Annotated in this window: 79 protein-coding genes, 1 pseudogene and 1 riboswitch; of the genes and pseudogenes, 45 read left to right on the top strand and 35 right to left on the bottom strand. The window is 62.3% G+C overall.

The features are described 5' to 3' along the window. The first annotated feature begins 349 nt into the window (after window positions 1–349). The 12 genes from cbiB (at window position 350) to A6D6_RS10925 (ending at window position 13,841) form a co-directional block, all read left to right on the top strand. Window positions 350–1,240 carry an adenosylcobinamide-phosphate synthase CbiB gene (gene cbiB, locus A6D6_RS10980; RefSeq protein ID WP_255461653.1) on the top strand — a complete coding sequence of 297 codons (891 nt, stop codon included), beginning with the start codon at window positions 350–352 and terminating at the stop codon, window positions 1,238–1,240. Beyond that, window positions 1,237–2,274, top strand: coding sequence for a threonine-phosphate decarboxylase CobD (gene cobD, locus A6D6_RS10975; RefSeq protein ID WP_159660755.1), 1,038 nt, complete (start codon window positions 1,237–1,239; stop codon window positions 2,272–2,274). The genes cbiB and cobD overlap by 4 nt, the downstream gene beginning before the upstream one ends. Continuing rightward, window positions 2,275–2,535: riboswitch (cobalamin riboswitch) on the top strand. Window positions 2,536–2,693: 158 nt separating this feature from the next. Then, the gene (locus A6D6_RS10970) at window positions 2,694–4,571 is read left to right on the top strand and encodes a TonB-dependent receptor domain-containing protein (RefSeq protein WP_159660754.1); all 1,878 of its coding nucleotides are present in this window, start codon (window positions 2,694–2,696) and stop codon (window positions 4,569–4,571) included. A gap of 18 nt (window positions 4,572–4,589) precedes the next feature. Beyond that, window positions 4,590–5,483: a cobalamin-binding protein gene (locus A6D6_RS10965; protein WP_236564076.1), complete on the top strand. Its 894-nt coding sequence runs from the start codon at window positions 4,590–4,592 to the stop codon at window positions 5,481–5,483. Beyond that, window positions 5,470–6,462, top strand: a complete 993-nt coding sequence (locus A6D6_RS10960) for a FecCD family ABC transporter permease (protein ID WP_201303766.1) — start codon at window positions 5,470–5,472, stop codon at window positions 6,460–6,462. Before A6D6_RS10965 ends, A6D6_RS10960 begins: the two co-directional genes overlap by 14 nt. Then, a complete protein-coding gene (locus A6D6_RS10955; protein ID WP_159660762.1) occupies window positions 6,462–7,226 on the top strand; it encodes an ABC transporter ATP-binding protein in 765 nt (254 codons plus the stop codon). The genes A6D6_RS10960 and A6D6_RS10955 overlap by 1 nt, the downstream gene beginning before the upstream one ends. A gap of 243 nt (window positions 7,227–7,469) precedes the next feature. Continuing rightward, complete coding sequence (locus A6D6_RS10950) at window positions 7,470–8,792, top strand: cobyrinic acid a,c-diamide synthase CobB (RefSeq protein WP_159660753.1); 1,323 nt, start codon at window positions 7,470–7,472, stop codon at window positions 8,790–8,792. 17 nt (window positions 8,793–8,809) lie between these two features. Beyond that, on the top strand, window positions 8,810–9,421 hold the full coding sequence (gene cobO / locus A6D6_RS10945) for a cob(I)yrinic acid a,c-diamide adenosyltransferase (RefSeq protein ID WP_159660752.1): 612 nt from the start codon (window positions 8,810–8,812) through the stop codon (window positions 9,419–9,421). Window positions 9,422–9,497: 76 nt separating this feature from the next. Continuing rightward, window positions 9,498–10,922: a cobyric acid synthase gene (locus A6D6_RS10940; protein ID WP_159660761.1), complete on the top strand. Its 1,425-nt coding sequence runs from the start codon at window positions 9,498–9,500 to the stop codon at window positions 10,920–10,922. Window positions 10,923–11,169: 247 nt separating this feature from the next. Next, on the top strand, window positions 11,170–12,408 hold the full coding sequence (locus A6D6_RS10935) for an OprD family outer membrane porin (RefSeq protein WP_159660751.1): 1,239 nt from the start codon (window positions 11,170–11,172) through the stop codon (window positions 12,406–12,408). A gap of 60 nt (window positions 12,409–12,468) precedes the next feature. Further along, window positions 12,469–12,918, top strand: coding sequence for an Rrf2 family transcriptional regulator (locus tag A6D6_RS10930; protein ID WP_159660750.1), 450 nt, complete (start codon window positions 12,469–12,471; stop codon window positions 12,916–12,918). A 26-nt stretch (window positions 12,919–12,944) separates the two neighbouring features. Next, window positions 12,945–13,841: an NAD(P)/FAD-dependent oxidoreductase gene (locus A6D6_RS10925; protein WP_201303765.1), complete on the top strand. Its 897-nt coding sequence runs from the start codon at window positions 12,945–12,947 to the stop codon at window positions 13,839–13,841. Between the two features lie 42 nt (window positions 13,842–13,883). Here A6D6_RS10925 and A6D6_RS10920 read toward each other — a convergent pair whose 3' ends face one another. The 10 genes from A6D6_RS10920 to A6D6_RS10875 all read right to left on the bottom strand — a co-directional run bounded on the left by A6D6_RS10920 (window position 13,884) and on the right by A6D6_RS10875 (window position 22,511). Next, the gene (locus A6D6_RS10920) at window positions 13,884–14,660 is read right to left on the bottom strand and encodes a ferredoxin--NADP reductase (RefSeq protein ID WP_159660749.1); all 777 of its coding nucleotides are present in this window, start codon (window positions 14,658–14,660) and stop codon (window positions 13,884–13,886) included. A 99-nt stretch (window positions 14,661–14,759) separates the two neighbouring features. Beyond that, a complete protein-coding gene (locus tag A6D6_RS10915) occupies window positions 14,760–15,095 on the bottom strand; it encodes a DUF971 domain-containing protein (RefSeq protein WP_201303764.1) in 336 nt (111 codons plus the stop codon). 59 nt (window positions 15,096–15,154) lie between these two features. Further along, complete coding sequence (fdxA, locus tag A6D6_RS10910) at window positions 15,155–15,478, bottom strand: ferredoxin FdxA (protein ID WP_133489968.1); 324 nt, start codon at window positions 15,476–15,478, stop codon at window positions 15,155–15,157. Window positions 15,479–15,508: 30 nt separating this feature from the next. Then, window positions 15,509–16,465 (bottom strand): HEAT repeat domain-containing protein, encoded by a 957-nt coding sequence (locus A6D6_RS10905; RefSeq protein WP_159660748.1) that lies wholly within the window; start codon window positions 16,463–16,465, stop codon window positions 15,509–15,511. 7 nt (window positions 16,466–16,472) lie between these two features. Next, complete coding sequence (locus tag A6D6_RS10900) at window positions 16,473–16,706, bottom strand: 4Fe-4S dicluster domain-containing protein (protein ID WP_133489970.1); 234 nt, start codon at window positions 16,704–16,706, stop codon at window positions 16,473–16,475. A 19-nt stretch (window positions 16,707–16,725) separates the two neighbouring features. Then, window positions 16,726–18,459, bottom strand: a complete 1,734-nt coding sequence (locus A6D6_RS10895) for a fumarate reductase/succinate dehydrogenase flavoprotein subunit (protein ID WP_133489971.1) — start codon at window positions 18,457–18,459, stop codon at window positions 16,726–16,728. Between the two features lie 8 nt (window positions 18,460–18,467). Then, window positions 18,468–19,214 (bottom strand): GntR family transcriptional regulator, encoded by a 747-nt coding sequence (locus A6D6_RS10890; RefSeq protein ID WP_159660747.1) that lies wholly within the window; start codon window positions 19,212–19,214, stop codon window positions 18,468–18,470. A gap of 67 nt (window positions 19,215–19,281) precedes the next feature. After that, entirely contained in the window at window positions 19,282–20,220 is a 939-nt protein-coding gene (locus tag A6D6_RS10885) for an ABC transporter ATP-binding protein (protein ID WP_201303763.1), read from the bottom strand. Then, on the bottom strand, window positions 20,217–21,104 hold the full coding sequence (locus A6D6_RS10880; RefSeq protein WP_201303762.1) for an ABC transporter permease: 888 nt from the start codon (window positions 21,102–21,104) through the stop codon (window positions 20,217–20,219). Before A6D6_RS10880 ends, A6D6_RS10885 begins: the two co-directional genes overlap by 4 nt. A 24-nt stretch (window positions 21,105–21,128) precedes the next feature. After that, window positions 21,129–22,511: an ABC transporter substrate-binding protein gene (locus tag A6D6_RS10875; protein WP_201303761.1), complete on the bottom strand. Its 1,383-nt coding sequence runs from the start codon at window positions 22,509–22,511 to the stop codon at window positions 21,129–21,131. 466 nt (window positions 22,512–22,977) lie between these two features. On the opposite strand from A6D6_RS10875, the gene apbC reads away from it, so the two are divergent. Beyond that, window positions 22,978–24,069, top strand: coding sequence for an iron-sulfur cluster carrier protein ApbC (gene apbC / locus A6D6_RS10870; RefSeq protein WP_133489973.1), 1,092 nt, complete (start codon window positions 22,978–22,980; stop codon window positions 24,067–24,069). Between the two features lie 174 nt (window positions 24,070–24,243). Here apbC and A6D6_RS10865 read toward each other — a convergent pair whose 3' ends face one another. From A6D6_RS10865 to A6D6_RS10845, 5 genes are all read right to left on the bottom strand, one after another. Beyond that, the gene (locus A6D6_RS10865; RefSeq protein WP_159660746.1) at window positions 24,244–25,419 is read right to left on the bottom strand and encodes a YbfB/YjiJ family MFS transporter; all 1,176 of its coding nucleotides are present in this window, start codon (window positions 25,417–25,419) and stop codon (window positions 24,244–24,246) included. 114 nt (window positions 25,420–25,533) lie between these two features. Beyond that, window positions 25,534–26,172, bottom strand: coding sequence for a response regulator transcription factor (locus A6D6_RS10860; RefSeq protein WP_159660745.1), 639 nt, complete (start codon window positions 26,170–26,172; stop codon window positions 25,534–25,536). An 11-nt stretch (window positions 26,173–26,183) separates the two neighbouring features. Continuing rightward, window positions 26,184–27,755 (bottom strand): PAS domain-containing sensor histidine kinase, encoded by a 1,572-nt coding sequence (locus tag A6D6_RS10855; RefSeq protein WP_236564075.1) that lies wholly within the window; start codon window positions 27,753–27,755, stop codon window positions 26,184–26,186. A 59-nt stretch (window positions 27,756–27,814) separates the two neighbouring features. Then, entirely contained in the window at window positions 27,815–28,363 is a 549-nt protein-coding gene (locus tag A6D6_RS10850) for an isochorismatase family protein (RefSeq protein ID WP_133489976.1), read from the bottom strand. Window positions 28,364–28,388: 25 nt separating this feature from the next. Further along, the gene (locus A6D6_RS10845) at window positions 28,389–28,823 is read right to left on the bottom strand and encodes a MaoC family dehydratase (RefSeq protein ID WP_133489977.1); all 435 of its coding nucleotides are present in this window, start codon (window positions 28,821–28,823) and stop codon (window positions 28,389–28,391) included. Between the two features lie 211 nt (window positions 28,824–29,034). Here A6D6_RS10845 and A6D6_RS10840 point away from each other — a divergent pair, with 211 nt between their 5' ends. The 7 genes from A6D6_RS10840 (at window position 29,035) to A6D6_RS10810 (ending at window position 40,065) form a co-directional block, all read left to right on the top strand. Continuing rightward, window positions 29,035–30,408 (top strand): malonyl-CoA decarboxylase, encoded by a 1,374-nt coding sequence (locus A6D6_RS10840; RefSeq protein WP_159660744.1) that lies wholly within the window; start codon window positions 29,035–29,037, stop codon window positions 30,406–30,408. Between the two features lie 4 nt (window positions 30,409–30,412). Continuing rightward, window positions 30,413–31,165 carry an acetoacetyl-CoA reductase gene (gene phbB, locus A6D6_RS10835; RefSeq protein ID WP_133489979.1) on the top strand — a complete coding sequence of 251 codons (753 nt, stop codon included), beginning with the start codon at window positions 30,413–30,415 and terminating at the stop codon, window positions 31,163–31,165. Window positions 31,166–31,256: 91 nt separating this feature from the next. Then, on the top strand, window positions 31,257–33,020 hold the full coding sequence (locus A6D6_RS10830) for an acyl-CoA dehydrogenase (RefSeq protein WP_159660743.1): 1,764 nt from the start codon (window positions 31,257–31,259) through the stop codon (window positions 33,018–33,020). Window positions 33,021–33,036: 16 nt separating this feature from the next. Beyond that, window positions 33,037–34,458 carry an NAD-dependent succinate-semialdehyde dehydrogenase gene (locus tag A6D6_RS10825; protein ID WP_159660742.1) on the top strand — a complete coding sequence of 474 codons (1,422 nt, stop codon included), beginning with the start codon at window positions 33,037–33,039 and terminating at the stop codon, window positions 34,456–34,458. 178 nt (window positions 34,459–34,636) lie between these two features. After that, window positions 34,637–36,019, top strand: coding sequence for a hypothetical protein (locus A6D6_RS10820; RefSeq protein WP_159660741.1), 1,383 nt, complete (start codon window positions 34,637–34,639; stop codon window positions 36,017–36,019). Window positions 36,020–36,110: 91 nt separating this feature from the next. Beyond that, the gene (locus A6D6_RS10815; RefSeq protein WP_159660740.1) at window positions 36,111–37,739 is read left to right on the top strand and encodes an acyl-CoA synthetase; all 1,629 of its coding nucleotides are present in this window, start codon (window positions 36,111–36,113) and stop codon (window positions 37,737–37,739) included. A 253-nt stretch (window positions 37,740–37,992) separates the two neighbouring features. Further along, window positions 37,993–40,065, top strand: a complete 2,073-nt coding sequence (locus A6D6_RS10810; protein WP_159660739.1) for a thrombospondin type 3 repeat-containing protein — start codon at window positions 37,993–37,995, stop codon at window positions 40,063–40,065. A gap of 126 nt (window positions 40,066–40,191) precedes the next feature. Here the strand turns inward: A6D6_RS10810 and A6D6_RS10805 are convergent, their stop codons facing one another. The 3 genes from A6D6_RS10805 to A6D6_RS10795 form a co-directional block, all read right to left on the bottom strand. After that, on the bottom strand, window positions 40,192–41,019 hold the full coding sequence (locus A6D6_RS10805; RefSeq protein WP_159660738.1) for a helix-turn-helix transcriptional regulator: 828 nt from the start codon (window positions 41,017–41,019) through the stop codon (window positions 40,192–40,194). Between the two features lie 119 nt (window positions 41,020–41,138). Beyond that, complete coding sequence (locus tag A6D6_RS10800; protein WP_159660737.1) at window positions 41,139–42,323, bottom strand: helix-turn-helix transcriptional regulator; 1,185 nt, start codon at window positions 42,321–42,323, stop codon at window positions 41,139–41,141. Between the two features lie 15 nt (window positions 42,324–42,338). Then, window positions 42,339–43,460, bottom strand: a complete 1,122-nt coding sequence (locus A6D6_RS10795; protein WP_159660736.1) for a helix-turn-helix transcriptional regulator — start codon at window positions 43,458–43,460, stop codon at window positions 42,339–42,341. 250 nt (window positions 43,461–43,710) lie between these two features. On the opposite strand from A6D6_RS10795, the gene A6D6_RS10790 reads away from it, so the two are divergent. Then, window positions 43,711–44,610: a LysR family transcriptional regulator gene (locus A6D6_RS10790; RefSeq protein WP_133489988.1), complete on the top strand. Its 900-nt coding sequence runs from the start codon at window positions 43,711–43,713 to the stop codon at window positions 44,608–44,610. Between the two features lie 117 nt (window positions 44,611–44,727). After that, window positions 44,728–46,305, top strand: a complete 1,578-nt coding sequence (locus A6D6_RS10785; RefSeq protein ID WP_159660735.1) for an acyl-CoA synthetase — start codon at window positions 44,728–44,730, stop codon at window positions 46,303–46,305. A 158-nt stretch (window positions 46,306–46,463) separates the two neighbouring features. Here A6D6_RS10785 and A6D6_RS10780 read toward each other — a convergent pair whose 3' ends face one another. Beyond that, entirely contained in the window at window positions 46,464–46,952 is a 489-nt protein-coding gene (locus A6D6_RS10780) for an FKBP-type peptidyl-prolyl cis-trans isomerase (RefSeq protein WP_022994832.1), read from the bottom strand. 281 nt (window positions 46,953–47,233) lie between these two features. On the opposite strand from A6D6_RS10780, the gene can reads away from it, so the two are divergent. After that, window positions 47,234–47,869 carry a carbonate dehydratase gene (can, locus tag A6D6_RS10775; RefSeq protein WP_159660734.1) on the top strand — a complete coding sequence of 212 codons (636 nt, stop codon included), beginning with the start codon at window positions 47,234–47,236 and terminating at the stop codon, window positions 47,867–47,869. A 173-nt stretch (window positions 47,870–48,042) separates the two neighbouring features. Here can and A6D6_RS10770 read toward each other — a convergent pair whose 3' ends face one another. The 6 genes from A6D6_RS10770 to A6D6_RS10745 all read right to left on the bottom strand — a co-directional run bounded on the left by A6D6_RS10770 (window position 48,043) and on the right by A6D6_RS10745 (window position 54,338). Continuing rightward, window positions 48,043–48,771 carry a copper resistance protein B gene (locus A6D6_RS10770; protein WP_159660733.1) on the bottom strand — a complete coding sequence of 243 codons (729 nt, stop codon included), beginning with the start codon at window positions 48,769–48,771 and terminating at the stop codon, window positions 48,043–48,045. Beyond that, window positions 48,768–50,720 (bottom strand): copper resistance system multicopper oxidase, encoded by a 1,953-nt coding sequence (locus A6D6_RS10765; RefSeq protein WP_159660732.1) that lies wholly within the window; start codon window positions 50,718–50,720, stop codon window positions 48,768–48,770. Before A6D6_RS10765 ends, A6D6_RS10770 begins: the two co-directional genes overlap by 4 nt. 73 nt (window positions 50,721–50,793) lie before the next feature. Then, entirely contained in the window at window positions 50,794–51,129 is a 336-nt protein-coding gene (locus A6D6_RS10760) for a hypothetical protein (protein ID WP_133489994.1), read from the bottom strand. Between the two features lie 45 nt (window positions 51,130–51,174). After that, window positions 51,175–52,788 carry a methyl-accepting chemotaxis protein gene (locus tag A6D6_RS10755; protein WP_159660731.1) on the bottom strand — a complete coding sequence of 538 codons (1,614 nt, stop codon included), beginning with the start codon at window positions 52,786–52,788 and terminating at the stop codon, window positions 51,175–51,177. Between the two features lie 66 nt (window positions 52,789–52,854). Next, the gene (locus A6D6_RS10750; RefSeq protein ID WP_133489996.1) at window positions 52,855–53,409 is read right to left on the bottom strand and encodes an RBBP9/YdeN family alpha/beta hydrolase; all 555 of its coding nucleotides are present in this window, start codon (window positions 53,407–53,409) and stop codon (window positions 52,855–52,857) included. Between the two features lie 128 nt (window positions 53,410–53,537). Next, window positions 53,538–54,338 carry an EAL domain-containing protein gene (locus A6D6_RS10745; protein ID WP_159660730.1) on the bottom strand — a complete coding sequence of 267 codons (801 nt, stop codon included), beginning with the start codon at window positions 54,336–54,338 and terminating at the stop codon, window positions 53,538–53,540. A gap of 209 nt (window positions 54,339–54,547) precedes the next feature. On the opposite strand from A6D6_RS10745, the gene A6D6_RS10740 reads away from it, so the two are divergent. From A6D6_RS10740 to ahpF, 8 genes are all read left to right on the top strand, one after another. After that, entirely contained in the window at window positions 54,548–55,552 is a 1,005-nt protein-coding gene (locus A6D6_RS10740) for a porin (protein WP_159660729.1), read from the top strand. A 35-nt stretch (window positions 55,553–55,587) separates the two neighbouring features. Further along, window positions 55,588–55,761 (top strand): YezD family protein, encoded by a 174-nt coding sequence (locus A6D6_RS10735; RefSeq protein WP_133489999.1) that lies wholly within the window; start codon window positions 55,588–55,590, stop codon window positions 55,759–55,761. A gap of 93 nt (window positions 55,762–55,854) precedes the next feature. Continuing rightward, window positions 55,855–56,853, top strand: coding sequence for a sulfate ABC transporter substrate-binding protein (locus A6D6_RS10730; protein WP_201303760.1), 999 nt, complete (start codon window positions 55,855–55,857; stop codon window positions 56,851–56,853). A gap of 12 nt (window positions 56,854–56,865) precedes the next feature. Beyond that, the gene (gene cysT, locus A6D6_RS10725) at window positions 56,866–57,693 is read left to right on the top strand and encodes a sulfate ABC transporter permease subunit CysT (RefSeq protein WP_133490001.1); all 828 of its coding nucleotides are present in this window, start codon (window positions 56,866–56,868) and stop codon (window positions 57,691–57,693) included. A 1-nt stretch (window position 57,694) separates the two neighbouring features. Beyond that, entirely contained in the window at window positions 57,695–58,603 is a 909-nt protein-coding gene (gene cysW / locus A6D6_RS10720) for a sulfate ABC transporter permease subunit CysW (RefSeq protein WP_159660728.1), read from the top strand. Next, on the top strand, window positions 58,600–59,652 hold the full coding sequence (locus tag A6D6_RS10715) for a sulfate/molybdate ABC transporter ATP-binding protein (RefSeq protein WP_159660727.1): 1,053 nt from the start codon (window positions 58,600–58,602) through the stop codon (window positions 59,650–59,652). Before cysW ends, A6D6_RS10715 begins: the two co-directional genes overlap by 4 nt. Window positions 59,653–60,051: 399 nt before the next feature. Beyond that, the gene (ahpC, locus tag A6D6_RS10710; protein WP_022994839.1) at window positions 60,052–60,615 is read left to right on the top strand and encodes an alkyl hydroperoxide reductase subunit C; all 564 of its coding nucleotides are present in this window, start codon (window positions 60,052–60,054) and stop codon (window positions 60,613–60,615) included. An 85-nt stretch (window positions 60,616–60,700) separates the two neighbouring features. Further along, window positions 60,701–62,272: an alkyl hydroperoxide reductase subunit F gene (gene ahpF, locus A6D6_RS10705; protein ID WP_159660726.1), complete on the top strand. Its 1,572-nt coding sequence runs from the start codon at window positions 60,701–60,703 to the stop codon at window positions 62,270–62,272. A gap of 100 nt (window positions 62,273–62,372) precedes the next feature. Here ahpF and cml read toward each other — a convergent pair. Both cml and A6D6_RS10695 read right to left on the bottom strand, forming a co-directional pair. Beyond that, a pseudogene (cml, locus tag A6D6_RS10700) lies at window positions 62,373–63,548 on the bottom strand (CmlA/FloR family chloramphenicol efflux MFS transporter); the annotation flags it as partial. 164 nt (window positions 63,549–63,712) lie between these two features. Then, window positions 63,713–64,312: an RBBP9/YdeN family alpha/beta hydrolase gene (locus A6D6_RS10695; protein WP_159660724.1), complete on the bottom strand. Its 600-nt coding sequence runs from the start codon at window positions 64,310–64,312 to the stop codon at window positions 63,713–63,715. A 240-nt stretch (window positions 64,313–64,552) separates the two neighbouring features. On the opposite strand from A6D6_RS10695, the gene A6D6_RS10690 reads away from it, so the two are divergent. After that, complete coding sequence (locus A6D6_RS10690; protein WP_159660723.1) at window positions 64,553–65,062, top strand: sigma-70 family RNA polymerase sigma factor; 510 nt, start codon at window positions 64,553–64,555, stop codon at window positions 65,060–65,062. 24 nt (window positions 65,063–65,086) lie between these two features. Further along, the gene (locus tag A6D6_RS10685; protein WP_159660722.1) at window positions 65,087–66,118 is read left to right on the top strand and encodes a FecR domain-containing protein; all 1,032 of its coding nucleotides are present in this window, start codon (window positions 65,087–65,089) and stop codon (window positions 66,116–66,118) included. Between the two features lie 186 nt (window positions 66,119–66,304). On the opposite strand, the gene A6D6_RS22160 is transcribed toward A6D6_RS10685, so the two are convergent. Continuing rightward, the gene (locus A6D6_RS22160) at window positions 66,305–66,535 is read right to left on the bottom strand and encodes a transposase (RefSeq protein ID WP_159660721.1); all 231 of its coding nucleotides are present in this window, start codon (window positions 66,533–66,535) and stop codon (window positions 66,305–66,307) included. A gap of 82 nt (window positions 66,536–66,617) precedes the next feature. Between A6D6_RS22160 and A6D6_RS10675 the strand changes: the two genes are divergently transcribed. The 4 genes from A6D6_RS10675 (at window position 66,618) to A6D6_RS10660 (ending at window position 71,503) form a co-directional block, all read left to right on the top strand. Next, on the top strand, window positions 66,618–69,077 hold the full coding sequence (locus A6D6_RS10675) for a TonB-dependent siderophore receptor (protein ID WP_159660720.1): 2,460 nt from the start codon (window positions 66,618–66,620) through the stop codon (window positions 69,075–69,077). Window positions 69,078–69,205: 128 nt separating this feature from the next. After that, window positions 69,206–69,502 (top strand): iron uptake protein, encoded by a 297-nt coding sequence (locus tag A6D6_RS10670; protein ID WP_133490006.1) that lies wholly within the window; start codon window positions 69,206–69,208, stop codon window positions 69,500–69,502. A gap of 17 nt (window positions 69,503–69,519) precedes the next feature. Then, the gene (locus A6D6_RS10665; protein ID WP_159660719.1) at window positions 69,520–71,190 is read left to right on the top strand and encodes a PepSY-associated TM helix domain-containing protein; all 1,671 of its coding nucleotides are present in this window, start codon (window positions 69,520–69,522) and stop codon (window positions 71,188–71,190) included. Further along, entirely contained in the window at window positions 71,183–71,503 is a 321-nt protein-coding gene (locus A6D6_RS10660; RefSeq protein WP_159660718.1) for a DUF3325 domain-containing protein, read from the top strand. The genes A6D6_RS10665 and A6D6_RS10660 overlap by 8 nt, the downstream gene beginning before the upstream one ends. A 119-nt stretch (window positions 71,504–71,622) precedes the next feature. Here the strand turns inward: A6D6_RS10660 and A6D6_RS10655 are convergent, their stop codons facing one another. From A6D6_RS10655 to A6D6_RS10635, 5 genes are all read right to left on the bottom strand, one after another. Beyond that, window positions 71,623–72,405: an SDR family NAD(P)-dependent oxidoreductase gene (locus A6D6_RS10655; RefSeq protein ID WP_014996405.1), complete on the bottom strand. Its 783-nt coding sequence runs from the start codon at window positions 72,403–72,405 to the stop codon at window positions 71,623–71,625. Window positions 72,406–72,452: 47 nt separating this feature from the next. Then, a complete protein-coding gene (locus A6D6_RS10650) occupies window positions 72,453–73,172 on the bottom strand; it encodes a 2OG-Fe(II) oxygenase (protein WP_201303759.1) in 720 nt (239 codons plus the stop codon). 8 nt (window positions 73,173–73,180) lie between these two features. Then, window positions 73,181–74,269 (bottom strand): bifunctional DNA-binding transcriptional regulator/O6-methylguanine-DNA methyltransferase Ada, encoded by a 1,089-nt coding sequence (ada, locus tag A6D6_RS10645; protein WP_159660716.1) that lies wholly within the window; start codon window positions 74,267–74,269, stop codon window positions 73,181–73,183. A gap of 242 nt (window positions 74,270–74,511) precedes the next feature. Further along, entirely contained in the window at window positions 74,512–75,510 is a 999-nt protein-coding gene (trpS, locus tag A6D6_RS10640) for a tryptophan--tRNA ligase (RefSeq protein WP_133490012.1), read from the bottom strand. A gap of 21 nt (window positions 75,511–75,531) precedes the next feature. Next, entirely contained in the window at window positions 75,532–75,954 is a 423-nt protein-coding gene (locus A6D6_RS10635; RefSeq protein WP_133490013.1) for a PaaI family thioesterase, read from the bottom strand. Between the two features lie 282 nt (window positions 75,955–76,236). Between A6D6_RS10635 and A6D6_RS10630 the strand changes: the two genes are divergently transcribed. From A6D6_RS10630 to A6D6_RS10600, 7 genes are all read left to right on the top strand, one after another. Then, window positions 76,237–76,554 (top strand): hypothetical protein, encoded by a 318-nt coding sequence (locus A6D6_RS10630; RefSeq protein WP_133490014.1) that lies wholly within the window; start codon window positions 76,237–76,239, stop codon window positions 76,552–76,554. A 118-nt stretch (window positions 76,555–76,672) separates the two neighbouring features. Then, complete coding sequence (locus A6D6_RS10625) at window positions 76,673–77,926, top strand: TolC family protein (protein WP_159660715.1); 1,254 nt, start codon at window positions 76,673–76,675, stop codon at window positions 77,924–77,926. Beyond that, window positions 77,923–79,089: an efflux RND transporter periplasmic adaptor subunit gene (locus A6D6_RS10620; protein WP_159660714.1), complete on the top strand. Its 1,167-nt coding sequence runs from the start codon at window positions 77,923–77,925 to the stop codon at window positions 79,087–79,089. Before A6D6_RS10625 ends, A6D6_RS10620 begins: the two co-directional genes overlap by 4 nt. A 27-nt stretch (window positions 79,090–79,116) precedes the next feature. Then, window positions 79,117–82,263 carry an efflux RND transporter permease subunit gene (locus A6D6_RS10615; protein ID WP_236564074.1) on the top strand — a complete coding sequence of 1,049 codons (3,147 nt, stop codon included), beginning with the start codon at window positions 79,117–79,119 and terminating at the stop codon, window positions 82,261–82,263. Between the two features lie 187 nt (window positions 82,264–82,450). Then, window positions 82,451–83,467 carry a DUF6670 family protein gene (locus tag A6D6_RS10610; protein ID WP_159660713.1) on the top strand — a complete coding sequence of 339 codons (1,017 nt, stop codon included), beginning with the start codon at window positions 82,451–82,453 and terminating at the stop codon, window positions 83,465–83,467. 24 nt (window positions 83,468–83,491) lie between these two features. Then, window positions 83,492–83,761, top strand: a complete 270-nt coding sequence (locus A6D6_RS10605; RefSeq protein WP_159660712.1) for a hypothetical protein — start codon at window positions 83,492–83,494, stop codon at window positions 83,759–83,761. Between the two features lie 184 nt (window positions 83,762–83,945). Further along, window positions 83,946–84,248 carry a helix-turn-helix domain-containing protein gene (locus A6D6_RS10600; protein ID WP_159660711.1) on the top strand — a complete coding sequence of 101 codons (303 nt, stop codon included), beginning with the start codon at window positions 83,946–83,948 and terminating at the stop codon, window positions 84,246–84,248. Window positions 84,249–84,259: 11 nt separating this feature from the next. On the opposite strand, the gene A6D6_RS10595 is transcribed toward A6D6_RS10600, so the two are convergent. Then, window positions 84,260–84,889, bottom strand: coding sequence for a hypothetical protein (locus A6D6_RS10595; RefSeq protein WP_133490018.1), 630 nt, complete (start codon window positions 84,887–84,889; stop codon window positions 84,260–84,262). Between the two features lie 58 nt (window positions 84,890–84,947). Further along, entirely contained in the window at window positions 84,948–86,408 is a 1,461-nt protein-coding gene (locus tag A6D6_RS10590; RefSeq protein WP_159660710.1) for a protein adenylyltransferase SelO, read from the bottom strand. Window positions 86,409–86,662: 254 nt separating this feature from the next. Between A6D6_RS10590 and A6D6_RS10585 the strand changes: the two genes are divergently transcribed. Next, the gene (locus A6D6_RS10585) at window positions 86,663–86,857 is read left to right on the top strand and encodes a hypothetical protein (RefSeq protein WP_133490020.1); all 195 of its coding nucleotides are present in this window, start codon (window positions 86,663–86,665) and stop codon (window positions 86,855–86,857) included. Window positions 86,858–87,024 lie beyond the last annotated feature (167 nt).

Raw genomic sequence — 87,024 nt, 5'->3', positions numbered from 1 at the left:
CAAGCCGCTCTGGGAGCGTGTCCGCAAGCGAATACCCCACACCAGAGGCCGCATTCGCCAGCAAGCTGGTCTCCCACGGATCATGCCACGAAGCCGCTGTGGGAAGCTTGCTGGCAAGCGAATCGCCAACGGCCCAGGGCATTCGCGGCCATGCGGAGTGCCCCTTCCCGCTAAGCCGCGATGAACCATAAAAAAGCGTTTTAGTGCTTGCCAGGGCGTTGGGTCTGGTTTTGCATTATCGGCGTCCGGCTAGGCCACCCGGCTAGGCCCACCCCGCCGCCCACGCTAGACTTGGCGCCTCATTTCATTGGGATGGTCTCCACAATCCATGGGCGCCTGGCTTTGCGTATTGGCTGTTTTACTGGACACCGCTTTGGGGGAGCCCCGGCGCGGGCATCCTCTGGTGGTGTTCGGCGGCTGGGCCACGGCTCTGGAACGGCGTTGGAACCGGCAACCCGACCGCAGCGGGGGAGCCGGCGTCAAAGCGACCCTGTTGCTGGTGGGCGGGCCGGTGTTGGTGGCGGCGTTCTGTCAGTGGTGGTTGCCGTCGGTGCTGCTATGGCCGTTGCAGGTGCTGGTGCTGTGGCTGGCAATGGCACCGCGCAGTTTGCACGAACATGCCCTGGCGGTGGCGCGGCCCTTGGCCCGCGCTGATCTGCCCGCGGTTGGGCGGGTGGTGAGCCGGGACACCGCCGCTCTGGACGAAACCGGCGTCGCCACCGCCGCCACTGAATCGGTGCTGGAAAACGGCGCCGACGCCGTGTTCGCCACGCTGTTCTGGTTTCTGCTGGCCGGATTGCCCGGCGTCGTCGCCCATCGCGCCGCCAACACTCTGGACGCCATGTGGGGGTATCGCAGCGAGCGTTACGAGCGATTCGGTAAAACCGCGGCCCGTCTGGATGATGTGCTCAACTGGGTGCCGGCGCGTCTTACCGCCCTGAGTTACGCGCTTTGTGGTCAGACCCGTTTGGCGCTGTCCTGCTGGCGCCGGCAGGCCCGGCAGTGGTCGAGTCCCAATGCCGGCCCGGTGATGGCCGCCGGCGCCGGAGCGCTGGGCGTATCGCTCGGTGGCGGCGCGCCCTATCACGGTCAATGGCGGCAACGGCCCGTGCTGGGGGAGGGCCCGACGGCGGAGGCGGCGACCATCGACGCCTCTCTGCGGCTGCTGCGGAGAACCCTGGGTTTGTGGTTGCTGGTGGCGGTGACCGGAAGTGTATTGCTGTCGGTGGGGAACCCATGAGCCGGGACTGGGAACGTGACCACGGTGGCGGCCGCCGGGTGGCGGCCCGGCTCTGGGGGCGGCCGGAGGCGGACTGGCTGGATCTGTCCACCGGCATCAACCCGAAGGGCTGGCCGGTGCCGCCGCTGCCACCGGAAGTGTGGCAACGGTTGCCGGAGCCGGCCCCGGGACTGGCGGACCTGGCCCGTCAATGGGTGGGCGCGCCTTCAACGGCGGCCTGTCTGGCGGTGCCGGGCAGCCAGGCGGCGATTCAGCAACTGCCGTTGTTGCGCGCGCCTTGCCGGGTCGGCGTGCCGGTGCCGGGTTATGGCGAGCACGCCTTGTGCTGGCGGCGTGCCGGTCACCAGGTGCGTGGTCTCGGCAGTGATCAGGTGGAGGCGGCGCTGGATCAACTGGATGTGCTGGTCTGGATCAATCCCAACAACCCCACCGGCGAACGGCTGCCGCCGGAACGGCTGTTGGCCTGGTGCCGGCGGTTGGCGGATCGCGGTGGCTGGCTGGTGGTCGATGAAGCCTTTCTCGATGACCCGGCAATGAGCGTCGCCGCCGATACCGGGACGCCGGGGCTGGTGCTGCTGCGTTCCCTGGGCAAGGCGTTCGGGCTGGCTGGCGTGCGTGCCGGCTGGGTTTTCGCCGAAGCGGCGTTGTTGCAACAGCTGGCGCGGGCGCTCGGCCCCTGGAGCCTGAGCGGCCCGGCGCAGGCGGTAATGGCGGGCGCCCTGGCGGACCACGCCTGGCAACGCGAAAACCGGCAATGGCGCCGGCAGGCGGCGGAACGCCTGTCCGGGTTATTGAGCGCAGCGGGACTGAGGGTGGCCGGTGGCACTGATCTGTTCCTGTATTGTCCGCACCCCGGTGCCGACGCCCTGGCCCGGGCTCTGGCCCAGGAGGGGATTCTGGTGCGTGCTTTCGGTGACCCGCCGGCCCTGCGCGTCGGCCTGCCGCCGGACCAGAACGCCGCCTGGAAACGGCTGGAACGGGCCCTGGCCGAGCCGGCAGTGCGGGAAATCATTGACCCGCCGAGGCCAGATTGATAGCTTCGCGCCACTTTCGGGTGCCCGTGAGCCTGCCAGGCCACGGGTTAAACGGGAAGTCGGTGTGCCCTGGGTTCCGAGCAGCTACCAGGGGTGAATCCGACGCTGCCCCCGCAACGGTGATTGAGTACACCGCGATCCGCGACCGGTCCGGCGCCGGCCGCCACCACTGTGCCCCAGGCATGGGAAGGTGATTGCGACGGAAGGTGTTCCACCTTCCACCTCATCAGTCCGGATACCGGCCCGAAGGGGAGAGGCGTGCCTCTCCGCCAGGCGTCGCGGTGGGCGACCGCCGGGTGATGCGAGGGCGTTTCCCACGCCCGCTTTCGTGGCTTGCCTCCGCCGCCTCTCCCGGATGTCCCGCCGTGACACGACACCATTCGCCGTGCGGGTGAGCACGGCCAGGGGAAATTCGTGCCATGTCCAGATTCAAACTGACACCGGTGGCCGCCGCCGTTATCGGCCTGTGTGCCACTACCTCCCATGCTGGGGAAACCCCAACCGATCCCATCTTGCTGGCGCAGCTGTCATTGCCGGAAGTGAAACCCCACGAGAATCGGCTTGATCCGGTGGTGGTGACGCCGAGCATGACCACGCAAACCGCCCGCGCCAGTCTCACGCCGGTGGCGGTGATTGACGAAGAAACCTTGCGAGAACAACAACCGCTGGAAATGGCGGACATTCTGCGCGCTCAGCCCGGGGTGGATATCATCGGCAATGGCGCTTTCGGCAAAACCACCAGCGTTTATATGCGCGGCACCAGTGGCAGTTCCACTTTGCTGTTACTTGACGGCGTGCGTATCCGGCCCGCCACCGGCGGCACGCCGTCCTGGCAGTTCCTGCCGCCATCAATGATCGACCGGGTGGAAGTGGTGCGGGGGCCGCGCGGCAGTCTCTATGGCTCCGACGCCGTGGGCGGCGTGGTTCAGGTATTCACCCCGGACGGCAGCGGTGAGCCCGGCGCCTGGCTGGAACTGGGCGGTGGCAGCTTCAGCACCCGTTCCATCGGCGGCGGTGCGGCCGGTGAAAAAGACGGCACCCGCTACAGCATGGCGGTAAACCGTTTCGACACCGACGGCACCCGCCTGCGTGAGCACGGCGATGATCGCGGTTACGACAATACCTCCGGCATCGTCAAACTGAGCCATCGCTTCGGTGAGCGAGCGGAAATCGGCGTGATGGGGTTCCGCGCCGAGGGCAACACCGAGTTTGAGCCCGGCACCGCCGCCACCCGGGAAGACACCGATTACCTGATCCAGGTAGGGGCTCTGCACGGTGAATTACTGGTGTCCGATGACTGGCTGATGCAGCTGCAAGTCAGTGAAGCGAAGGATGAGAACGACAATTTCACCGACGGTGATCTGACCAGCACCTTCAACACCAAGACCCGAGCCGTCAATCTGAAGAACCACTTCCTGGTGAACGATTACGTGGAACTGATCGTCGGTGGTGAGTATCTGCGTGACGACATCGAAAGCACCACGAAATACAGTCTGGACAACCGCGAGAACAAGGCGGCCTTTGCCCAGTTGATGACCACTGTCGGTGATCTGGATGCGCAAGCCAGCGTGCGCTATGACGACAACGAAGCCTTTGGCCACAAGAGCACCGGCGGCATGGCCCTCGGTTACGCGCTGAACCCATATCACCGCCTTCGTGTCAGTTACGGCACCGCCTTCCGGGCGCCGACCTTCAACGAACTCTATTATCCGGGCTTCGGCAATCCGGACCTGTCGCCGGAAAAATCCGAAAACAAGGAAATAGGCATACGCGGGCAGTACGGCCGTGGCTTCTGGGATCTGTCGGTATTCCAGAATGATGTCGAGGATCTGATCGCCTCGGAACTGCGGGACGGCAAATACCTTCCCTATAACGTCAACGAAGCACGCATTCGCGGCGCCGAACTGCAAACCGGTCTCGACCTGGATCAGTGGCGTCTGGCCATGGCAGTCACCGTACTGGATCCCAAGGACGAGGAAACCGATGAGCTGTTACAGCGTCGAAACCGCAAGAGCGTGCGTTTCGATGTGGACCGGGATTTCGGATCCGTGTCACTGGGCGGCAGCGCGGTGTTCCAGGATCACCGCTACAACGACGCCGCCGCCACCCAGCGCCTGCCGGGCTACGGCTTGCTGGACCTGCGCGCCAGCTGGCGCTTCGCCCCGGACTGGACCACCCGGGTCTCGGTGAAGAACGTATTCGACAAGGAATACGCCACGGCGCGGAACTATTCCGGCTGGCATTATCTCAACGCCGGCCGCACCGTGTTCGTCAGCGTGCGCTACGATATCCGCTGATCGCAACGGGAGAACGTTATGGTGGCCAGAATGGGGCAATGGACTGTATTCACGATACTGATCGCGCTGTTGCCCCTGGCCGCCATGGCGGCACCCCGTTGCGTCGAGGACGATGTCGGCCGTGAAGTCTGCCTGGAGCATCCCGCGCAACGTATCGTGGGGTTGTCGCCGGGGGCGGTGGAGCTGTTGTTTTCCGCCGGCGCTGGCGAGCAGGTGGTGGGTGCGGTGGGTTTCAGCGACGAACCGCCAGCGGCGCGCAAAGTGCCCCGGGTCGGCAGTTACAAACGATTGGACCTGGAAGCGATCCTGGCGCTCAAGCCGGATCTGGTGATCGCCTGGCGCAGCGGCAATCCGGCCGGTCAGACCGAACAGCTGGAACGGCTTGGTCTCACCGTTTATTACAGCGAACCGGTCCGCTTCGAAATGATCGGCACGACTTTGGAACGGTTCGCCAGACTGGCCGGTACCGAGCAGCTGGGCAAGCCGGTGGCGGAGCAGTTCCGCGCCGGCATCGATGCTCTGCGCCAGCGCCACGGCGACGCCAAACCGATCACCGTGTTCTATCAGGTATGGGAAGAGCCGTTGATGACGGTGAACGACCGGCACCTGATCAGCGAAGCGATTCGGTTGTGTGGCGGCGTCAATGTGTTTGGCGAGTTGCCGGCGTTGACGCCGCGAATCGGCCGCGAAGCGGTGCTGGGCGCGGACCCGGAGGTGATCATCGCCGGCGGCATGGGCGAGGACAATCCGGCCTGGCTGGACCCCTGGCGCGAGTTCGGCTCGCTCACCGCGGTGCGTCGCGACAATCTGTTCTTCGTTCCGCCTTCCACCTTGCAGAGGCCCACGCCGCGCATGCTGGAAGGCACCCGCCGTCTGTGCAAACACCTGGAGCAGGCCCGTGCCCGGCGTTGACGCGCCGGCGCGCGCCTACCCCTGGACCGCTCTGTGGGTTCTGGCGCTGGCGGGGGGGCTGGCGATGGCACTGGCGGTGGCGGTGGGCAGCGTGCCGTTGGGCGCCGCCGATCTGTGGGCGGTGTTCACCGGCGGTGGCAACGAGCTGCAGCGGGATCTGATTTGGTCACTGCGTGCTCCTCGTGCGCTGGCCGCGTTCGCCACCGGGGGGCTGCTGGCCCTGGCCGGCGCTCTGATGCAGGTGCTGTTGCGCAATCCACTGGCCGATCCTTATGTGCTCGGATTGTCCGGCGGTGCCGCCGTCGGCGCGCTTGGCGCCATGCTGCTGGGTGCTGGAGCGATGTTGGTGTCCGGCTCCGCGTTCGCCGGCGCTTTGTTGTCCACGCTGCTGGTGTTCGGTTTGGCGCGGGGCTCCGGCAGTTGGACCCCGACCCGTCTGCTGCTCACCGGCGTGGTGGTGGCGGCGGGCTGGGGCGCGGTGATCACCTTTCTGCTCACCATGAGTCCGACGGAACGTCTGCCTGGCATGTTGTACTGGCTGATGGGCGACCTCGCCCATGCCAGGCATCCGGGCTGGGCCTGGCTGGTACTGGTGATCGCGGTGGCGGCCATGCTGCCGATGGGACGTTCACTCAATGTGCTGGCGCGCGGGCCGCTGCAAGCGGCGGCGCTGGGCGTGGCGGTGCGGCCACTGGAAACCTCGGTGTATGTGCTGGCCAGCCTGGTCACGGCGGTGGCGGTGACCACCGCCGGCAGCGTCGGTTTCGTTGGCCTGATCGTGCCCCATTTGTTGCGTCTGGTGCTGGGCAACGATCAGCGCTTGATCCTGCCGGCCAGCGCCCTGGCCGGCGGGACCCTGTTGACGCTGGCGGATACCCTGGCCCGTATCCTGTTGGCACCGCAGCAACTGCCGGTGGGCGTGATCACCGCCTTGCTGGGTGTGCCGGTATTTCTGTTCCTGCTGTACCGGAGCCGATGATGAGCGTGCTGGAAACCCGCGAGCTGATCATCGATGTGCCCGGGCGAGTCTCCGGGCGCGCGCTGAGTCTGCGCATTGAACCGGGACAACGCTGGGGCATTCTCGGACCCAACGGCGCCGGCAAGACCACCTTGCTGCACACTCTGGCGGGATTGCGCGCGCCACGTTCCGGGCAGGTGCTGCTGGATGGCAAGCCGCTGTCTCAATGGCGCCGCCGTCAGGTCGCCCAACGGCTGGCGGTGGTGTTTCAGGAACGGCAGGACGGCTTCCCCGCCACCGTGCTGGAGACCGCGCTGATCGGCCGGCATCCGTTCCTGCCGCCGTGGCGCATGGAAACCGCGGCGGATCTGGAACAGGCCCGGAACGCTTTGCGCCTATTGGATTTGAGTCATCTGGAACAGCGCCTGGTAAGCACCCTGTCCGGCGGTGAACGGCAGCGTCTGGCGCTGGCCACGGCCCTGGCTCAACAGCCGGCATTGTGGTTGGCGGACGAGCCCACCAACCATCTCGACTTGCACCATCAGGTGGCGGTGATGCGGTTGCTGGCACAGCAATCGCAACAGGGCGCGGGCCTGTGTCTGTGCCTGCACGATCTGAACCTGGCCGCGCGCTGGTGCGACCGGGCCCTGCTGCTCTATCCCGACGGTGAGCTGTGCCATGGGCCCGCCGACGCCATGCTGATACCGGAGGCGCTCGAGCGGTTGTACCGGCAGTCGCTGATCATCACCGAAGTAAATGGCACCCGGGTATTTTTGCCGGGGTGATTCTCTGACATAAGGACCACCGCTGTTCCACGATTCACATACACGCAATACGCCGAGACCGGACTACGAAGCCGCTGTGGGAAGCGGCCTTGGCCGCGAATGCCCCCGGGTCGTTGGCCATTCGCTTGCCAGCCAGCTTCCCACGGTGGCTTCGAGGTGATCCTTAAAGAAGGTGCCAGCGTGTTGCGTGTAAGTGGCCAGACCCATAATCGCGGGGCAGCCATGACATAAGGACCGCCATCCATGACACAAGCGGTTTCCCGAGTGGAGGGCCGCGCGCCCGCCGCTCTGATCAGTGCACCCGGATCGGGGCAGGGCAAGTCCCTGATCACCGCCGGCCTGGCGCGCCTGCACCGCAACGCCGGCCGTCGTGTGCGGGTATTCAAGTTTGGTCCGGATTATCTCGACCCGATGATCCTGGCCCGCGCCAGCGGCGCGCCGGTGTACCAACTGCAGCCGTGGATGACCGGCGAGGCGGAATGCCGCTGGCGTCTCGCCGAGGCCGCCCGTGAGGCGGACCTGGTGCTGGTGGAAGGGGCCATGGGCCTGTTCGATGGCTCGCCTTCCAGTGCCGATCTGGCACGGATGTGCGACCTGCCGGTGATTCCGGTCATCGATGCGGCCGGCATGGCGCAGACATTCGCCGCACTGGCCCAGGGGCTGGCGAGGTTCCGTCCCGGGTTGAGACTGCGGCAGGTGATCGCCAATCGCATCGGCAGTCCCCGTCATGGTGAAATGCTGGCGGAAGGTTTGCCGGCGGATCTGTCGTTGCTGGGTGCGGTGCCCCGTCATTCCGATCTGGCTTTACCGGAGCGGCATCTGGGTTTGGTGCAGGCGGAGGAACTGACCGATCTGGACCGGCGTCTGGATGCGGTGGCGGCGGTGCTGGCGGAGGCCGGCCTGGATCGCCTGCCGGAGGAAGTCACGTTGAATGCCGATTGTCCGCCGCCGCCGGCGGCGCTGTTGGCCGGGCGCCGCATCGCGGTGGCCAGGGATGCCGCCTTCGGTTTTCTCTATCAGGCCAACCTGGACTTGCTCACCGCCATGGGCGCCGAGCTCCGGTTCTTTTCGCCCCTGCACGATCGGGGGATGCCGGAGGCGGAGGCGCTCTGGCTGCCCGGCGGCTACCCGGAACAGCATGGCGGCGCGTTATCCTCGAACCTGGCCATGCGGGCGTCGATCCGTGACCACCATCGTCAAGGCAAGCCGATCCTGGCGGAGTGCGGCGGGCTGATGTATTGCATGGAGACACTGGTGGACAATAAGGGCCGGCGCCATTCCATGCTGGGCCTGCTGCCCGGCGAAGCACTGATGATGGGGCGCTTGCAGGGGCTGGGGTTGCACGCGCTGTCATTGCCACAAGGGCAGTTGCGTGGGCATACCTTCCACTACTCCAGGTTGGAAACGCCACGTGTGCCGGATCAGCATAGTGAAAAACAAAGCGGCACTGGCGGGGAGCCGGTGTTCCGTGAAGGCACTCTGACCGCCAGTTACTTTCACGGCTATTTCCCGTCGGCGCCGGAAGCGGTGGCGGCATTGTTTGCAGGCAAAATGTCCGATCATTGAAAGCAGGGAGACGGATCATGCGTGAAGACGCCAAAACCCCGCAACGCCATGCCGACCGCATGGCGAAAAAACAGAAAATCATGCAGGAACGGATCGCCCGGGCGCAAAACAGCCAGGGTGTGTTGCTGGTGCTGACTGGCCCCGGCAAGGGCAAAAGCAGTTCCGCTTTCGGTATGGCGGCGCGCGCCCTGGGCCACGACATGAAAGTGGGTGTGGTGCAGTTTATCAAAGGGGCGTTCAAAACCGGCGAGGAGCGCTTCTTCCGTGCGCAGCCGCTGGTGGACTACCACGTCATGGGAGAGGGCTACACCTGGGACACCCAGGATCGCGAACGCGATGTGGCCGCCGCCAAAGCCGCCTGGGCCGAGGCGCGCCGCATGCTGCGTGACCCGGACTACAAGCTGGTGGTGTTGGATGAACTGAACATCGCGCTGCGTTACGAGTATCTGGATCTGGATACTGTACTGGATGACCTGCAGGACCGCCCGGAAATGCAGCACGTGGTGGTCACCGGCCGTTACGCACCTAAGCCGCTGATCGAGCTGGCCGACACCGTCACCGAAATGAAAGTGGTGAAGCACGCGTTCAAGGATCTTGGCGTGAAGGCGCAGAAAGGCATAGAGCTTTAAAGGCGGTGAATAGTTAACAGTGAACAGTGAAAATCAGAGCGCGCCTTTCCGTGTGACCGGCGGCTCGGTGACATTAATGGTGCAGGGCACGACTTCGGATGCCGGAAAAAGCACGGTGGTGGCGGCGTTGTGCCGCTGGCTGGCGCGGCAGGGGGTGGCGGTGGCCCCGTTCAAGCCGCAAAACATGGCGTTGAACAGCGCGGTGACCGGGGACGGTGGCGAGATCGGGCGCTCCACCGCGTTGCAGGCGCTGGCCTGTGGTCTTGAACCGCACAGTGATATGAACCCGGTATTGCTCAAGCCGCAGACCGATCGTGGTGCCCAGGTGATCCTGCGCGGACAGGTGCTCGGCAACATGGACGCCATCGCCTATTACGAATACAAAACCACTGCCCGGGAAGCGGTGCTGGCGGCCTGGCATGATCTGTCCGCACGCTATCCGATCATCATCGCGGAAGGCGCCGGCAGTCCGGCGGAGATCAACCTGCGTGAGAACGACATCGCCAACATGGGTTTTGCCGAGGCGGTGGATTGCCCGGTGATTCTGGTGGCGGACATTGACCGGGGTGGTGTTTTCGCGCAGTTGGTGGGCACGCTGGAGCTGCTTTCTGAAAGCGAACGGGAACGTGTGGTCGGCTTTGTCATCAATCGTTTTCGCGGAGACCCGGCGCTGTTGCAAAGCGGCCTGGACTGGCTGGAGCAACGCACCGGCAAACCGGTACTCGGCGTGCTGCCTTATCTGCATGGCCTGTTGCTGGACGCGGAAGACGCGGTGGCCGACGCCGGTGAGCATGTCGGTGAAGCATTGAACGTGGTGGTGCCGGTCTTTCCCCGCATCAGTAACCACAATGATCTGGATCCGCTGCGCTTGCATCCCGGTATTGCCCTGCATCTGGTCGGGCCGGGGCAAACACCGCCGCCAGCCGACTGGGTGATTCTGCCGGGCAGCAAGCATACTCGCGCCGATCTTCACTGGTTGCGGGAGCAAGGCTGGGAGCCTTATTTGCAGCGTCATCTGCGTTATGGCGGGCGCATATTGGGTATCTGTGGCGGCTTCCAGATGTTGGGCAAGGCGATACATGATCCGGACGGTATTGAGGGGCGTCCCGGCAGTAGTGATGGACTGGGGCTGCTGGATATGGAAACCACCCTGGTGGCTGGCAAGCAACTGCGGCAGGTGGGGGCACGTTTGCTGCCTGGTGGTGAAGCCGTAGCCGGTTATGAAATCCACAATGGCGTCACTGGCGGGCCGGCGCTGCAACGGCCGTTGTTCGATGTGGGTGGTCGCATGGACGGCGCGGTCAGTGACGACGGCCAGGTGATGGGCGGCTACCTGCATGGCTTGTTTGATCGGGCTGGCGTGTGCGATGCGTTATTGCGGCCACGGCAGGAGAGCACAGCGGATCATGAGCAACACCGGCAAGCGGTTCTGGATCGTCTGGCGGACAGTGTTGAACAGCATTTGAATCCGCCTTTGTTGCGCCGCTGGCTGCGGCTCTGAACTTGTCCTGGTTGTGCTGGAACGGCTCTGTTTGATTGCGCCTTTGGAGCGCTTGTCCTATCGATCGTGCCCCGTGACGAGGCAAACACCGTGCTTCGAAAGTCCGGCTCCGATTCGCCGTCGATGTTGTCATCTCCCGGTAAAAAACGCTTCTGCCCCGATCGACATGGAAACTGGTACGGCGCCTGCGTCTTTCTTCTTCAAGGTATTGACCGGTTAGTACAAGTCATCTTGACGAGGAGGGAACATGAGCAGGCTTACTGGAACGGATCCTGTGAATCGATGTGGCCCATTGGCGGCCGCCATGCTGATCGCCGCTCTGCCGGGTCTCGCCCTGGCTCAGGCCGAGTCGCTTCAGGAGGCGTTTTCCGAGGGGGAAGTCAGCGGCAATCTGCGCGCCTATCACAACATCAGGGACGCACACGGCAGTGACGCCAACCATACCTTCGCGCTCGGCGGCAGCCTGCACGCGGAAACCGCGCCCTGGTCCGGTGTGTCCGCCGGCGCCACATTTTACACCTCCAACGGATTGGGGCTGCAGTACGAAGAGCGCTCCCGGCGTAACGCCAATCTGCCCGATGACGTGGACGTGCTGGGCGAAGCCTGGATGCAGTATGAGGGCGCCGGCAATCGGCTGCGGGCCGGGCGACTGAAAGTGGATACGCCTTTCTCCAATCCCTCCGATGCGTTTCTGATTCCAATTACCTATGAAGCGCTGTCGGTGGCCAACACCGCGATCGACGGACTGGAGCTGTCCGGGCATTATTTGCGCCGGATCAAGAACCGCCCGGACGATGCATTCGAACGGATCGGCCAGTTCGCGCTGGATCGTTATGGTGTTGTCGATGACAGTGACAAAGGCGCCTGGATCGCCGGCGCCCGTTATCAACCGGCGGAGCGCCAGTGGCAGGCCTGGGCCATGGCGCTGCCGGACCTGTTCACTCTCTATTACGTGCGGATGGATACCCCGCTGGCGGATTGGCGCGGCCTGGCCTTTGACCTTGGCGTGCAAGGACTTTACGGGGATGACGCCGGTGACGCCCTGGCGGATCGGATCAACGCTCGTGGTGGCGGGCTGCAACTGTCGTTGTCACGGAACGCCACGACTCTGGCGCTGGCCTGGAACCGCTTCTGGGAAGACGCCGATGCCTATGGCCGCGGCGCCTTGCCGATGCCGTTCAGCTATTCCACCGGGCCACTGTTCACCAACTCGATGACGCAGACACTGGAAAACAGCGCTGCCGGCCAGGCTTACAAGATCAGCCTGAAACAGTCGTTTTCGCCGCGCTGGAGCGGGCAAGTCAGCTATGCCCGCTATCAGCGGCTTGGCGCGGTGGACACGGATGAGGCGGATCTGGACATCAGCTATGCCTTCGGTGGTGGCCTGGAAGGGCTGTCGCTGCGTCTGCGTGTCGGCGTGATCGGTTCCGACCAGGCCGATGCGCGTTTTGTCGAGGTGCGGCCGCAACTGCAATACGTGTTTTAACACCGGGGACCGTACTCGCCAGGATTGTATTTTCGCGTAATATGTAATATTGTTTGTTACATGAAAAGAGACAGCAGATTATCAGGTGTGCTGCACGTGCTTCTGCACATGGCGGAAGTGGAAGGGCCGGTTACTTCCGAGACCCTTGCCGGGATCATGCAGACCAACCCGGTTGTGATTCGCCGTACCCTTGCCGGACTGCGCGAGCAGGGGCTGGTGACCTCGGTAAAGGGGCACGGCGGCGGCTGGCGTCTGTGCTGCGATCTGGATGCCGTCACCCTGCATGACATCTATGTGGCGCTGGGCGAACCCGTGGTGTTCGCCATGGGAAACCGTACGGAGTCGCCTGGCTGCCTGGTGGAAAAAGCAGTCAACGCACATATGAACGATGCTTTTCAACAGGCCGAAGCGGTGCTGATGGCCCGGCTGCGTGATGTGACCCTGGCGGATCTGAGCCGGGATTTTCATCGTGGCCTGCAACAGCGGGACCACGCTCACTGCCCCTCCTGACCGCGCTATTTTTGCCGGAGGCTATTATGTTTGACGTCATTATTGTTGGCGGCGGTTACGCTGGTATGTCCGCAGCGCTGCCGCTGGCGCGCGCCCGCCGCAAGGTACTGGTGATCGACAGCGGACTGCGCCGTAACCGCTTCGCTGACGCCGCCCATGGTGTTCTGGCCCAGGATGGACGCCCGCCGGGGGAGATCGCCGCTGAAGGGAAGCGGCAATTGCTGCTTTACCCGGATCTCACCTGGCGTGATGGCGAAGCTGTATCCACGAGTCGGCTTGATGACGGGTTTGCAGTGGGCACCGCCGACGGCGACCAGTTCCGAGGTCGCCTCCTGATCCTTGCCACCGGTGTTTCCGATACCTTGCCCGATGTGCCGGGTTTGAAGGAACGTTGGGGGCGTTCGGTGTTTCACTGCCCATACTGCCACGGTTACGAACTGAACCGGGGCGTGCTCGGGGTGCTTGCCAGCGGGCCTATGTCGCTGCATCAGGCGCAATTGATTCCGGAGTGGGGACCCACCACGCTTTTCACCAATGGCGCGTTGACCTTGGATCAGGAACAGCAACAGGATCTGGCCCGGCGTGGTGTCACGGTGGAGACGGAAGCCGTGGTGGCGGTGTCCGGCGACCGGGCCACGGTGGCGTTGAAGGACGGCAGAGAGAAGGAACTGGTGGGTTTGTTTGTGGCCACCGAGATAGTGCCCGGTCCGTTGGCGGAACAATTGGGATGCAAACTGGAATCCACTCCCATGGGCACAATCATCGCCACCGATGAGGTCAAGGCCACCTCGGTGCCCGGTGTGTTCGCGTGTGGCGACACGGCCCGGGCCGCCGGCAACGTGACGCTGGCCATGGCCGATGGCACCATGGCGGCCATGGGCGCGCACCGGGCTTTGTTGTTCGGTTTGCCGGAGAGCGGCTGACGCCGGACGCCAGCTGCTTGTGGTGGTTTGCCCGCTGGCGCGTTATTGCTCCACGAAGGCGCGTTCGATGACATAGTCGCCGGGCTGCCCTTGATGTGGAGACGCCTGAAAGCCACGGGCGTCCAGCATTCTGGTCAGTTCCTCCAGCATCGCCGGGCTGCCGCACAGCATGACCCGGTCGGTTTCCGGGTTCAGTGCCGGCAGGCCAAGGTCGTCGGTGAGTTCGCCACTTTCGATCAGGGTGGTGATCCGCCCCCGGTTGCGGAACGGCTCCCGGGTCACGGTGGGATAATAAATCAGTTTTTCGCGAATGCACTCGCCAAGGAATTCGTGTGCGGGTAGCGCCTGATGAATGTAATCGTGATAGGCCAGTTCGCTCACATAACGGACGCCGTGGACCAGGATGATGTTGTCGAAACGGTCATAAATCTCGGGATCCTTGATGATGCTCATGAAGGGCGCCAGGCCGGTTCCGGTGCCGAGCAGGAACAGGTTCCTGCCCGGATTCAGGTCGTGTACCACCAGGGTGCCGACCGGTTTGCGGCTGACGATCAGCGCGTCTCCCTCTTTCAAATGCTGAAGCCGGGACGTCAACGGGCCGTCTGGTACCTTGATGCTGAGAAATTCCAGATGTTCTTCATGGTTGGCGCTGGCGATGCTGTAGGCGCGCATCAGTGGTTTGCCGTCCAGCTCCAGACCAATCATGACGAAGTGCCCGTTCTCGAAGCGCAGGGCCTGATCACGGGTGGTGCGAAAGCTGAACAGGGTGTCGTTCCAATGGTGCACACTCAGTACGTTTTCTTTACCAATGGCAGCCATGTCTATCCTCCAATAACGAACAAAGTTGAATGCGGTCTCCTTCGGGGAGGTTGCAAGCGTGCACGCCGTGATGCGGGCGCCGGCGTCCGCTGGTGGGTGTCACGGTGGCGCCTCCGCGTTGTTGTCGAGGCGGCAAAGGCTGTCGAGACGGTAAAGATAGCTCCAGGGAAAACGGCCGCGATCGTGGCCGTCGGAGAAGGTCAATTGCAGCGCACCGAGGTCGGCCATGGCCACGTCTCGGATGCTAACGTCGTCGTCGACCAGATCAGTGCCGCGCCGCCGTGCCGCTTCGCAGTGCGCGCAGCGGCAGGCACGGCGCAGAGCGGTGCTGGCGAGGCGGGAGATTTCGCCATTTTCCCACAGCAGTTGCAGAGCGCCACCGCCGTCGAGCAGACGTATTTCCTCCGGGGCATTGATCCCGCTGTGATGTGTCATCGTCGTGTCCGGATTGAGTGAGTGCCTGGGATAACCTGTCATGACAAGTTGTCGTGCACTCAGCGTTGCAGGTACCGCAGCTTGTCGCTCTTGCCTTCCCAGGCTTCGGCGTCAGGCAGGGGCTCCGACGCTTCCGCCAGTACCGGCCAGACCTGAGCCAGCTCCGCGTTCAGTGCCACGAACATTTCCTGGCCTTCGGGCAGTTCCTTGTCCGCGTGGATGGCGCCGGCTGGACACTCCGGCACACACAGAGCGCAATCAATGCAGACCTCCGGGTCGATCACGAGAAAGTTTTCCCCCTCGTGGAAGCAGTCCACCGGACACACTTCCACGCAGTCGGTGTATTTGCAGCGAATACAGTTTTCGGTCACCACGAATGTCATCGTCGTCTCCTTGCCGGCCGAGGCCGCCGGTCAGGCGGCACTCAACTTCGATTGCGCCCAGCGGGCCAGTTTGCGAACGTCCGGGTCCGGATCATCCAGAGCGGTTTGAATGTAAGGCCGGCATTGTTCGTGAGCGATGGCGCCGAGCGCGCCGATGGCGGCTTTGCGCAAATTGCTCATGGCATCGCGGCTGCACTCGCCCAGTGCCGGAATGCCTTCCACCCGGCCGAGTTTGCCGATGGCGTCGGCGGCTTTTTCCCGCACCTGCCAGGTGCTGTCCCGGGTCGCCTCGATCAGCAGCGGCAGGCTGTCTTGGTGATTGAGCTTGGCGATGCTGTTCATCGCCTCGGCCCGCACCTGCCAGTGCGGATCACTTACCACTTGCCGGAGCGCTTCCGCCACCGAGTCCGGCTCGGCGTAGACCAACGCACCGACGGCGGCGCGGCGTACCTCGGCATCGTCATCGTCGCGGGCGCGTTGGATCAGCGCCGGCAGGTTGCGTTCCTCCTTGAGCCAGCCGAGCAGCCCGACGGCTTCACGGCGGATCGTGGCGTCGTCGGCTTCCAGGCGCGCCAGCGCCGGTTCACGGGCCGCCGGTTCGCGCAGGGGCTTCAGCGCCCGCAGAATGCCCGCCACCACGAACGGGTCGCGGCTTTCTTCCAGGGCGGCCAGTAGCGGTTTGGCCGCGGCCGGATCCTTGAGATCAGAGAGCGCATGAGCAGCGGCGTTGCGCACCACCTCGTCGCTGTCATTGAGCGCGGCGATCAGTGCGTCGGCCATATCCTCGGATTCAAATTCATCGACCACCTTGGCGGCCTCCTGACGCACCTGGGGGTCGGGGTCCCGGAGTGCCTGGATCAGCAGCGTCACTGCCTCCGGTTCCGGGCAATCGACCAGGTCCAGCACCGCCACGCGGCGCAGGCCGGGATCCGGCGAGGCCAGGCGCTCGGCCAACTCCCGCAGTTCGGGATCGTGAAACACGTTCATGGGCACCTCAGCGCAGCAAGTAGGGAATGTTCACGGTGACCGCATCGGTCGGGCAGTCCGCTTCGCAAGGCATGCAGTACCAACACTCGTCGTACTTCATGTGGGCCTTGCCGGTGCTCTCATCGATCCAGAGCACATCCAGGGGGCAGACGTCGATGCACACGGTGCAGCCTTTATCGGCGATACATTTATCCGCGTCGACGGTGACGGGCACGGCGCTGTGATGATTGGCGATAGGCATGAGAATCTCCTTGTCGGAATCAGGCGTTGGCGGCTTTTTTTACACGCAGCTGGTTGTAGGCATCCTTTTCTTCGCCGAGTGAAACGATGTACGGAGCAATCGGGCGGGTGCCGCTGGCCATCCCGCCGGACTCGTCCTTGTACAGGCGGCTGTGACAGAACCACTGCTGCTCGTCGGTCTCGGGGAAGTCCACGCGATAGTGGTACAGGCCCCAGCGCGACTCGGTGCGGTAAAGCGAGGCGCGGGCGGCCATCTCGGCGCAATCGACGATGGAATGCACCTCCATGGCGCGCATCAGTTCGTGGGCGTCACCGGCCTTGAGCAGCGGCAGGTCATCGCGGACCGAGAGAATCCGTTCCAGGCCGATCTCCATGCGGCGGGTGACCTTTGGCGGTTGCAGGTAGTCGTTGACCAGACGCCGGACTTTGTACTCCATCTGTTCCGGCGGGATACCGTCGGCCCGTTGCAGTGGCGCGCGCAGACGCACCAGTTCTTCCTCGATCAGATTTTTGTCCAGTTCAAATTGGCCGCGCTGTTGCGCGAAGTCAGCGGCGCTTTCGCCGCAGATCTGGCCATATACGAACGCGCCGAGCATGTAGTTATGGGGCACCGAGGCCATATCGCCGGCGGCGTACAACCCCGGCACGGTGGTGGCACCGGTCTCATCCACCCAGACGCCGGAGGCGGAGTGGCCGCTGCAGAAGCCGATCTCGGAAATGTGCATTTCCACCATGCGTTTGCGGTAGTCGACGTGGCGGCCGTCATGGAAGCGGCCACGGCTGGGCCGCTCATTGGTGTGCAGAATCGTCTCGATCTCCTGAATGGTTTCCTCGGCGAGGTGATCCAGCTTCAGGAACACCGGACCCTTGCCGGATTCCAGTTCCTTGAAAAACTCCAGCATCATCTGCCCGGACCAGTAGTCGCACTCTATGAACCGTTCGCCGAAAGCATTGGAGGTGAACCCGCCGAGTGGACCGGTAACGTAGGCGCAGGCCGGGCCGTTGTAATCCTTCAACAAGGGGTTGACCTGATAGCACTCGAGATTGGCCAGGTCGGCGCCGGCGTGATAGGCCATGGCGTGGCCGTCGCCGGAGTTGGCCGGGTTTTCATAGGTACCGAACAGGTAGCCGGAATGCGGCAGGCCAATGCGACCCGCGGCGCCGGTGGCCATCACCACCGCCTTGGCGCGGATGATGATCGGCTCGGCGGTGCGGGTGTTGATACCGATCATGCCGGAAATATTGCCCTTGGTGTCCTTGAGAAGACGGGTGGCCTGATAGCGGTTTTCCACCTTGATGCGATGACGGCGCAGGCGCCGGTAGAGAATTTTCTTGACGTTATGGCCTTCCGGCATGGGCAGAACATAGGTGCCGAGGTGATGCACCTTTTTCATGTCGTAGTCGCCGGTTTCGTCCTTCTGGAAATGCACGCCCCAGGAATCCAGTTTCTCGATCATCGGGTAGGAGCGCTGGGCATAGGCCATCAGCGCTGGCTGGTGGACGATGCCGTCGTTGGCGATGGTGATTTCCCTGACGTACTGCTCCGGGGTGGCGTGGCCGGGGACAATGGCGTTGTTCAACCCGTCCATGCCCATGGAAATGGCACCGGAGCGTTTGACGTTGGCTTTCTCCAGCAAGGTCACGTCGAGATCCGGGTGACGTTCCTTGACGGTCACCGCGGCCATTGGACCGGCGGTGCCGCCGCCGATCACCAGCACATCGGTATCGATGATGGCTACGTCGTCGAAGTTCATGGTTCCTCCTATTTCCGACCCACGCGGAAGTGATATTTGAAAGAGTCGCCGCGGAAGCTCAGATACTCGAAGTCGATCGGGCGTCCACGACGGTCATGGGTAAGGCGTTCCACCCGCAGCACCGGCTCGCCGGGTTGCAGGTTCAGATGGGCGCGGGTGCCCTGATCGGGAAGCGCCGCTTCGATGCGAATGCTGGCCTCACCCAGGGGAATGGCGAACAGGTTCTCCAACATCGGAAAAATGTCACCGCTGAGCTCCATGCCGAACATGCGCCGGCCGATATCCAGCGGGAAATAGCTGTGTTCCAGGGACAGCGCCTCACGGTTGAGGAAACGGACCCGGGTGATTTCCACCACGTCCTCGCCGCTGGCGAGGCGCAGCGCGGCGGCCACTGCTTTGGGAGCCTTCAACTGCTGGATGCTGAGCAAACGGGCGGAGGCTTCATAGCCTTGCGCGGTCATGGCTTCGCCAAAACCCTGCAAGTGCTCCACGCTCTGCACCGCCTTGGGTTTGCTGACGAAGGTCCCCTTACCCTGGGCGCTGAACACCAGCCCTTCGTTATGCAGGTCGCGCAACGCCTGCCGGATAGTGATACGGCTGACGCCGAAGGCGCTCATCAATTCGCTTTCCGAAGGCAATTTCTCGTGGGGGCGATAGTCGCCTTCGAGAATGCGCCGCCGGAGCTGGTCCTTGATCTGCAGGTACAGCGGTTGTGGTGACCGGTTCGATAGCGGCCGGGTCAGGGTTTTGCTCACGGTACTGTCCTCTTGTTATGACAGGTCATGGCATTTACAGGCATGAAAGCGAACGGCATGAAGCATCTCAGCCGGCCTGTCCGTTCTGTTGCTCGAACGCGCGCAGGGTTTCACGGCGAATCAAATCCAGGCATTCGCGTTTCAGGGCCATGAAGCCGGGCTGGGTCAGCAGGTCCTGGCTGCGCGGGCGGGGCAGATCCACGGAGATGTCGGCGATGATGCGGCCGGGGCTGGCGCTCATGATCAGAATGCGATCGGACAAAAACACCGCTTCGTCGATATCGTGGGTGACGAACAAAACGGTGTTGCCGAATTCGCTCCAGATATCCAGCAGGCTTTCCTGCATCATGGTGCGGGTCTGGGCGTCGAGAGCGCCGAACGGCTCGTCCATCAGCAGCACGCTGGGGTAGTTGGCGAGCGCGCGGGCAATCCCCACACGTTGCTGCATGCCGCCGGACAAGGTGTCAGGAAAGGCATTGGCATGGGCGGACAAGCCGACCAGGCCAAGAAAGGTGCGTGCCAGACTCAGCGCTTCGTTGCGGCCGAGCCCCGACATCAAGGGACCGAACGCCACGTTGTCGCGCACTGTTTTCCAGGGGAACAGGGAATGTTGCTGGAACACCATGCCGCGATCCGGGCCCGGTGCCTTGACCGGATTACCGTCCACCAGCAGTTCGCCCCGGGTGGGGCTGACGAATCCGGCGACCGTATTCAGCAATGTGGATTTGCCGCAGCCGGACGGGCCGAGCAGGCAGACGAATTCGCCGGGGCGGATGTCCACCTGGGCGCGGTGTACCGCGGTAACCCAGTCGCCACTGCGCTCAAATTCCACCGAGACATCACGAATCTCGATATGGCCACGTTCACCGCCGGGGGCTCTGGAGCTCCGTCCTGGCGGTTGCGCCAGCCTCCGGGTCATGTCGATGGCGGAGGTCATGGGGTTCTCCTTGGCTCTGCTCTGGTCCCGGATGGTGCTTTCCGGAGTCGATTTGGTGGCCGGTTTCATCGGTCTTTCTCCTGTACTTGCCAGCGCAACAGTGGACGGCACAACCACTTGATCAACAGGGTGCAGAGCGTGCCGAGGCCACCGATCATCAACATGCCGATGATGATCTGCGGGTACTGGATCAGGGTGTAGGCGGACCAGGTGAAGTAACCGATGCCGTACTGGCCGCTGATGATTTCGCCGGCCAGCAGCGAGAACCAGGCGACCCCCATGCCAATAGCGAGGCCGGCAACGATGCTGGGCAGTGCGCCGGGCAATACCACATGCCGAAGGATGGCGGCGTTGCTGGCGCCAAGACTGCGCGCCGCCCGCACCAGCACTTTGGGTGTCTGTTCAACGCCGTGCACGGTGTTGATGACGATCGGAAACAGGGCACCGAGAAAGGTGATGAAGATGATGCTGGACTCCTCGCTGGGCATCATCAGGATGGCCAGCGGAATCCAGGCCACCGCCGGTATCGGTCTGAGCAGTTCGATGTAGGGCGTGATGATGTCTTCGGCGAGACGGGAGCGGCCCATCAGAATACCGAGCCCGACGCCGAGCACCACGGCCACCGCATAGGCGACGGTGATGCGTCGCAGACTGTGCAGGATGTGCAGGTAAAAATCGCTGTTGGACAGCGCTTCCGTCAATGCCTGGCCCACCACCAATGGGCCGGGCACGTTCTCGAAGTTGATGAACAGATTGAAGCCGCTGCTGGATGCCCAGTGCCATACCAGTAGCGCGGCCAGAAGGGCCAGGCCGCGTACCAGATAACGGCTGAGGGTTTCCGGCAGGCGTAGCGGCGAGCGGCGTGCCGTGGCGGTGTCGGCGGCTGGGGTATCGACCTGATCGATCACCGGGCTGCCGGCCTCGCCACCGATTTCACTATTGTTCAGGCTCATAATGCGCTCCTCCCTGACCCGCCATCACCGTTCGGCGACCGCGTTGTCTTTGCGGCTTTGCAGAATTTGCCGGTAGCTGAAAACCTCGCCGTCGGCGGCGAAAGCCTCCGCCTCCGGGCGGCGCATGAACGCGGCCAACTGGTCGCCGTTACGGGCGTAGAAGGCGCTTTTCCCGAACAGCTTCAGACCACTGTTTTTGTCGTAGACATAAGAGGCGTTGATACCACTGCCGTTCTGTTCCGCTTCGCGTTCGGCGGCCAGCATGGCATCAATGGAGTCATAGCCTTTGACGCCGTCTTCGGCGTACCAGATTTCCGCCGGCTGCAAGGCCGGGTTATCCGGAATCGGGGTGACCATGGCGGCGACCGCCTTATCGTAGTCGAGGCCGCTGGCGGCGTAGGCGTTACGCAGATAGCTGTCGTCCACCCAGGCGTTGAAATTCAGGTCCGGAATCTGCTTTTCTTTTTGCAGCAGTTCATGATCGTACTTCATGGCCGCTATCCAGGCGGGTTTGACGCTGGCGTCCATGGTGGTGATGCCGCCATTGCTGAAGTACAGATAGAGCACTTCTTTTTCCACACCGGTCCACTCGGCGACCTGTTCGGCGGCACGTACCGGGTCGTCCCGAATCCATTGCTGTGCTTCGAGGGTGGCCTGCAGAACCGCCTGCACCACCTCGGGGTAGTCCCGAGCGTAGGATTCACGCACCACGATGCCGTGGAAGGTGGGAACGCCGGCCTGGCGGCCGTCGTGGATTTTCCGGCCGGTACCGCGGAATTCCATGATCTCGGACCAGGGACAGAAATCGGCGTGGGCGTCGATTTTGCCGGCGGCGATATTGGCGGCGCCAACTGGTGGTGACTGATTGACAATAGTGACCTTGTCGATCAGCCCTTCGTCTCGCAGTGCCTTGAGCGTCATACCCCAGGCGGCGCTGCCCACTGGGGTGGAAATGGCTTTGCCGGAAAGATCGGAGAGGGACTGGACCGGGGAGTCCACCGGCACCACGATGCCATTACCGGTGCCCTCCTTGTTGTAACCGGTGATGGCGATGAAACGGGTTTCGGCGCGGCCGCCTTCCTGGAATTTGGCGCCATTGACGATCAGCGGGTAATCGCCCATGACACCGAAGTCCAGCTTTCCCGCCAGCATCTGGTTGGTGATCGGCGGGCCAGAATCGTAGTCCTTGAAGACAATGTCGTAGTCCGCGTCTTGATACTTACCGCTCTTGGGTAAGTGCTTTTCGATCAGATTCAGTTTTTCCAGAACAACGCCGCCCGACACGGTGTTGGTCACCATGCTCTGGTGGCCAATGCCAATGCGAATGGTTTCCGCCAGCAGCGGTGTCGAAGCAAGCCCGATAAAAACGCTGAAACAGGCCGCGACGCCGTATCGTTTGTGATTCATGTCCGGTTTCCTCATTGAGAGTTCACTTGTACTAACAAGACATCACCACTGCTTATAAAACGCATTAGACGTGCCAGTTTTCGAAAGCCTGTTCGTATCCGTATGTTTTATAAGGGCAATTTTCTTGTTTGGTGTTTGCGACGGAATCCGGGCGTAAGGTGCGCTTGCCCCTTGCTGGGGCAGGTGCACAGTGATGACGCCAGTTTTCGGGACAAGGCGAGGCGTAACGGTACGACAACTAGAACAAGTTGCTGGCCGCGGCGTGATTCCCGTCGGAGATGTCGGGCCGCCCGCGGACGGGTAGGCGGTATCGTCGAGGTGGACGATGCGAAACAGGGTATGAAAGAGCGAAGGAACAGATCAAAGAATGTTTTTAAATATGGATATCCGTTTTTTCTGTTCACGGCACACTTCGCGGCATGGAAATTGCTGCCTTAAAAGGTATGACCGTTCAGGAGCGCCTCCCATGACAACTCTGGATACCACGCACTTACGCCATCTTCTGCACCATTGGAAAGAACCAATGCAGGGCCAGGATCTAATCAACAGCAAAGCGCTCAGGAACATATCGGTGGACGGTGGCGTCGCGACTTTGAAAGTGTCCCTGGGGTTCCCGGTGGACCGCTATAAAGAAGAAAGCGCGGCGGGCTTGATCGACTATCTGGGTGCTCATGCGAATGCGATGCGGATTGTCGTTGATATGGAATGGCAGGTGCGGCCACATCGTGTCCAGGGCGGCATGGAGCCGTTGCCGGAGGTGCGCAATATCATTGCCGTGGCTTCGGGTAAGGGCGGCGTCGGGAAATCCACCACTACCGCCAATCTGGCGCTGGCCTTGCAGGCGGAAGGCGCGCGGGTCGGCATTCTCGACGCGGACATTTACGGTCCCAGCCAACCGCGCATGATGGGCGTCGATGAGCGGCCGCAAAGTGATGATGGCAAACGAATGACACCGCTGATCGGTCACGGTGTGCAGATCATGTCGGCGGGTTTCATGGTGGAAGAGGATTCGCCGGTGATCTGGCGCGGCTCCATGGTGACCCGGGCACTGACGCAGTTGCTCAAGAATACTCGCTGGCGGGATCTCGATTATCTGCTGGTGGATCTGCCGCCAGGCACTGGCGACGTGCAACTGACACTGGCCCAGCAGATTCCGGTGGCTGGCGCGGTGGTGGTGACCACGCCCCAGGACATTGCCCTGCTGGATGCGCGCAAGGCGTTACGCATGTTCGAGAAGGTGGATATTCCGGTGCTCGGCGTGATCGAGAACATGAGCACTCATGTGTGTAGCCACTGTGGGTATCAGGAACCGATCTTCGGCAGCGGCGGTGGTGGTCGCATGGCGGAGGATTACCAGGTGCCGCTGCTGGGCCAGCTGCCGCTGGACATCGGTATCCGCACCCAGGCCGATGCCGGTCTGCCGTCGATACTGGCTGATCCGGACGGCGCCGTGGCACGGCAATATCGGAATGTGGCCCTGGCCCTGGCCGGCCGGCTGGCCTGCCGGCCACTGGACCACAAAGCCCGCTTCCCGCGCATCGTGGTGGAGAACCGCTGACACGCGACACGCCATTCGCTGCCAAGGCAGCTTCCCACAGGGGGGGTACGAAGCCGCTGTGGGAAGCTTGCTTGCAAGCGAATGCACCAACCTCGGAAGAACGGTATTCGCCAGCAAGCTGGTCTCCCACGGTCGCCGCGTGGCCATCTCTGCATCCATGTCAGCAGGCAGCGCTCAGGACACCTCCGTCACCGGCTTGTGCCTGGCGAACAGCGGTGTCGCCAGCGTCAAGGTGGCGGCGCAGAGCAGGGCGCTGCCGCCGATGATGAAAATCAGAGAGCTGTGCTCGGCGCCGGCGTAAATCGGAGCCATCAGATAGGCCGCCGCCGCTTGTCCGACGGCGAACAGGGCGGTGGCCCGGCCCCAGGCGGTGGCGTGCGCATGGGCGGGTACCAACTCGCCGATGCGGCCCATGGTGGTGGCGACCATGCCAGGGATCAGCGCGCCCACGGTAAAGGACGAAAGCGATACCACCAGGGTGCCTGGTACCAGCATTGGCAGCAGGACCGCCGTTCCCTTTAAGGCCAGAGCGGTGAACAAGGTGCGGTGCCAACCGGCGTGGCGCGCGATGGCGCCGACCAGGAACGGGCCGCTGATGGCGCCGAGAGCCACCAGTCCCCACTGCATCGCCGCTGCCCAGGTGCTGAAATCCCTGTGCCTTTCCAGATAATCCACCCAGAACACGGTATGCGGCACGAAGCCCACGGCATCCAGCAGGTAGGCCAAATAGATGGCGGCCAGCACCAGCCCGACCCGGGCAGGCTGATGGCCCTGTTGCGGAGCGCTCGGCAGGCTTGGCCAGGGGCGCCACACCAGAGCAACGGGTAACAGGGCGATCAGGCCGAGACCCAGCCAGGTCAGTGCCGGCCCTTGTTGTATCAGCAACGGGACCAGGGTGGCGGAGATCAGCACACCGGTGCCGACGCCGGTGAAGACCAGCGCGGTGCCTCTCTTGCGCTTGGATTCCGGTAACTGGCTGGCGATCAGTGAGGGCGCCACCACCATCAGCAGGGCGCCGGTGACACCGGCGACGAAGCGCCAGAGGCTGAACCACCACACGGGCCCCTGCCACATGCTGGCCAGGAAGCTGATCGCGATCAGCAAGGTGGAAAGTTTGATCACCGCGCCCGGGCTGGTACGGCGGGCCAGACGGCTGGCGAGTACCGCGCCGACCAGATAGCCGAGCAGATTGGTGGCGCCGACGAAACCGGCATCACGGGTGCTCAGCCAGCCGGCCTCGATCAGCCCGGGTAACTGCGCGGCGTAGGCGAAACGGCCCAGTCCTATGCCCGCCAGGGTGGTGGCGGCCCCCATCAGGACAAGACGGGCGGGCGAGGCGGAAGTGGTCATGTGCGGCTCCGGTTCTCAGGGCGGTCGTTGGCAGGTGCCCAGTTAAGCAGAGTCCGCCTATCACTAAAAATGATTTATACAGATGCCAGGTATCACTGATCTGAATGCGCGGGGTCAGGCGTGGAGAGCGTCGTCCTGCTGACGCAGATTGATGGCGATCTGCACCAGTTCCGCCAGGGAGTCCGCCGCCATCTTGCTCATCATGTTGGCGCGGTGGCCTTCCACTGTTTTGCGGTTGATGCCGAGTTTATCGGCCACTTCCTGATTGGACAGGCCGTTGACGACTTCCTCGAACACTTGGCGCTCCCGTTTGGTCAGGCCCTCGTAGCGTTGCCGGTGCACCGCCAGTGCCCGCAGTTTGCGGCGATGCTGGCGATCCCGCTCAAGGGCGTTCTGGACATGGTCGATCAGCACCTGATCGTCGAACGGTTTCTCGATAAAGGTCAGGGCGCCATCGGTGAGGGCGGTCACCGCCATGTCGATGCTGCCGTGGGCGGAGATCATGATCACCGGCAGGTCGATGCCGTATTCGGGAAATTTTTTCTGCGCGTTGATACCGCTGAGTTCGGGCATGCGCACGTCCATCACCACGCAGCCGCCGTCGCCAGGCTGGAAACGCTCGAGGAAGGCGAGGGCGGTTTCATGGCAGCGCACCCGCAGCCCCACGGACTCCAGTAGCCATTGCAGGGAGTCACGCACATCGGCGTCGTCGTCGATGATATGAATGGTTTGCGTTGGTTCGCTGTTTGCCATTGGGATCCGGATCAATTCGTCGTGGCCGGCGTGTCATCATCCGCCAGCGCCAGGGTGAAACAAAAACAAGCGCCCCCTTCCTCCACGGCGAGGGGCCACAGTTCGCCGCCAAGGGATTCCACCAGGGAGCGGCTGATTGCCAGGCCCATGCCCAGCCCGTTCTTTTTGGTGGTGAAAAAGCGCTCGAACAGTTTATCCGAGCTGTGTGGCGGCAGGCCAGGGCCCTGATCGCGGACACGGATCTCCAGTTGCTTGCCGTGCCGTTCCGCCTCCAGCCAGACTTTGAGCGGTGCTTGCCCGGCCGGCCTCTGGCAGGCTTCGATGGCATTGACGATCAGGTTGAGCAGAATCTGCTCCAGTTGAATACGGTCCGCCACCACCCGGGCGTCCGTCAGGGTTATGCGGTTTTCCAACACCACATTGTGGCGCTCGGCGTTGGGTTCGCAGAATTGCAGCAAATCATCGACCACCGGCAGCAAGTTCATTGCCTCATGCACCGGGGCTCTTTTGCGGGTGAAATCCATCATCCGGTGGATGATGCCGCCGGCGCGCAGAGCGGTATCCACGGTTTTTTCCAGCGGCACGCGCAGGTCCTGCCAGCGGACCTCGGCCTGATCGCCGAAGCGGCGCTGGATGCCGCGCAGATAATTGACGATGCCGGTGAGTGGCTGGTTCAGCTCGTGGGCCAGGCTCGAAGCCAGCTCTCCCATGGTCACCAGGCGGCTGGCGTGTTCGATGTCCGCCTGATAGGCCTTCAATTGCGCTTCCGCCGCCTTGGCCGCGCTCAGATCCCGGGCCACCAGGGAGAAATACTCCATGTCGCCGTGATAGGAGCGGTGCGCCAGCAATTCCAGGGAAACCGGGATGGTCTGGCCACGACGGTCGCGCATCTCCAGCTCACCGCTCCAGTTACCGTGCCGCAGGGCGGTGGGGAAGGCGGCTTCGCCAAGCAGACGGTAGCCGGCCTCGGTAAACAGTGCCGACAAGTCGGCGGAGGGGGTGGCACTGTCCAGCGACAGAGCCTGGCGGGCGGACTCGTTAAGATGGGTGATGCGGTGATCCAGCGAGGTGAAGATCACCAGATCGCTGGTGCTTTCCAGCACCCGTGCCAGCCGCCGGTTGGTTTGTTCCGCCTCGATGCGGCCGCTGGCGTCCCGGGACACCACCAGGATTTCACGAATCTCGCCGGTGACCGGGTCACGCAAGGTGCGGCTGGTGCTTTCCAGCCAGGTGTAATGGCCGTCCTTGCAACGGAACCGGTAGGTGTGGGTGTACAGGCCGCGCTCGTAGCGAACGCTGGGGGAGCGCCGCTGGAAATTCTCCACATCGTCCGGGTGATAAAGGTCATAGGCGGAGACGCCGACGATTTCCTCGACGCTGTAGCCGAGCAGATGGGTTACCGCTGGTGAGGCATAAATAAAACGCCAGTCTCCGGGGGTATGCCGGGAGATCATGTCGGTGGACTGCTCGGCCATCTCCGCCAGCAGGCGGTTGCGCTCGGCATCGTCGGTGAGCGCGGTGAAGCCCTCTTCCGGTGTCGGTGTGTCCATGGCGCCGTGGTTGGGTTGCTGGCTAAGGAACATAGTGTACCTCGTGCGGTGCCCAACCACCGCCGGCGTGATGCCGACGGTGTTTTCGGGTATCAGCGCAGGAACTTCTGGCTGAAGGTTTTGAATTGCGGGGCCAGGGAGTCACGAACCCACTCGAAGCCCACCATCTCCCGGGTGACCACGCGTACACCTTCGTCGCGCAGGCGTTGCAGGGCGATGTCGGTGTCCAGTGGGTTGCGCGCGGAGATCGCATCGGCCACCACGAACACTGTGTTGCCGGCCTGGTGCAGCCCCAGGGCGGTCTGCATCACACAGACGTGGGCTTCCATGCCACACAGCACGAAGGTCTTGCCGCGGGCTTCCGAGAGCAGCGGTGCGCATTCCGGTGCGTCGGCGCAGGAAAATACCGTTTTGGCGACGGCGGGATTCCCCTCGCCGGCCAGTTCCAGCAGCTGGTCGGTGGTGGGGCCGACGCCTTTCGGGTATTGCTCGGTGAAGCGCACCGGCACGTCCATCAGTTGCGCCACTTCGATCAGCCAGCGGCAGTTTTTCACCAGGGTTTCGTGTTCATGCACGCCGGGCAGCAGACGTTCCTGAACGTCGATGACCAGCAGAGTGGAATCTTGGGCTTTGATCAGCATGGGCGGATCCTTAACTCTTTATGTCTTATTGGGAGGGGCGGCGGTCCACCATATTGGTGGCCACGCCCTGGGCTACGATCTTGTCCTTGACGCGGCAGACGGTTTCCAGCTTCACCCGGCGCCGTTTTTCGTCGATCTCCAGAACGGTGGCGGTGGCCACCACGGTATCGCCGATGTGCACCGGCGCCTTGAAGGACAGTTGCTGGTCCACATAGATGGCGCCTGGGCCGGGCAGGCGGGTGCCGAGCACGGCGGAGATCAGGCCGGCGCTGAACATGCCGTGCACGATGCGTTGGCCGAACTGGGTGCCGGCGGCGTAGTCCGCGTTCAGGTGCACCGGATTATCGTCACCGGTGATGCCGGCGAACAGTACCACGTCGGCCTCGGTAATGGTCTTGGCGTAGCTGGCGCTGAGGCCGACTTTCAGGTCTTCCAGGTAGTAACCGTGCAGTTCGTCCATCGGGATTCCTTGTTTTACGTAGTGACTCTTTATGTCGTGGCTTTGGTTTGTTCACAAGGCGTGAAGCCATCCAATTAAAGCCAGTGACTGAAAAGTGTAGTGGTTTACACTTTTAAATCCAAGTAGAAATACTTGGTTTTGAAATCCGCCTTTGCTAGTCTCTTGGCCGTCGGTGTCGAACCAGCGTGGTGCGACCTGGTGGGAGAGAACAATGATGCAGGATCAGAATGACGGTCTTTGGGAGAAGGCCATCCGCAGATTGGTGCCGCTCGGACTGGAGGCCTGGAACGAGCGCCGGTTGCTGGACGGCAAGCTGACACTGACCCCGGACCTCAACGGTGGTGACGTGGAGCGCCTGATCAAGTGGATCGACGCTTGTCTGGCGGACGACGGAGGGCAAGTGGCGGCCCGCGACCGGGCGGTGACCCTGGCGCGTGAATTCAAGGCATTGAATCGCGACGGCCGTGCCCGTTTCCTGATGTTGCTGGCGGAACAGTACGCGGTGGATGAGGCGCGGGTGGAGCGGGCCATGGAGCAATGGCGCGCGGCCGGCAATGAGGGGCGCATGCAGGCCGCCTTGGCTTTGCGTGATGCTCTGGAGCCGCCGCGCATGACCCTGCTGACCCGCTTCAACGGCGTGCCGGAGGGGGTCAAGTTCCTGGTGGATCTGCGTGCGGAACTGTTGTCGTTGCGCAAGGAATACCCTCAACTGGCGCCGCTGGAAGCGGATCTTAAGCGGCTGCTCGGCGCCTGGTTCGATGTCGGGCTGCTGCAACTGGAGCAGATCAGTTGGCAGAGCAGCGCCGAGTTACTGGAAAAACTGATCGCCTATGAGGCGGTGCACGCGATTCGGGACTGGAACGATCTGAAGAACCGTTTGCGCCCGGACCGCCGCTGCTTCGCGTTTTTCCATCCGAACATGCCCAACGAGCCGTTGATTTTTGTCGAGGTGGCGCTGGTGGAAGGCATGGCCGGCAGCATTCAGGCGGTACTGGATGAGGACGCGCCGGTGCTGGATGCCCGGCGGGCGGACACCGCCATTTTCTACTCCATTTCCAATGCCCAGGCCGGCCTGGCCGGAATCAGTTTCGGCAACTTCCTGATCAAACGGGTGGTGAAACTGCTGCGCCAGGAACTGCCGCAGTTGAAACAATTCGCCACGTTGTCGCCGATCCCGGGATTCAGCCGCTGGCTGGAGCGACTCCCCGACGATGTTCTGGCCGGATTGCCCGGTGGCACGGTTTGGCGGGACACCGGCAGTGCCGGGGCGCTGTTGGATCCGGAACGGCTGGATCCGTTGCGGGCCGAGGCATTACAGCGGCTGATGGCCTGGTACCTGTGCCGGGAGCAACGCAATGGTCGATACGCCCTGGATCCGGTGGCGCACTTTCATCTCAGTAATGGCGCTCAGGTGGCGCGTCTGAACTGGGCCGCGGACCTGTCGGAAAAGGGCCGGCGCCAGTCCGCCGGCATGATGGTGAATTACCGATACGAGCTGCCGCGCATTGAAACGCGCAGCCAGAGCTACACCGTCGACGGGGCCGTGGCCACGTCGGCATCCATGAAAAAACTGTTGAAGGCTTAATAATATGAGCGAAAAACGATTGGCGGTGGTGACCGGCGCCACCGGCGGCTTGGGCGTGGCCATGTGTCAGGCTCTGTGTGATCAGGGCCGCACCGTGGTGGGGACCTACTATCCGGACCCGCAACAGGAACAACAGGCGCGGCAATGGCAGGAAAGCATGGAGCAGCAGGGCTATTCCGTGCACGTGCGTCCCCTGGATGTCACCGACTATGACGCCTGCGCCGTCTTCGCCGCTGATGTGGAAGCGGAGCTCGGTCCCATCGATGTGCTGGTGAATAACGCCGGCATCACCAGGGACGCGCCGATCAAGCGCATGGAGCCGCACTTCTGGCAGGATGTGATCAATACCAATCTGACCTCCATGTACAATCTGTGCCGGGCGGTGTTCGACGGCATGTGCCAGCGCGGTTTCGGCCGTATCGTCAATATCTCTTCCCTGAACGGTGAGAAAGGCCAGTTTGGGCAGTGTAACTATGCCGCCGCCAAGGCCGGTGTTTATGGGTTCACCCGCTCCATCGCCCAGGAAGGCGCGCGCAAGGGGGTGACCGTCAATGCTGTCTCCCCGGGTTATATCGACACGCCGATGGTGCGGCAGGTGCCGGAGAACATTCTTGAAGGTATCATCGCCGGTATCCCGGTAGGCCGTTTGGGCCAGCCGGAGGACATCGCCCGGGCGGTGGCGTTCCTGACCGCGGAGGAAGCGGGTTTCATCACCGGTACAAACTTGTCGGTAAACGGCGGCCAGTACATGAGCTAGGCTTCCGGCGGGCGCCGGCCTGGCTGATTGCCGGCGCCGCATTAGCCGTTTTATCCATTTTTGCCGCGAACAACAAAACAGAGGATGCCCCATGCCGGAATACAAAGCGCCGTTGCAGGACATGGCCTTCGTGCTTGGCGAATTGACCGATATCGATGGCCTGGCGGCACTGCCGCCGTTTACTGAAGTGTCCCGTGACCTGGCCGAAGCTGTGTTGGATGAGGCCGGCAAACTGGCTTCGTCGGTGATCGCACCGCTCAACGCCGAGGGCGATCGCCATGGCGTGCGTCTGGAAGCGGATGGCGTGGTCGCCGCTCCCGGCTTTCGCGACGCCTATCAGCGTTATGTGGACGGCGGTTGGGGCAGTCTGCAGTTCGATCCCGAGTACGGTGGCCAGGGGCTGCCGTTCTCGCTGGCGGTGGCGGTGCAGGAGATGTGGCACGCCGCCAATATGTCCTGGGGGCTGTGTCCGCTGTTGTCCCAGGGCGCGGTGGAAGCGATCGCCGCCAACGCCGATGACACGCTCAAAGCCGGCTATCTGCCGTCCATGGTCAGCGGTGCCTGGAGTGGCACCATGAATCTGACCGAGCCGCAGGCCGGTTCCGACCTGGCGGCGGTGAAGGCGCGGGCGGTGCCGGAAGACGATCATTACCGCATCACCGGGCAGAAAATTTTTATCACCTGGGGCGATCACGACATGGCCGACAACATCGTCCATCTGGTGCTGGCCCGTTTGCCCGATGCGCCGGAGGGGGTGAAGGGCATCTCCCTGTTCCTGGTGCCCAAGTATTTGCTCAACGAGGACGGCTCCCCGGGCGAACGCAATGATTGCCGGGCCATCTCGCTGGAACACAAGATCGGCATTCACGCCAGCCCCACCTGCGTCATGAGCTACGGCGACAATGGCGGCGCCATCGGTTACCTGGTCGGCAAGCCCAATCAGGGACTGGCCTGTATGTTCACGATGATGAACAACGCCCGTCTCACGGTGGGACTGCAGGGCGTGGCCGTCGCTGAACGGGCCTGTCAGCAGGCGCGTGAATATTGCCGCGAAAGAGTACAGGGCGTGGCTCCCGGACAGCGTGAGGCGGGGCCGATCATCGGCCATCCGGATGTGCGCCGTATGCTGATGACCATGAATGCGCTCACCGAGGCGGGGCGCGCGCTGGCCTACGTGGGCTGCGCCGAAGTGGATCGGGTGCACGGTGAAAGCGATCCGCAACGCCGGGCCCGCCATCAGCGGCGCCTGGATTTGCTCACGCCGCTGGTGAAAGGCTGGTGCACGGAGATGGCCCAGGAAGTCACGTCCCTGAACGTGCAGTGTCATGGCGGTATGGGGTTCATCGAGGAAACCGGTGCCGGGCAGTTGTTCCGGGATGCGCGCATCCTGCCGATCTACGAAGGCACCAACGGCATTCAGGCGATGGACCTGGTGGGGCGCAAGACCTTGCGTGACCGCGGCGCCGCCATGTTCGAGATGCTGGAAGAGATCGACGCGTTCCTGGCCGAGCCGCGTCTGGATAGCGTGCTGGGCCGCGAACGCAAAGCGCTGTTGGCGGATGCGGTGGTGGCGGTTTCCGACGCCACGGAATTCTTGCTGGGCGCCAGTGACAGCGCCACGCTGCCCGGTGCTATCGCGTTCCACTATCTGATGTTGAGCGCCACCGTGGTGGCCGCCTGGCAGATGGCCCGCGCGGCGCTGAGCGTGGCGGAAGACGATTCCCCGTTCGCTCGCCGCAAGCGGCATCATGTTCACTTTTACCTCGAGCAGATATTACCCCGTTATCTGCATCACGCCCGGGCTTTGCGTTTCGGTGACGATACATTGATGGCGCTGCCCGAAGAGCTGCTGTAACCCGCAGGAGAAAACCATGTACATCAACGGTGAATGGATCAACAAGGACAACACCTTCGCGGTGTTCAACCCCGCCACCAACGAGCAGATCGGTACCGTCGCCGACGCTGACGACGCTGATATCTCGGCGGCCATCGAAGCGGCCAATACCGCCTTCGCGTCCTGGTCCGCCACCACCGCCTATGAACGGGCGGCGCTGTTGTACAAGGCCCACGGGCTGATGCTGGCGCGCAAACGGGAGCTGGCGGAATTGATGACCCGCGAGCAGGGCAAACCCCTCAAGGCGGCGCTCAACGAAGTGGGTTATGGCGCTGATTTTCTACTGTGGTTCGCCGAGGAAGCCAAGCGCATGTACGGCGAAACCATCCCGTCCGCCCGCGCCAACCAGCGCTTCTGGGTGCGGCAGCATCCGGTGGGCGTGGTCGGCGCGATCACGCCGTGGAATTATCCGATTTCGATGATCACCCGCAAACTGGCGCCGGCGGTGGCGGCGGGTTGCACCATCGTGTTGAAACCGGCGGAAGCGACACCGCTGTGCGCCCAGGCCATGTTCGAGATTTTCCATGAGGCCGGCTTCCCGCCGGGGGTGGTGAATCTGATCACCAAGCAGGATCCGAAGCCGGTGGGTGAGGCGTTCTGCACCCACCCATTGGTGAAGAAAATCACCTTTACCGGCTCCACGCCGGTGGGCAAATATCTGTCCGGGCTGGCCGGCGGTCATCTCAAGCGGGTTTCCATGGAGCTGGGCGGTCATGCCCCGGCGATCGTCTTCAATGACATGGATCCGGTGCATGCGGCCAAAGGGTTGTCTCTGGTGAAATTCCTCAACACCGGCCAGGCCTGCATCAGTCCCAATCGCATCTTCGTTCAGCGTGACATCATCGAGCCGTTCCTGGCGGAGATGAGTAACCGCATCGCCAGGTTGAAGGCCGGCAACGGCATGGAAGAGGGCATCAGCATTGGCCCGTTGATCAATCAGGCGGCCATCGACAAGGTGGCCGGACAGGTGGACGACGCGGTGGCCAAGGGCGCCCGCCTGATGCAGGGCGGCGAGCGTCTGTTCGCCGGTGAGGCGGACCGCGGCCATTTCTATGCGCCGACCCTGTTGGCGGACGTGACCCCGGACATGCGCATTTACCGGGAGGAGACGTTCGGCCCGGTGGCGCCGGTGATTCCCTTCGACGACGAAGAGGAAGTGCTGGCCATGGCCAACGACACCCATTACGGGCTGGCGGCCTACGTGTACACCGAGAAGCTGTCCCGGGCGATTCGCATGTTCGAAGGTCTGCGGTTCGGCATCATCGGCATCAATGACATCAATCCCACCAGCGCGGCGGCGCCATTCGGTGGTATGAACGAAAGCGGTCTGGGGCGCGAGGGGGCCCGGGAAGGCTTGCTGGAATATCTGGAAACCAAACTCGGTGGCGTGGCGGTCTGACCGCCGGGCAGCCCCGGCTCCGTTGAAAGGCCCGCTTTAGCGGGCCTTTTTATTTTGGGTGTTTTCACTTGATTAAAAAGGTATATATACCTAGTATTCAGGGGAAAACCCCTGATTCAAAAAAACGGCATTACCGCCGCATCGATAACGCCAATAAAACCGGATAACGGAGAACAACATGAGTCTGCGAAAGAGAGCGGACGGAGGCGAGCAGCCTTCGGCGCTGGGTTTCCTGAAGCTGCGCATCCCCTTTGTCCACTACAAACTGGAATTGCCCGACATTCTGCAGGGCGCGATTCTGTGTGTGGTGCCGCTGAGTATTTCCGGCCTGATGACATCGGTGCTGGGTATTCCTTTCGAGATTGCCGTGGCTTTCGTGGTGATCAACAACTTCCTGTTCATGCTGCACGGCCATTTCGGTGATCCGGCGGTGTCCGGCTGGATTACCGCCGGCATTCCCTTGTACGTGGCTTTTCTATCCGGCTACCCGGAAGGGGACGCGCGCATTCTCGCCCTGGTGGCGTTGCAGTTAACGGTGGCGGCGGTGTTTTTCGCCATGGGCCTGTTCAAGGGGGCGGATGTGCTGGTGCGCAAGATGCCCATGTCATTGAAGGCGGGGATTCTGATCGGCGCCGGCTTTTCCGCGGTGATGACCGAGTTCTCCGACACCGGCCGGGTCTGGTCCATGCCGATCACCATTCTGCTCGGGGCCACGCTCGGGTTCTTCATGCTGTTCTCCAGAACGGCGGCGCCGCTGCGTGAGCGCTACCCGATGTTTCGCTTCATTGCCCAGTACGGTATCGCCGTGCCGTTCCTGATTGCGTACGCGTTCGGCATCCTGATTGGCGAGGTGCGGGCACCGAGTCTGCAATGGGGTTGGGTCTCGCTGCCATTTGGCGAAATGCTTGAGAGCTATACCGTATTCGGCCTCGGCTGGCCTTCTTATCAGTATTTCCTGGATGCCCTGCCGCTGGCGCTGGCCGCCTATGTGATCGCGTTCGGGGATGTACTGGTGATCGACTCTCTGTTTAAAAACGCGGACAAGGTACGCAAGGATGAGAAGCTGGTATTCAGCCCGCGCCGCAACAGCATCATCGCCGGTATCCGTAATCTGTTTCACGGGCTGTGCGCGCCTTTCATCAGTCTGTCCGGGCCGTCCTGGACCGGTGGCCAGGCACTGGTGGTCAATCGCTATATGAATAACGACCGCAAGGCCATGGACAGCTATTGGGGCGGTGCCAACAGCATCTATTGGGGTATGAGCATCGCGCTTCTGCTGCTGCCGGTGGTGTCGCTGTTCAAGCCGGGTTTGAACATCGGCCTGGCGCTGACCTTACTGATCCAGGGTTATCTGTGCGGCTACCTGGCGGTGGAGATGCTCGGCAAGGGCACCAACCTGCAACGCGGTGTGGCGGTGATCGTCGGTGCCATTCTGGCCACCAAGGGCGCCGCCTGGGGGCTGGGCGCCGGTCTGGTTCTGTGGCTGGTGCTGGAGCGTGACTGGCTGGCTGGCGAAAGCCGCGCCACCGCCGGTGCCGCCGAGCCCGCCAGCTCTGAATAGACCGGATTGTTTCGCGAAAACAACAAAGTGACACCGTAACCCGGCGCCCCGTGATCGGCATGGGGCGCCCTTGATTCAGGAGATTCCGATCATGTCCAGCTCGCTTGCTTTCGATGCGGACCTGACGCCCAACGCCGCCAATTTCTCGGCGCTGACACCGCTCACTTTTCTGGCCCGTACCGCGCTGGCGCATCCCTATCGCACCGCGGTGATTCATGGTCCGGTGCGGCGCACCTGGGGCGAGACTCATCAACGCTGTTTGCGGTTGGCCTCCGCGCTGCGGGCCATGGGGGTGGGGCCCGGTGATACCGTGGCGGCATTGCTACCCAATGTACCGGAAATGCTGGAGCTGCATTTCGCCGTGCCGATGCTGGGCGCGGTACTCAACACCCAGAACACCCGCCTGGACGCGGCGTCCATGGCGTTCATGCTGGATCACGGGCAGGCCAAGGTGTTCTTCACCGACCCTGAATTCCATGAGCGAAGCCGGGAGGCGTTGTCCTGCTGCTCGGTTTCGCCTCTGGTGGTGGATGTGGAGGATCCGACTTTCGAAGGCGGGGAGCGGGTCGGAGAACTGACTTTTGACGAACTGCTGGCTCGTGGGCGTGACGACTTTACCTGGCAGGCGCCGGCGGATGAATGGCAGGCGATCACGTTGAACTACACCTCCGGCACCACTGGCGACCCCAAGGGCGTGGTCTACCATCACCGTGGTGCCTACCTGAATGCCCTGAGCAACATTATTGGGCTGGGGTTGCCCCAGGGCGCGGCGTATCTGTGGACGCTGCCCATGTTTCACTGCAACGGCTGGTGTTTTCCCTGGGCGGTGACCGCCGTGGCCGGTACCCACGTGTGTCTTCGCCAGCCCCACCCGGAGCCGATTTTTCGTGCCATCAGCGAGCACAAGGTGACCCATTTCTGCGCCGCCCCGGTGGTGCTGAACATGATGATCAACGCGCCGGAAGAGCAGCGTCGGCCCTTCGATCACACCGTGACCGTGGCCACCGGCGGTGCCGCGCCACCGGCCGCCACCATCGCCGCCATGGAAAACCTGGGGATCAACATTGTCCATTTGTATGGTCTCACCGAAACCTACGGCCCCAGCCTGGTGTGTGAATTCCAGGACCCGTGGGCGGCGCTGTCCCTGGAAGACAAGGCCGACAAGGTGGCGCGGCAGGGGATTCTGTCGCTGTCGATGACCGACATGATGGTGGCCGATCCGGAGACGATGACACCGGTACCCCGCAACGGCGTCAGCCTGGGTGAGCTGTTCGTGCGCGGGCACAGCGTCATGAAAGGCTATCTGAACAACCCCGGAGGCACTGAAAAAGCCTTCGCCGGCGGCTGGTTCCATACCGGTGACCTGGGAGTGTGGCATGAGGACGGTTACGTGGAGATCAAGGACCGCTCCAAGGACATTATCATCTCCGGTGGCGAGAACATTTCCACCCTGGAAGTGGAGAGCGTGCTGTACGCCCACCCCGCGGTGCTGGAAGCTGCGGTGGTGGCCGGCCCTGATCCGCATTGGGGAGAAATTCCCTGTGCCTTCATCGCCTTGAAGAGCGGGCTTTCGGTCAGCGAGGAAGACATCGTCAGCCATTGTCGGGAGGGTCTGGCGGGCTTCAAGTGCCCCAAAAAGGTGTTCTTCGTCGACGAGTTGCCGAAAACCTCCACCGGAAAATTCCAGAAACACGTGTTGCGCGAGCAACTCAGCGCCTGATTTTCCCTGCGTTCTTCCGGGGGCTCCCCCCGGAAGTTTTTTCTATTCGGGATCCCCCGGTCAGGTCATGAAAGCACTGACTTCCAACGCCTCTCTTTAAAGAACCCTGTCAGTCCGAAATCTGCCCGTTAGCACTTACCCATCCCCAATTTGGGGGATGTGGATTTTTTTCAGCATGGCTACCTTGCTTTGGGCTAATGGAGGACAAGGCGATAAACGCTGCCATTGGTGGAACTAGAATGAGGGACGGGGAATGATGACAAAGAGCTGGTTCATACGGAGTGCGTTGGCGATGGGGGTTGCGGCGGTACTGTCCGCCTGTGGTGGTGGGGGAAGCAGCAATCCGCCGGCCAGTGATACCGGGGGCTCAGGGATGAAAATGTCCGGGGCTGCGGTGAAGGGGCCGCTGGCCAATGCGCCTGTCATGGCCTATCGAATTGATGTGGCCGTGGGAAATTTACAGGGCGCCAGCGTCGGCGAAACGCGCACCAGTCAGCAGGCGGCCATCGACGGTTTGACACTGAAACCAGTGGAGGCTCCTTTTCTTCTGGTGATCACCGTTGACGGCGAAACCACGGACCTGTCCACCGATGACGGCAGTGCCGCCATGCAGACACTGAAAACAATAGTGACTCAATCGCAATTAAGCGGAAATCAGCCGGTTTATGCCACACCGATGACTACCATGGTGGTTGAGCTTCTGAGCGAGAAAGAGCTCACTACGGAAAACTTCGATAGCGAACTGGTTGCCGCTCAGGCGCAAGTCGCCACGGCGCTGGGATTTGGTATCGACCCTACTCTGAATCTGTTTGAAACACCCCCTCTTTATGTATCGGGTATGGAGGAAGCGGATTATTCCTCTGTCGTGAAATACCGCATGGCGAATGAGGCCTTGGTCGCGGTTGCCACGGGAATTGGAAGTAGAACAAGTACGCCGGCGTCCTCCGATGCGGTCATCGCCATGTTGGCGGAGGACGTCAGTGATGGTGTTGTGGATGGGGAGGCGGGTGGTGTCGCCATCTCCGGGTTTTCCGGTACCAACGTGGTGGATGATCTGAGCCAGGACCTGAGCATGGTTAAGGTGCCTGGTACCGATACTTTTATCAGTGACCTGGAAGATTTGCTGGCATCAGAAACAGAACAAACCGGAGTAGAGGTGAATCCTCCCGAGGATCTGGATGAAACCGTGGAAAACCCGGATCTGGAAGTGGATAGCGATCTGGATGGCCACCTTGACAGCGCGGACAACTGTCCTTCCGTCGCCAATCCGGACCAGGCGGATGAGGATGCCGATGGTACAGGCGATGCCTGTGACCAGGACAGGGACAACGATGAAATCCTGGACCATGAAGACAACTGCCTGGAAACGCCGAATTTCAACCAGGAAGATGGCGATAACGATGGTATCGGAAATGCCTGTGACCTGGACGCCGACAACGATGGCATTGTGGACGCCGAAGATAATTGCCCGGCAATCCCCAATGCCAGTCAGTTGGACACCGACAGCGATGGCCAGGGTGATGTGTGTGACAGCGACGATGATGGGGACGGTGTTGCCGACACCTCAGACAACTGCCGCCTGACCCCCAATGCCAGTCAGATCGACGACAACAGCAATGGCACGGGGGATGCCTGTGAGCAGGATACCGATGAGGACGGCGTGATCGATGACCTGGATAACGCGCCCAATGACCCGAACCCGGGCCAGGAAGATTTTGACAATGATGGCGTAGGGGATGTGGCCGATGACGACATCGATGGTGACGGCCTGGCCAACGCTCAGGATCCGAACGATTTTGACCCTGATTCGGATGATGACGGGATTGAGGATGGTATTGATCCGGCTCCTTCCAATAGCACCACCACGCTGAACCTGACAATTACCGAGACACTGTCAGCCTATACACCAGGTGAAGAGCTGACTTACTACCACGACCCGGAAAATGACCCCACCAACCGGGCCATTATGCAGTGCCATATTGATGGTCAGATTGGTGATTCCGAGAGCTTTGGTGAAACATGGCGCCTTTATGCTGACAGTGGAAATTTCACTATCGATGGTGAAAGCGCAGGGAGCTACGACAAGGCTGATCGTTCTATTTCCACCAGCGGCGCGGACCCAAAGGAAGTGATTTACCAAGGGTGCAATGGTGTTGGCGACTGCGTTACCCAGTGGGCCGAAGTGGAGTTTGACTGGAATGCAACCTATAACCCAGGCGAATCCCCCAAGATCACAGGCTCGATTGATGTCACCGAAACCTGGACGTGGGATCTCAACAGCGAAGAAAGTGTTTGCCATTACACCCTGAACTTTACGGCAGACTAAGGAAGCCAATAACCCACCGTCATCCCGGGCTCGCCCCGGGATCTCACGCCGTTGGCAGAGTGTTTGGAACGTCTGCGATGGTTTAAGAGAGGCTCCGGGGCAAGTCTGGAGTGACGAAGGGAAGTGTTAACGCAATAACGCCGCCAGAATCCGGCTGATCAGTTCCCCCTGCCGGGAGCAGCCGGTTCTCTGGAAGATATGTTTGATCTGTGTGCGTACGGTGGAGACCCCGCGGCCCAGTTGCCTGGCGATGGTCTGCACGTCCTTTTCGGCAAAGTTGAAGCGTTCGTCGCGGATGCTAAGGCAGCGCTCTCGGTTGATCAAAGCGCGGGCGGCCTTGTTGGAGTACAGTACGGTGGCCAGGCTGTCGAGTACAAAGGTGGCATCGGGGAGAACATCAATGACCGCTGACAGGGATGACGCTGCCTTGCTGCGGGTTTCCAGTTGCCGATATAGCTGCACTGTGTGGCGGATATGAGGAACCAGCCGGTTCAGGGCTCTCAGTTCCGCCCGCTGATAAGGTCCCTGGCTCACTGTGCGCTGAATGGTCAGGACAAAGGTGTGGGTGCGGGTGCTGTCAACCACCAGCCAGGCGGAGTCCAGCATGTCTTGCTCGTTCTCCCATTTGGAGTAATCCGCGTCGGGTTGAAAATCCGGCAGCAGCGGCAGGGCTGACTGGAAGAGCCCTGGTGCCTGTTTGATTGCCTGATTGCTCACCACATCCTGGGCGATCATGTTGTTTTCCAGATACCAGTCAAGGAACTCTTCCGACAGGCCGTGATACCAAAGATGTTCCATGCGCGGGGGCTGACGGTGAATCACCAATAGCTGGGCGGCACAGCCGTTGATGGCGCCAGTCAGTTTTTCCAGAAAGGCGTGAAAGCCTTCCTGGTGAGTCAGAGAGCGGTACAGTGTTTGAAGCAGATCAGGCTCATTCTGTAGTACTGGTGCCATGGTTTTCCTGGTTGTTATTGGGACATCCCCTACACAAATTCAGCTCTGTCATCCCGGGTCCGGTTCGCGATGACAGTGCGCGGGATGATATTGTCTTGTTTTCTGGTTGGTGTGTATTTTTATCCCAGCGCCCGCACCAGCATGGCCACCAGCTCGGTCTGTTTACGATAGCCGTTTTTGGCCAGCAGGTTCTTGATATGCTGGCGGGCGGTGTGGACGGATATTTGTTTTTCTTCGGCGATGGCGCCGGCGCCCTGGCCCTGGATCAATGCCGCCGCCACGGCGGCTTCCGCCGGGGTGCATTGAAACAGCGTTTGCATTCGTTGCAGATCGGGCACCAGCTCTGTATCGAAACTGAACAACTCCGCGAGAACACCGTTGTTCTCGACACTTTCCGCGACCAGTGGGGTCAGGCAGATGGCAAGCCGCTCGGGCCCATTGCGAATAAACAGGGTGCGGGTATCCAGATGGCCTTTGTGGGAATGCACAATGCTGGTACTGATGGCGTCGTGCAGTTTGCGACTCAGACGTTTGTCACTGCTGTGCAGACGCTGGTCGTCACCAATGAAAAGATTGCCGGTATGGGTCAGCAGGTTTCGGGCGGCGTCATTGGCCTGGGCAATGCTGCCCAGCGCATTGAACACCATCAGAGGTTTGTTCACATGGTTGAGCGCCATGGCCAGGTTTTCGTTGTCGCTGTTTGATTGGTACAGCTTCAGGTGCAGGGCAACGGCATTTTCGATATGCGGGGCCAGCAGGTTCATCTGCAGGAGTTCGCCATCGGTATAAGGCCCGAAATCCTGGTGGCGGTTGGCCATGAAAACCACATTGGTGTCGTTTTCCCGCGTTACCAGCATGCCGGCGCTGTCCCCCATGCCAACGGCTTCCGCCCAGGCGCGGCTTTCAGGGCCGAGGATTTCGAGGATGGTGCGGCTGTCATCGCCGCGCAAAAAGGAGTCGAATTGTCGCGGTGGCAATTGTATGTAACGGGTCAGAGCCTCGTCTTTTTCCGGAAGATCGCTGTTGATATACCACTCCTCGAATCCTTCCGGGTAGCCGAAGGTCCAGCCGTACACCATGCGCTGGGGATTGGAGGTAACCCCGAGAATTCCGCCCTGCAAGGCTTTGAAATGTTGTTGAAAGGCATTGAAGAAGGATTGAAAGCCGGTGTTGTCATGCAAACCGCTGTACAGGGTGGCGACCAGCTGGTTGTACGCCTGAAGCGTTTGTCCGTCCAGAGAAGGGAAAGGCAGGCTGGTGTCCCGGTCAGTTCCGGGCATCGTCGTCACGTGTTGCGTATCCACTGTATTGGCTCCTGGCTAGCCGATCCGCACGACTCCGGATAACAGAGTGCGAATCACATCCTGCTGCTTGTTAACACCCATTTTCAGGTAAATACTTTTCAGCTGGCTGCGAATGGTTTCCAAACTGACGCCATGCTGTTCACTGATCTGCATGGTGGACAGGCCGTTGACCAGCCCCATGGCGACACTGGCCTCGGTGGGGGTCATGTCATACAGGGAGCGCAATGCCTCGGCCGGCAGATGGAAGGAAGTGTCCGGATCGCACAGGTACAATGCTACGCCGCCGGTGGTTTGAACGGTGCCGGTCATGGCGCCCGCCAGCGGTGCGAGCATCAGATTCAGGGCATGTTTCCGGTCAGGATGGTTGAGACCAATGGCCTGATCATGAGTGCTGATATCTTGCCGGTCGGCTGTGGCCAGCTGCGCCAGTAACGTCCGCAGACGTTGATTTTCTTGCGGGTAATGCGCCTGCAGCCGGCGATCGCCGTTGATGCTCAACGCCTGGTGCCGCGAGAGGATGGCTTCGGCAACGGGGTTGCAGTAAATGGCATTGCCGTCCGGGTCAACAATGATGAGACCGGTCATGAAACGCCCGAGAGCGGATTCGAGTGTCTGCTGGCGGTTGCGCAGTCGATGAAACTCCTTATGAATGCGCAGCGCTCGTTTGAAATGCGGGTAGAGCCGTTGCAGGATCAGACAGTCGTCATCGGAAAAGGGTGCCGCCTGGAAAGAGCGGTGCAAGCCGATGCCGACGTGCCATTCTTCGTCGTTATAGACATTCATGGCAGCCAGAAAGCCGATGTCATAGGGCTTGAGGATCAACCGGTAATAGAAGGGATGCTCAGTGCGGATGTCCTCCGCCCGAAGCAATTGGCGGGCTTTGCCCAGTGGCTCCCGGCGTTGCAGCTGGAACGTGTGATCGTATTTGGACATGCCAAACCGGTAGGCCGCCCTGACCGGTTTGGGTAACCCGTGGGCGCCGATCATACCCCGGATGCGGCCTTCGTGATCGTCCAGGAAGATGGCGCCGGAACGTGCCTTGAGGAGCTTGCACAGGCCAGCCGCCACATCATCCCAGTGCCCCGGGTTATAAGAGGCTTCATAGATTTCCCCGACGAAATCCAGCAACGCGTCCATCTGTCGGTTTTCCCCGTTATGCCCGCTTCGGTCGCCAAACGGGCGATATTGTTGGTCTGTCCCGATCGCGACCTTTCTTATCCGCGCGAATGGATTCAGGGGAAATATAGGTGACCGGGCTTTAAATGTGAATGACGTCACATGATCAGGGGCCAAGAATGGATGAGCGGAGTCGGAAGAGTTCGAAGAGCGTGCATTATCATTATTTGTGATGATACCTTTGAAGAATATTGGAAATAGGGATTTCGCCATGCTGATTCGATCTCTGGAAATCTTTCAGGCCGTGGTGGACAGCGGCAGTTTCAGTGCCGCCGCCGAGCGCCTGCACACGGTGCAGTCCAATGTCACCGCCCATATCAAGAAGCTGGAAAGCGAATTGGGCGTGCGCGTGTTGGAGCGCCGCAATCCGGTGGCGCTCACTTCCGCGGGGCATCAGCTGCTGGGATACGCTCGCCGCATCGGCGATTTGCACAGTGAGGCGCTCAACCATTTCAAGGGCGGTGGCGAACCCACAGGGGAATTGCGCCTGGGCAGCATGGAAACCACCGCCGCCGTGCATTTGCCGCGGGTGCTGCCCGCGTTCAGTCGGCGCTGGCCGGCGGTATCGCTGAATCTGCGCACCAGCCCTTCCGCCTGCTTGCTGGATGAACTTCGCGAAGGGCGACTGGATGCCGCGTTCGTGATTGCCGGTAACGTCGGCGATGGCCTGGCCATGAGGCCGGTGTTCCGTGAGCGGCTGGTACTGGTGAGTGGCCGGCCGCTCGAGAGCGTGCCGTGTGCGGCGGAGTTGTCTCGCACGTCCTTTTTATCCTTCCGTCAGGGCTGTGGTTACCGGCAGACGGTGTCGGTGCTGCTGGCGGAGCAGGGCGCGCCCCCGGCGCCGGTCCATGAACTGGGCAGCCTGGATGCCATTCTCGGCTGTGTCAGCGCGGGGATGGGGCTGGCGGTTTTGCCGGAATCCACGGTGCGCCAGTACCGTCATCGCTATCCGCTGCACACGGTGGCCTTGCCGGAAGCGCTGTCGGCGGTCACCACCGCCATCGCCACGGCAGGGGAGGAGACCTGGAGTCAGCCGCTGCGTGCCTTCATGGAGGGGCCATGGCTGCCGGACCTGAATGAACCGTCGCGGCCGGCGTTGGCGTCGGTGTAACCAATGGTCATACAAAATAGTCGGTTCTGACGAATACCCACCGTCTTCTCCCAGGCAACATCAAGGGTCGACGCCTGCCGGGCGACATCCCAAAAACAACAATGCTAGGAGAGGTTCATGAACACGGAAGCCCGTCCGCGCCATCCGGGGCTGCACGCACAGGAAAAACCCGATCACCCCGCCGTGATTCTGGCGGATACTGGTGACACCATGAGCTACGCGGAACTGGACGCCTTCGCCAACCGCTTGGCCCGGGTGCTGCAGAACGAAGGGCTGGATTACGGTGATCATATTGCCTGTTTACTGGAAAACCGCCTGGAGTGCCCGGCGGTCCAGTGGGGTGGCCATTACGCCGGTTTGTATTACACCTTCGTCAGCACCCGGCTGAAACCGGAAGAGGTGCTCTACATTCTCGAGGATTGCGAGGCCCGGGTGGTGATCCTCAGTGCGCAAACCGCCACCCCGGAACTGGTTGAGGCCATCGGTGAGCTGCCGTTGGCACCGAGGATATTCATGCTGGATGAGCCGCTACCGGGCTGTGAGTCCCTGGAACAGGCCATGGAAGCGCAATCTCCGGAGGCGCTGCCCGGCGCTCGGGAAGGCAGCGACATGCTCTATTCTTCCGGCACCACCGGCCGCCCCAAGGGGGTGAAACCGGAAATCAGCGGCCTGCCGGTGGGCAGCACCGAAACCCTTGCGGGGTTAATTGAACTGGCGTTCGGCGGCAATGGTGACATGGTCTACCTGTCTCCGGCGCCGTATTACCACGCCGCGCCGCTGAAATGGACCCGCGGCGTGCTGGTGCTCGGCGGCACCGCGGTGATCATGGAGAAGTTCGATCCTGAGCGGGCACTGGAAAACATCCAGAAGTACAAGGTCACCCATAGCCAGTGGGTGCCGACCATGTTCCACCGCATGCTGCACCTGCCCGAGGAAGTGCGTAATCGCTATGATGTTTCCAGCCTGAAAATGGCGGTGCACGCGGCGGCGCCCTGTCCGGTGACCACCAAGCAGGCGATGATCGACTGGTGGGGCCCGGTGATTTATGAGTACTACGGCAGCACCGAGGGCGCCGGTCTGACCATGACCAACAGCGAGGACTGGAAGAAACACACCGGCACCGTGGGCAAGGCGATCTACGGCACCCTGCATATCGTCGACGAGGAAACCGGTCAGGAGCAGCCTATTGGCGAGGAAGGCGCCATCTACTTCTCCGGGGGCCATCCGTTCGAATACCACAAGGATCCCTCCAAAACCGCCGAGGCGCACAATGACAAGGGCTGGGCCTGTGTCGGTGATATCGGCTGGCTGGATGAGGATGGTTACCTGTACCTCACCGACCGTAAGAGCAACATGATCATTTCCGGTGGCGTGAATATCTATCCGCAGGAAGTGGAAAACACCCTGATGGGACATCGTGCCGTATTTGACGTGGCGGTCATCGGTATCCCTAATGAGGAGATGGGGGAATCCGTGCATGCCATTGTTCAGTCCCGCGAGGACAGGCCGAGCACCGAGCAACTGGCCACGGAACTGCTGAGTTTCTGCCGCGAGAAGCTGTCGTCGATCAAGTGTCCACGGACGCTGGAATTCCGCGATACATTGCCGCGCGAGCCCAACGGCAAGCTGCTCAAGCGGCTGCTCAGGGATGAGTATCGGGAAGGAAAAAAAGCGGAGGGGTTCTTCCGTCTTTAGGCGAAACGTGCTGGGTTGGCGCTATTCGCGAGCAAGCGGAGTGCCGCCCTGCTCGCATCCCACAAAAGAAGGCTGCGAGAGTCGCCGTGGGAAGCTGGCTTGCCAGCGAATCGACGCGCAGGCGCGCCCGCGTATAGCGGGCACGCCCACAACAACGATTAGTGGTCGTGGCCGTCCGGCCCATGCACGTGGCCGTGCTGCTGCTCTTCTTCGCTGGATTCACGGATGTCGGTGATTTCCACGGCGAAGTTCAGGGTTTCCCCGGCCAGCGGATGGTTGCCGTCGATGGTGACCTGATCGCCATTCACCTCGGTGATGGTGAAGATGCGCGGGCCGGCTTCCGTTTGTGCCTGGAATTGCATGCCCGGCTGCAGCTCATCGCCGGCACCTTCAAAGGCGGAGGCCGGAACCTGTTGAATCAGGCCGTCGTGACGCTCGCCGTAGCCTTCTTCCGGCGCTACGGTCACGTCCAGTTTGTCGCCCACTTCCTTGCCCACCAACGCCTTTTCCAGACCGGGGATGATGTTGCCGTGACCGTGCAAATAGGTCAGCGGCTCCTGCCGTTGGTGGGAGGAGTCGATGGTCTGACCGGCGTTGTTGGTCAGGGTGTAGTGGAACGCCACCACCTTGTTGTCTGCAATTTGCATGGGTGCCCTTTTCGGGTTGATGAATTTTGGACGGGAACCGTTCCCGGACCCACATACCGTCATGGTAACAGGGCAGCGACGGCCGTGACCAATCGCCGCGCGGCTGCGCGCCGGCGCTCCGGACGCTATAATCGGCCCCGCCTGCCGCGTCATCGGCTTGTGCCACTGGTGCCTTGCCCCCCCGGGCCCGGACGGATCCGATACACTTTGAAAGGGTTTTCGCCGTTTCTTTACGGAGCCGTTCCGGCATCATGGGGGCCGGATATGGAGAATGCCCGACCATGAAAACCCTGCCGCAGCTTTTCACCAACAACGAACATTGGCGCCATCAGGTGGAGGAAGAACACCCCGGTTTCTTCCGTACCCTGGTGGGCCAGCAAAACCCGGAATTCCTGTGGATCGGCTGTGCCGATTCCCGTGTGCCCGCCAACGAGATCGTCGGCCTGATGCCCGGCGAACTGTTCGTGCATCGCAATGTGGCCAATCTGGTGCATCACACCGATTTCAATCTGCTCTCGGTGCTGCAGTTCGCCGTGGAAGTGCTCAAGGTCAAGCACGTCATGGTGGTGGGCCATTACGGTTGTGGCGGTGTGCGTGCCGCCATGGAAGACCAGCCTCACGGACTGATCGATAACTGGATCCGCCAGGTGCGGGAGCTGTATCTGCGCCATCGCAAACAGCTGGCGGACCTGGATCCGGTTGCCCGGCTTGATCGCATGTGCGAGTTGAACGTGGCCCGGCAGGTGATCAACGTTTCCAATACCACGGTGGTGCAGGAGGCCTGGCGTCGCGAGCAGCCCTTGACCATCCACGGCTGGATTTACGGCATCGGCGATGGCCGTCTCGGTGATCTGGGCATCGAGGTGGACAACAATGCCCACCTGCGTGAATTGGAAAGCCAGGAATTCGAGGTCTGATCCCTCGGCATTCACGGGTACACCAACGTGGATCAAAGCCGCTGCAGGGCAAACGCCTACAGCGGCTTCGTAGTCCGGGGTTGGATTCGAAGCGGGCGGCTTGGGAACTGGCGGATAACCTTCCTGGACCGTGCTTCACCCGTGTCCAGGAAGGCTACCCACCGGCTCTTACTCTAGTACCAGACCCGGATACCGGCCACCAGCAGGGTGTCACTGGCGTCCTCACCGTGATCACGGGCGAAGTCGGCGGTGTCGCCGAATTTCTTCTCCCAATGCACGCCGATGTAAGGGGCGAATTCGCGGCGGATTTCGTAGCGTAACCGCAATCCCGCTTCCACCGTGGCGAGCCCCTTACCGATACCGAGGTCCCGGTCCTCCTTGCCGTACAGGCTGGCTTCCACTTCCGGAGTCAAGATCAACCGCTGCGTGAACAGCAGCTCGTATTCCGCTTCCAGACGCAATTCACTGTGGCCGGATTCGCCCAGGAACAGGTTGGCCTCGGTCTCGAAGAAGTAGGGGGCCACGCCCATTACCCCGACGCTGACCCAGTCCCGGTTGGGATCGTCCGGCTGCCAGTCCCGGCGCACACCCAGTTGCCAGTCCCAATAGGGTGCGAAGGCACGGCTCCAGGCCAGCCGGGTTTCCAGGCTCTCGGTCTCGCCGCCCCGATCCATGAGCCGCTCGCCCTCTGTGGCGAAATACAACTTGTTGATGTCACCGCCGTACCAGGCGCTGGCGGACCAGGCCGCCACGGTGCCGTCGTCGGCGTCACGGGCTTCCAACTGATCCACCAGGATCTGGCCGAAGCGGGCGGGAACACCCTCCATGGCCAGAGCCGGTGTTCCGGCGGACACGGAGATCATCACGGCCAGCAGGCCGCTTAACGTCATTGATGCTTTCATGGGCGGCTCTCCTCGTCGCTGTGGTGTTGATGGCGTGGCACCACGCGCACTTCCCGGAACATGCCCGCTTCCATGTGATAGAGCAGGTGGCAATGGTAGGCCCAGCGCCCAAGAGCGTCGGCGCGCACCAGATAGCTGAGTTTTTCTCCAGGTTTCACCAACAGAGTGTGTTTGCGCAGCAGGCGCCCGTCTCCCAGCTCCAGATCGCTCCACAGACCGTGCAGGTGGATCGGGTGGTGCATCATGGTGTCGTTCACCAGGGTCAGCCGCACCCGCTCGTTGTGATACAGCTCGAGCGGCTCGGCATCGGCGAAGGGGATGCCGTTGAAACTCCACATGTAGCGTTCCATGTTGCCGGTGAGGTGCAACACGATTTCCCGCTCCGGCCGCGTGCTGTCGGGCAAACCGTGGGCGTATTCCAGGTCGGCGTAGGTGAGCACTTTCCAGGCCCGGTCGCGCAGGCCGATGCCGGGATCGTCGAGCATCGGCGCAGGAGACATGGCACGCATGTCCACGCCAGGACCGTATTCGCTGTCGGCGTGCTCCGTGGCGCTTTGCCGGGGTGGCAGATCCGGATTGTCCGCCGAGACCGCGAAGGGCACGGCGGCGTTGGTGTCGTGGTTGGCGTGCCCCATGGCCGAGTGGTCCATCCCGCTCTGCGTGCCGTGGCTCATCCCTTGATGGTTCATGCTTCCATGATCCATGCCGCCGGACATATCGCCATGGTTCATATCCCCATGGTCCATGCCGCCATGATTCATGCGAGAGTGGTCCATGGTCTTCATGGCGCCACTGTCGTGTCCCATGGCGCTGTGATCCATGGCGCCCATGCCCATTTCCCGGTGCCCGAGCAGTGGCACCGGGTCCAGCTCCGGCACTTCGGCACTGAGAGAGGGATCCGGCGTCAGGGTGCCGCGGGCGTAGCCGGACCGGTCGATGGTTTGTGCGAACAGGGTGTAGGCGCGGTGATCCTTGGGCTCGACGATCACGTCCAGGGTTTCCGCCACGCCCAGGCGGCACTCATGGAAGCGCACCGGCTTCACCGGTTGGCCGTCCATGGCTACCACGGTCATGTCCAGACCGGGGATGCGCAAGTCGAAGATGGTCATGGCGCTGGCGTTGATGAAACGCAGCTTGATGCGCTCGCCGGGTTCGAAGCGGGCCTGCCAGTTGGCGGCCGGGGTATGGCCGTTGACCAGGAAGCTGTAGCTGTAACCGGTCACATCCGCCAGATCGGTCTCGCTCATGCGCATCCGGTTCCACATGTGGCGATCCTTGAGCGTCCGCACCACGCCTTTCTCACGGAAATCCGTCAGCGTGTCGAACAGCGTCCGTTCGCTGAAATTGTAGTAGTGGCTGAGTTTTTTCAGCGTGGCATAGATGCGCTTGGGATCCTGGTCACTCCAGTCTGAAAGCACCACCGCGTAATCGCGATCCACCGCATGCGGGTCCGGTTCCGCCGGGTCAATAATCAGGCCGCCGTACAGGCCGGTCTGCTCCTGAAAACCGGAATGGCTGTGATACCAGTAGGTTCCGCTCTGCCGCAGCGGAAACTGATAGGTGAAGGTTTCGCCCGGGCCGATGCCGTCGAAAGACAACCCCGGCACGCCGTCCATCTGGAACGGCAGCAGCAGGCCGTGCCAGTGGATCGAAGTGGTTTCCGGCAGATGGTTTGTCACTCTCAGGGTCACCGTCTCACCTTCACGCCAACGCAGGGTTGGCGCCGGCAGGCTGCCGTTGACCAGGGTGGCGGGCCGGTTGCGGCCGGTCAGGTTCACATCGGCGGCACCGATGTTCAGTTGGAATTGGTTACCGCGCAGCTCCGGCGCGCCGGTCTGGCCCTGGCGGGCGAACAATTGTGCCGGGGTGAGCCCGAGCCCCAGAGCGGTGCCGCCCAGAGCCAGCCCCTGCACGAAGCGACGGCGGGGCAGGGAAAAAGACGTCGTCATGGACGTTCTCCTCAATAGAAAACAAAAGACGCCACCCGTCTGCGGGGGCGCGTGTTTCGATGGGAAAAACGGTCTAGACGGAGGGTGGGCGCCACGGTGGCGTGGGGAAACCGGCGAACCGCTGGCCGGGAGAGGCAAGGCGGTCCGAGGCTGGCCGTTGAGGCGCGCGGACTGAACTGGCCTCGGTGGTCAAGGCGCCGCCCTGGCAGGCCTGAAGACAGGTGCAGCCTTCCGTGTCGCCGGCGTGATGGGGGCAGGGATGATGCTCCCGCCCCTCGCTGCTGGCGCAAGAATGATCGCCGCCATGGTGAGAAGCCATGGCGGCGATCGGGCTCAACAGGGCCCAGGTCATCAATACTCCGGCGAGCAGCGTCGCCACGGGCCGGAGGGCGGCGGAAACGGGAATCATGGTTCGCTTATACAACCCGGGGGCTACCCCGGGGTCAAGCCCTTTTCAGGCCGGTGCCGGAACCGTCTCGTCGTTCCGGGGCAGGTCCTGGGCGGTGTGGTTCTCCGTCTGTGACGGGGTCGCCACCTGAAAGCGGGATACTTGCCGGCGCAGTTGTTGGCTCTGGTCCGCCAGGCGTTGGGCGGCGGAGAAGCTTTCCTGGACCAGCCGGGCGTTCTGCTGGGTCATCATGTCCATTTGCGTGATCGCTTCGTTGGCCTGACCAATGCCCCGGCTCTGCTCATTGGACGCGGTGGCGATGTCGCTGACCAAAGTGCTGAGACGGCCTATATCCGACACCATGCCGGTGATGATCTCGCCAGTGTCGCGCACCTGCTGGCTGCCGGTGGCGACCAGGGTGCCGGCGCTTTCGATCAGGGCCTTGATCTCGCCGGCGGCCTCGGCGCTGCGGCTGGCCAGATTGCGCACTTCTTCCGCCACCACCGCGAACCCGCGGCCCTGCTCGCCGGCGCGGGCGGCTTCCACGGAAGCGTTGAGAGCCAGAATATTGGTCTGGAACGCGATCTCGTCGATGGCGTCGACGATGGCGCTCATCTGTTCAGCGCTGTCATGGATACTGCCCATGGTTTTAATCACCGCCTCCATGGCGTCATTGCCGCGGCGGGCGTCGCCGGCGGTATTGTTGGCCAGGTGCCGGGCCTGCTCGGCGTGGTCCGCGTTCTGCTGCACGGTGGTGGTGAGTTGTTCCATGCTGGCGGCGGTTTCTGTGAGCGAGGCGGCTTGCTGCTCGGTGCGGGTGGCCAGTTCGTCGTTGCCGGCCTTGATGTCCTCCACCGCGGTATTGACCACATCGGCGCTGCCATGGATGTTGCCCACCGTGGCGCCCAGGGACTGGCGCATCCGTTCGATGTCGAACAGCAGGCTGCCGGTGTCGCCGTCCTTCAAACGGGTGGGTTGACTCAGATCGCCTTCGCTGATGTAGCGCACCGCTTCGGCGGCGTAGCCCGGTTCGCCGCCAAGCCGGCGCAGCACGCCGCGAATGACGGCGCCCATCAGCAGTGTCAGCGGAATGCCCAGAGCCAGCAGGAACAGCAGCGACTGAGTGAGGCTGGCTTGGAAAGCGTCGTTGATGTCGTTGATATAGACGCCGGCGCCCAGGTACCAGTCCCAGCGCGGATAATGCACATGCAGGGACGACTTTTTCGCCAGGCCCTCCTGGCCCGGATGCACCCACAGGTAATCGACGAACCCGTCTCCGTTCTCCACCGCCTCCATGAACTCGCGGAACAGGTAGCGCCCTTCCTCGTTCTGGTAGTCCCACATGTTGGTGCCCTTGGCGAGACTGGGGTGGGTCAACATCCGGTGATTCTCATCGAAGGCGTACAGATAACCGCGCCCTTCGTCATAGGTGCTATCGCGAATCAGTTGCTCGGCACGCTGCCGGGCTTCGGTTTCGCTGATGACGCCGGAAGCGGCCAGCCGGGCCTGCCCATCGATGGCGTTGAGGGCCGAGTCCACGTACTGGGACAGCCCTGTCTTGCGCTCGGTCAGAATGGTCTGGCGGTTTTCCCAGGCGGTCCAGCCCGCCAGGAGCAGCATCGCCAGCCACAGTAACCCGAGCATGCCCCACAGTTGTCGGGTCATGGTCCACTGCTTCATATCTGAGCCTCTTTATTGTTGTCTTCAAGAGAGCTATCGGCAGAAGCGGCCGCGGGTTGATAGGTGCTAGCCGGTTAGAGCGGTACCGCGTGAAACGCGCTGACTGAGCAGCCAGCGCAGATCCTCGAAGCCGCGCCGCCATTCACCGATGCCGGAGGCACTGTTGATGTGACCCAGATCGCCGCCATTGCGAAACGCACAGCCCCAATCCCGGGCCAGACGGCGCGCCTCCTCCTGCGTCATCCAGGGATCGCTGGTGCTGGCCACCAAACGAGCGGGAACGGTCAGCGGGGCGGACAGGTGTCGTGGGATGGCCTCCGGCAGGGCTGGGGCCACCAATAATAGTCCGGCCACTTGCCGTGGCCGGGTCGTGCTCCAGTGGGCCGCGGCGACGCAGCCGAAACCGTGAGCAATAAGCACGAAGGGGGAGGGCAAAGCGGCGGCGGCCAGGTCGAGTCCATCGAGCCAGTAGGACAGCTCGGTATTCCGCCAGTCCGGTAACGAGAGACTGTGCAGCCAGGGCAGATGGGTTTGCCAGCGTTGTTGCCAATGATCCGGATCGCTGCCATGCAGTCCGGGCACCAACAGTCCATGGAAGGGGGCGCTATCGCGGGCGGACATCGTCAATGCTCCCAGTGATAAGGAGAGGGAGCGTCAGCATAGACAGAGGAGTTGTCGCTTTCTTTACCGGCGCGGGAAAGGAGGATGACAATGACCTTTGCCGGTGCCGCTGGTGGGCGGAGCCGCCTTCAAGGGAAGGCGCCCCGCCGCCAGGTGGGGCCGGTGAGGCCTTCCGCCGGTGGCGCCATGGCGCGCGCCTGCACGTGGCTGAGCCCATGCTGCAGAGCAAGGTCGGCGGTCAGGCCCAGTTGCAGGGTGAACGGTGTGCCGTGCCGCGCGGCGGCGGCGAGCACCCTGTCACGCTCGATCGCTGCCAGTTCGGGGGCCAGTTTCACCATGTCCGGGGCCAATGCCCGCCAAAGCGTGGTGCTCGGTGTCGAGGTCACGTTGTCCAGGGCGATGCGATAGCCGTGGCGGCGATAGCTCTCCACCGCCCGGCGAGGGTCTTCGGTGCCGGCGGGATCATGACGGATTTCCAGGATCACTTGTTCCGGCGCGAGACCGCATTGACGCAGAATCTGTTCGAAGGCGAGACCGTGATCCTGCCGCACGCTGGCCAGGTGGCGCGGGTGGATATTTAGTGAGAGCAGGCCGCCGGTGTCCGGTTGCAGCAGGAAGTTCAGTGCGTGCACCGTGCGGCACAGACGATCCAGATAGACAATCTCGTCAGCGCTGGTGGGAATCATGAACAGTGCCTGCGGTGATAGCGGGCCGCCCTTGCCGTGTACCGACAGCAACGCCTCATGGCCGTAAACCCCTTCCTGGCAGAGGGGCAGGATCGGTTGGAAGCGACTGCGCAGAACCAGGCCGGCGTAATCGGCTTCCACCGTATTGTCCCGCATGCGCAGGGTGTCTTTCGGGACAATGGCGGTGCCGTACTGACGGCGTTGTTCACGGTTGAAGTAGTCGACGAGGTCGTGCAAGGGCATGGTGGATCCCTCCATCAAGCGTCAATGGAGCCGCCAGGATAAAGAGAAATTTATTATGTTTAAAAAGAATAAATAAATAGAAATATATTACTTTTTGGTCTTTTGGTTTTCTCGTTAGCATCATCCCCATCATCAACAAAGGATGCCCACCCGACCTCGGGAGGCGTTGCTTTTCATTTCTTGCGCAACGCTGTTTTGGAGAACACCGAATGAAAATCGGGAACGCACTGGGGATCGGCCTGTTGGGGGCATTACCTTTGGTGGCGGGGGCCAACGGCCCGACGCTGTACGGCAAGATCAATGTCTCGCTGGAGAACGTGGACTTCGAGGGCGCCAGTCTGGCCGGCGCCGGTGGCAACGACCAGTGGGAACTGAATTCCAACGCTTCGCGTCTCGGGATCAAAGGGGACTTCGACCTCGAAGTCGGCGGCCTCAAGGCGATCTATCTGGCGGAGTATGGCATCGACGTGGACGGCGACGATGACGACACCTTCAGCAAACGCAACATTTACGGCGGCCTGACCGGAGCCTTCGGTACCCTGCGCGCCGGCAACATCGACAGCCCGCTGAAAAGCATCGAGGGCAAGGTCGATCAGTTCAATGACCTGTACGGCGATATCGACCATTTCCTCGGTGGGCAGACCCGTAACAAGAACAGCGTCCAGTATCTGAGCCCGACGCTGCTGGGTGGCTTGTCGGTGCACGGCGCGTTCTCCCCGGGGGAACAGGAGGACACCGATGATGATGGCGAGCCGGACGATGATCTCGCCGACGTGGTGTCCCTGGCCCTGGCCTGGGAGCGCAAAGGGTTTTATGCCGCTCTTGCCTACGAAAAAGATCAGGCGGCGCGGCGGGCGGTGGACGGGTTCAACCGGGCCGACATTCTGCGGGCGGTGACCACCTATCGCTGGCGGGCCCTGGAGCTGGGCGCCCTTTATCAGCAGGCCAAAGACACCGCGCCGGGCAGTGACCTGGAAGATCGTGGTTACCTGATCAGCGCCGCCTGGCATGTGGATGAGCGGCTTACGTTGAAAGCCCAGGGTGGTGAAAACCGGGGTGAAGAGACCGACGAAAAACTGACGCTCTGGGCTCTCGGTGCTGACTACAGCCTGGGGCGCAATACCGTGGCTTATCTGTATCTGTCGAATCTGGAGCGGGATGAGGCCGGCACCGAGGACCGTGCCGTTGGCACTGGTCTGGCCTTTAAATTCTGACATTCATTAACGAACGGAACCGAGGAATACGCGACATGGCTCGGCCTGACACGCATCGCAACCCGGCGTCGGAAGAGGTGGATCTGGCCACACTGGTGACGTCGCTGATCAAGGATCTGCGCTTTGGCGCCGTGGAAATCATTGTCCACGAGGGCCGGATAGTGCAGGTGGAACGCAAGGAAAAGTACCGTTTCGACAAGCCGCGTTGAGCGGTTGAAACAACGCAATCCGGCTTGCGGCCGACCGGACCACCGGAGGTCTCCAACGCATTCGTGACACCCGATTTTTGTGGAGACTGCATCGTGAAGTTCACTCGCTTTTTTACCGCGGCCGCGCTCGGCCTGGCTCTGTCCTCTCCGGCCCTGGCGGACCGGGAAATTCTCAACGTGTCCTACGACCCCACCCGGGAGTTGTACGAAGCGTTCAATAAAGAGTTTATCCATCACTGGAAGGAAGAAACCGGCGAAACGCTGGTGGTGCGCCAGTCCCACGGTGGCGCTGGCAAACAGACCCGCGCGGTCATCGATGGTCTGGAAGCGGACGTGGTGACCCTGGCGTTGGCCTACGACATTGACGCCATCGCCGAGAAGACCGGCAGGATTCCCGCCGACTGGCAGAAACGGTTGCCCAATAACAGCTCGCCTTATACGTCCACCATTGTGTTTCTGGTACGCAAGGGCAACCCGAAGGACCTCAAGGATTGGGACGACCTGGTGAAGCCAGGGGTCGAGGTGATCACGCCGAATCCGAAAACCTCCGGCGGCGCGCGCTGGAATTACCTGGCCGGTTGGGCCTACGCCAAGGAGAAGTACGGTTCCGAGGACGCCGCCAAGGACTTCGTCACTAAACTCTACCAGCAGGTCCCGGTGCTGGACTCCGGCGCCCGTGGCTCCACCACCACCTTTGTGCAGCGGGGGATTGGCGATGTGCTGCTGGCCTGGGAAAACGAAGCACTGTTGGCGATCAACGAACTGGGCAAGGGTGAGTTCGAGATCGTGGTGCCTTCGGTGTCCATTCTGGCCGAACCGCCGGTGACGGTGGTGGACAAGAACGCCGAAAAGCATGGCACCACCGACGTGGCCAAAGCCTATCTGGAGTACCTCTATACCCCGGTTGGCCAGAAGCTGGCGGCGGAACACTACTACCGCCCCGGCGATCCGGAAGTGGCTCGTGAGTACGCCGACGCCTTCCCCGACGTGAATCTGATCACCGTGGACAGCGCCTTTGGTGGCTGGCGGAAGGCGCAGGAAACGCACTTCAACGACGGTGGCGTATTCGATCACATTTACCAACCCCGGTGAGCGGATAACGTCATGTCACGAAACCGAGTCATACCCGGCTTCGGGTTGTCCTTGGGATACGCCACGCTCTACACCAGTCTGATCGTGTTCATCCCGTTGGCGGCGCTGGCCGCCAGCGGGATTTCCCTGGGCGCGGAAACGTTCTGGGCGGTGGTCAGTCATCCGCAGGCGGTGGCGAGTTACAAACTGAGTTTTGGCGCTTCCCTGGTGGCGGCGCTGATCAACCTGGTGTTCGGTCTGCTGGTGGCCTGGGTGCTGGTGCGTTACACCTTTCCGGGCAAACGCATCGCCGACGCCCTGGTGGACTTGCCGTTTGCCTTGCCCACGGCGGTGGCCGGCATTGCCCTGACCGCGCTGTATGGCCGCAACGGCTGGTTCGGCCAGTACCTGGAAGGCTGGTGGGGATTCAAAGTGGCCTATGCCCCCGCCGGCATCGTCGTGGCGCTGACCTTCATCGGCCTGCCGTTCGTGGTGCGCACGGTGCAGCCGGTACTCGAAGGGCTGGAGCGGGAGCTCGAAGAAGCCGCCGCCAGCCTCGGTGCCAACCGTTGGCGGACGTTCCGGCGGGTCCTGCTGCCGGCGTTGGTGCCGGCCTTGCTCACCGGGTTCGCGCTGTCCTTCGCCCGGGCCGTGGGAGAGTACGGCTCGGTGGTATTCATCAGCGGCAATATGCCATACCGCACCGAAATCACCCCGCTGCTGATCTACAGCAAACTGGAGCAGTACGATTACGCCGGTGCTTCGGCGCTGGGTGTGACGATGCTGGTGTTCTCGTTCATTCTGCTGCTCGCCATCAACGCATTGCAGTACTGGAATCTGCGCCGGCAGGGGGGAGGTTGAAATGAGTGGTGCGGTGTCTTCCCTGTCCACGCCGGCCAACGCGGTGGTCACCCGTCGGGCGGTGACCGAGGCAGCCTGGTTGCGAATCTTGCTGACCGCCCTGGCGCTGGCGTTTCTTGGTGTGTTTCTGGTGGTGCCTCTGGTTCTGGTGTTCCAGGAGGCGTTCTCCAAAGGCTGGCAGGCGTATCTGGCGGCGTTGACCGAGCCGGACGCCTGGCACGCGGTGAAGCTGACGTTGATCGCCGCCGGCCTGGCGGTGCCGTTGAACGTGGTGTTCGGTCTCGCCGCCGCCTGGAGCCTGACCAGATTCCAGTTTCGCGGCAAGCAGGTGCTGATCACCCTGATCGATCTGCCGTTCGCGGTGTCGCCGGTGATCGCCGGTTTGATTTACGTGCTGGTGTTCGGCTCGCGGGGCTGGCTCGGCCCCTGGCTGGAAGAACACAACCTGTCGATCATTTACGCGGTGCCGGGCATCGTGCTGGCCACGGTGTTCGTGACCTTTCCGTTCGTGGCCCGGGAGCTGATCCCGTTGATGCAGGAGCAGGGTGTCAGTCAGGAGGAAGCGGCGTTGACGCTTGGGGCCAGCGGTTGGCAAACGTTCCGCCGCGTCACCCTGCCGTCGATCAAGTGGGGGCTGCTGTACGGCATCATTCTGTGTAATGCCCGCGCCATGGGCGAATTCGGCGCGGTCAGCGTGGTGTCGGGGCATATCCGCGGCAAGACCAATACGCTGCCCTTGCATGTGGAGATTCTCTACAACGAGTACCAGTTCGCCGCTGCTTTCGCCGTGGCGTCGCTGTTGGCGTTGCTGGCGGTGGTTACCCTGGTAGCGAAGTCCTTTCTTGAATTCAAGCATCAACGGGACCGCGAGCGTGCCACGCACGCCGCCGCCCGTCAGGAGGTCTCATGAGCATTCAGGTCCGTGATTTGCGGAAAACCTTCGGTCACTTCAAGGCGCTGGACGAGGTCTCGCTGACCTTCAACAGCGGCGAGCTGGTGGCGCTGCTGGGGCCGTCCGGGTGCGGCAAGACCACCCTGCTGCGGATCATCGCCGGGCTCGAATACCCGGACAGCGGCGCGGTGCTGTTTTCCGGTGAGGACGCCACTTTCACCCATGTACGCGAACGGGGCGTCGGCTTCGTGTTTCAGCATTATGCGCTGTTCCGTCATATGACCGTGTTCGACAACGTCGCCTTCGGCCTGACCGTGCGCCCGCGCCGGCAAAGGCCTTCGCGGGGGGAGATCGCCGAACGCGTGCATCGGTTGCTGGAATTGGTGCAATTGGACTGGCTGGCGGACCGTTACCCGGATCAGTTATCCGGCGGGCAACGCCAGCGCATTGCCCTGGCCCGGGCGCTGGCGGTGGAGCCACGGGTGCTGTTACTTGACGAGCCGTTCGGGGCCCTGGATGCGCGTGTGCGCAAGGACCTGCGGGGCTGGTTACGGCGGTTGCACGATGAACTGCACGTGACCTCGATCTTCGTTACCCACGATCAGGAAGAGGCGATGGAAGTGGCGGACCGTATCGTGGTGATCAACCAGGGGCGGGTCGAGCAGGTGGGCACACCCCAGGAAATCTATAACGCGCCGGCGTCCCCGTTCGTATACGGCTTTATCGGTGATGCCAACCGGCTGTGCGGCCACGCCGCCGACGGCTGGGCGGAACTGGCCGGCCTGCGGGTGCCCGCTCCCGAGTTCGGTCAATCGGAACCGCGCCAGGTGACCGGCTATATCCGCCCCCACGACATCCAGTTGCAGGCCGGTGACCAGGGGGAAGGGGTGGCCGTACGGGTGGAAAGTGTGTCCCAGGTCGGCGCGGCGTTACGGGTCAGCGTACGGATACCGGACGGTGACACCTCGTTGCAGGTGGAATTGCCTCACAGTGGTGGTCGCTGGCCGTTTCAGGTTGGCGAGCCGGTAAAGGCACTGCCGCGTGCCGCGAGGGTGTTTGCGGGGTAACGCGTGAACTGAGCGCGAGCTGGGCGCAATGCCTGCGCGCTCCATGGGCCATTGCTGTCCCGCCTTGGTCGGGCAGCAATGGCCGTTTAGCACTAAAAGACCTCGATTGGACGCTTTTCAGCGCCACCCGGGACCTGCCCTGGTCCAATGGCGGATTCAGTGCTCACTTCTTCCTCGATTCAGGACATCGTCTTGCCATTGTCACTGATGCTAATGAAGATGAAGCCCGGACGACCGCCCATGGAGACCGTCTGTCCCAGGGGAGACCCGGGAGCCGGCGGCTGTTTATATGGATAGGTAAAACCAATCGCGGCTATTCCACCTATCCATTATGAATATCGTCTCGCCGGCGTTATGCTTCTCTCCGTCAAGTTGACAACCCTTCGAAAGGAGTAAGACATGTCTGTAATCAATACCGAAATCAAGCCGTTCAAAGCCCAGGCGTTCAAGGACGGTAAATTCATCGAAGTGACCGAAGCCGACCTGAAAGGCAAGTGGGGAGTGTTCTTCTTCTACCCGGCCGATTTCACCTTCGTTTGCCCCACCGAGCTGGGCGACGTGGCCGATCACTACGAAGAATTCCAGAAGATGGGCGTGGAAATCTACTCCGTCTCCACCGACACCCACTTCACCCACAAAGCATGGCACGACAGCTCCGAGACCATCGCCAAGATCAAGTACACCATGATCGGCGACCCGACCATGCAGATCAGCCGTAACTTCGAAGTACTGCGCGAAGACGAAGGCCTGGCCAACCGTGGCACCTTCATCGTCGACCCGGACGGCATCATTCAAGCCGTTGAAATCACCGCCGAAGGCATCGGCCGTGACGCCGAAGACCTGCTGCGCAAGGTAAAAGCCGCCCAGTACGTGCGTGCCCATCCTGGCGAAGTGTGCCCGGCCAAATGGAAAGAGGGCGAAGCCACCCTGGCTCCGTCCCTGGACCTGGTCGGCAAGATCTGATCCCGCCTTTGGCATGGATCAATCCCGGGCCCGAGGGCCCGGGGTTCAATCGACATTCTGTTAATCGTTCATGGAGACCGTCAGCATGCTGGACGCCAACCTGAAAACCCAATTGCAATCCTACATGGAGCGCATCACGCAACCGTTTGAAATGGTCGCGTCCCTGGATGATGGCGACAAATCCCGGGAGCTGTCGGCGCTGCTGCGCGAAATCGAGGCGATGTCCGACAAGATCACCCTGCGTGAAGACGGCGATGACGAGCGCCGGCCCTCATTCAGTCTGAACCGCGTTGGTGGTGATATCAGCCTGCGATTCGCCGGTATTCCCATGGGCCATGAATTCACCTCGCTGGTGCTGGCGCTGTTGCAAGTGGGTGGCCATCCGCCCAAGGTCAGCGACGAGGTGATCGAGCAAGTGCAAGCGCTGCAAGGTGACTTTCGCTTCGAAACCTATTTTTCCCTGTCCTGCCAGAACTGCCCGGACGTGGTCCAGGCGTTGAACCTGATGGCGGTACTGAACCCGCACATTAAACACGTGGCTATCGACGGCGCCTTGTTCCAGGACGAAGTCGACCAGCGCCAGGTGATGGCGGTGCCCAGTGTGTTCCTGAACGGCGAAGAATTCGGCCAGGGCCGTATGGGGCTGGAGGAAATCCTCGCCAAACTGGATACCGGCGCCGCCGAGCGTGATGCCGAGAAACTGAACGCCAAGGAGGCCTTCGATGTGCTGGTGGTGGGCGGTGGACCCGCCGGTGCCGCCAGCGCCATCTACGCCGCCCGTAAAGGTATCCGCACCGGTGTCGCCGCCGAGCGCTTTGGCGGCCAGGTGCTGGACACCATGGCCATCGAGAACTTCATTTCGGTGAAGGAGACCGAGGGGCCGAAACTGGCCACGGCGCTGGAGCAGCATGTCCGTGAGTACGACGTGGACATCATGAATCTGCAGCGCGCGGAGCAGCTGATTCCGGCGGACAGCGAAGGCGGCCTGCATGAAATCCGTTTCGCCTCCGGTGCCAGCCTCAAAACGAAGACGCTGATTCTGGCCACTGGCGCCCGCTGGCGCGAAGTGAACGTGCCCGGAGAGAAAGAGTACCGGGGACGCGGCGTGGCCTACTGCCCGCACTGTGACGGCCCGCTGTTCAAAGGCAAGAGCGTGGCGGTGATCGGCGGCGGTAACTCCGGCGTGGAAGCGGCCATCGATCTGGCCGGCATCGTCGAGCATGTGACGCTGCTGGAATTCGACACCAAGTTGCGTGCCGACGCCGTGCTGCAGAAGAAACTGCACAGCCTGGCTAACGTCACCGTGCACGTGAATGCTCAGACCACCGAGATCACCGGTGACGGCGCCAAGGTGAACGGCCTGCTGTACAAGGACCGCGACAGTGGTGAAGAGCACCGCGTGGAGCTGGCTGGCGTGTTCGTGCAGATCGGTCTGGTGCCCAACACCGACTGGCTCAAGGGCACGGTGGAGTTGTCCCGCCACGGCGAGATCATCACCGACGCTCGCGGCGAGACGTCCATTCCCGGCATCTACGCCGCCGGTGACGTCACCACGGTGCCGTACAAGCAGATCGTCATCGCCATGGGCGAAGGGGCCAAGGCCGCGTTGAGCGCCTTCGACCATCTGATCCGCGCTTCGGTGAGTGACGCCGCCTGATCCTTGGCGCGACAGCGCTGTCCCACGATCGTGGGACAGCCGCCGGCGGCCTTCCGCTCATCAAGCGCTGCCCGTATCAGCGCTCCTCCTCACTGACTTTGAACCAGGACAGGCACAGTACCGCCGTGGCCAGGGTCAGGCAGTAGGCCACGATTGGCCAGGCGGAGTAGGCCGGCAACAGAGTCACGGCCAGCGTCCCCAGTCCGCCAAGCACCAGCCCTCCCAGACAGAAGTACAAAGCGGTGGCCGTGCCGGCTATGTGGTCCAAACCACATAGCGCGCCGTTGGGTGTCACCGAGACCGTGATGGCAATACCAATGCCAACCAGCCACATCGGTGTGATAAAGCCAAACAGCGATTGCGGTATCAACGTTTCGGTGAGCGCCAGCAGCAACCCCCCCGCCAACAGGCAGATCATGCCGGTTCGCAGGAGACGCGGGACGCCGTATCGGCCACCCAGCTTTCCCAATACGCGAGCGGTGAGCATCATTGCCAGTGCCACGGTGGCGAACCATAGGCTGAACGCCAGGGATGACAAAGCCAGCCGCTCCATCATCAGCCAGGGGGCGGTGGAGAAGAATACAAAGAAGCTTCCCATCGCCGCGCTGTAACCCAGGGTATAACGCCAGAAATGAACACGCCGGAGGGGGAGCAGCAGTGCCGATGCCGATATTGCGGAGGCCTGACGTCGACGGGTTTCAGGCCAGAACCGCCAGGCCATGATGACCGCCAGGGCCATCGCCACACCCAGGCAGGTGAAGATAGCGCGCCAGCCGAGCCAGTGGTCCACCGCGGCACCCAGCAGCGGGCCCGCCGCTGGCACCATCGCCAGCATGGAACCCAGCAAACCGTAGACCTCACGGCTTTCCTCGCGACCAGCGTAGATATCGCGAAGGGTGGCGAAGGTAGCCACCAGGCAGGCCGATGCCCCCGCGCCCTGAAGCACACGAAAAGCCAGGAACAGCTCGGAGGACGGCGCGGCGGCCAGCGCGAATGAGGCGGCGGCGTAGCTGAGTCCGCCACCCAGAAGAATGGGGCGGCGTCCAAGGCGGTCGGAAAGCGGCCCGAACAGAAGCTGTCCGACGCCGAGCAGAACCAGATAAGTGGTCAAGGTCCACTGAATGGTGACGGGGTCGACGCTGAAAACGTCGGCCATGAGCGGCACCACTGGTAAGTACATGTCCATGCCCAGGGAGGCCAGCAAGTCGAAAGGAGAGAGCAGCAGTAAGGTGGCGGGAAGGGAATACCGCCAAAGAGCATCATCTTCAGAGCGCACGAAATCATCTCCGCAAAAAACTATCTCGCGGCGCTTCGCGGAAACAACGAAGTTCTCCGGACCGCCGCAACAACGAGGAAAAGGGGTTGTTGCGGCTTATTTCTCGGCTTTCTTGGCGGAACTCATGCGGGTGATTCCATGGAAAAACGGCATCAAGCCTACATTCAATGCGCCAAGGAGAAAAGAGAGTGCCGGTCCGGTATCGGCGTTGGCGGGAGATCCCGGGTCAGGCGCCGCAGATAATGACGGCCCTCGTCCCAGCGATGATGTCCGGAAGCCACGTTGATATGCCCAACACCGTGCAGTAACTCGAAATCACTCCCCCACTCATCGGCGAAATGCTCCGCGCGGGCGGCACTGGCGGCGCGGTCGTTGCTGGAACCAATCAGAACCGACCGGAACGGCAGCGGCTCCATGGGCGCCGGAGCAAAACCGCGCAATGCCGCCGGTGCGGTGTCCCGTTCCACATCCGCTGGCGCCACTAACAACGCCCCGGCCACTCGATGAGCCCATTGTTGGCCATGGCGGCGGGCCCAATGCGCGACAGTGACGCAGCCCAGACTGTGAGCGATCAGAATCACGCGGTCAGCAGTGCTGGTACTGACCAGATGGTGCAGGGCTTCGATCCAGTCTTCCCGGTCCGGCAACTGCCAGTCGCGCACGCGGGTGCGGCGGCTCGCGGATAACTGGTTCTGCCAGTGGCTTTGCCAATGGTCCTGACCAGAGCCGTGCCAACCGGGGATGATCAGATACTCGAGGGACATGGGCGGAGTCCTGCCGGAATGGATGTCCACACAGGATATCGTCCGCTGAAAATCTTAAAAGGAATAAATACAAAAATGTATATTCTTTTTTGAAATATGAGGGCGGCCTGCTGATCCAGTGATTCACACGTCCGGGCATTATGGGTGTTTACGAAGTAACGTCCGCCTATATAGAATGAGATCAATTCTCATTATCTTGTAACCCCGGGTTTGAAAGCCTGAAAGGATCGCGCTGCCATCGTGAATGCCACCGAGCCCGCCATTCCACAACGGATCGAAGCGCTCTACGCCGACCATCATCGTTGGTTGCTGGGCTGGCTGTATCGAAAACTCGGTGATGCCTGCGTCGCCGATGATCTGGCTCAGGACACCTTCGTCAGTGTATTGAAAGATGGTACCGCGCCGGCGATTCGCCAGCCGCGCCCGTTTCTTGCCACCATCGCCCGACGCCTGATCGCCCGCCGTCATCGCCGGCAGTTGCTGGAAACCAGCTACCTGGAAATGTTGGCGGCGCTGCCGCGGGAACTGGCACCGCCGCCGGAGAACCGCTTGTTGGCGCTGGAGGCGTTGCAGCAGGTGGACCGGGCGCTGGATGGGTTGCCGGCCAAGGTCCGCGAGGCTTTTTTGCTGGCCCATCTGGAAGGGCTGCGTTACGTCGATATTGCCGCGCGGTTGGGGGTGTCCGCCAGTTCGGTGAAGCAGTACCTGACCCGTGCCAACCGCCAATGCCTGTTCGCGCTGGCGCTTTGAGTAAAGCATCGGGAGCGCGCGGCGATGGCTGAATCCTTGATCGAGAATGTCGGTGATGGCCCGCCGATGGCGGAAGGGCAGCCGTTGAATGAGGAGGTGGCGCTGCAGGCTGCGCAGTGGCTGACGGTGCTGATGTCCGATGACGTTGCCGAGCAGGATCGGCGCCGCTGGCGGGAGTGGCGGGGAGCCCACCCCGATCATGAACGCGCCTGGCGGCACATCGAGTCGGTCACCGGGCGTTTCAGGACGCTGGGCGGTTCCGCCGCTTACCGAACCCTCTCCCCTTACCCGCAGGACAAGCAACCGGTTTCCCCGGGCCGGCGGAGGGTGCTGGGTTGGCTGTTGCTGGCGGGGGTGACCGGCGCTACCGGTGGCCTGGGTACCCGCACGCGGACCTGGCGAGCATGGGCGGCAACCTATCGCACCGGGCCAGGTGAGCAGCGCTCGTGGACCTTGGCGGACGGCACCAGCATTACCCTCAATACGGACAGCGCGGTGACGGTGGACTTTGACGCCGATACGCGCCGCTTGCGTCTGGTTGCCGGTGAGCTCTGGGTGATCACCGGACATGCCGCCGGTGAGCCCGAAAATACGAGACCGCTGCTGGTGGAGACCGACCAGGGCCGGGTCCGCTCCCTTGGCACCCGCTTCAATGTCCGGCAATGGCCGGATCGTACCACGGTGGTGGTGGCCGAGAGCGCGGTGGCGGTGGTTCCGGAGCAGGGTGGCAGCGGACCTGTGGTGGTGCGGGCAGGGCAGTGCGCGGCGTTTTCCGAATCGCGGGTTGAAGCGCCGCGCCCGTCGGACTCGCCGATACCAGCCTGGATCAACGGCCAGATTATCGCCGAGGATCGGCGTCTGGAGGACTTCCTCGCCGATCTTGGCCGTTACCGGCGCGGTGTCCTGCGCTGTGATCCGGCGGTGGCGGACCTGCGCCTCTCCGGCGTGTTTCCCTTGCGTGATACCGACCAGATTCTCGCCTCCCTGCCCGGTGTGTTGCCGGTTCGGGTGCACTGGCGCACCGGCTACTGGGTGACGGTGGACGCCGCGGACTGATCCCCCTGATTTTTTTGGTTCATCGCGGTTTGGAGGGATCTGGAATCGAGCTCCATCAGGGACAGCGGAGCCGTGTTACGCCTTTGCGGGAATACCGTGAAGCAGAGTCCCGCAAAGGCGTAACACGGCTCCGCTTCGAGGTTAGGGGCAAGCGCCAGCGCTTTTCCGATCGCTGGCATGGAAGGGCTACGAAGCCGCTGCGGGAGCCAGCCTGCTGGCGAACGGGCTTGCGGGCCATAACCTTATGTTGAACCATTGCGTCCAACGCCACCGGGCCTGGCGTTCCCTGCGGGCGTACCAGAGCTCCTTGAGCTGAGCCTTCATCAGATACACCGTCATCCGTGGCTGATTCAGTTCCAGGAGGGCTCTGAGCTCGCCGGCCTGTTCCCCCTTCAGATTCTCCGGATTACGCAGCAACTTTTTCTGCCCGATTTCGTTTCTCGCGGCACCCCCTTGATGACCACTTCGATTTTTTCACGAACCGATTCGAGGAAAACGCATGTCCGTGAGAACGAGCCGAATTAATTCGCGTATCGGCGGGGGGAGCCGCTATGACGTTCAGGCAGCCGGGGCCGGAAGGCCGGGGCGGGTGCTGCCATGGTTATTGTGTGCCGCGTTGCTGGCGGGCTGGACGCCCAACGCGGTGCGCGCCCAGGAGGGAAGGGCGGCGCCGGAAGCGCGTCAGTCCTGGCACATCGCCGCTGGTCCTTTGGCGCCGGCGCTGCGCCAGTTCGCCAGCGGCGCCAATCTGTTGCTGACCTTCACCGCTGATCAGACCTCGGGCAAGACCACCCGGGGGCTGCAAGGGGAATACGCGGTGCCCGAAGCTCTGGCCCAACTGCTGGCGGGCACCGGGCTGAGCGCCGAACCGCTCCCTCGGGGCGGTTATGTATTGCGGCCGGTGCCGCGGGCGGAGCCGGCGCAATTGGCACCGATCTCGGTGACCGCCAACCAGCTCGGGGAAATCACCGACGGTACCGGCTCCTACACCACCGGCGCCCTGGCCACCGCCACCCGCCTGGTGCTGACGCCGCGGGAAACGCCGCAATCGGTCAGTGTGGTGACGCGGCAGGAGATGGAGGATTTCAACCTGACCTCCATTGATGACGTCATGGCGCACATGCCGGGGGTCAACATCGTCACTTACGACAGTGAGCGCACGGAGTACTACTCCCGTGGCTTCGCGATTCAGAATTTCCAGTACGACGGCATTCCGATGATGCGCGACTCCGCCTATTCGGCGGGCAATACCCTGAGCGACATGGCGATCTACGACCGCGTGGAAGTGCTGCGTGGCGCCACCGGCCTGCTCAACGGCAGCGGCTATCCCGGCGCCACCATCAACCTGATCCGCAAGAAGCCCACTTACGATTTTCAGGGCCACATTACCGGCGGAGCCGGCACCAGGGACAACTATCGCGGTGAGCTGGATGTCAGTGGGCCGCTGAACAAGAATGGCACGGTGCGCGGCCGGGCGGTGGCGGCCCATCAGGACAAGCACTCTCATCTGGACCACTATGAACGCCAGACCGATGTGTTCTACGGCATCGTCGAGATGGACGTGGCGGAAAACACTATGCTGACCCTGGGTGCCGACTATCAGAACAACGACCCCACCGGCTCCACCTGGGGTGGCATCCCGATCTACGACGTCAACGGCAATTTCAACAAGCGCTCCCGTTCCTTCAACAACGGCGCGCGCTGGAGTACCTGGGAGCAGTATACCCGTACCGTGTTCGGCACTCTGGAGCATTATTTCGACAATGAGTGGATCGCCAAACTGCAGCTCAACCATCAGATCAACGGCTATGATGCGGCTCTGGGCGCGGCGGCCTCGGGTAATCCGGACCCGGCGGACGGTTCCGGTATCGGCATGTGGACCGGCAAGTACGTGGGCAAAACTCGCAGTAACGCCGCCGATCTCTACGCCAGCGGGCCGTTTCAACTGTTCGGCCGGCGCCATGAACTGGTGGTGGGCGGCAGCATCAATAAGCGCACCTGGACCAATAAGGGCTATGGTCCGGAAGCGGGCTATGACACCTCGGTGGGGGACTATTACGATTGGGATGGCAACGTGCCGGAGCCGGACTGGCAGTACAGTTACGGCAACCGGGAAGTGACCCGGGAGAGAGGAGCGTATCTGACCTCCCGCTTTAATCTGCGTGATGATCTGAAGCTGATCACCGGCGCCCGGGTGTCCGACTATAAAGGTGAGAGCATCAAGGAAAGCGGCGTGGTGGTGCCTCTGGTCGGGCTGATCTACGACCTGCACAACAACGTTTCCGTGTACGGCAGCTACTCCGGCATCTTCATGCCGCAATCCAAGCAGGATGAGCAGGGACAGACCATTGATCCGCTGGAGGGCAATAACTACGAAGTCGGTATCAAGGGTGCTTTTTTCGCCAATCGCCTGAACGCCAGTCTGGCCTATTTCCGTTTGGAGCAGGACAACTACGGCGAAGAAAGCGGTGGTACCACACCCAGCGGCGGCGTTGCCTACCGCGCTGTTGATGGTGTTGAGACCAAGGGCTACGAGCTGGAACTGGCCGGCGCGCTGACCCCGCGCTGGGACTTGCACGCCAGTTTTACTCACAAAGTCGCCCGCCAGGACGGCGATAAAGTGGATACCCTGAGTCCGGAAAATCAGTTCCGTTTGTACACCACCTATGAACTGTCCGGGGCCTTTGACGGCCTGACCGTCGGCGGTGGCGCCCGCTGGATGGACAAGACCTGGGGCGATGTGAGCTACCCGCCGAACGGGGGCACGATCAAACACACGGTGGACGATTACTGGGTGGTGGACGCCATGGCCAGCTATCGCTTCAACGATCGGCTTACCGCCAGCCTGAAGGTGAATAATCTGCTGGATGAGGAGTATTACACCATCTTCAGCTGGTACAGCACCTATACCTGGGGCGAGCCGCGCAACGTCGATCTGAGTCTGACTTATCGCTTCTGAGCGGCGTGGAGCGGCGCCATGACGATACCGCCTGCGGGGTGAATTTCATTAATGTTTGCGAGCGAGTATCATTTGCGGCATTCCGCTAACCAGAGAACAGGGCGCCCGGCGTCCCGGACAGGAAGACCATGAGCACTGCAACTGCGTCTCGCGCACAACTGCTCTCCCGCATGGCCGCCGCCTTGCTGGGAGGGTATGGGTTCGCCTGGGGTTTCATCGCCCTGGGCGTGGCTACCGCCTTTGCCGCCGGTATGCCTTTCCATGACGCCGAGCACCTGTTCAGCCTGCTGGCATTTCTGCTGTACCTGGTGACCTTCTTGTGGAGCTTTGCCGCCCGTGATCCGCGTCGGGTATGGCTGGTTCTGGCTGGTGGCGGCGCCTTGATGGCGGCGCTGGCGTCCCTCATTCAACACGTGCTGGTGTGACCGGAAGGAGCCCTGCCATGTTTCAGAATTTCCGCCTCGCCATGGCCTGGGTCCATACCTGGTTCGGGCTGTTCCTGGGTTTTGTTCTCATGGTGGTGTTCTTCTTCGGGTCGCTGTCGGTGTTCGATCGGGAAATCGACCGCTGGGCGATCCCGGAGAGCCGCTTCGAGCCGCAGCCGATGCCGTCCTACGACGAGATCCTGAAACCGGTGTTCGAGGACATGCAGCCGTCCAAGGAAAGCGTCGATCAGATGCGCCCCCGCGTCGATGGGCCGATGCCGGAGCACTTCGACACGCCGGTGCGCTGGGGCGCCTACACCACGCACCGGGACCCGGTATTGGGGCTGTTCGCCGGCTACCGGGTGCCGAACGCCAAAAATCCGGATGAGCTGGTATGGGGGACCCGCACCATCGATCCGCGCACCGGCGACGCCCTGCCGGACGATCAATTGAAGATCGGCAGCCGCTTTTTCTATCCGCTGCACTACAGCCTCAATCTGCACTGGATGGATCTGGGTTACTGGATCGTCGGACTGGCGGCGCTGATCATGCTGGTGGCGCTGGTCACTGGTGTGGTGATGCACCGCAAGCTGTTTCGTGAGCTGTTCACCTTCCGGCCGAACAAAAGCAAGCAGCGCAGTATTCTCGATCTTCACAACCTGACCGGCGTGGTGGCGTTGCCGTTCCACTTCATGTTCGCGTTCACCGGATTGGTGATTTTCGCCGGTATCTATTTCCCGGTCACTCACACGCAACTGGAGCCGCTGCACGATCTGCATGAAGTGGTCGAGTCCCAGGAAACCGGCTTGCCCCACGAGAGCGCCGGGGTGCCGGCACCCACCGCCTCGGTGGATGCCATGGTGGCGGAAGCGCAACGCCGCTGGGCGGCCAGGGACATGGCCGGCGATGTGGGCTTTCTGGCGTTACAGCACGTTGGTGATGCCAATGGCTACGTGAGCATTTACCGCGCTGGTACCGACCGCATTGCCCTCACCGGGGAAGGCATTCACTTCAAAGCCTCCACCGGAGAAGTGCTGCGCGAGGACCCGCCGCCGTCGGCGGTGGAACGGATTGATGAATTCCTTACCGGTCTGCACTTACAGCACTTCCGCCACTGGCTGCTGCGCTGGCTGTATGTGCTGGGCGGCCTGGCCGGCTGCGTCTGTATCGCTACCGGTTTTCTGTTCTTCGTGGAGAAACGCAAGCGCCAGCATGCCAAACGCGGCCAGATCGGCGCCCGGGTGGTGGACGCGATGGCGGTGACCACGGTCACTGGCATGCTGATCGCCACCCTGGGGATGCTGATTGCCAACCGGTTGTTGCCGACCAACCTGCCGGCCCGGGGAGACTGGGAGCAGTATTGCTTCTGGGGCATCTGGGTGCTGGCCATGGCGCACGCGTTCTGGCGTACCGCGCCGGTGGCCCGGGCCCGGCTGGCGCCGGCCTGGGGGGAACAATGTTGGGCCATCGCGGTGTTGGCGGTGGCCGCGGTGCTGCTCAACTGGGTCACCACCGGCGATCATTTGCTGAAAACGCTGAGTGTCGGCTACTGGCCCGTGGCGGGGGTGGACCTGTTCATGCTGGTCGGCGCGGTGGTGGCGATATTGGCCGCCCGGCGTCTGAAACGCCGTGCCCGGCCACAGCCGGCGGCCAGTGGGGAACTGTCCGGGGGGACCGCCCATGCCTGAGAACATCCTGCTGTCAGTCGCACTGATACTCAGCGTCGCCGGCATGGGCTGGTTTGCCCTGGCGCTGGATACGCACTGGAAGCAGGTGTGCGGCAAACAGCCTCGTGGCCAGGCTTCCTCCCGAGTGCTGCGAGGGCTGGGCGGTGCCGCGCTGTCGCTGTCGCTGATCCTGTGTCTGAAAGTGGATCACCCGACCATGGCGGCGCTGGTGTGGATCATGGCGTTGGCTGGTGCGGCCCTGATCGTGGCGTTCACCCTGTCCTGGCGTCCGCACTGGTTGGCGCTGCTGGCGGCGCGGCCGCCACGACGTTAATCGCGGCTCGTGCTGTCCTTAAATTCGCACGGCGTTCGCTGGCAAGCCAGCTTCCCACAGCGGCCCCGTAGCTCCGCCTGTAGGAAGCTGCCTAGGCCAGCAGTACCAGACCGGGTGCCCTAGCGTTTTACGCCGCTGGCGTTGAGATGGCTGCCGCCGTCCACCAGTAGCGCTTCACCGGTGCTCAGGTCGCCGCCGATGACCAGACCCAGTACCGCCTGCGCCACGGTTTCCGGTGACGCGGCGTCATTCAGCGCGGCGCCCCTTTTGGTTTGCTCCAACAACGCGTCATAGCGCTCCTGCCCCAGCCCCTGGGCCAGCCATTCCCCTTGCACGAAGCCCGGGCAGATGGCATTGACGCGCACCTGCGGGCCCATCACCCGGGCCAGGGATTTGGTCATGGTCAGCAACGCGCCCTTGGAGGCGGCGTAGGCGATGGAACTGCCGACGCCGGCTAGTCCGGCGATGGAGGCCATGTTCACCACATGGGCGACACCACTGTCGCGCAGTGCTTTTTCCGCTGCCCGCACCATCTGATACGGGCCGACGGTGTTGACCCGGTAAATGTTGAGGAAGTCGTCGGCGCTGAGACCGTCGAGGTTTTCATGAGCGCAGAACAGGGTGGTGCCGGCGTTGTTGACGAGAATGTTCAAACGGCCGAACTGATCCAGCGTGGCCTGTACCAGCGCCCGGCAGTCTTCGTCGCGGCTGACGTCCGCCTGCACCACCAGGGCTTCCACGCCGAGGGCGCGGCAATCGTCGGCCACTTTCTGCGCCCCCGCTTCGTTACGGCTGTAGTTGATGACCACGTTGCAGCCGTATTCGGCGAACAGGCGGGCGGTGGCGGCGCCGATGCCGGAGGAGGAACCGGTGATCAGGGCGACGGCGTTTTTTATTTGCATGTGGAGCTCCCGAGTCAGGGCCGCCGGTGGCCCTGAAACAGGCTCACTCAGGCGGCGTCATGAAAAATCAGCCCCAGAGTATAGCGCTCACCCCGGCGAAGTTCGCTGACGCCGTGGCGCAGAGTGACCCGGTAATCCCCGCGCTGTCCGGCCACCGGTCTTTGATTGACCGCGAACACCAGGGCGTCGCCCTGTCGCAGCGGCGGCACCATGGCCCGGGATTGGCGGCGCGGGCGCTGTTCGGTGAGCACGAACTCGCCGCCTTCGAACTGTTTCCCCGGCGCCGACAGCAGCACCGCCACCTGCAGTGGAAACCAGTTGTCGCCGTAGAGATCCTGATGCAGGCAGTTGTAATCACCGGGCCGGTAGCGCAGTAGCAGAGGCGTGGGGCGGCATTGGCCATGGTCATGGCATTGAGCCAGGTAAGCGCTGTGCTCCGCGGGAAAGCGCCGCTCCTTGCCCAGGCGGGCCTGCCAGCGATTGGCTATCGGCACTAGACGTGGATAGAGGTTCCGGCGCAAGGTGTCGACCAGCGTTGGCAGTGGATAGGCGAAGTACTGGTATTCGCCCCTGCCAAAGCCGTGCCGGGCCATCACCACCCGCGAGCGAAAACGATCCGATTCCGTGTAGAGCGCGGTCAGCCCGGCGCACTCGCTGGTGTCGAGCAGGCCGGCAATGACAGCATGGCCATTCTCATCGAGGTGCTGCTCCAGGGCCGGCCAATCCACCCGCTGCAGGCGAGGCCATGGTGGGGTGGATGGTGTCATCGACGGCGTCATGAATGGGCCTCTTGTGCACGGGTCTCTCGCTCCAGCAGCGCACGCTTGCGCTCCACGCCCCAGCGGTAGCCGGACAATCCGCCGTCGCTGCGCACCACTCGGTGGCAGGGGATCATCACCGCCAGCGGATTGCTGGCGCAGGCGCCGGCCACCGCGCGTACCGCCTTCGGTGAGCCGATGCGTTTGGCCAGATCCGCGTAGCTCAGGGTTTCTCCGGCCGGCACCCGGCGCAACGCCTGCCACACTTTTTGCTGGAAGGCGGTGCCGCGAATATCCAGCGGCAGATCCAGCGTTTGTTCCGGGTGCTCCATCAAGGCCGCCACCCGGGCTACCAGAGATTCGAACTGGTCGCCGCCGGGCCGCAGATCGGCCTTGGGAAAGCGATCCTGACATTCGCGCAGCAAGGCGTCGGCGTCGTCGCCGAGAGCGATGGCGCAAATGCCCTGGTCACTGCGTGCCACCAGCAGGACCCCGAGTGAGCACTGGCCCACGGCCACCTCGATGCGTTCACCGCTGCCTCCATCGCGGAAACGGGCCGGTTCCATGCCCAGCAAGGCCCGAGCCTGGGCGTAGAAGCGGCCGCTGCTGTTGTAGCCGGCATCGAAGATGGCGTCGGTGATACGGCCATCCCGTTGCAGGCCCTCGCGCAACTGGCGTGCACGCAGGGCGCTGGCGTAGGCCTTGGGAGTGACCCCCAGGATCCGTTTGAACACCCGGTGAAAGTGATGGGGGCTGAGGTCGGCCCGTGCCGCCAGCTGATTCAGGGTCGGTGGTGTTTCCGCCTGTTCCATGTGCCGGCAGGCGTCGATAATCGCCGGCAGATGCGCCGGCGCCGTGCGGTCCGGGTGGCAGCGCGCGCAAGGGCGGAAGCCGGCTGCCTCGGCCTGCTCGCGGTGCTCGAAGAAACGCACGTTCTCCGGCCGCGCCCGCCGTGCCGCGCAGGACGGCAGGCAGTAGACCCCGGTGGTGATGACCGCGTAGTAGAAGTGGCCGTCGGCGTCGGCATCCCGTGCCACCAGGGCTTGCCAGCGCGGATCGGCGAGAGTGGCCTGGGCCTGTTGCTGTTTGCTTGCTGCTCTGTTCATGGTTGCCTCCTGGGAAACCGCATCGCCGGGTGTGCCGGCATGGACAGAGTCAGAGTAGGGTGGTGGGAGCGGCGTGACGCTCCGTTCCTTGCTTTCGAATTCGCCCATCCCGAGGCTGTCCCGTTCGCTGGCAAGCCAGCTTCCCACAGGGAGCTTCGAAGCCGTTGTGGGAAGCTGGCTTGCCAGCGAATATGGGCCGCGCTATCGAGCCGATTATGGCAGACCAGCCGTTGCCTTGACCGCTACAGAATCGGCAGGCCGAAAGCCTTTTTCAGATCCTCCAGCACTACTCCGGTTTCTTCCCGTGCCGCCTGGGTACCGGCCTTGAGGATACGCATCAACTCGCCTTTGTCGGCGATGAACCGTTCGCGGCGTTCGCGGATCGGCGCCAGCAGCTCCTGCAGACATTGTTCCAGAACTTTCTTTACCTGTCCGTCGCCCAGGCCGCCGCGCTGATAGTGTTCCTTGAGGCCGGCCACCAGGGCTTCGTCCGGGTGGAAGGCGTCCAGATAGGTGAACACCACGTTGCCTTCCACCTTGCCCGGGTCCTCGATGCGCAGATGGCCGGGGTCGGTGTACATCTTCTTCACCGCCTTGGAGATGTCCTTTTCGCTGGCGCCCAGCACCAGCGCGTTGCCCAGGGACTTGGACATCTTCGCCTTGCCGTCAACGCCGGGCAAACGGGACGCCTTGCCGACCAGCGCGCGGCACTCCACCAGTAATTCCTGGCCGGCCACGTTGTTGACCTTGCGGACCACTTCGTTGGTCTGCTCGATCATCGGCAACTGGTCATCCCCCACCGGCACCAGAGTCGCGCGGAAGGCGGTGATGTCGGCGGCCTGGCTGATCGGGTAGGTGAGGAAGCCGGCTGGGATGGAGGCGCCGAACTCCTTGCTGGCGATCTCCGCTTTCACCGTCGGGTTGCGTTCCAGCCGTGATACCGTCACCAGGTTGGCGTAGAACTGGGTCAGCTCGGCCAGCGCCGGCAGGCCGGATTGCAGGCACAGGGTGGTGCGCTGTGGGTCGATGCCCACCGCCAGATAGTCAGCCAGCACATTGAGAATGTTCTCGGCGACCTTGGCCGGATTATGGCCGTTGTCGGTGAGGCCCTGCATATCGGCGATCAGAATGGTTTGCGGGTATTTGTCCTGCAGTTCCACCCGGGCGCGCAGAGAGCCCACGTAATGGCCAAGGTGCAGCTGGCCGGTAGGGCGGTCGCCGGTGAGAATCTTGTCGGTCATCGGGGTTCCTTAATCTGTCGGTCAGGCGCTTTTACTCACCACCGCTTTGGTCACCGAGCCGGTGGCGATCAGCTTTTCGGTGCCGTCCGCGGCCTGGAAGAAGGCTTCGCCACGCATCGATGCCAGAGTGCGGCCGAGCCGGTCCACACGCGTGCGGATCACGATCCGCCCTTCGCCTCTGGCGCCACGCAGCAGGCTGGTATGGGTCTCGATGGACACCGCGTAACGGTCCTCCGGCAACACCGAGAGCAGGGCGAGAAAGCTGGCTACGTCGAAAAAGGCGTAGAGTATGCCGCCGTGCAGATCCCCGGTGGGGCCCAGAGTGAAGTCGTTCAGTTCCAGCGTGACCTCACTCTCGCCATCGGCGCCGCGCACCAGGGTCAGGCCACATGCGCGATGCAGGGGGCGGGCCAGGATAGTATCAATCAGAGTGTTTTTGTCCATGGTGACGGTGACCTCTCATCCAACATGGCGGCTCACTATGCCGTGCCGGAAGGAAACTGCAAGGGGGGAAGGCATCGCAGATACGTAACACACAGGCATGCAATTCGCTGCCAAGGCAGCTTCCCACAGCGGAACGACAAAGCCGCTGTGGGAAGCTGCCTTGGCAGCGAACCGTGATGCCCGAGGGCCAGGGAACTTGTCATGGCACGCCGGTTCCAAGCATACTCAGGCGCGACCGCGCTTCACTCGTGAGTCGTGTTTCTTTGCCGGTATGGATCCGCCATGGTACTTCGACGTTGTATGGCCTTGCTGCTGCTGTGCGTGACCAGCTTTCATGTGCTGGTGACGGACGTGGCCAGCCATGAGCGTGTCCCCGTGACGGACGGCTCTGAACGGGTCATGGCCCTGGACCAACCGGACCAGAATGCGGGTGTCGATCATCATGGTGGTGCCCAGCACTGCTGTCAGTGCCACGGTTTCATGGCTTCCCCCGCCGTCGAGCAGAGCGCCCGGGCGCCTTTGCCGGTACTGGTGGACAGCCGGGTACCGGCTTTGCCCGTGCCACTTCCCTCCTCGCCATACCGACCTCCCATCGTCTGATTTTCGATATCGCTTTTGTCCACGGGAAGCGCCGCCGGCGTTAAGCCGACGTTCTCCCGTGCCCATTGATCCGGGCCCGTGAACCGATTCCGGCGGGCTCTGATTCGGAGTCATGACGATGCCTATTCTTTCCGCAAGAGCCACGGGCGTGGCTTGCCTGGCTGTATTGCTGGCGGCGCCCGCCGCAGCGGACACCAGCACCTGGGCGCGTTGGGTCAGCCGCGAAATGGCGGACCTGCCGGCCAGCCGTGCCATCGAAGCGGGCCTGCAACGAGACCGGGCCGAAACCCGTGCCCAGGCGCAACCTCTGTATAACCCTGAGTTGAATGTCGGCTATGAAAACAGTGCCGAAACCACCCGCACCGTCGGCCTTGGTCAAACCCTGGATTGGTCCGGCAAGGCGCGCAGCGGTGCCCGCCTCGGCGAGGCGCGGGCGCAACTGGCACAGATCCGTGCCGACAAGGCCCGGGCCCGGCTGTCGGTGGAGGTGCTCTCCGCCCTGGCCGCTTATGACGCCGCCCAGGCCCGTTTGCGTGGGGTACGCGAGCAGGAGCAGCGCCTTTCCGACTTGCTGGCCCTGGTGCGCAAGCGCGAGCGCGCCGGCGACCTGGGGCAAGTGGACGCGCAACTCTCCTATCTGGCACTGAGCCGTACGCAACAGGCGCTGGCCGATGCGGAGAGCGACGCCACAGCCACCACTACCCGCCTGCGCGCGGTGCTCGACAAAGCGGCGCCGGACTATCCCTTGCCCGCCGCCGACCGCTGGGCGCCAAGTGGGACGCTGGTGATGGACGCGGTCCGGGCGGAGCAAAGCTACGACCTGCGGCTGGCCCGTCTCCAGGTGATGGTCGCGGAGCGCCAGGTGGAACTGGCCCGCAAGCAACGCCGCACTGACCCCTCCTTCGGCGTCACCTTCGGCCGGGAAGGTGAGGACAATTTGTGGGGGTTGGATTTCAGTCTGCCGCTGCCGTTGTTCAACACCGGCAAGGCCGAGTATCAGGCGGCGCTGGCCGATGGTGACGCGCGGCGGGCACTGCTGGCCCAGCAACAACGGGCCATGAGCGCCGGGGTCGAGGGTGCTTTGAGCGACTACCAGCAACGCCGTGACCGCTGGCGGACCTGGCGCGATTTGTCCGGCAACCGTCTGGCGGATGCCGCGGATCTGCTGCACCGCACCTGGCAACTGGGGGAAATCACCACCCAGGACTATCTGCAGGGCCTGAATCAGCGCCAGGACGCCTTGCTGGCCGGCATTGCCCTGCGGGAGTCGATGCAAAAAGCGTGGCTGGAGTGGCTTTATCAAAGTGCGCAACTGGATAGCTGGATCGAGACATTGGCCGCCGGGAACAGGGGGCAGGGAGGACAATCATGAAAAATATGATCAGGAAAAAAAGAGCGGGACTGTGTCTGCTGTTGTTGGTTGCTCCGCTGGTCTGGGCGGATCAAGGTGAAGGCCATGATGAGGGTGCCAGGGCCGGGCATGATCATGGCGCGGAAGCGTCCGTCGGCGGGGCGGAAGGGCATGACGGTGATCTGACGCTCACCGAGGCGCAGCGCCGCATGCTTGATCTGCGCGTGCTCACCCTGCGGCCCAATGCGGATGCTGACCGGGTACTGCGCTTGCCGGCGGAGATCACCAGCAATCTTTACCGCACCTGGGAAGTCCCGGTGCGCGTGAACTCCCAGGTGCTTTCACGCAGCGCCACGTTGGGACAACACCTGAAGAAGGGGGATCCCGTCGCCACCTTGTTCAGTGCCGAGATGGCGACCTTGCAGGCGGAGCTCGGGGTAGTGGCTGACGAATGGCGGCGGGTGCGTAGCCTCGGCCGGGCCACCGTGGGCAACCAGCGTTATCTGGATGTGCAGGGCCGTTATCAGGATCTGCGCGCGCGTGGGCGCGGCTACGGTCTCACCAGTGACGACCTCGCCGATATCGAAAAAGGAAAAGGCGAGGCCGGTGTCTATACCTTGCGGGCGCCGGATACCGGTCTGGTGCTGACCGACGCGTTCCAGCAGGGCCAGTGGTTGGCCGCCGGCAGTCCGTTGATCACCCTGGTGGACGAAAGCGAGCTGTGGGCGGAAGCGGCGTTGCCGCCGCAACCGGGACTCCGAGTCGACACCGGCACGCCGGCACGGGTGCGGGTGGGGGAAACCCTGGTGAACGGCGAAGTGATTTTGTCCGGTCACCGTCTTGATCCGGTGACCCGCACTCTGCAAGTCCGTATTCGTGTTCCCAATGAGGATCATCTGCTCCATCCGGGCATGTTCGCGGAAGTGGAATTGCTGCTGCCGCTGCCGGACAACGCTTTGTTGATCCCCGAGGAGGCGCTGACCCGGGGCGGTGATGGTGACTGGCAAGTGTTCGTGGAGGAAGCGCCGGGAGTCTACGAAGCCCGTGAGGTCTCGCCGGGACAGTCCCTGGACGGTGCCCGAGTGATTCAGGGCGTGCCGGCGGGCACACGCGTGGTCACGCGGGGTGCCTTCTTTCTCGCCAGTGAGCAGGCGAAGTCGGGCTTTGACGTGCACGCCCACTAACGGCCGCCTGGATCCAGCAAGGAGAACATGATGTTGAATCGCTGTATCGACTGGGCGGTGAACAACCGTCTGGTGGTGCTGCTTCTGCTGATGATCACCGTGGGGGTGATCGCCTGGCAGATGCCACGCCTGAAACTGGATGCCTTCCCCGACGTCACCAATGTGCAAGTGCAGGTGAACACTGAAGCCCCCGGGCTGGCGGCGGAGGAAGTGGAGCAATTGATCACCTATCCCATTGAAGCGGTGATGTATGCATTGCCGCAAGTCGCCGAAGTGCGTTCGATCTCGAAAACCGGCCTGTCGATCGTCACCGTGGTGTTCGAGGACGGCACCGATATTTACTTCGCCCGGCAACTGGTGTTCGAGCGATTGCAGGCGGCGCGGGAAGATATTCCCGACGGTGTCGGAACACCGGAGATGGGGCCGAACACCTCGGGGCTGGGGCAGGTGTATCAGTACCTGCTGACCGCCGAGCCCGGCTCGGGCATCGACGCCATGCAGTTGCGCAGCCTCAATGATTGGGTGGTGAAGTTGCTGCTGATGCCGGTGGGCGGTGTCACCGACGTGCTCAGCTACGGCGGTGAAGTACGGCAGTATCAGGTTAACGTCAATCCGATCCGGCTGCTGGCCTACGACCTGACGCTGCAACAGGTGATGGACGCCATCGCCGCCAATAATCGCAACGCCGGCGGCTGGTACCTGGATCGTGGCGCCGAGCAGCTGGTGATTCGCGGCATGGGCTGGGTCGGTAGTGGCGGGAAGGGGCTTGGTGACATTGCCGCCATTCCGCTCAAGGAAGTCAACGGCACCCAGGTGCGGGTGCGGGACGTGGCGCGGGTGGAATTCGGCGGTGAAATCCGCCAGGGGGCACTGACCATGACCCGCCGCGATGCCGGGGGAAATCCGGAATTTCTCGGTGAAGTGGTGGCGGGTATCGTACTTAAACGCATGGGTGCCAACACCAAGGCCACCATTGATGGTATCGAGGCGCGGGCGGAACGCATTCAGCAAGCGTTACCGGATGGGGTGCGTTTCGAGGTGTTCTACGACCAGGCCGATCTGGTGGAAAAAGCGGTGAGCACGGTGGTCAGCGCGTTGCTGCTGGCGTTCCTGTTCATCGTCCTCGTTCTGGCCCTGTTCTTGATGAATCTGCGTGCCACCGTGCTGGTGCTGCTGTCGATTCCCTTGTCCATCGGCCTCGCGCTGCTGGTGATGGCGAGCCTGGGTATGTCCGCCAATCTGATGTCTCTGGGCGGCCTGGCGGTGGCCATCGGCATGCTGGTGGATGGCTCGGTGGTGATGGTGGAAAACATCTTCAAACACTTGAGCCGCCGGCAAGGCACCGACGATGCCGCTGGCGGTATCACGTTGCGGGTCAAGGATGCGGCTCAGGAAGTGGCGCGGCCGGTGTTCTTCGCCGCCAGTATCATTCTGGTGGTGTTCATGCCGTTGTTCGCCTTCGAGGGGGTGGAAGCGAAGATGTTCGTGCCCATGGCGATCAGCATCATGTTGGCGATGGCCGCCGCCGTGCTGGTGGCCTTGATCGTGGTGCCGTCGCTGGCGTCCTTTCTGTTTCGCCGTGGCGTGGAGGAGAAGCCCAACAAACTGGTCGGTTGGCTGGAAGCACGCTATCGCGCCCTGCTCGGGCGGGCCATGGCGGCTCGCAAGGTGGTGATCGGTGCCGCCGCCGGTTTGCTGGTGCTGGCGCTGGCCACGGTGCCGTTCATCGGTACCGAGTTCGTGCCGGTGCTGGAAGAGGGTACGCTGGCCCTGCGGGTAACGCTGGCGCCGTCATCGAGTCTGGATACCGCGCTGGATGTGGGTGAGAAACTGGAACGTCAAATCATGACCTTTCCGGAGGTGACCTACGCGCTGAGCCGGGTGGGGCGGGCCGAGATCGGCGGCGATCCGGAACCGGTCAGCAATGTGGAGATCTATATCGGCCTGAAGCCGGTGGACGAATGGACCAGCGCACGCAACCGGCTGGAGTTGCAGGAAAAAATTCAGGAAAAACTCGATCAGCATCCCGGCCTGTTGTTCAACTTCTCGCAGCCTATCGCCATGCGAGTGGATGAGCTGCTTTCGGGCGTTAAAGCACAACTGGCGATAAAGCTGTTCGGGCCGGATCTGAACCTGTTGCGGGAAAAGGGTGAAGCCATCACGCAGGCCGTGCGGGAAGTGCGCGGCGCGACCGATGTGCAACTTGAGCAAATCGCCGGTGAGGCGCAACTGGTGGTGGAACCGGACCGGAATGCGTTGAGCCGCTATGGTCTCAGTGTCGACCAGGTGATGAGTTTGGTCAGCAATGGCCTGGGCGGCGGCAGCGCCGGCCAGGTGATCAAAGGCAACGAGCGTTATGACATTTATGTACGCTTCGAGCAGGCCGCCCGCCGTGATGCCGAGGCCATTGGTAATCTGCGTCTGCGGGCCGCTGATGGGGCCTGGGTGCGGCTCGCCGATGTGGCCCGGGTGGCGTTGGTGTCCGGTCCGCCTCAGATCAGTCGCGACGATGTGCAGCGGCGAGTGGTGATCCAGGCGAATGTGGCTGGTCGCGACATGGGGTCGGTGGTGGCGGATATACAGCGGGCTATCGACACCGAGGTGGATCTGCCATCCGGTTACAGCGTTGATATCGGCGGTCAGTACGAGAACCAGCAACGGGCGCAGCAACGTCTGTCCATGGTGGTTCCCGTGGCGGTGGGTCTGATCGCCTTGTTGCTGTACTTCGCCTTCGGATCGGTTGCTCAGGCCTTGCTGATCCTGGTCAACGTACCGTTGGCGCTGATTGGCGGCATTCTCTCTCTGGCGATCAGCGGTCAGTACCTGTCGGTACCCAGCTCGGTGGGCTTCATCACTCTGTTTGGCGTGGCGGTGCTTAATGGCGTGGTGATGGTGGAGGCGATCAACGGGCGCCTGCGCGACGGAGCAAGCGTCGATCAAGCCGTCTTCGAGGGTGCGGTATCGCGGTTGCGTCCGGTGTTGATGACCGCGCTCACTTCCATGCTGGGTCTGATGCCGATGCTGTTGGCCACCGGTGTCGGCAGTGAGGTGCAGCGTCCGCTGGCGGTGGTGATCGTCGGTGGTCTGGTATCGGCCACGGCATTGACGCTGTTGGTACTGCCAAGCCTCTATGGCCTGTTTTCCCATAACAAGATCGAGGAATCGCGGCGTTAGAAGGGGGCTGCCATGCCTTCTCATTGGGGAGGCGTGGCCAGCCGTGAATCTGGAATTTGGCGAAATAAGACAAGGAACGGCGCAAAAAGACAAACCGATGCTGTTTTAATCATGGCTTGAAGAAATTACGGCGGTGGTGCCTCCGTTGGCATGAACAAGGCTGTACTCGTGCAAAGGAGAAGAACGCATGCGGTTTGCGATGCCCGGATTCCTGGCCGATGTTATCGACCGGTCATCCTCATTGTTTGGGCGGCCCTTTGACCCGGGCACCTCCCTGGCGCCACCCCATGGGAAATACGGTACCGTGCATTACGGTGTAATGATCCCGGGATTGCCCGAGCCCTATCGTTTTGTCAACGTTATTGCTCTGATCGGCCAACCCAAGGCCCGTCTGTTTGCCAACCCTCATCTGGTTCGCACGTCTCCGGAGGACACCGCCAATCTGCTGGTGGGAACCGCGACGGCGACACCGGATCACTTTCGAGGCTACAGCGTGGCGGCGGAGTGCGATTTCCAGGCCGACGGCAGTAGGCTGCGGTTTGGTCAGGACCTCACCATAGTGGGCAAGCATCCCAATTTCACCCTGTGCCGTGAAGGGCACCGCTTCAATCTGGAACTCACTTTGACGGCCTCGGACAAAGTGGCGCATTTCGCCCGTCTGGCTGGTGGGTTGTATGATCATTGGTCGGTACTCTGCCAGTACCGTGGGCAGCTCGAACTGGAAGGGCGAAAAACCGATATTGGTGGGCTCTGTACCTTTGAGTACGCGCGAGCCGCGAAGGTTAATCTGCCCTTTCGTTTTTTTACCTATCAAATTATCAATATCGATAGCTGTACCCAGGTGCTGCTGACCGAGGTACTCGGTCCGTTGGGCCTGGAGGCGCAGCGACGTGTTTATGTCCGCGGGTTGAACGATCATGGTGCCGTATACGGCCGGGGGTTTGATTTTACGGTACAGGAATTCGAGAGCACGGTATCGATCACCCCAAATGGACACTCCATGCGGCTGCCGAAAATCTTTTCCTGGCGAGTGGAAGATGAAAACGGTGAGGAGGTAATAGCCATCGAAGGGCAATCGAACGGCGACTTTAATTATGGGATGACGGCCGGCTACGCGGGCAGTTACCAATATCGGGGGTGCTTTCGGGGGCGGCCGGTGGAAGGCACCGGGTACATCGAGTATATCGACTTACGCGGGCAGTAGCGCTGTGGGAGAGGGCGTTTAAGGATGATGAATAAGGGGGGCTGCGGGCTTGAATATGGTTTCCCCATGGCGTTCGTTGACGTTCTTGAGTCCGTGGTACGTGCCGGCGGTGGTGATGTGGCACGGGCCAGGGCAGCCTGCGGACTGGCATCGGGAGAGCAGATGGAAAGCCTGAGGCTGGATCAATTCCGGGCAGTGTTACGGCAAGGACTGATTCATATGCATGACAAGGAGCCGGCCTCACTGCAACTGCTACGGCACTCATTGCGGTGCGCACAATGTTTCGGCCTATGAGGCGTACTATCAGGCGCGTGTGACATTCGGTGCGATGGACAACGGCTTTTCCCTTTCCCGCGCCTTGCTCGAACGTCCACTGCTCACCCGAAATCGAACCACCCACGCCGCCACGTCCGCTGTGCTGGCGACACAATTAACACAACGAGGTCAGGTCCGGCCGGTAACCATCAAGGTGACGCGGATGTTGAATATCTTGGTGCCGGAAAAGGGTGCACCGACTCAGGATACCATTGCCCGGGAACTGGCCTTGTCCACCCGGACGCTGACCCGTCGGCTTGCCGAGGAGGGCTCCTCCTTTGGGGGATTGCTGGAGCAGGTGCGTATGGAGCGGGCGGAACGTCTTTTGCTGGGGACGGCTCTGCCGTTGTCCCGCATTGCCTCCAAATTGGGGTACCGCGATCCATCCAGCTTTTCAAGAGCGTTCAAAAGAGTGACAGGCGTGGCCCCCAGTGCGCGGCGCGAGGCAGGGAGAAGCAGCACGTGAGTGTCGCCGGATCAGCTGCGCCCCTTCGGTTTCTCATCGAAGGCCACGCCACTAAGTAGAGCTTCCAGTCTTTCAAATCCTTGCTCGCGACTGAATGGGGCTTCCCGCGGGGGATCGTAGACTTCCGGGTTGGTGCCCTGGAGGACCAGGTCGATGGCGTAGCAGGTACCATGGTGGACGGCGCGGTAGGCACGCAGGCTTTGAAAATGGTTCATGGCGGCGTCACCTCCCTGGTAGGTGGTGAAGAGCGCGCCATCCCGTTCAGTGGTGCCGGTCTCGCTTGACGTGGCCAGGGGGCCGGGGCGGGTGCAGTTTTCCACCTGGCCAGGATCACGGCTGACACCGAGACGCAGTTCGCCGGTGAGGATCTCGTCGGAGTCGTTGAGGCGCAACACCAGCAGACGCTCGCCAGGGGCATCCGGTTCAGCGTCCAGCCGCCAGGCCGGATCGCCGAAGTAGCCGCCGGTCTCCGTCACGGCGCGGGCCTGGTGATTGTCGTAGGCGAGGCCGATGCCGTACTCGCCGCTGTGAAAGGCGGCGGGGAAGGCTTCGGCACCGGTTTCTCCGGTGCTGTTGTCGCAGCCGGCCAGAGTGAGTGGCGTGACCAACAAGAGTGTGGCGATCCGCCGGGTATTCTCCATGTGCTTTCCTTCCTTTATGTGTTGGCCCGCGTTGTGCCGGTGTTTTTCAAGCAAGCGGTCAGGTGCCACAAAAGGTTTGCAGTACCCGTTCCGCTGGTTTTGGCGGTTGCTGATAGTCATCGATGTCATCGCGATCCTGATAAGGGCGGGACAGCGCATCGAGCAGCCGGTGCGTGGGGGCCAGATCGTCGTCGCGCACCGCCGCGTTCAGGGCTTCCTCCACTTTGTGGTTGCGGGGAATCACCTCTGGATTGTGGCTGCGCATCAGGCAGAACGAAGACTTGAGCGGTTTGGTATTGCGGCTCAAGCGCGCCCGCCAGCGCTGATGCCAGTTCTCGAACGCCTCATCCTGATAGATCTCATCCAGGGGAGCGGTCTCGCTGATCAGGTCACGGAAGGTGTTGGTGTAATCGGCCTGGCGGTGTTGCATCCAGTCCAGCAAATCCTGAATCAGGGTGGCGTCCATCGGGTCCTCGCCGAACAGACCAAGCTTGGCGCGCATCATCGCCAGCCATTTATTGTCGTAGCGTCCGCTGAAGGACTTGATCACGTTGGTGGCTTTTTGCACGGCGGCATCGGTGTCAGCGTCGATCAGCGGCAGCAGGGTTTCCGCGAACCGGGTCAGATTCCACTGGGTAATCGCCGGCTGATTGCCATAGGCGTAGCGACCCTGGTGGTCGATGGAACTGAATACCGTGTCCGGGTGGTAGTGATCCATGAAAGCGCAGGGACCGTAGTCGATGGTTTCGCCGGAGAGCGCCACGTTGTCGGTGTTCATGACGCCGTGAATAAAGCCTGCCCGCATCCAGTGGACGATCAGGTCCAACTGCTTCTCCATCACCGCGTCCAGCAGCGCCAGGGCTTTGTTGTCGCTGTCGCTGAGTTCCGGATAATGGCGTTCCAGGGTGTAGTCCACCAGTGTTTCCAGCAGTGCGGTGTCGCGCTGGCCGGCGGCGAACTGGAAGGTGCCCACGCGCAGATGCGAGGCCGCAACCCGGGTCAGGATGGCACCGGGCAAAGCGGTTTCCCGGTATACCGGCTCCCCGGTGGCCACCACCGCCAGGCTGCGGGTAGTGGCAATGCCGAGGGCGTGCATCGCTTCGCTGATCAGGTATTCCCGCAGCATCGGGCCGAGAGCGGCGCGGCCATCACCGCCACGGGAAAAAGGCGTTCGGCCGGCGCCCTTGAGCTGGATGTCGCGGCGCCGGCCCTCGGGGGTAAGCTGTTCGCCAAGCAGGATGGCGCGGCCGTCGCCGAGCATGTTCGGGTAGCCGAACTGATGGCCGGCGTAGGCCTGGGCGATGGGTTCGCTGCCTTCGGCCAGGGTGTTACCCGCCAGCAGGGCGGTGCCGTCAGGACTGTCCAGAGCGGAGGCATCCAATCCCAGTTGCTCGGCCAGAGGGCGGTTGAACAGGATCCCCAGTGGCGCGCTCACTGGTGTTGGTTCGCAGCGGGCGAACAGGCGCTCCGGCAGTCGGGCGTAGCCGTTATCAAAGTGAAAGCCGTAGGAACTGCTCATCCAATACTCCAGAGGGGAACCAAGGTGCGTTGAGTACAGCGTAACAGACCGTGGCGACGGAAAAGAGGCATGACCGGACGGTCGAAAAGAGCGAATGCCGGACTATCGCATTGCGCCGGCTTCCATGAAAAGATTAATGAATCCGGCCCGGAGGCGCGTCGTTGGCGCTCCCTGAACAGGCTGATAATAACAAAACGGGGCTTTCCTGCTCATGGAAAGCCTTTCGATGGGGTAACCCCCGGGAGTCGCGAAGCATGAACAAAAGGCCCCTTTATCTGTTTTTCGTGGTGTTTGCGCTGATGTTTTTCGCCAGTATGGCGCTGATGGTGTTCGCTGATCGCACCCTCTATCTGGCGCCGATCATCGGATTGGCGGGTATGATCTGGGCCTTGTTGCGCCTGCGCGGGGTGACCCGGATTGGCGGTATCACCATCGGGCGCAATGATTGACGTCCTGGTTGCTAAATTGCCGGGCGCGGCTGCTGTCCTACTATTCGCTTGCAAGCAAGCTTCCCACAGCGGTTTCGTAGTCTTCTCCGTGGGAAGCTGCCTTGGCAGCGAATGGCGTGCTGCCGCGAAGGCCTGAAGGGTGCCGCCATGGATGGCAGGCCACAAAA

The sequence above is a fragment of the Alcanivorax xiamenensis genome (assembly GCF_009846745.1).
In the GTDB taxonomy this organism is placed as follows: domain Bacteria; phylum Pseudomonadota; class Gammaproteobacteria; order Pseudomonadales; family Alcanivoracaceae; genus Alloalcanivorax; species Alloalcanivorax xiamenensis.
The sequence above is the reverse complement of the archived record's forward strand: the minus strand, read 5'-3'. Positions and strand labels throughout refer to the sequence as shown.

Excerpts from the sequence above, each read along its gene's own strand:
- A6D6_RS10610 (WP_159660713.1), top strand. The coding sequence starts at position 82,451 with ATGCGGTTTGCGATGCCCGGATTCCTGGCCGATGTTATCGACCGGTCA.
- A6D6_RS10920 (WP_159660749.1), bottom strand. The coding sequence starts at position 14,660 with ATGGCTGCCATTGGTAAAGAAAACGTACTGAGTGTGCACCATTGGAAC.
- fdxA (WP_133489968.1), bottom strand. The coding sequence starts at position 15,478 with ATGACATTCGTGGTGACCGAAAACTGTATTCGCTGCAAATACACCGAC.
- A6D6_RS10850 (WP_133489976.1), bottom strand. The coding sequence starts at position 28,363 with ATGCTGATCAAAGCCCAAGATTCCACTCTGCTGGTCATCGACGTTCAG.
- A6D6_RS10635 (WP_133490013.1), bottom strand. The coding sequence starts at position 75,954 with ATGGACAAAAACACTCTGATTGATACTATCCTGGCCCGCCCCCTGCAT.
- A6D6_RS10740 (WP_159660729.1), top strand. The coding sequence starts at position 54,548 with ATGAAAATCGGGAACGCACTGGGGATCGGCCTGTTGGGGGCATTACCT.
- A6D6_RS10810 (WP_159660739.1), top strand. The coding sequence starts at position 37,993 with ATGATGACAAAGAGCTGGTTCATACGGAGTGCGTTGGCGATGGGGGTT.
- A6D6_RS10935 (WP_159660751.1), top strand. The coding sequence starts at position 11,170 with ATGAGCAGGCTTACTGGAACGGATCCTGTGAATCGATGTGGCCCATTG.
- apbC (WP_133489973.1), top strand. The coding sequence starts at position 22,978 with ATGACAACTCTGGATACCACGCACTTACGCCATCTTCTGCACCATTGG.
- A6D6_RS10790 (WP_133489988.1), top strand. The coding sequence starts at position 43,711 with ATGCTGATTCGATCTCTGGAAATCTTTCAGGCCGTGGTGGACAGCGGC.
- A6D6_RS10615 (WP_236564074.1), top strand. The coding sequence starts at position 79,117 with ATGATGTTGAATCGCTGTATCGACTGGGCGGTGAACAACCGTCTGGTG.
- can (WP_159660734.1), top strand. The coding sequence starts at position 47,234 with ATGAAAACCCTGCCGCAGCTTTTCACCAACAACGAACATTGGCGCCAT.
- A6D6_RS10655 (WP_014996405.1), bottom strand. The coding sequence starts at position 72,405 with ATGCAAATAAAAAACGCCGTCGCCCTGATCACCGGTTCCTCCTCCGGC.
- A6D6_RS10940 (WP_159660761.1), top strand. The coding sequence starts at position 9,498 with ATGGTGCAGGGCACGACTTCGGATGCCGGAAAAAGCACGGTGGTGGCG.
- cysW (WP_159660728.1), top strand. The coding sequence starts at position 57,695 with ATGAGTGGTGCGGTGTCTTCCCTGTCCACGCCGGCCAACGCGGTGGTC.
- A6D6_RS10760 (WP_133489994.1), bottom strand. The coding sequence starts at position 51,129 with ATGATTCCCGTTTCCGCCGCCCTCCGGCCCGTGGCGACGCTGCTCGCC.
- A6D6_RS10925 (WP_201303765.1), top strand. The coding sequence starts at position 12,945 with ATGTTTGACGTCATTATTGTTGGCGGCGGTTACGCTGGTATGTCCGCA.
- ahpC (WP_022994839.1), top strand. The coding sequence starts at position 60,052 with ATGTCTGTAATCAATACCGAAATCAAGCCGTTCAAAGCCCAGGCGTTC.
- A6D6_RS10620 (WP_159660714.1), top strand. The coding sequence starts at position 77,923 with ATGAAAAATATGATCAGGAAAAAAAGAGCGGGACTGTGTCTGCTGTTG.
- A6D6_RS10825 (WP_159660742.1), top strand. The coding sequence starts at position 33,037 with ATGTACATCAACGGTGAATGGATCAACAAGGACAACACCTTCGCGGTG.
- A6D6_RS10900 (WP_133489970.1), bottom strand. The coding sequence starts at position 16,706 with ATGCCTATCGCCAATCATCACAGCGCCGTGCCCGTCACCGTCGACGCG.
- A6D6_RS10605 (WP_159660712.1), top strand. The coding sequence starts at position 83,492 with ATGATGAATAAGGGGGGCTGCGGGCTTGAATATGGTTTCCCCATGGCG.
- A6D6_RS10600 (WP_159660711.1), top strand. The coding sequence starts at position 83,946 with ATGTTGAATATCTTGGTGCCGGAAAAGGGTGCACCGACTCAGGATACC.
- A6D6_RS10770 (WP_159660733.1), bottom strand. The coding sequence starts at position 48,771 with ATGAAAGCATCAATGACGTTAAGCGGCCTGCTGGCCGTGATGATCTCC.
- cysT (WP_133490001.1), top strand. The coding sequence starts at position 56,866 with ATGTCACGAAACCGAGTCATACCCGGCTTCGGGTTGTCCTTGGGATAC.
- ada (WP_159660716.1), bottom strand. The coding sequence starts at position 74,269 with ATGAACAGAGCAGCAAGCAAACAGCAACAGGCCCAGGCCACTCTCGCC.
- A6D6_RS10805 (WP_159660738.1), bottom strand. The coding sequence starts at position 41,019 with ATGGCACCAGTACTACAGAATGAGCCTGATCTGCTTCAAACACTGTAC.
- A6D6_RS10845 (WP_133489977.1), bottom strand. The coding sequence starts at position 28,823 with ATGGACGAACTGCACGGTTACTACCTGGAAGACCTGAAAGTCGGCCTC.
- A6D6_RS10755 (WP_159660731.1), bottom strand. The coding sequence starts at position 52,788 with ATGAAGCAGTGGACCATGACCCGACAACTGTGGGGCATGCTCGGGTTA.
- A6D6_RS10765 (WP_159660732.1), bottom strand. The coding sequence starts at position 50,720 with ATGACGACGTCTTTTTCCCTGCCCCGCCGTCGCTTCGTGCAGGGGCTG.
- A6D6_RS10695 (WP_159660724.1), bottom strand. The coding sequence starts at position 64,312 with ATGTCCCTCGAGTATCTGATCATCCCCGGTTGGCACGGCTCTGGTCAG.
- A6D6_RS10590 (WP_159660710.1), bottom strand. The coding sequence starts at position 86,408 with ATGAGCAGTTCCTACGGCTTTCACTTTGATAACGGCTACGCCCGACTG.
- A6D6_RS10595 (WP_133490018.1), bottom strand. The coding sequence starts at position 84,889 with ATGGAGAATACCCGGCGGATCGCCACACTCTTGTTGGTCACGCCACTC.
- A6D6_RS10815 (WP_159660740.1), top strand. The coding sequence starts at position 36,111 with ATGTCCAGCTCGCTTGCTTTCGATGCGGACCTGACGCCCAACGCCGCC.
- A6D6_RS10785 (WP_159660735.1), top strand. The coding sequence starts at position 44,728 with ATGAACACGGAAGCCCGTCCGCGCCATCCGGGGCTGCACGCACAGGAA.
- ahpF (WP_159660726.1), top strand. The coding sequence starts at position 60,701 with ATGCTGGACGCCAACCTGAAAACCCAATTGCAATCCTACATGGAGCGC.
- A6D6_RS10950 (WP_159660753.1), top strand. The coding sequence starts at position 7,470 with ATGACACAAGCGGTTTCCCGAGTGGAGGGCCGCGCGCCCGCCGCTCTG.
- A6D6_RS10955 (WP_159660762.1), top strand. The coding sequence starts at position 6,462 with ATGAGCGTGCTGGAAACCCGCGAGCTGATCATCGATGTGCCCGGGCGA.
- A6D6_RS10820 (WP_159660741.1), top strand. The coding sequence starts at position 34,637 with ATGAGTCTGCGAAAGAGAGCGGACGGAGGCGAGCAGCCTTCGGCGCTG.
- A6D6_RS10830 (WP_159660743.1), top strand. The coding sequence starts at position 31,257 with ATGCCGGAATACAAAGCGCCGTTGCAGGACATGGCCTTCGTGCTTGGC.
- A6D6_RS10735 (WP_133489999.1), top strand. The coding sequence starts at position 55,588 with ATGGCTCGGCCTGACACGCATCGCAACCCGGCGTCGGAAGAGGTGGAT.
- A6D6_RS10930 (WP_159660750.1), top strand. The coding sequence starts at position 12,469 with ATGAAAAGAGACAGCAGATTATCAGGTGTGCTGCACGTGCTTCTGCAC.
- A6D6_RS10915 (WP_201303764.1), bottom strand. The coding sequence starts at position 15,095 with ATGACACATCACAGCGGGATCAATGCCCCGGAGGAAATACGTCTGCTC.
- A6D6_RS10675 (WP_159660720.1), top strand. The coding sequence starts at position 66,618 with ATGTCCGTGAGAACGAGCCGAATTAATTCGCGTATCGGCGGGGGGAGC.
- trpS (WP_133490012.1), bottom strand. The coding sequence starts at position 75,510 with ATGACCGACAAGATTCTCACCGGCGACCGCCCTACCGGCCAGCTGCAC.
- A6D6_RS10745 (WP_159660730.1), bottom strand. The coding sequence starts at position 54,338 with ATGCCCTTGCACGACCTCGTCGACTACTTCAACCGTGAACAACGCCGT.
- A6D6_RS10855 (WP_236564075.1), bottom strand. The coding sequence starts at position 27,755 with ATGTTCCTTAGCCAGCAACCCAACCACGGCGCCATGGACACACCGACA.
- A6D6_RS10840 (WP_159660744.1), top strand. The coding sequence starts at position 29,035 with ATGATGCAGGATCAGAATGACGGTCTTTGGGAGAAGGCCATCCGCAGA.
- A6D6_RS10685 (WP_159660722.1), top strand. The coding sequence starts at position 65,087 with ATGGCTGAATCCTTGATCGAGAATGTCGGTGATGGCCCGCCGATGGCG.
- A6D6_RS10970 (WP_159660754.1), top strand. The coding sequence starts at position 2,694 with ATGTCCAGATTCAAACTGACACCGGTGGCCGCCGCCGTTATCGGCCTG.
- A6D6_RS10880 (WP_201303762.1), bottom strand. The coding sequence starts at position 21,104 with ATGAGCCTGAACAATAGTGAAATCGGTGGCGAGGCCGGCAGCCCGGTG.
- A6D6_RS10660 (WP_159660718.1), top strand. The coding sequence starts at position 71,183 with ATGCCTGAGAACATCCTGCTGTCAGTCGCACTGATACTCAGCGTCGCC.
- phbB (WP_133489979.1), top strand. The coding sequence starts at position 30,413 with ATGAGCGAAAAACGATTGGCGGTGGTGACCGGCGCCACCGGCGGCTTG.
- A6D6_RS10625 (WP_159660715.1), top strand. The coding sequence starts at position 76,673 with ATGCCTATTCTTTCCGCAAGAGCCACGGGCGTGGCTTGCCTGGCTGTA.
- A6D6_RS10670 (WP_133490006.1), top strand. The coding sequence starts at position 69,206 with ATGAGCACTGCAACTGCGTCTCGCGCACAACTGCTCTCCCGCATGGCC.
- cobO (WP_159660752.1), top strand. The coding sequence starts at position 8,810 with ATGCGTGAAGACGCCAAAACCCCGCAACGCCATGCCGACCGCATGGCG.
- A6D6_RS10860 (WP_159660745.1), bottom strand. The coding sequence starts at position 26,172 with ATGGCAAACAGCGAACCAACGCAAACCATTCATATCATCGACGACGAC.
- A6D6_RS10905 (WP_159660748.1), bottom strand. The coding sequence starts at position 16,465 with ATGAACGTGTTTCACGATCCCGAACTGCGGGAGTTGGCCGAGCGCCTG.
- A6D6_RS10750 (WP_133489996.1), bottom strand. The coding sequence starts at position 53,409 with ATGTCCGCCCGCGATAGCGCCCCCTTCCATGGACTGTTGGTGCCCGGA.
- A6D6_RS10585 (WP_133490020.1), top strand. The coding sequence starts at position 86,663 with ATGAACAAAAGGCCCCTTTATCTGTTTTTCGTGGTGTTTGCGCTGATG.
- A6D6_RS10865 (WP_159660746.1), bottom strand. The coding sequence starts at position 25,419 with ATGACCACTTCCGCCTCGCCCGCCCGTCTTGTCCTGATGGGGGCCGCC.
- A6D6_RS10875 (WP_201303761.1), bottom strand. The coding sequence starts at position 22,511 with ATGAATCACAAACGATACGGCGTCGCGGCCTGTTTCAGCGTTTTTATC.
- A6D6_RS10650 (WP_201303759.1), bottom strand. The coding sequence starts at position 73,172 with ATGACACCATCCACCCCACCATGGCCTCGCCTGCAGCGGGTGGATTGG.
- A6D6_RS10665 (WP_159660719.1), top strand. The coding sequence starts at position 69,520 with ATGTTTCAGAATTTCCGCCTCGCCATGGCCTGGGTCCATACCTGGTTC.
- A6D6_RS10795 (WP_159660736.1), bottom strand. The coding sequence starts at position 43,460 with ATGGACGCGTTGCTGGATTTCGTCGGGGAAATCTATGAAGCCTCTTAT.
- A6D6_RS10630 (WP_133490014.1), top strand. The coding sequence starts at position 76,237 with ATGGTACTTCGACGTTGTATGGCCTTGCTGCTGCTGTGCGTGACCAGC.
- A6D6_RS10895 (WP_133489971.1), bottom strand. The coding sequence starts at position 18,459 with ATGAACTTCGACGACGTAGCCATCATCGATACCGATGTGCTGGTGATC.
- A6D6_RS10885 (WP_201303763.1), bottom strand. The coding sequence starts at position 20,220 with ATGAAACCGGCCACCAAATCGACTCCGGAAAGCACCATCCGGGACCAG.
- A6D6_RS10965 (WP_236564076.1), top strand. The coding sequence starts at position 4,590 with ATGGTGGCCAGAATGGGGCAATGGACTGTATTCACGATACTGATCGCG.
- cobD (WP_159660755.1), top strand. The coding sequence starts at position 1,237 with ATGAGCCGGGACTGGGAACGTGACCACGGTGGCGGCCGCCGGGTGGCG.
- A6D6_RS10780 (WP_022994832.1), bottom strand. The coding sequence starts at position 46,952 with ATGCAAATTGCAGACAACAAGGTGGTGGCGTTCCACTACACCCTGACC.
- A6D6_RS10715 (WP_159660727.1), top strand. The coding sequence starts at position 58,600 with ATGAGCATTCAGGTCCGTGATTTGCGGAAAACCTTCGGTCACTTCAAG.